Consider the following 111,798-nt stretch of genomic DNA (forward strand, 5'->3'; position numbering starts at 1 on the left):
CAACCCCGGCGGCCCCGGCGACTCCGGGCTCTGGATGCCCGCGTACATCTCCGGGAAGGTGCCCGCGGACGTCGCCTCGACCTACGACTGGATCGGCTTCGACCCGCGCGGCACCAACGGCAGCGACCCCCATGTCGTCTGCGACGCCCACTACTTCGATGCCGAGCGCCCCGACTACCAGGTGAGCCAGGGGACTTCGAAGGCCTGGCTGAAGAAGGCGGCCGGCTACGCCGCCGACTGTGCGGCCGACTGGTCCTGGCTGATGCCGCACATGACGACCGTCGACAACGCCCGCGACATGGACAGCATCCGCCGTGCGCTCGGCGTGCCGAAGATCAACTTCTACGGCGGTTCCTGGGGCACCTCCCTGGGCTCCACCTACGGCCAGCTGTTCCCCTCGCACGTGCGGCGGATGGTGCTCGACAGCATCGTCGGCCCGACCATCAGCTGGTACGACCACAACATCCTGCAGGACAAGGAACACCAGCGCCGCTTCGACGCCTTCGCGGCCTGGGCCGCCAAGGCCGACGGTGTCTACCACCTCGGCACCGACGCCGCCGCCGTCCAGAAGGCCTACGCCCAGGTCGAGGACGCGCTGCGCAAGGAGCCCGTCGACGCCGCCCCCGCCCCCGGGAAGATCGGCCCCGCCGAGTTCGAGGACACCTTCTACGGCGGCGGCTACAACTTCCTGCGCTGGCCCCGGATGGCCACCGTGCTCTCCGCCTACCTCACCCAGCACGACACCCGGCCGCTGAACATCGCGTACAACAAGTACGCCGCCCCGGGCAGCGACGACGGCACCTTCCCCGCGTACAACGCGGCCCAGTGCACCGAGAACGCCTGGCCGCGCGACTGGGAGGTCTGGAAGAAGGACCAGGCCAAGGTCAACGCGACCGCGCCCTTCTACACGTACAACAACATGTGGTACAACGCCGCCTGCATGTTCTGGCCCTACCAGGGCAACCAGGCCGGCCGGCTGAAGATCACCGGCAAGGGGCTGCCCCCGGTGCTGCTCTTCCAGGCCACCGAGGACGCCGCCACGCCGTACGAGGGCGGCCTCGCCATGCACGACGCGCTGCCCGGCTCCAAGCTGGTCGTCCAGAACGGCGGCAGCTTCCACGAGATCCTGTTCCACGACAACCCCTGCCTCGACGACACCTTCACCGCCTACCTGCGCGACGGCAGCCTGCCCGAGGGCAAGGGGCGGATCGCCAAGACCTGTGCGCCCGAGGCGGACCCGGCCCCGGTGTTCGTGACTCCGCCGCCGGCCACCGCCAAGGCGCTCACCGCCGACGCCGGCGCGGCGCGGCTCGCGCCCGGCGACCCGGAGGCCGTCCACGGCGTCCTGCGCTGAGCTTCCGCAGAGACCGAGCATCGATCGGTGCGCCGGCCCCCCCACACGGGGGGCCGGCGCACCGCCGTCAGGCCCAGAGGTTGGTCGGCCAGTCCATCGCCCACGCGAGGTCGACGAGGTACGGGACGCCGGTGAGCACGGAGGCCACCACCGTCACCGCGACGCCCGCGGTGCGCCGGGCCGCGAGCAGCAGCAGGACGCCGGCGGGCAGGTAAAGGACCACGAGCGGCAGCGGGATGAAGGCGAACGGGAAGGAGAGCGCCGCCTGGAGGACCAGCAACACCCAGCCGATGATCAGGCACCAGCGGCGGAACAGGGCGCGGCTCGGCGCGATCAGGGGCAGCAGGGTGAGCGCGATGACCAGGGCGAACAGGCCCACGCCGTGCCAGAATCCGGACGTCGCCGCGGGCAGCGCGGCCGCCGCGAAGGGCAGCCAGCTGGCCCCGGCCAGTGTGGCGACCAGCCGGGCCCGTCGCCCGGCTCGGAAGTAGGTCCACGCGCGTCGCGTCATCACGCGCCCCCTCGGCATCGTTTTGAATCCGTTCAAAACTAGGCCGGACGGCCCTCCGGAGGCAAGTCCGGGGGCCGTCAGTCGCAGCGCCCGCTGCCGCTGTAGCACGGCGTGTACCCGGGCTTGGGCGGTGGCGGCGGCGCGGGGTGGCTGCGGTTGTACGCGTGGCCGAGCTGGACGGCGAAGACGAACAGCACGGCCGCGCCGAACAGCTGGAGCCCCGCCGTCCAGCGGGCGCGCAGCAGGGCGGCGAGCCCGGCGGCGCCGAGGGCCGCGCCCAGCAGGCCCCAGGTGAACGAGAGTTGGCCGCGGGCGACCCGGTCGGCGGCGCCCTGCTCGCCCGAGGCCGCCCACAGGTCCATGCCGTAGCCGAACATCCGGCCGACGTACACCAGCGCCAGGACGACCAGGAACAGCACCCCGGCGGTGATGTCCGCGGCGCGCGAGGGCCTGGGCCGCCGCAGTCGGCGGAAGGCGGAGGCAGGGGTGGAGGCAGGGGCGGAGGCAGGGGCGGTGCGCTTCGATCCGTTCGGCTTCGATCCGTTCACGGGGACAGCCTGGCAGCGTCCGGGCCTCGGCGCCTGAGCATCCGTACTCAGATCGTGTCCGTACGGCCGACCGGCAGGGGAGCGCTCGGTGCGCCCCGGCGTGCGCCGGTGCGCCGGGTCGGTGCGTTCGCCCAAGTCACTTGGTGAGACACGGACTTGGCGCCCGGCCGGGCTGTGGTGGAGCATGGGCGTGCCCGGTCTGTCGTGGTGCGCCCCGCGCCGCGGCCGGGCGGGCAGTGGTCGGTGGCGGAGGAGGCGGGGCCGGTGGATCCCGTGGAGCGTCCGATTCTGGTTCGGGGCAGGGCCGTCCCGCTGGCGAGGTACCTGGCCGAGGAGGAGATCGCCGGACTGGTCGCCTGCTCGTGCATCGGGAACGAGGTGACGATCGACCTCCCGGACACCCGGGTGCTGGTGGGCCTGGTCGACGTCGCCGGCGTGGTGCGGCTCAATTTCCACATGGTGCACGCGGGCGCGGCCAAGCCGCGCTCCTGGTCGCGGCTGCTGCCGGTGGGCACCGGCCCCGACGAGATCGCCGCCCGGATCGCCCGGGACGTCCGGACGCTCGAACGCGAACTGGCGCCGCTGCGCCGCCGCTCCCCGGAGGGCGTGGAGCAGCGCTGGCCGGGGTGACCGGCGCGCGCCGGCCACCCCTCGAAGCCCTCGCGTCAGGTGCCCCGCGCGGCGCCGCCGCCCTGGTGGGCCTCGGCGTCGGCCGCGGCGACGACGGCGCTCAGCAGGCCGGGGAAGCGGCGCTCGAGCTCCTCCGAACGCAGCGCGTTCATCTTGGTGGTGCCGATGTAGTACTGGCGCACCAGCCCGGCCTGCCGCAGCACGGTGAAGTGGTGGCTGGAGGTCGAGCGGCCGACCGGCAGGTCGAAGGAGCCGCAGCTGAGCGGGCTGGCCGCGTGCGCGAGCGTGTGCACCACCTTGCGCCGCGCCGGATCGGCGAGGGCATCAAGTACCTGCTGGACGCTGACGTCCTCCACACCAGGGTGTTCGATCATCCGCGCCACGACGCGTGCTCGTCCCACACCTGCCACCCCTTCCCACCTGTCGACCCCCGTCCCGTCCGCATCGTAGGAACCGCGCCGAGCGCGCGCGTTCATGCCCGACGCTACACGGCCGGCGGGGGTCGCCGGGGGCCGTCTACCGGTGTGCGGCCTCGGCCACGGCGACCGAGTCGAAGCCCTCGCGGCGCACCCGTTCGGCGCCCCAGTCGCCGAGCGGGCCGAGGGCCCGGTTGAGGGTGATCCCGTGCTCGGTCAGCGAGTACTCGACCCGCGGCGGCACCTCGGCGTAGACCTCGCGGCGCACGAGGCCGTCCTCCTCCATCTCGCGCAGGTGCTGCGTCAGCATCTTCTCGCTCACGCCCGGCATGCCGCGGCGGAGTTCGGCGAAGCGGCGCACGCCGTGGGCGTGCAGCTCCCAGAGGATCAGCCCCTTCCACTTGCCGCTCACCACGTCGAGCGCGGCATCGATGCCGCAGATGTAGGGCCCGATCCTCGGTGCCTTGGCCATCGCTCAATTCCCCCTTACCAAAAGGTGAGTATCCCAGTAAATAGTAGGTACTTCCGGGAGCGGCGACGCTCTCCGAGGATGGAGGGGTGAACGAACGACAGAACGACACGAACCAGCAGAACAGCGCCGTCACCGTGATCGGGCTCGGCCCGATGGGACAGGCCATGACCCGATCCCTCCTGAACGCCGGCCACCCGGTGACCGTCTGGAACCGCACCGCCGCCCGGGCCGCGGGCGTCGTCGCCGCCGGCGCGACGCTCGCGGCGACCCCCCGTGAGGCGGTCGAGGCGAGCGGCCTCGTCCTCCTCAGCCTCACCGACTACCGGGCGATGTACGACATCCTCGACGACGCCACCGCGTCGCTCGCCGGCCGCACGCTGGTCAACCTGAGCTCCGACACCCCCGAGCGCTCGCGCGAGGCGGCCGCCTGGGCGGCGGGCCACGGCGCCGACTTCCTCACCGGAGGGGTCATGGTCCCCGCGCCGATGGTGGGCACCGAGGCGTCCTACGTCTACTACAGCGGCCGCGAGCAGGTGATGGAGGAGCACCGGTCGGCGCTGGCGCTGCTGGGGGCGCCGAAGTACCTCGGGACGGACCCGGGCCTCGCCCAGATGATGTACCAGGCCCAACTCGCGGTGTTCCTCACTACCTTGTCGGCCCTGATGCACGCCACCGCGATGCTGGGCACCGCGGGGATGAAGGCCGGGGAGGCGCTGCCGGAACTGCTCGCCTCCGCCGACTCGATCGGCGCCATCCTGCGGGCCGGCGCCGGGGCGGACGGGAACCCCGGCACCGCGATCGACGCCGGAGAGCACCCCGGCGACCTCAGCACGGTCACCATGATGGGCGCGACCACCGACCACATCGTCGAGACCAGCACCTCGATCGGCCTCGACCTCGCGCTCCCGCTGGCCGTCCAGTCCCACTACCGGCGGGCGATCGAGAACGGACACGGCACCGAGAACTGGACGCGCATCATCGACAGCATCCGGGGGCCGCGCTGACCGAGGTCGTTCGATCCTCTATCGTGTAAGGCATGGCTGACATGATAGACCCTTACGAGCTGCGCGCGGGCGTTCCGGACGTGGCGACCTTCCGCGGCCTGCGCACCGGTGCCGGGATGACGGACCGCCCCGCCGAGGCGGTGGCGGCCGGCCTGGCCAACACCTGGCACGGCGTCACCGTCCACCACCCGGAGGCCGGCATCGTGGGCATGGGCCGGGTGGTCGGCGACGGCGGGACGGTCTACCAGATCGCGGACGTCTGCGTGCTCCCCGAGCACCAGGGCCGTGGCCTCGGCGCCCGGATCATGGCCGAGCTGACCGGCGCCCTGGAGCAGCGCGCCGTGCCCGGGGCGTACGTCTCCCTGATCGCGGACGGCCCGGCGCACCGCCTCTACTCCCGCTTCGGCTTCGTGCCCACCGCTCCGCACTCGATCGGCATGCACCGCCTGGTCTGACCGCCCCGGACGGGGGAGGGCCGCCCGCCACTCGGCGAGCGGCCCTGCGGTATGCGGGCGCGGGGCGTGCGGGCGTGGGTGCCGGGGCGGGCGTTACCGGACGATGTAGTAGTCGTCGAGCTCCCCCTCGCTGGCGCAGATCTCCCGCTGCTCGACGATGTCGGTGGCCACCCAGCCGTCGTCGTCCTTGCACTGCTGGACGGTGATGGGCGGGTCGAGGTGGCGGGTGTGCGCGCTGGCGGAGGCCGCGGCGGCGCCCAGGGAGAGCGCGGCGGCGGCGAGCACGGCCAGGGCGGTGAGGCGTGTGGTGGCGGTCATGCCCGGTCAACGACGGCGCCCGCCCCCGGTCACCGGGGGCTCGCCCGTCCGTGCCGGGCCTGCCGCGAGGCCGGTCCGGGGGCCGTTCCGGGGCCGGACCGGACCGGACCGTCCGCCCGCCGGTCCGGGTCACGCGCGAGGTGACCCGGACCGACCGGGACGGGCGGGTCAGGCCTGCGCGCGGGCGCCGGTGATCTTCTCCTTGAGCGCCCCGAGGAGGCTCTGCAGGAGCGCGATGGTGCCCTCGTCGACCAGGTTGCCCTCGTCGTCGAACCGCTCGTGCGAGCGGAAGACCATGACCTCCGGCTTGACCACGACATCGGTGTGGGTCCAGACGAACACCTGCCGCAGCGCGAGCTGCGCCCGGACCGAGCCGAAGTTGGTCGGGGCGGCGCCCAGGATCGCGGTCGGCTTCCGCTGCAGCGGCAGGCCCTCCGACTTGCTCCAGTCGGTGCTGACCCAGTCGATCGCGTTCTTCAGCACGCCGGGGACGGAGTAGTTGAACTCCGGCGTGGCGATCAGCAGTCCGTCGGCCGCGGTGATGCGGTCGCGCAGCTCCTGCACGACGGCGGGCCGGGCCTCGGCGGTGTCCAGGTCGAAGTCGTAGGGCGGGATCTCCCGCAGGCGGTCGTAGACCTCGATGTCCAGGCCGCCGGGGTTGAACTTCCTGGCGGCGTGCAGCAGCGCGGTGTTGTGCGAGTTCGCGCGCAGGCTGCCGGAGATGGCGAGGATCTTCAGGTCGGTCATGACCGGTCCCTTTCTCAGAAGCGGAGGGCCGCCTACCGGCCCCGGCCTCGACCGTAGGCGCGCCGCGGCGGGGGCGCGGGAGGCCGTACGCGCCACCGGGGGGACGATCGGCGCCAGGGGGGACCGTTCGCGCCACGAGGGGGACGGTTCCCGACCGATGGGTGCCCCGGCCTTGATTTCTGGCGTGCGATTAGAATCGCGCGCTGTGCACAGAGACACGGTTCCCGCCTACCTGGTGCGGCTCGTCCGCGACAGCGCGCTCCGGCTGGGGATAGCCCCGCAGGAGATCGCGCTGGCCACGGGGCTGGAACCGGCCGCACTCGCCGACGACCTGGCACGCGTCCCCACCGCCGCGATCAACCGGATCTGGGAGCTGATCGTCGTTCACGGCGGGGAGGGGATCGGCCTCCTGGTCGCCGGGAACGTCCCGCTGGGCAGCCTGCACGCCTGGGACTACCTGGTCACCAGCGCCCCCACGGTCGCCGAGGGCCTGCGCGAGGGGGCGCGCCTGATCACCGCGCTGACCGACCCGGCCGTCTCGCTCGACGTGGTGGAGGAGGGCCGGCGGCTCACCCTGAACTACAACGGGCTGCCGTTCCGGGACGGTGTCGACCGGGAGATCAGCGTGTTCGCCCTGGCCACGCTCCTGCAGCGGATGCAGGTCGCCGGAGCCGGCTCGGCCGGCCCGGTCCGGGTCGCGTTCGCCCACCCGGCCCCGCTACGACACCGCCACCTGATCGACGGCTTCGGCACCGCCCGCATCGACTTCGACCAGCCCACCAACTCGATCGTCCTGCTCGACGCCGGGCGGCAAGCGCCCTCCGCGGACCCGGAACTGGCCCGCATCATGCGGCGCTACGTGGAGATGGGCCTGGCCGCGGCCCGGCCTGCCCCGGGCTGGCGCGACACCTTCCGCGCCGCCCTGGCCGAAGCACTGGCCGACGACCTGCTCTCCCTGGAACGCGTCGCCTGCCGGCTCGCCGTCAGCCCGCGGACCCTGCAGCGCCGGCTCAGCGACCACGGCACGACCTGGCGCGAGGAGATCGACGCCGTCCGCCACGAACAGGCCGCCCACCTGCTCCGGGACACCCGGCTCCCGGTCCAGTCGATCGCCGCCCGCCTCGGCTACGCCGACTCGCGGGCGCTGCGCCGGGCCTTCCAGCGCTGGACCGGCCACACCCCGGACACCTACCGGAAGTCGGCGGACCTCGAGACGGCGGCCACCGGCAACGGCTGACCCGCCGGAAGCGGCTGACCCGCCGGGAAGGACTGGAAGGGCACGCTCAGAACCGCAGGTCCATCCGCTGCTCGACGGTGTCGAGCCCGAACTTGCGGACCGGGCGGGAGACGGTCAGCTCGAACCCGGCCTCGGCGTACAGGTGGTGGGCGGCGTCGAGGCCGGTGATCGTCCAGAGCAGCACGCCGTCGTACGAGCGGGCGCGGGCCTCGTCCAGGGCGGTCTCCAGCATCCGCCGGCCCAGGCCGCGGCCCCGGGCGGCCGGGTCGAGCAGCACCCAGCGCAGCTGCCCCCAGCCCGGGCGCTCCTCGGCCCGGACCAGGCCGGTGGCGCCGACCACCCGGCCGTCGAGCTCGGCGACCCACAACCGGCCGGGTGCCGCGCCGCCCTCGGCGGCCCGGGCCAGGACCAACTCGGCCATGCCGGCCGCGACATAGGCCTCCATGGTGGCGTCCATGCCGTACTCGCGGGTGTAGAGGACGCCGTGCAGGGCGGCGACGGCGCCCAGGTCGCCGGGCCGGTCGGCCTCGCGGACGGTCGCGTATCCGGGTGCGGTGGTGGCCATGGCGGCATCCCCTTCCACTGAAACACTCGTTTCAGTGGAACGATAGACCACGTGCCCACCCCAGCCGACGCACCTTCCCGCCCCGCGCCGCGCCGCCCGTCCGTGCGCCGCGAGGACCTCCTCGCCGCGACAGTCCGCTACGTCGCCGAACACAACGTCTCCGACCTCTCGCTGCGCCCGCTGGCGGCCGGGATCGGCACCAGCCCGCGCGTGCTGCTCTACCTCTTCGGGTCGAAGGAGGACCTGGTCCGCGAGGTGCTCGCGGTCGGCCGGAGCGAGCAACTGGCCCTGCTGGAGCGCTCCGAGGCCGAGGGCGGCAGCCCCCGGGAAACCCTCGAGCTGCTCTGGGAGTGGCTGACGGCCCCCGAACGCCGGGGCGCGCTGCGGCTGTTCTTCGAGGGTTACGTCCGCGCCTTCGGCCGCTGCGAGCCCTGGCGGGACTTCGGCACCGCCTCCCTGGACGAGTGGCTGCCGCCGCTGACCCGGGTGCTCGACGGCACCCGGGCGAACGCCACCGTGGTGCTCGCCGTCCTCCGCGGGCTCCTGCTGGACGTGCTCGCCGCCGAGGACGAGGACAACATCCGGCGCGTGCACGCCGCTTGGCGCGACTTCCTGGACGCCACCCTGGGCGAGCCGTAGCGGTCACACCCGGCGAGGCCGGGCCCGGCACCGCCGCGCCGGGCCTGGCCTCGCCGGGCAAGCCGTCACCGCGTCCCGGAATCGGGCCGGCCGTCCCGCAGCACCAACTCGGCCACCGTGCTGTCCCAGAGCCGCCGCTGGTACGCCGGGGCGTCGGCCGGGATGTGCGCGGAGACCGCCCGCGCCTCCGCCACCAGCGCCTGCCGGGCCTCCGGCAGGCCCGCCACGCGGTGGGACTCGCTCGCCATCCGCAGGACGACCGCCAGCTTGTAGGCGTACACCCGCGGGTTGGCCGCGAACAGCACCCGGTACACCTGCAGTCCCTCCTCCCCGTACAGGATCCGGTCGTTGTGGCTCAGCAGCCGCACCCGCGCCCGCAGCACCAGGTCCTCGTGCACCCGCATCTTCACGTCCCCCTTCGTCACCTTCCGCCCGCCCGCCGCCCCCGTTCGGGCCCGCCGCCGGAGGGCGTACGGGCACGGCGGCGCGTCGGCCGCGGGGGAGGGGTGGGATTGCGGACGAGTCTGCGGCGTGCCCGGGGTCCGCGGCAAGGTTCGGCGAGGGTGTGCTGAGTCCTACCGAAACCCCCTCCGAGCTGGCAGGATTGGGGTCGACACGCTGCGGGGGGACTCCTTCGGCGGCGGCCCCACCCCGGCGGCCGAGCGGGTCCGGGACCCGGCTAGCCTTGGTCGTATGTTCGTACTTGAGCTGACGTACACCGCCCCGCTGGAGCGCATCGACGCGGTGCTGCCGCAGCACGTGGCGTGGCTGACCGCCCACTACGAGGCCGGCACCTTCCTCGCCTCCGGCCGCAAGGTGCCGCGCGAGGGCGGCGTGATCCTGGCGGCGGGCCCCGACCGGGCCGGGATCGAAGCCCTGGTCGCCACCGACCCGTTCGTGCGCGAGGGCCTGACCGAGTACCGGATCACCGAGTTCGTCGCGACCACCACCGCCCCCGCGCTGGACGGTCACCGGGAGCAGCTGCCCAGCTGAACCCGTCCGCCCCACCGGCCCCGCCCCGGTGTCCCGTGTCCTCCGGGACGCCGCGCGGTGGCTACGATCGGTGGGCGGGGGCCTTCGGTGGGTTTCGGCTTTTTTGTCTGGTGGGAGTTGGCGAATGGTGGATGTACGGGCCGGGCAGCCGGCCGGTTCCGGTGACCTGGTGGACGTGGCGCGGCTGGTGACGGCGTACTACGCGCTCAAGCCCGACGTGCGGGAGCCCGCGCAGCGGGTGGTGTTCGGGACCTCCGGGCACCGCGGGTCCTCGCTCGACGTGGCGTTCAACGAGGACCACATCGCGGCGACCACGCAGGCGATCTGCGAGTACCGCGCGGCCCAGGGCGTCGGCGGGCCGCTGTTCCTCGGCGCGGACACGCACGCGCTGTCCGAGCCGGCCCGGGTGACGGCACTCGAAGTGCTCGCGGGCAACGGCGTGCGGGTGCTGCTCGACTCCGCCGACGGCTACACCCCGACCCCGGCCGTCTCGCACGCGATCCTCGCCCACAACCGGCGCAGCCCGCAGGCGCTGGCGGACGGCATCGTGGTGACGCCCTCGCACAACCCGCCGCGCGACGGCGGGTTCAAGTACAACCCGCCGAGCGGCGGGCCGGCCGGCTCCGAGGCCACCGGGTGGATCCAGGACCGCGCCAACGAGCTCATCCGCGAAGGCCTGCGCGGCGTCAAGCGCGTCCCGTACGCGCGGGCGCTGGCCGCCGCGACCACGGGCCGGTACGACTTCCTGAACGCGTACGTCGACGACCTGCCGTCCGTCCTGGACCTGGACGCCGTGCGCGCCTCCGGCCTGCGGATCGGCGCCGACCCGCTGGGCGGGGCCTCCGTGGCGTACTGGGCGCGGATCGCCGAGACCCACCGGCTCGATCTGACCGTCGTCAACCCGGACGTCGACCCGACCTGGCGGTTCATGACCCTGGACTGGGACGGCAAGATCCGGATGGACTGCTCCTCGCCGTCCGCGATGGCCTCGCTGATCCGCCGCAAGGACGAGTACGCCGTCGCCACCGGGAACGACGCCGACGCCGACCGGCACGGCATCGTCACGCCGGACGGCGGGCTGATGAACCCGAACCACTACCTCGCGGTGGCCGTCGACTACCTGTACCGCCACCGGGCGCACTGGCCGGCCGACGCGGGCGTGGGCAAGACGCTGGTCTCCTCCTCCATGCTCGACCGGGTCGCGGCCGACCTCGGCCGGCCGCTGGTGGAGGTCCCGGTCGGCTTCAAGTGGTTCGTCGACGGCCTGCTGGAGGGCTCGATCGGCTTCGGCGGCGAGGAGTCCGCCGGCGCGTCGTTCCTGCGCCGCGACGGCGGGGTGTGGACCACCGACAAGGACGGCATCCTGCTGGCCCTGCTCGCCGCCGAGATCACCGCCGTCACCGGCTCCACCCCCAGCGCGTACTACCGCGAGCTGACCGCGCGCCACGGCGACCCCGCCTACGCCCGGGTGGACGCCCCCGCCGACCGCGAGCAGAAGGCCCGCCTGGCCCGCCTCTCCCCGGAGCAGGTCACCGCCGGCGAGCTCGCGGGCGAGAAGATCACCGCGGTGCTCTCGCACGCCCCCGGCAACGGCGCGGCCATCGGCGGCCTCAAGGTCTGCACCGACAACGCCTGGTTCGCGGCCCGCCCCTCCGGCACCGAGGACGTGTACAAGATCTACGCCGAGTCCTTCCTCGGCACCGACCACCTCGCGAAGGTCCAGGCCGAGGCCCGGACCCTCGTCGGCGAGGTCCTCGGCGCCTGACGCCGAACCGGAGGCGGCCCCGCCCGGGGCCGCCTCCCGCACGTCACCGACGACACCACGGGGAGCACCGCCGCATGCCGCATCTGCCGATCAGAGGCGTGCTCTTCGACGTCGACGACACGCTCTTCGACTACTCCGGCTCGGAGGAGGCGGGCATCCTCGCCCACCTCGACGAACTCGGCCTGCTCGCCCGCCTCCCCGGCCCGCAGGCGGCGGTCGACCTGTGGCGCACCGTCATGGAGGCCCAGTACGCCCGCTTCCTCGCCGGTGAGCTGACCTTCCGCGGCCAGCAGGGCGAGCGCACCCGGCAGTTCCTCGCCCGCCTCGGCGAGCCCGGCGCCGAGCGGCTGTCGGACGAGGCGGCCGCCGCCTGGTTCGCCGGCTACGCGGCCCACCGCGACGCCGCCCGGGCCGCCTTCCCCGACGCCGCCCCCGCCCTGGCCGGACTCCCGCCGCACCTGCGGCTCGGCGTCGTCTCCAACTCCTCCGCCGACCACCAGCGCGACAAGCTGCGCGCGATCGGCCTGCTGGACCGGGTCGGCGCCGTCCTGGTCTGCTCCGACCAGCACGGCGAGCCCAAGCCCGCCCCGAGCATCTTCCGCGCGGGCTGCGCCGGGCTGGGCCTGGCCCCGCACGAAGTCGCCTACGTCGGCGACAACTACGCCCTCGACGCCGAGGGCGCCCGGGACGCCGGCCTGCACGCCTTCTGGCTCGACCGGACGGCCTCCGGCGCCCCGGTGGGGGAGGGCATCCGGGTGCTGCACTCGCTCGACGGCCTGGCGCGCGCCCTGACCGCCTGAGCCGCCCGGGGACGCGCGAACGGCTGCGCGAACGGCTGCGCGAACGGATGTGCTGCCAGGGTGCGACGCGAACCGGTGCCCACCGCGTTAGAAGGTCATGGAGCGAACGAGCACGCAGGACTTCGGGGAGTTCGCCGCGACCCGCGGCCGCCACCTGGTGAGGACCGCCTTCCTGCTGACCGGCGGCGACGCGCATCTGGCGGAGGACCTCGCCCAGGAGGCCCTCGGCAAGCTCTACGGGAAGTGGCGCAAGGTCGCGCGGATGGACAACCCGGCCGGCTACGCGCAGACCGTCCTGGTCAACACCTTCCTCTCGCACCGGCGCCGCCGCGCCGCCGGCGAGCACGTCACGGACGTCTTCGCCGAGACCCCGGTCACCGACCCGGACCCGTCGCTGCGGCTGACGTTGCTGCGCGCTCTCGCCGAACTCCCCGCCCAGGACCGCGCGGTGCTGGTGCTGCGGTTCTGGGAGGACCGCAGCGTCGAGGAGACCGCCCACATCCTGCGCCTGGGCGAGAGCGCGGTGCGCTCCCGCAGCTCCCGGGCGCTGACCCGGCTGCGCGCCCTGCTGGGCAGCGAGCTCGACGACCTCGCCCGCTCCTGAGCCCCGCGCGCCCGCCCCGCCCCACGCTCGACCACTCGACCACGGAGGACCGGCATGCCCCTGGACGACCGTTTCGCCGCCCTGCTGCACGACGCCGCCGAGCTAGCCCCCGACCCGCCCGCCGCCGAGCTCGCCGCGTCGGCCCGCCGCCGCCACCTGCGCGCCCGCCGCCGGCGCACCGCGGTGGTCGCGGCCGCCACCGCCGTCGTCGCCCTCACCGCCCTCGGCACGCGGCTGCTGCCCGGCGCCGACCCCGGCCCGGGCAGCACGAGGCTCGCCCCCTCCGGCGGGTGGCCCGAGGGGATCACCGGCACGTTCATGACCGACACCCTCGTCTCGCTGCTGCCCCCCGGGCAGATCACCGCGGCCGGCGGCTACGGCACCAACGACGGCGCCGTGCCCGGCCTGCCGCCGTCCGCGCACCTGCTGTACGACGACGGCCAGGGCGCCGGCATGGTCACCCTGAGCGTCGACCGCGTCGCCCTGCCGATCAGCGAGACCACCGCCGGCACCCAGTGCGCCGACCCGGTCGAGTCGCCCACCGAAGGGTGCGAGCGCACCGTCCTGCCGGACGGCGGCATCGTGGTGGTCGACCGGCTCGCCCCGGTCGAGCCGATGAAGGTCCGCAAGTGGCAGGCCACCTACACCGGCCCGGACGGCCGCCGGCTGCAGATCTGGGAGGTCAACGCGACCAGCTACGGCCCGCCGCTGAGCCGCCCCAACCCGCCGCTGACCCCCCAGCAGCTCACCGCCGCCGTCACCAGCAACGCCTGGGACCCGCTGTTCGCCCCCGGCGCCGCCACCACCCCGGCACCGGGCAACTCGCCCGAGCCGTCCGGCCCGTCCGCCGACCGGATCATCGCCACCGCCCGCGCCCTGCTGCCGCCCGGCACCCTCGCCGACCCGGGCGCCACCCAGCACACCACCGGTCGCGCCCACCTCTCCGTCACCCTGGACGGGCGCACCAGCATGCTGTCCGTCCGCGCCGACCCGCGCCGGGCCGACGCCGCCTCGGCCGCCCGCGTCCGCCAGGCCTACGAGCACGGCGACGGCGTCGACCCGGCCGCCGCCCGCACCCCGGACGGCACGCTCGTCCAGGTCCGTCAGCTGCACGCGTCGAAGTCCGGCGACGGGCCCGTGCTGCGCTGGATCGTGACGGCGCTGCACCCGGACGACACCGAGGTGACGGTCGCCGAGTGGAACGGCACCGACGAGCCGAACGCGCGGCCCGGCACCCCGGCGCTGACCACCGAGCAGCTCACCGCGATCGCCGTCGCCGCCCCCTGGCGGCACTGAACGGCCGCCCGGGCTCCGGGGGTCGGCGCGTCGGCTCGGCCCGCGGCCGCGCCCCTCCCGGCCCGACCTGCGGGGGCGTTGCCGGGCCCCGGCCCCGGGTGGCCGTAGGGTGGGTCCGACCGAGGCCCGGTGTGGGCCCCGGTTTTTCGTGGGCAGCGGCTGATCGAGGGCAAGGGTATGCAGTTCGACGACCAGGGAGATCTCGACACCTCGCAGGTGGACGACCGGCGGGGCATCCCCGGCGGCAAGGTGGCCATCGGCGGCGGGGCGGTGGGCCTGGTCGCCGTGCTGTTCGCGGTGCTGCTCGGCGTCGACCCCAAGCTGCTCGGCCTGTCCTCCGGCGGCGGCAACGGCTCGTCCACCTCGCGCAGCGCCGGCGAGGTGCAGCAGGCCTGCAAGACCGGGGCGGACGCCAACAGCCGCCAGGACTGCCGGATCGTCGCGGTCACCAACAGCCTGCAGGACTTCTGGGGCGGCGAGCTGCCCAAGCGCGCCAAGACGGCGTACAAGCCCGCCGAGACGGTGCTGTTCACCAACCGGGTGTCCACGGCGTGCGGCGCGGCCACCTCCGCGGTGGGCCCGTTCTACTGCCCCGGCGACCAGAAGGCCTACTTCGACCTCGGCTTCTTCGACGAGCTGTCCACCCGCTTCGGCGCCAAGGGCGGCCCGTTCGCCGAGTCCTACGTCGTCGCCCACGAGTTCGGCCACCACATCCAGACGCTCACCGGCCAGATGCAGAAGGTCGGCAACGACCGGCAGGGCGCCACCAGCGCCTCGGTACGGCTGGAGCTGCAGGCCGACTGCTACGCCGGGGTGTGGGCGCACCACGCCACCACCACGCCGCAGCCCTCCACCGGCCGTCCGCTGATCAAGTCCCTCACCGACCAGGACATCGCCCAGGGCCTGGACGCGGCCGCCGCGGTGGGCGACGACCGCATCCAGAAGCAGGCCACCGGCAGGATCAACCCGGAGGCGTGGACGCACGGCTCCTCCGACCAGCGCAAGGCCTGGTTCACCACCGGCTACCGCACCGGGGACCTCACCCAGTGCGACACCTTCTCGGCCGCGAAGCTCTGAGCCCCTCACCGGCCCCCGGCCCCGCGGTGTTTCGCGGGGCCGGGAGCCCGCCGGCTACTCCACCGGCGTCCAGTCGGCCCAGTCCGCGGCGAAGCCCGCGCCCTCGCCGCGCACCCGCGCCGCCCCCGCCCCCGCGAAGTGGGCCGGCACCACCAGCGCCTTCTCGTCCGCCGCACGGGCCAGCACCTGCTGCCGGCTGCGCGCCGCGAGGACCGGGTCCAGGCAGAAGCAGCTGGAGCACGAGGGGTGCGCGAGCTGCACCGGCGAGTGGAGCAGGTCGCCGACGAAGACGGCCCGCTCGCCGCCGGAGTCCAGCCGCAGCACCGAGGAGCCGGGGGTGTGCCCCGGCGCCTCCGCCAGCACCAGCGCCCCGTCCAGCCGCACCTGCCCGGACCACGGCACCGCCTGACCGGCCGCCAGGACCGGCGCCACGCTGTCCGCGAACACCCGGTCCCAGTCCTCCCACAGCTCGGGCCCCGGGCCGCCCGCCGCCCGCGCCGGGTGCGCCGCCGCCGGGTCGAAGAACGCCAGGTCGGCCGCGGGCAGGTAGTAGTCGGCGTTGGGGAACGCCGGCACCCAGGCGCCGTCCCGCTCCCGGGTGTTCCAGCCCACGTGGTCGGCGTGCAGATGGGTGTTCACCACCACGTCCACGTCCTCCGGGCGCACCCCCGCCCGCGCCAGCAGCGCCATGAACCGGCCGCCCTCGCGGCGGTGGAACAGCGGCGTGCCCGGCCGCTCACGCCCGTCGCCGACGCCGGTGTCCACCAGGACGGTCCGCCCGCCGCTGCGCAGCACGAAGGTCTGCAACGCCCCCACGAAGGAGCCGGAGGCCGCCTCGTAGTGGTCCGGCGCCAGGCCGGCGCCCTCCGCCCGCCAGACCCGCTCGGCCAGGTCGGGCACGATGGCCCCGGCCGGCCCGAACGGGCCCTGGTACTCCACCAGTCGCACGATCTCGACATCCCCCAGCACCAACCGCTGCACGGCCGCCTCCCGCTCTCGTTCTCGTCCTGCCGCGTTCGTTCCTACGCCGTCGAGCCTAGGCACCTCCGATGAGCCGCTCAATGCGCGAGCGGCTCCCTCCGATACGCGAACGGCTCACCGGTCGGGGCTACGATGGCCGGATGGACGTCGTCAGCGATGCGATCGCGGCCGTGCGCACCGGCCGGCCCTCCTCCAACCGGCTGCGCGTGGGCGGCCGTTGGGCCGCGCGCCTGCCCCGCTTCGCCGGCGCCGGTTTCCACGTGGTGCTGGCCGGCGGCTGCTGGCTGCTGCCGGAGGGCGGCGAGCCCGTGCGCCTGGAACGCGGGGACGTGGTGCTGCTCCCGCACGGCGGCGGACACGCCCTGTCCGACCGGGAGCTGACGCACGGCCAGGCCCTCCGGCTGCCCGAACTGGACGTCCCGCTCGCCGCCGGGCTCGCGCTCGCCGAGCCCGGCGACGGCGGCGAGGTCGTCGAGCTGCTGTGCGGGAAGTACCGGCTCGACCACGGCCTCACCCATCCGCTGATGCGCGAGCTGCCCGAGGTCGTCCGGCTCTCCACGCTCTCCGGCGAGCACCCCGAACTGCGGGCGGCCGTCGAGCTGTTGGGCGCCGAGGTGGCCTCGGTGCGGCCCGGCGGCGAACTCGCCGTGCCCGCGCTGGTCGACCTGCTGCTGGTCTACCTGGTCCGGGCCTGGACGACCCGGCGCGGCGCGGTCGGCTGGGGCGCGGCGCTGGCGGACCCGGTGGTGGCGGCCGTGCTGGCCGCCGTCCACGAGGACCCGGCCCACCCCTGGACGGTCGGCTCGCTGGCCGAGCGGGCGGGGGTGTCCCGGGCGACCCTGGTGCGCCGCTTCACCGCCCGCACCGGCCGGCCGCCGATGGCCTACCTGACCTGGTGGCGGATGACCCGCGCCGCCACCCTGCTGCGCCGGGGCGCCGACCCGCTGGAGACGGTGGCCCGCGAGGTCGGCTACGGCAGCCCGTACGCGCTCTCGCACGCCTTCGCCCGGCAGTTCGGCACCACCCCGGGCCGCTACCGGGCGGCCGCCACGGCCTGACGCGCCGTCAACTCCCTTCACCGGCCGTGTGCGCCGGTGCTTCCGATGTTCACGAAGGTAACGGGTTGGGGTGTGTTCGCCGGTGTCTGGTTTTACTTATTGACGTCATGTGCACGATCAGGTTGACTCCCTGCACCTCGCCGCGAAGCCGCCGCGGCGAACTCAGGGAGAGGCACCTGTTGTATGAACGCCGCACTGCGTCGCACCGTCGTCTCCACCGTCACCGCCGCCGCACTGGCCCTGACCGGCGCCGCCTGCGGCAAGGCCGGCGGGGCCAAGAAGGACAGCGCCACCGCCGACAAGGGCCCCGCCTCGATCGGCCTGCTGCTGCCCGAGAACGCCTCCTCCACCCGCTACGAGTCCTTCGACCGCCCCTTCATCGAGGCCAAGGTCAAGGCCCTGTGTGCGGACTGCAAGGTCCTCTACAACAACGCCGAGGGCAGCGCCGCCAAGCAGAAGCAGCAGTTCGACACCCTGCTCACCCAGGGCGTCAAGGTGATCATCCTGGACGCCTTCGACGCCGCCGCCACCGCGGGCTGGGTGAAGGAGGCCGCCGACAAGGGCGTCAAGGTCGTCGCGTACGACCGGCTGGCCACCGGCCCGGTCTCCGCCTACGTCTCCTTCGACAACGAGAAGGTCGGCGAACTCCAGGGCCAGGCCCTGCTGGACGCGCTCGGCGGCAAGGCCGCCGAATCCGACATCGTGATGATCAACGGCGACGAGGCCGACCCGAACGCCGCCCAGTTCAAGGCCGGCGCGCACAAGGTCCTCGACGGGAAGATCCGCAAGGTCGTCTACGAGCAGTCCGGCCAGTGGAACCCCACCATCGCCGGCCAGAAGGTCTCCGCCGCCGTCACCCAGTACGGCAAGAACGGCTTCCAGGCCGTCTACTCCGCCAACGACGGCATGGCCGCCGCCATCATCACCCAGCTCAAGGGCGCCGGCATCACCGTCCCGGTCGGCGGTCAGGACGCCGGCCTCGACGCGATCCAGCGCATCGTCGCGGGCGACCAGACCTACACCGTCTACAAGGCGTACCGGCCGCTCGCCGACGCCGCCGCCGAACTCGCCGTCGACCTGCTGCAGGGCAAGGACGTCAAGACCGTCGCCGACGCCACCGCGGACAGCCCCACCGACAAGAACATCCCCGCCAAGCTCCTCCAGGCCAAGGTCGTCACCAAGGCGAACATCGCCCAGACCGTCGTCGCAGACGGCCTCTACAAGGCCTCCGACATCTGCACCGCCGACTACGCCGCCGCCTGCGCGGCCGCCGGCCTCAAGTAGCCACGATCCCAGGAGGGTTCGCGTGACAGGCTCACCCGTTCTCGAACTGCGATCGGTCTGCCGGCGCTTCGGCGCCGTCCAGGCCCTGGACCAGGTGGACCTGACCGTCCACGCCGGCGAGGTCCTCGCCCTCGTCGGCGACAACGGCGCCGGCAAGTCCACCCTCGTCAAGACCATCGCCGGCGTCCACCCCGTCGACACCGGCACCATCCACTGGCACGGCCGACCCGTGCGGCTCACCCGCCCGCAGGACGCCACCGCCCTCGGCATCGCCACCGTCTACCAGGACCTCGCCCTCTGCGACAACCTCGACGTCGTCGCCAACCTCCACCTCGGCCGCGAACGGCTGCGCCACGCCCTGCTCGACGACGTCGCCATGGAACAGCACGCCCGGCGGCTGCTCGACACCCTCGCCATCCGCATCCCCGACCTGCGGGCCCCGGTCGGGGCGCTGTCCGGCGGCCAGCGCCAGGTCGTCGCCATCGCCCGGGCGATGCTCGGCGAGCCCTCCCTCGTCATCCTCGACGAACCCACCGCCGCCCTCGGCGTCGAACAGACCGCCCAGGTGCTCGACCTCGTCGAGCGGCTGCGCGAGCGCGGACTCGCGGTCGTCATCGTCAGCCACAACATGGCCGACGTCACCGCCGTCGCCGACACCGTCGCCGTCCTGCGCCTGGGCCGCAACAACGGGGTCTTCCCCGTCGAGGGCACCACCCAGGAACAGATCGTCGCCGCCATCACCGGCGCCACGGACAACGCCCACACCCGCCGCCGCGCCCGCCGGGCCGGGAGCGGCGAGGAGGAGGCCGCATGACCAGCCCCGACACCCCCGCCCCGCTCACCGGCTGGACCGGCCGGCTCGACGCCACCAGGAGGCGGCTGGCCGGCGGCGAACTCGGCGCCCTCCCGGTCGTCGTCGGGCTGGTGATCATCGCGATCGTCTTCCAGAGCGTCACGCACCACTTCCTCCAGGCCGACAACCTCACCAACATCACCCGCTTCATCGCCGGCCCCGGCCTGATCGCGGTCGGCGTCGTCCACGTCCTCATCCTCGGCGAGATCGACCTCTCCCTCGGCTCCGTCGCCGGCGCCACCGCCGCGATCACCGCCGTCCTCGCCACCCGGCACGACCTGCCCGAATGGCTCGCCATCCTCACCGCCCTGGCCACCGCCTGCGCCATGGGCCTGCTGCACGGCCTGATGTTCGCCCGGGTCGGCGTCCCCGCCTTCGTCGTCACCCTCGCCGGCATGCTCGCCTGGAGCGGCCTGCAGCAGTACGTGCTCGACACCGGCACCGTCAACAACCGCCACGACGGCATCGTCGCGGGCCTCGACTCCACCTACCTCGGCGACGGCGACATCGCCTACGCCTGGGCCCTCGCCGTCCTCGCCCCCGCCCTCTACCTCGCCGCCCAACTGCGCACCGCCCGCCGCCGCACCGCCGCCGGCCTCACCGCCCGCGGCACCGCCGACAGCGCCCTGCGCGCCGCCGTGCTGGCCGTGCTCTGCCTCGCCGCCGCCTGGGTCCTCAACCAGGACCGCGGCCTGCCGCTCTCCCTCGTCGTGCTGCTCGCCGTCGTCCTCGCGACCGACTTCGTGCTGCGCCGCACCCGCTACGGCCGGCAGGTCTTCGCGGTCGGCGGCGGCGTGGAGGCGGCCCGCCGGGCGGGCATCGACGTCGCCCGCGTCCGGATCTCCGTCTTCGTGCTCTCCGCCTTCCTGGCCGGCCTCGGCGGCCTCTTCTACGCCTCCCAGCAGGGCTCGGCCGACAAGGAGCTCGGCGGCGGCAACGTCCTCATGAGCGCCATCGCCGCCGCCGTGATCGGCGGCACCAGCCTCTTCGGCGGACGCGGCAAGACCTGGTCCGCGCTGCTCGGCATCCTCGTCATCCAGAGCATCACCACCGGGCTCGACATGGTCCACGCCGCCCAGGCCATCCAGTACATGATCACCGGCGCCGTCCTGCTCGCCGCCGTCGTGCTCGACTCCGTCTCCCGCCGCACCCGGAGCGCCACCGTCCGGACGTGACGTCCGTCCACCACCCGGGACCCCCGCAGGGCCGGCGCCTCGTGCGCCGGCCCTGCCGTCGTTCCCGCGGTCCTTCCCGCCGTCGTTCCCGCTCACCGAAGCTGCCGAAAACCTCCGCACGGTGGACGGGCCGCGCAGGATCCCACACGAACGGGCGAACGCCGTGAATGAGTCGATGATCCGACCGGAACCCCCCGATTCGGTAGTGGACCCCTCACTACCTGTACCGTGCCGGACGTCATGGTGTTCATCACTCTTCCCCCTGCCGTCACGCGTCTCCCGTTTTCGCCGATTACGCTCCACCAGCGAATATGACCTGAAAGCACCAAAACGACATTCGATTCGATCCGGCACCACCCCGCACGGCATCGATGATGAGAATTTCCTTTGACCGCACCTTCGCTGCATCCAGCCGACTCCGCACGGAGTCATGGTGAGTGGGCGCGCCCCACCCGCTGACACCCACGTCAGACGCTTGTAGCCCGTCCGCGCGCCCTCAGGAAACCGGAGCCGAGGAACCCAACCCCATGGACCCACGCCACGACACGGCCGGCCCAGGCACGCTGCACCGCCCCCACCACGGGCCCGCGGCGGGCTGGCCGGTGGCCCAACCCGCCCACCCGCGCAGTCTGCTCGACATCATCGCCGCGACCGCCGCCGCCCACCCCCACGCGCCCGCGCTCGACACCGGCGACGCCGTCCTCGACTACCGCACCCTGATGCAGGAGGTCGACGGCCTCGCCGGCGTGCTCGCCGGCCACGGCATCGGCTGCGGCGACCGCGTCGGCGTGCGCATCCCGTCCGGCACCGCCGACCTGTACGTCGCGATCCTCGCCGTGCTGCGCTGCGGCGCCGCCTACGTGCCGGTGGACGCCGACGACCCCGACGAGCGCGCCGAGATGATCTGGCAGGACGCCCAGGTCTGCGCCGTCCTCGGCGCCGGCCGCCAGCTGTACGCCGGGCCCACCGCCCGGCCCTCCGGCCGCCCCGCCTGGCCCTCGCCCGCCGACGACGCGTGGATCATCTTCACCTCCGGCACCACCGGCCGCCCCAAGGGCGTGGCCGTCAGCCACCGCAGCGCCGCCGCCTTCGTCGACGCCGAGGCCCGCATCTTCCTGCCGAACCGCCCGCTCGGCCCCGGCGACCGGGTCCTCGCGGGCCTGTCCGTCGCCTTCGACGCCTCCTGCGAGGAGATGTGGCTGGCCTGGCGCCACGGCGCCTGCCTGGTGCCCGCCCCCCGCTCCCTGGTCAAGGCCGGCACCGACCTCGGCCCCTGGCTGGTCGAGCGGCGCATCACCGCCATCTCCACCGTCCCCACCCTGCTCGCCCTGTGGCCGCAGGAGTGCCTCGACCAGGTCCGCCTGATCATCGTCGGCGGCGAGTCCTGCCCCGCCGAACTCGTCGAACGCCTGGCCGTCGGCGGCCGCGAGTTCTGGAACACCTACGGCCCCACCGAGACCACCGTGGTGGCCACCGCGGCCCGGATGCTGCCCGGCGAGCCCGTGCGCATCGGCGCGCCGCTGGACGGCTGGGAGATCGCCGTCGTCGACCAGGCCGGCCACCCCGTGCCCTGGTACGAGACCGGCGAACTGCTGATCAGCGGCGTCGGCACCGCCCGCTACCTCGACCCCGCCAAGGACGCCGAGAAGTACAGCCCGCACCCCCTCTTCGCCTCCCCGCGCGTCTACCGCAGCGGCGACCTGGTCCGCAACGAACCCGAGGGCCTGGTCTTCGTCGGCCGCGCCGACGACCAGATCAAACTCGGCGGCCGCCGCATCGAGCTCGGCGAGATCGACGCCGCCCTGCAGGCCCTGCCCGGCATCCGCGCCGCCGCCGCGGCCGTGCGCAAGACCCCGGCCGGCGCCGACCTGCTGGTCGGCTACCTCGTCGCCCGGCCCGGCGCCGCCCCCGACCTGGCCGCCGCCCGCCAGCAGCTGCTCGAGCGCCTGCCCGCGCCGCTGGTGCCCGTGCTCGCCCTGGTCGACTCCCTGCCCACCAAGACCTCCGGCAAGGTCGACCGCAACGCCCTGCCCTGGCCGCTCGCCACCACCGGCACCGCCGCCCCCGCCGCCACCCTGGACGGGACGGCCGGCTGGCTCGCCGGGCACTGGGAGAAGCTGCTCGGCATGGCTCCCGGCGCCGACGACGACTTCTTCGCCCTCGGCGGCTCCAGCCTCACCGCCGCCCGCCTGGTCTCCGAGCTCCGCACCCGGCACAGCGGCGTCTCCGTCGCCGACCTGTACGCCCACCCGGTGCTCGGCGACCTCGCCGGCTTCCTCGACGGCCTCGCCCCGGCCCCCGGTGCGGCCGCCGCCCGGGAAACCGGCCCCGCCGCCCCCGTACGGCCGGTGCGCCGCACCCCGCGCAGCGCGGGCCTGTGGCAGACGCTCATCCTGCTCGGCATGTTCGGCCTCGCCGGACTGCGCTGGGTGGTCGTCCTGATCGCCCTCGACAACCTCATGGGCAACCACCTGGCCTGGGCGCCGCACAGCTCGTGGTGGCCGGTGATAGGGGGCCTGATCCTCTTCTACAGCGCCCCCGGCCGCACCCTGCTCGCCGCCGCCGGCGCCCGCGTGATCACCGCCGGGGTCCGCCCCGGCAGCCACCCGCGCGGCGGCCACGTCCACCTGCGCCTGTGGGCCGCCGAACGCTACACCGCGATGTTCGGCACCGGCGCGCTGGCCGGCACCCCCTGGGCCGCCCGCTACGCCCGCTGGCTCGGCTGCCGCGTCGGCAAGGGCGTCCAGCTGCACACCCTGCCCCCGGTCACCGGCCTGGCCCGCCTGGGCGCCGGCGCCAGCATCGAACCCGAGGTCGACATCGCCGGCTGGTGGCTCGACGGCGACGTCCTGCAGCTCGGCCACATCGAGGTCGGCGAGGGGGCGAGCGTCGGCCACCGCGCCACCCTGATGCCCGGCGCCCGCGTCGGCGCCGGCGCCGAGATCGCGCCCGGCTCCTGCGTCACCGGAGCCGTCCCGGCCGACGAGCACTGGCACGGCTCGCCGGCCCGCCCCTCCACCGAGGCCCGCACCCCCTGGCCCGCCCACCCGGCCCGCCGCTCGCGGATCTGGAACCTCGCCTACGGCGTCGGCTTCGCCCTCTTCGGCCTCGTGCCGATCATCGCCGCCCTGCCGGCGCTGCTGATCATCTACCCGACGATCGACACCGACCGCACCCTGGTGGCCGCCCTGCTCCAGCTGCTGCCGCTGACCGTCCCGCTCGCGGTGCTGACCGTCTTCTGCCACGCCGCCCTGATAGCCCTGCTGGTGCGGACCTTCTCGCTGCCGCTGCGCCCGGGCTTCCACCCCGCGGTCGGCCGGGTCGCGTTCTGCGCGTGGGCCGTCTCACGCCTGAGCGACACCGCGCGGCGCACCCTGTTCCCGTTCTACGCCTCGCTGCTCACCCCGGTGTGGCTGCGCGTGCTGGGCGCGAAGGTCGGCCGGCGGGTCGAGGCCTCGACGGTGCTGTCGCTGCCCTCGCTGATGCGGGTGGACGACGGCGCGTTCCTCGCCGACGACACGCTGGTGGCGCCGTACGAGCTGCGCGGCGGCTGGCTGCACGTCGGCCGCTCGTACGTCGGCCGTCGATCCTTCGTCGGGAACTCCGGCATCGTCGGCCCCGGCCGCAGCCTGCCGGACAACTCCCTGGTCGGCGTGCTGTCCGACACCCCCGCCCACGCCCCCGAGGGCTCCTCCTGGCTGGGCCGGCCCGCCTTCGCGCTGCCGCGCGTGGCCGACACCGGCGGCGAGGGCCGCACCTACGACCCGCCGAAGCGCCTGATGTGGGCGCGCGCCGGCGTCGAGCTCTGCCGGCTGCTGCCGGTGATAGTCGCGGCCCTGCTCGGCGACCTGGTGTTCGCCGCCCTGCAGGCGCTGCGCGACGACTACGGGCTCGGCATCGCGGTCGGGGCCGCCGGGCTCGTCCTGGTCGCCGCGGCCGTGGTCGCCTGCGCCGTCACCACCGCCGCCAAGTGGCTCCTGGTGGGCCGGTTCCGGGTCGCGGAGCACCCGCTCTGGTCGTCCTTCGTCTGGCGCAACGAGCTCTACGACACCTTCGTGGAGGAGCTCGCCATGCCGTTCGGCGGCGGCGCGATCACCGGCACCCCGTACCTGAACATGTGGCTGCGCTCCTTGGGCGCGAAGATCGGGCGCGGCGTGTGGTGCGAGACCCACTGGCTGCCGGAGAGCGACCTGGTGACGGTGGAGGCGGGGGCGAGCGTCAACCGCGGCACCGTGCTGCAGACCCACCTGTTCCACGACCGCGTCATGCGGCTGGGCCCGGTGCACCTGGGCGCGGGCTCCACCACCGGCCCGCACTCGATCGTCCTGCTCAACACCTCCCTCGGCGACAACACGACGGTCGGCCCGGCCTCCCTCGTGATGCGCGGGGAGAACGTGCCCGGCGCCACCCGCTGGCTCGGCAACCCCGTCGCCGCCTGGAACGCCGACCCCACCCCACCCGCCGGCCACCGGGCCGGCCGCGGTCGCCGGCGCACCGCCGCCGCGTGACGCGCCCGCGGTGCGGTCACGGCTCCTCCAGCCGTGACCGCACCCCTTTTTCCTTGTTCCTCCGTTCCTCTTCGCCTGGTGTTGGCACGCCGTTGGTGCGTCGGCGGCGCGGGGTGCGGTGGCGCCTGCTGTGCTCTCCCGGTGGGGCGGTAGCCTCGTGTGCGCAGGGACGGATGGGCGCGTGGGCCCGGATGCGGTGGGGTGGGTGCGGTGGCGGAACAGCAGCACGGGTACTGGCGGGTGGCCGACGGTGCGCCGGTGAGTCCGGTGCAGGCGCAGATGGTGTGGACCAGGGCGGCGTATCCCGCGCTGGTGGAGGTGGCGGGGCGCTACCACGCGGTGATCACGTACGCGGAGCTGGCGGAGGCGGTGCAGGAGGCCTCCGGGGTCCGTACCCGGGTGGAGCAGCGCTACTGGATCGGCAAGGTGCTGGGGCTGGTGATCCGGGAGGCCCACCGGCGCGGGGACCCGCCGCTGACGTCCCTGGTGGTGCACGCGGCGGACGGCAAGGTCGGCGCCGGCTACCAGGAGGTGCTGGCGGTGGCGGGCTTCGCGCCGCTGGCGGGGGAGATGGACCGGGAGGAGCACGCGGCGGCGGCCCGCCTGGCCTGCTACCGCCACTTCGGCGCCGAGCTGCCGGAGGACGGGGGCACCCCGGCGCTGGCGCCCAAGCTGCGGGCCGCGCTGCTGCGCAAGGCCTCCGCGAAGGCCCCGGCCGCGGGGTCCGGACGCTCCGGAGCCTCCGGAGGTTCCGGGGCTGCGGCCGCGGCTGCGGTGCGGGTGCAGGCCGTGTGTCCGAGGTGCTTCATCGAGCTGCCGGCGACCGGGGTGTGCGACTCCTGCGGCGGCACCGCCTGACGCACCCGTCGGCCGTCAGGGGGCGGACGGCGGTGCGGTGGGGGTGAGGGTGTGGAGCAGGTCCGCGCCCAGGACGCGGCCGGTGGTGGACTCGTCGGTCAGGTCGTAGTCGTCGTACCAGTCGGACGGGGCTTCCGGGTGCGGTCCGCTGACCGCGACGCGGCCCGCGCCGTAGGGGGCGACGACGGCGGCGGCCCGGTTGTTGCTGTAGCGGGCGAGCACGTCCACGCCGGGGCCGTGGACGTCGAAGTAGGGGCCGTCCTGGAAGTACATGCGCCGGTTCTGTCCCCGCCAGGCGACGTCGACGAGGTGGTCGTGTTCGTCGGTGATGGTCGCGCCGGGGGAGTGGATGTACTGCCCGGAGTCGCCGGGCAGCAGGTCGTAGCCGGGGTCGCCCGCCAGGTAGCCGCCCATGCACAGGCCGAGGTAGTGGCCGCCGGCGCGTACGAAGTCGCGGACCAGGTCGGGGGAGAAGCCGGTCTCGTGCTGCAGCAGGCGCCAGGCGGTGCTCACCTCCTGGCCGTTGGTGCCGCCCGGCTGCACGTACAGGGCCGCCCCGGCGAAGGCGTCGGCGCCGAAGTGCAGCTTTTCGCGCGCCCCGATGTAGCGCACGCCGTAGCCCTCGCGCTCCAGCATCTGCCGGGCGGCCTCCGCGCAGCCGTCGCAGGCGGCCGGCCCGCGGTAGACCAGCGCCAGCGGCCGGCCGGCGGCGGGCGGTGTGCCGTCCGCCGCGTCGGCGCCGGCGGAGACCGCCGCGGGGCGGGCCTCGGTGCCGTCGCCGTTCGGGGTGGGGGCGGCGGTGCACGCGGATGCCGCCAGTACCGCCGCTGCCACCGCCAGGGCCCTCGCGGCCCGTCCCCACCGCCGCTTGCCCGCCCCTGCCACCTTCGTGCACCGCCCGTCACTCTGCGCGTCGCTCGTCGCATCCCTCGTCGCGCCTCGCGCGCCGTCCCCGTGTGTCGCCCCGACGCTACGGCCCACCGGGCCTCCCGCGCACACCGGCCACCCGAACGGGTGAGGCCGGGCGGCCCGCCTTGACGGACCGCGGGGGTTCAGCGGGGTGGGGTCTCGGGAGCGCTGATCGAGGCGAAGGGGTGCTCGGCGGTGGCCTTGATCCACTGGGGGAAGTGTTCCAGGCCCACCGCGGGCGAGGCCGGGCAGCCGGGGCGCAGGGCGCCGGCGGGGATGAACGCGGCCCGGCAGCGTCGGCACAGCCGGGCCGCCTGCCACACGTGCAGCTGCCACTGCCGGTGGGCCCGGCGTTCCTCACGGTTCGTGCCCATGGCCCGCTCCCGGCGGCGGCGCGCGGCGGCGCGGACGGTCAGGCCGGCCGCGAGCAGGATCGCCGGGAGGACGAAGTGGCCTATCCGGTAGCCCAGTTGGTAGGCCGTGGAGCCGCCGGCGTCCGCGTGGTCGTTCAGCGCACTGACGACGCCGAGCAGGCAGAATGCCGCACTGAGGACGAACAGCGTGGTCGCCGCCGCGCTGGTCGCGACGGCCGCGTCGGGCGGTGGGGCGAGCAGCCCACGGGTACGGACGTCGATCGGTGCGGCCGGGTCGGCCCATACGTGCGCGACAGGCACGGCCTGGTCCGGCGCGGCACACGCGGGGCAGCTGACACTCAACGAACTTCCCACTCCCGGAACGGACTTGCGCGTGAACGGTGAACGCGTCGCAGTAGATCACAGCGAGTGGGCCGGTCGCAGACGAATAGTGACGCCCGCCGGCCCGGGGCGCGGCGGGGGCCCGGGTGTGGAACGGTGGAGGTCGCAAGGGTTTCGCATCCCTCGCGCGTCCCCCGGAAGCGGAAGGAGTGGCCATGTCGTCCAAGCGCCGCCGCAAGAAGAAGGCCCGCGCCCGCCGCGGAGCCAACCACGGCCGCCGCCCCCAGTGCTGAACGGCCTCCCTGAACGCCCCTGCCCGCACGCCGGGCCGGGGCGTCCAGGCACGCGCGCGCTGGTCGGCCGCCGTCAGGCTGGCCAGCAGGGCCCGGCCCCGTCGCAGAAGCCGCCGGCCCGCCTCGGCAAGCACCCGGTCGGCCCCGCCGCCGCCCCCTGGCACTCTCCGCCGGGCGCCCAAGTGGCGCGGCCCGGAGGAGGCCGACTGTCCAGCCCGAACTCCCAGGCCGAACTCCCAGGCCGCTTCCAGCGATTCCTCCATCAGGCCCGGCCCTGAAACCTCCGCCCTTCGACGACGCCGAGTGACGCTCGACGGACGGAAGTTGACCGGCAAGGCCATGACCGAAGCTGACCGCCACGGGGCATCAACCCGTTCATTCCGTGCATGCGCAGCCGAAGTGGCCCGTCTGCTGGACCTTGGGGTTGCGGCCGACGTGCCCGAAGACCGGCGCGCGCGGCACCTGGCCGGAGCCGCGCGGAAGCCACTGCTGGAACGCGCCGGCCTGCCCGAGGAGTTCTTCGACCCGCTGATGGCCGCCGCCGTCCACGACCCGGACGCAAGCTTCTGGCGCTGGCCGCAACCGCGCCTCTGCCACCGCCCGCCTCGCACTCGGGCAGCTTGGCCAGCACGACATCGAGCAGGCTGCCGACACTGCCACCGGCGGGTACGCGTTGATGGGTGCCGACCCGTTCCCGCCAAGGCTGCGCAGCCTCCCCTGCGACTTCCACTGAGGCCTGATCACCCTTGGCGCCGGAATCGCCGGTTACGCGAGAGTGGACCGACCGAGTCCACGTCCGGGGAGGCCTCAGTGACGATCGTCCTGCGCCGCTACGAGGCCGGCGCTCTCCCCGCCGACCACGTGCACCTGCTCATCGACGTCCACGCGGACGCCTACCGGGACCAGGCCGACGACCCGTTCGTCCAGCGATTCGACTGGTTCGCCCGCCACTGGACCTCTCGGCCCGGTTACGCCTGTGTCGTGGCCTACGACGGCGACGAGCCGGTCGGCTACTCCTACGGCGCCCCGCTGGAGGACTCGCGCGAGTGGTGGCGCGGACACCTGCTGCCACCCGCCGACACCTCCACCTTTGCCGTGTCCGAGGTCATGGTGCGCCCCGGCTGGCGGGGGCTCGGCGTCGCCGAACGCACCCATGAGGTGCTGCTGTCCGGCCGGGGCGAGGCTCTGGCCGTGCTCCTGGTCGACGTCACCCACCCTCGGGTCCAGGCCATGTACGAGCGCTGGGGGTACGCGAAGGTCGGCGAGCGGCGGCCGTTCGAGGACGCTCCGCTCTATGCGGTCATGGTCCGTTCCCTCCACAGGCCGCCCGAGGCGGCTCCGGAGAACTCGCCGTCCTAGAAACCGGGTTGTCACCGGACCAGCGGCAACGCAGGCCGGTTGCCGCCTCGGACCCGCCGACCTGCCCGGCCCCCGGCCTGCCCGGCCGGGGGCCGGCGATGCGGGAGCCGGCGCATCCCGATCCGTGGCCGACTCGGCTGTCCGGAAGGGTGGTTGGCTTCCATCCCGGCCGCCCGCCCAGGACGGCGGCGGAGGCGACGACGGCCGACCGTGGAGCGCCGGGTCCGCCATCCCCGTTCAAGACCGGCGTGATCAGGCATGCGCCGTGGGCGCGGTCGGCGAGGCGCGAGGTGTCGAGGCGGTCTCCGGCTCGGGTCGGGCCGGGTGGTCTATCGGGCCGGCGCGATTCGGGTTGGAACCCGCTGCCGGGTGTGAGGGGCCCCGATGCGCCCGGGTTGGCCGAAAACCATCACCCCCGCCCGGGGAACCAGCCCGCCCCCGCGCCCCGCCGCGCCGAACCCGCAGCCCGCCCGCAGCCACCGGCGGACCTTGCCGCCCGCCCCCAACGCGCACCGCGACCGGCCGGTTCAGCACGATCCGGCCGATCCCCGCGGCGGGCAAACCGGGCGAACCACCGTACGGGAAACGGCGGTTAACACGCCGTCCACGAAATGGCAACGCCTTGATCGCCCTCCCGCGACGTGGATAACTGTGACTCCCGCCGAGCCCGAACGCCCGGTCGGGACCCCCGGACCCGGCCGCCACCACGCGCCGTCCCGGCCCCACACCCACCCCGCACGGTCGAGGGGAACCCACAAGTGCGCCCATCCGACTACGAGCCGTACTGCCACGCCGACCCCGTCTTCTACGACGACCCGGCCGTGCGCGACGACTCCGGCGAGCTCTACCCGCCGGCCACCGCACCGGTGCCCCACGGCTTCAGCCGCAGCCGCGACGGCGTGTGGGTCTACCTCCACCCGGACGGCACCACCCTGCCCGACCAGGGCTGGAAGGTGCACGTCTCCGCCGCCCTCGACGAGGCCGAGCAGGTCATCGACACCGTGCTCGCCCACTGCCGCGACCGGCGCATCAGCGTCAAGTTCCTCGCCGGCCCCGAGATCGTCCTCAAGGCCAACGCCAAGTACGCCCCCCGCGGCGCCAGCGGCAAACTCCTCACCCTCTACCCCCGCGACGAAACCGAACTCCACCGCCTCCTCACCGACCTCGAACCCCTGCTCAAGAACCACCGCGGCCCCTACGTCCTCAGCGACCTGCGCTGGCGCGACAGCGTCCTGTACGTGCGCTACGGCGCCTTCCGCCAGCTCTACTGCCTCGACGAACAGGGCCGCACCGTCTCCGCCCTGCGCGACGCCACCGGCGCCCTGGTCCCCGACCGCCGCCGCCCCGTCTTCTCCGTCCCCTCCTGGGTCACCATCCCGCCCTTCCTCGCCGAACAGGTCCGCACCCGCGCCCAGCAGCACAACGCCCCCGACGACTTCCCCTACACCATCGAACGCGCCCTGCACTTCTCCAACGGCGGCGGCGTCTACAAAGCCCGCGACCGCCGCGACGGACGTACCGTCGTCCTGCGCGAAGCCCGCCCCATGGCCGGCCTCGACCAGCACGGCACCGACGCCGTCCAACGCCTGCACCGCGAACGCGACATGCTTCAACGCCTCGCCGGCCTCGACTTCGTCCCCCGCCTCCACGACCACCTCACCGTCTGGGAACACGAGTACCTCGTCGAGGAGTTCATCGAGGGCGAGAAACTCGAACGCTTCCTCTTCACCGGCCGCCACCCCCTGCTCACCGCCGACGCCGACGCCGCCGCCATCGCCGAACACACCACCCTCGCCACCGACTTCGCCGACCAGCTCGCCGCCATGCTGCGCACCCTGCACGAACGCGGCGTCGCCTTCGGCGACCTGCACCCCGGCAACATCATGGTCCGACCCGACGGCCGCCTGGCCCTGGTCGACTTCGAGCTCGCCTTCGACCTCGAGGACGGGCAGCCGCCCGCCTTCGGCGCCCCCGGCTTCATCTCGCCCGCCGCCCGCGCCGGCCGCGCCGTCGACACCTACGCGCTCGCCTGCCTGCGCCTGTTCCTCTTCCTGCCCCTGACCTTCCTCATCGAACTCGACTCTGGCAAGGCCGCCGACCTCGCCCACGCCGCCGCCCGCCGCTTCGACCTGCCCCCGCACTGGGCGAAGCAGCTGCTCGCCGACCTCGCCGCCGCCACCGGCGGCACCCTGCCCCCCGGCCGCCTCGAAACCCCGGGCGGCTGCGCCACCACCGACCTGCCCGACCCCACCACCCCGGGCGGCCTGTGCCACCTCCTCACCGACCTCGCCGACGGCATCCTCGCCGCCGCCACCCCCCACCGCACCGACCGCCTCTACCCCGGCGACCCCGAACAGTTCGCCCGCCAGGGCGTCGACCTCGCCCACGGCGCCGCCGGCGTCGTCTACGCCCTCGCCACCACCGGCCACACCGTCCCCGACGACCACCTCGACTGGCTGCTGCGCGCCACCCGCAACCCCAAGGCCGTACGTCCCGGCCTCTTCGACGGCCTGCACGGCACCGCTCTCGCCCTCGACGCCGCCGGCCGCACCGCCGACGCCCGCGACGTCCTCGAGCGCGCCCTCCACCTCACCGACACCCGCGACGGCCTCGGCGTCCTCGGCCCCGACCTCGCCTCCGGCCTCGCCGGCATCGGCCTGGGCCTGCTCCACTTCGCCCACCGCCACACCGACCCCGACCTCACCCGCCGCGCCCGCACCCTCGCCGAACGCCTCACCCGCCCCGACGCGCCCGCCCCCACCCGCACCGGACTCCTGCACGGCGCCACCGGCACCGCCCTCTTCCTCACCCGCCTGTACGAACACACCGGCGAACCCCACTGGCTCACCGCCGCCGAACACGCCCTCGCCCGCGACCTCGCCACCGCCCGCCTCGATGCCTCGGGCCTGCTGCTCAACCACGACGACCGCGCCAGCGCCTACCTCGCGAACGGCTCCGCCGGCGCCGCCCTGGCCGCCCGCGCGCTGGCCCGCCATCGCCCCGACGACACCGAACTCGCTGACACCGTCGAGCAGTTGGAGAAGGCCTGCGCGGCCGAGTTCGTCCTGATGCCCGGCCTGTTCGAAGGCCGCGCGGGCCTGATCACCGCGCTGGCCGCCTCCGCCTCACCCGCCGCCCGCGCCCAGGCAGGGCGTCAGATCGCCCGCCTGTCCTGGCACCTGGTGCGCCACCAGGGCCGCGCGGCCGTCCCCGGCCACCAGCTCTTCCGACTCTCCACCGACCTGGCCACCGGCTCGGCCGGCCTCCTGCTGACGCTGCACGCGGCGTCGCACGGGACGGGCACCGCCCTTCCCCTCCTGGACCACCGGGGCGCCGCCGCGCCCCGGTGAACGAGAAACACCCGCCGAGGCCTCGGCCGACGCGGTGGCAGTGCGCACAACCCATCCGATCAACCCATCCGATCCGAACCCGGATCCGAACCGGAAACAGAGGTGTGACATGGCTTTCATCCTGGACCTGCAGGGCCTGCACGAGGAGTCCGAGTCCTACGTCGAGTCGCTGTGGTGCAGCCACTGGTCCTCGCGCGCCTGCATGTGAGGCACGGCGGCGGCCCCAGCGGCCGCCGCACCCACGGTGCCCGCCTCCCCGGGGGAGGCGGGCACCGCCCGTCCGCCCGCCGTGTGCCCGCGCGTGGGGGCGAGTTCCCGTGCGTTACTGGTGGGTTGGTTAGACTGCGGCGGACTTGGTGTGGTGGTGAAGGGGTGGGGTATGGGCGTCGGGGAGAGTTGGATGACGGCGTGCGAGCCCGGGCTGAGGAGCCGGTGGGTTTGCGGATACGTCAGGATGTTCCGCATAGTGCGCGGATGTATGACTTCTTCCTTGGTGGGAAGGACAATTTCGCTGTTGACCGTGAGGCGGCTGAGCGTGTTCTGACGGTGTTTCCGACGATGCGTACCGCGGTGCGCGCCAATCGTACGTTCATGCATCGTGCCACGCGTGCTCTGGCGCGGCGGGGTTTGCGGCAGTGGTTGGACATCGGTACCGGTATTCCGACCTCGCCGAATCTGCACGAGGTCGCCCAGGCGGTCGAGCCGCGGGCCCGCGTCGTCTACGTCGACAACGACCCTGTGGTCCTGGCCCACTCCCGCGCCCTGATGACCAGTACGCCTCAGGGCCGCACGGCCTATGTCCATGGTGATGTGCGTGATCCCGCCGCGATCCTGAACGCCCCCCAGGTCTGCGAGACCCTGGACCTGTCCCGGCCGGTCGTGCTGTCGATGGTGGCGCTCGTCCACTTCGTGCCGACCCTTGAGGAGGCCCACGCTCTCCTCAGGCAGTTCCTGGATCCGCTGCCCTCCGGCTCCGCTCTGGTCCTGTCCCACGCGACTGCCGAGCTCGACCCGGTTGGCGCGAACAAGGTCGAGGAGATCTACAACCAGGCCGGTACCACCCTGCGCCTGCGTCCCGAGGCCGAGTTCGCGACGTTCTTCGAGGGCCTGGACTTGTTGGAGCCCGGCATCACTCCCGCCCATCGCTGGCTCGTCCCGGGCGAGGACACTCCTGCTGACGATCTCCTGCCGCCGACTGTCACCGACGCGCAGGTCTCCTTCTACGCGGCCGTCGCGATCAAGCCCTGACCGCCCGCCTCGCGCCCGCCCGCACCTGGCTGCGCCCGCCCGCCCGCACCTGGCGGTACTTGCCTGGCGGTGCCTGGCCGTGCCCGGCTGCACCTGGCGGTGGTTGCCTGGCGGTGCCTGGCCGGCCCGGTGGTGTTTGGCTGTTTTTCACGCGTTCGGGTGGGGGGTGGTTGGGTGTGGGCTGGGGGTGGCACAACGGCGGGCATGACGATCTCCTCCGCCCGGCGTCCGCGTCGGCGTCCCATCGGTGACCTTGCCGCTGTCCCCGTTCCTGTCCCGTCGCCGCGTCCGCGCGGTGGTGTGCCGCGGTGTTGTCGTACCTGGAACAGTGAGCATCGCTTGCCCGGTGGCGAGGTGGTGCGCACTATCTGGCACCAGGTTGCCTGCCCGGCCCGGTGATTGCCCGGTGGCCGTGCTCTGGCCGCCGCCCGCTGCTCGCCGGTTGGTGATCACGAGGGGCTGCGGCGACGCCTGCCCCTTCTTCTTCGGCAGGACGTACCTGGACTGGAAGCTGGAGGACCCGGCCGGCCGGGGTGTCGAAGCCGTCTGCCCGATCCGCGACGGGATCGGGCAGGGCGTCCGCGGCCTGCTCACCGGCCTTGGCGTCGGGCCCGCCGCGTGAGCGGTGCCGCCACTGGGCCGGTCCGGGTGGCCGGCAGGCCGCCCGAACACGTCGAACAGGTCGGGAGATCTACTGGCTCGGCATTGTCGGCGGCGGCGCGACCTTCGAGGCCACCGTCCCGATCCGGTAGGCGTTCGACGCCGCCGCCCGGCCGCCCGGCCGCCCGGCCCGGCCGCCCGGCCACCGGCCGGTCGCGTTCGGCCGGGCGGGTAGAGCGCTCGGCCGGAGTCCCTCCTCGGTCACGAAGGCTTCGATCCGCTCGTCGGCGGGGGAAGCCATCCGCCAACCGGTGCGCCGGTACGTCGACGTCGAGCTGCCGTACGTGCGCCGGTCCGGCCCCGCCGCTGCCCGTCCCGCCCCGGGGTGCCGGACCGGGTCGGGGCGTAGGCCGGCCGGTGGGTCAGGCCTCGGGGGGTGGGGTGGGGGCGGTCGGCGAGTTTGAGGTAGATGAGGCCGGTGATGATGACGGTCAGCCACAGGGCCCGGGGTGCGGTGAGGGATTCGTCGAAGAGGGCGGGGCCCAGTAGTGCGGTGCCGACCGTGCCGATGCCTGCCCACACCGCGTAGCCGGTGGCGACGTCGATGGTGCGCAGCGCGGTGCTGAGTGTCCACAGTGTGAGGAGGAAGAACGCGACGGTGGCCAGTGACCAGGCGGGGCGGGTGAAGCCGTGGCTGGCGCTGACGCACAGTGCGTAGCCGACCTCGAAGCCTCCGGCGAGCAGGAGTATCAGCCAGGGGCGGCCGGGGCGGCCGGGGCGGCCGGGGCGGGCGGTGTCGGTCACGGCGGTGTCGGTGGTGCCGGGGCCGGTGTCGGGGGTGCCCGTGCCGGTGGTGTGGGTGTGGGTGGTGTCGGTCGCGGCGGTGCCGGGGCGGGTGTCGGTGGTGTCGGTGTCGGTGGTGTGGGTGTGGGTGGTGTGGGTCATGGGGCGGGGTCTTTTCGTGGGGTGGGAGTTGGGGCGGGGGGTGGGGGGTTCAGGCGGAGCCGCTGAGTTGGAGGCCGGCGACGCCGGCGATGACGGTGGTGATGCCGAGGGCTTTGCGTCCGTCGAGGTGTTGGCCGAACAGGGGTGCGCCGAGCAGGGTGATGCCTACGCCCGCGGTGGAGGTCCAGATGGCGTAGCCGGTGCCGACGTCGAAGGTCAGCAGTGCCTTGCTGAGGAAGTAGGTGCCGATGGCGCCGCTGGCCAGGGTGGCGGCGCTCCAGCGGTGGTTGGTGAAGCCTGCGGCTTTGCCGGCGGCGAGGGCGACGGCGATCTCGAAGATGTCGGCGATGGCGAGGTAGAGCCACTGCATGGGTGGTTCCCCAATCCACTAGTTGCTTGTACGTGCAAGCTTTCTGTGTCCGCAAAGCCCCACGCGGCGAGGCGGGCGGGGCAGCAGAAGATTGCATGAGCAAGTAATTTGCTGTCAAGCGCCCAGTGGAAGGCCCCGGGCGCGCGGGGCGCCCGGGGCCGAGGGGTGGGGGTGAGGGGGCGTCAGTGCCGGGCTGTGGCGTGCAGGGCCTGGACGGTGGGGCCGAGCTCGGGTCGGTGGTGAGGGTGTTCAACGCGGACCCGTGCGCGCAGGCTGGACGTGGGCCCGTCCGGGTGGGGAGGGTTCAGCGGGACCGGGCGTGCGGGGCTGGAGGGGGCCGGCTCGGGTCGGTGAGGGTGCAGCGTGGACCGTGGTGCGCAGGGCCTGGACGGTGGGGCCCGGTCCGGGTTGGTGGTGAGGGTGTTCAACGTGGACCCGTGGCGCGCAGGGCCTGGACGGTGGGGCCGAGCTCCGGGTCGGTGGTGAGGGTGTTCAACGCGCAGGACAGCACCTCCGCATAGGTGGCGCGGGCGGCTTCGTAGCGCGCGCGTCCTTGTTCGGTGATGACGGCGTAGACGCCGCGTTTGTCGGAGGGGCACAGGTCCTTGACCGCGAAGCCCGCCGCTTCCAGGCGGCCCACCAGGCGGGTGACCGAGGACTGGCCCAGTCCGACTCGCTCCGCGAGGTCCTGCATGCGCAGCTCGCTCGTCTGCGAGTGCTGCAGGTGCTCCAGCGAGCGGTACTCCGACAGCCCGATCCCGTGCCGGCGCTGCAACGCGGCCGCCAGCTCGCGTTCCACCCGCGTGTGGAGGGCGAGCACGCGGCTCCACGCGGCCTGGTCGGAGGCGGGCAGGGGCGCGCGGGGCGGGCGGGGGGTGTGGGGCGCGCGCGGTGACGCCGTCATGGGCGCCTCCTCTCGGAGTCGTCGGTCGACCGCCAGAATACCTGCACATGCAAGCTTCTGGGCTTGACCGGTCACGCCCCCGGATATTCCGGCCGGTCCGCAAAAACCGGCACCCGAAGCAGGTCGGCCGCCCGTCGAGAAACCCTCGTGAAAACTCCCGGCCGTCATCGTGGCGCCGAATTCCCGCCCTTCCCGGAATGTCCGGGGCTCGGCCCGCCGCGTCACCGGGCAACGGAAATCACCCGCGGAACCGGTGGGGCGCCCGGCTGTCCCACCGCCCCCCCGGCCTTGCGCACCACCGCGTCATCACCGGAAAAAGAGGGGAAGGGGGAAGGGGGATGGGAAGGGGGAATGCCCGTCTACGCCGCCGTGCCCGCCGCCGCGCCCGCCGCGCCGCGCCCGCCGTGCCCGCCGTGCCCGCCGTGCCGCTGCCCGCTGTGCCCGCCGTGCTCGCTGTGCCCGCGGCCCGCTGTGCCCGCCGTGCCGCGTGCCGCGCCCGCTCGTGCCGCGCCGTGCACCGCCGTGCCCGCGGCCGCGCCCGTCTACACTGCCGCGCCTGCCGTGCCCGTCGTGCTCGCCGTGCTCGCCGTGCTCGTCTTCTGCAGGTACTCGGTCAGGCATGCGACGGAGATCAGGGCCAGGTTGTGTCGGTGGGCGAACGCGCGTAGTTGCGGCAGTCGGGCCATGGTGCCGTCGGTGTTGGCGATCTCGCAGACCGCCGCTGCCGGTCGCAGTCCGGCCAGCCGGCACAGTTCTACCCCGGCCTCGGTGTGGCCGGCCCGTGCGAGGACGCCGCCGTCGTCGGCGCGCAGTGGGAAGACGTGGCCCGGACGTACCAGGTCGCCTGCCTCGGTGGCCGGGTCGGCCAGCAGGCGCAGGGTCAGTGCCCGGTCGGCCGCCGAGATGCCGGTGCTGATCCCGGCGGCCGCGTCGACCGAGACGGTGAACGCGGTGCCGTGGTGTTCGGTGTTGCGGGTGACCATCTGCTCCAGCTCCAGACGGTCCAGGTCGGCGCCGGCCATCGGCGCGCACAGCAGCCCGTGGCACTGGGTCATGGCGAAGGCGACCAGTTCGGCGGTGGCGAGTTCGGCGGCGAAGACGATGTCGCCCTCGTTCTCCCGGCTCGCGTCGTCGACGACGACGACCGCGCTCCCGGCTGCGATCTGCTCCACCGCGACCCGGACCGGGTCGAAGGCCGTGTCCTCGCCCGTGTCCTCGCTCTGTGCCTCGAAGGGCCGATCCAGCAGGCCGCGCTCGAACGAGCCGCGCTGGAGGGGGACTTGGTCGAAGGTGCCCCGGTCGTAGGAGCCCTCGACGGCGCAGGGGTGCGGCAGAGCATCGGTACTGGTCATGCCCATGGGTCCTAACCTCGGCGGGAAACTGGGGTGCGGAGCGCGAAGCGCGGACTCCGAACTCCCGGGCCCGGGCCGGGTGGCCGGCCGGTCGGACTCGGACGGGGCGTCGAAGGTGCGGCCCATCGGAACTCTCCTCGCGCTCGGGGCGCGGACGTCCGGGGCATCTGGGCACGGGCGGAGCAAGGGGCCGTCCACCACGCCGCAAACGCGGCAGCCCGCGGCCCTGGCGAGGGCCGACGGGATACCACCCCGGCGAATCGGGGGAGGACCCTGCCCGCCGCGCACTGCCTCCCTTCCGGACTTTGACCGTCGGTCCAGGAGTTCCACCTGGTCAACCGGCCGCTGGAGGCGACCGGGTCGCGGACTGTAACCGCCGGCTCGGAATTTCACCGACCCCGGAGTGCGCAAACGTCTTTCAACGTCCGCCAACCTGGCACACCCGCAGCCGTCTTGACAAGCCGTCACCATTGACGCCCGCACGTGGGATGCGTCACGTACCCGTCGTTGTCGGGCGCCGCCACCCTCCCCGAGCGGCCCGTATTGCCGATGCTCTCCACCCGTGCCTAAGATCCCAGCCGCCGCCGAACATCCGCCAGTTGACGAAACGCCACGCGAAAAACCAGCCGGGGACGAACAGGACGACGGATTCCACGAGGACGGGCCACGGCAATCCGGCCACCGGGACGCCGGAATCACGAAACGGGGGAGCGGAACGTTCATGCACGAACTCACCACAGGCCAGAAACCGCCGACGCCGACACCCACACCCACGCAGACACCCACGCCGAAGCCGACACCGTCGTCGAAGCCCACACCGACGCCGACGCCGACACCCACGCCGCCGCCGCCGACACCGTCGTCGAAGCCGCCGTCGTCGTTCGTCCGTGCCCGCCTGGTCGCGGTCCTGCCGCCTCTGGTCTTCGGCCTGGTTCTGCTCGGTACCTGGGAGAGTGTCACCCGTACCAAGGCTGTTTCGGCGTTCTTCCTGCCCGCTCCCGCGACCGTCGCCCGTGCTTTCGCCGACGCCCTCACCCGCGGTTCCCTGCTCGACTACACCCGCCAGACCGTCGTGGAGAGCGCCGCCGGTACCGCTATCGGTATCGCGGCCGCCCTGCCGCTGGGCTATCTGATGGCCCGCAGTACCCTGGCCGCCCGCGCCCTGCAGCCCTACCTCGCCGCCACCCAGGCCGTCCCCGCTGTCGCCCTGGCACCCCTGCTCGCCCTGTGGATCGGCTACGGCCTGCTGCCCATCGCCCTGCTGTGCGCGCTCCTCGTCTTCTTCCCGATGCTCGTCAACACGATGCTCGGCCTGCGCGAGCTGGACCCCGACGTCCTGGCCGCCGCCCGCGTCGACGGCGTCGGCCGCTGGGGCATGCTGCGCCACATCGAGTTCCCGCTGGCCCTGCCCAGCATCCTCGCCGGGGTGCGCACCGGCGCCACCTTGTCGATCACCGGCGCGGTCGTCGGCGAGTTCGTGATGGGCGGTGAGGGCCTGGGCGAACTCCTGGCCGTCCAACGCGGCCAGGCCGACTCCACCGGCCTGTTCGTCACCCTGCTCACCCTCACCCTGCTGGCCGCCGCCACCTACGGGGCCGTCCGGCTCCTGGAACGCGCCCTCGACCGCTGAGCACCACCGCGACCACGACCGCCGAACCTCCACCGACAAGGACGTCCGCATGCGCAAGACCACCGCCCGCTCGCTGGCCCTGCTGCTCACCGCCGCCGCGCTGTCCGCCTGTGCCTCCGACCCCACCGCCGCCACGTCCCCAGGCGGCAAGGGTGGCAAGGGCGGCGCGCTCACCGTCGGTCTCACCTACATTCCCAACATCCAGTTCGCCCCGTTCTACGTCGCCCAGAGCAAGGGCTTCTACCAGGAGGCCGGCCTCAAGGTGACGCTGCGCCACCACAGTTTCACCGACGACTTGTTCGGTGGTCTGACCGCGGGCAAGGAGGACGTGGTCTTCGCGGGCGGTGACGAGATGCTGCAGGCCCGCGCCAAGGACCTGCCCGTCGTCGACGTCGCCACTCTCTACCACACCTATCCGGTGGTGATGCTGGTCCCGCAGGACTCCCCGATCCACACCGTCGCCGACCTGCGCGGGCACAGCGTCGGCACTCCCGGCCCGTTCGGCGAGACCTACTTCGCGCTGCTCGCCCAGCTCAAGGCCGGCGCACTGACCACCAAGGACGTCACCGTCCAGCACATCGGCTTCACCCAGCAGGCCGCCCTGGTCGGCAAGAAGGTCGACGCCGTCATGGGCTACCTCAACAACGACGCCGTGCAGTTCCAGCAGGCCGGCCTCGCCGTGCGCCCCGTCGAAGGCACCGGCACCGGCACCGGCACCGGCACCGTCGAAGGCACCGGCACCGGCACCGGCACTGGCGCCGGCTCGGACGCTCTGCCGCTGGTCGCCGCCGGCCTCGGCGCGACCCGGGCCACCTTGGACCAGCACGGCGAGGACGTGCGCAAGTTCCTCGCCGCCACCCTGCGCGGCGTCCAGTACACCGTCGACCACCCCGAGGAGGCGGTGGCGATCAGCAAGACCTTCGTCCCCGGCATGAACGACCACAAGCAGCAGGAAGCGGCCCTGGCCGTCCTCAAGGCCACCGTCCCGATGCTCAAGGCCCCCGCCTCCGGCAAGCCCGGCCTCAACGACCCTGCCACCTGGGAGAAGATGGCCGCCTTCATGAAGGAGCAGGGCCTGATCGACAAGCCCGTCACCGCCACCGACGCCTTCACCAACGACTACCTGCCCTAACCCCCCCGCCCGCCCCCCGGGGGCCCGTGGCAGGCCGCCGCGGACAACCCCTAGGGTGTGACGGTCCACCACAAGATCGACACCGGGGATCCTCCACCGATGCCTTCGCCCGCCGTGTACAGCCCGCCGCGAACCGCCGCCACCGCCGCCACGGTGGCGCTCGCCCTCGGCTGCGCCGCGCAGTTGTTCGTCCTCGTCGCCGACTTCCGCATTCTCGCGGCGGCGGACGACCGTTTGGCGCTCGACGACGCGGGCCGTCTGTTCGACGGCGCGCTCGTGCTGCAGAACCTGGTCCTGACGGTCGTGATGGTCACCTTCCTCACCTGGTTCTACCGGATGCGGGTCAACGCCGAGGCGATCAACCCGCAGGCGCACCACCAGCTCCAGCGCTGGTGGTCGATCGGTGCCTGGTTCGTCCCGGTCGTCTGCCTCTGGTTCCCCCGGCAGATAGCGGTCGACATCTGGCAGGCCGGCGTCCTGCCGGACCGCCCGGGGGAGCGGGCGCCGCAGTCGTTCACACTGCTCAACTTCGGCTGGGTGGTGTTCCTGGCGGGCATCGGGATCGGTGAGGTCGGCGTCATGGACTACGACCAGGCGCACTACCCGGACAGCTTCCAGGAAGCCGCCCAGTGGATGATCACCGGTGAGACGCTCCTGCTGGCCGGCCTGGTCTGCGCGATCCTGCTGGTCCACAAGATGACGGAGATGCAGGAGCACTACGTCGCCGCCCGCGCCGCCCGCGCCTACGGCGTCCACGTCGGCGAGGTCCAGGGCTGAGCGGCCCGCCAAAGCGCCGAGCCGGCCTCACCCCGCCCGGGCGACGCGCAGCATCGCCGCGCCGTGGGCCGCCACGGTGGCGCTGATGGTGCCGGAGGTCGCGCCCGTGGTGTGTTCCCACAGATCGCGCACCGTGTAGGAGCCGGCCTCCGGCAGGCCGACGGCGGAGGCGGTCGTGGAGATGACGGCCGCCTCGGCGCCCTCGTTGAACAGCGTGACGGCCACCGAGCCGTCGCTGAGGGGTTTGGCCAGGACGTCCAGGCCCCCGAGCGCGCCGACGGGACGGCCCTGCTTGCCGAGGGGGTCCTGGTCCACGGCGATGACCTCGGTGTTCCTGAGGACCGCCAGGGTGCGGGGCGTGGCCGTGCGCAGGTCGGTGCCGGCCAGCAGCGGCGCGGCCATGGCGGCCCACAGCGAGAAGTGGGCGCGTTCCTCGTCGGCCGTCATACCGTTGCCGACCTCCAGCGCGTCCGGGTCGTTCCACGCGCCCGGGCGGGCGTGGTCCGCGAGCAGCGCGTTGACGTGGAAGATCTCCACCATCCGCCGGTAGCTGGGGTCGATGTCCGCGGTGGTGCGCCACAGCTGGCCGACCTCGGCGCCCCAGCTCACGACGTCCTGGTCGCCCCAGTTGCACAGGCTGAAGACGATCGGACGGCCCGTGGCGGCCAGCGCCTCGCCCATCGCCTCGTAGCGCTGGCGCGCCGGGATCGGCTGGGAGCCGGGGCAGCTGTCGTACTTCAGGTAGTCCACGCCCCAGGCCGCGAAGGAGGCCGCGTCCTGGCGCTCGTGGCCCAGGCTCCCGGGGAAGTGCTCACAGGTCTCCGCGCCGGCGCTCTCGTAGATGCCGAGCTTCAGACCCCGGGCGTGGACGTACTCGGCCACGCCCGCGATGCCGTGCGGGAACTTCACCGGGTCCGGCACCAGGCTCCCGTCCGCGGCGCGCTCCCGGCTCATCCAGCAGTCGTCGATGTTGACGTACCTGTAGCCGGCCCCCTTCAGACCGGTGTCGCCGATCGCGTCGACGGTCTGCTCGACCAGCTGCTCGTCGACGTCGCAGCCGAAGGCGTTCCAGTCGTTCCAGCCCATCGGCGGGGTCGGCGCCAGCTCGGCACCGCCCGAAGCCGCGCCCGGCACACCGGCCCAAGCCGCGCCCGGCACACCGCCCGGCACACCGCCCGGCGCAGCGGCCGTCGCGACGGCGGGCGCACCGCCCGGCGCAGTGGCGGTCGCGACGGCGGGCGCAGTGGCGGGCGCGCCGGCGGCCGGGGCGACGGCGAAGCCGGCCACGCTCAGCACGGCCGCGAGCGCGGCGGCCCAGGGTTTGCGCATCATTCCTCCAAAAGGGGGGGCAGGCAGGGCGACAGGACCGCCAGGGGCACTGCCGGGCACCGCCGGGGGGACTTGCGGGGACGGACAACCGATGCTTCGTAATCTGCTGACACCGCGCGGCCGTCAACCGGCAGCCCCTCCACGACCACTCGAACGTGTCAGAGCGCAGGCCTGGGCGGACGTGCCGCCGACCGCGGACGGACATCGGGGACCCGCACCCGCACACGGCGTCAACCGCCCGCGCGGACACGGGCCTTCGGGGCGTGAATGGCCGCTTTCGCCCCACTGCGCCCCGCCCGAAGGGCTACGCTGCGAACGTGCCGCGTCACCGACCGCAAGCGGCCGTTCGCGAAGGAGTCCCGTGTCCTCGTCCTGCGACCCCCAGTACGCTCCGATCGGCGACGTGAGCACCGCGCTCATGCTGATCGACTCCCGGCTCCAGTCCGTCTACGAGGGCAAGACCGCAACGGACCCCGAACAGCGGCGCATGGTCGACCAGTTCGCCGCATCCCTGGGCGCGGCCGGACTCGACGACCTCCTGGAAGGCACCTGCACCCTCATCTACATGTACATGAACTGGCTGCGGCAGGCCTGCGCCAGCCAGGACGAGGACGTCGTCGGCTACTCGGTGCCCGCGCTGGTCGCCACGATGCGGATGATGCCCCGCACCTTCAAGCCCGAGGTCGTCCCGATGATGGCCGGCCTGCTGATCGCCGCGGGGACGGGGCTGAGCCCCAATTTGTGGCGCGCCCAGTACGGGCCGTGGACCAAGGACGAGATGAACCCGCTGGAGGCCACCGCGGTCCTGCTCGCCGAGCACATCAACCGCATCGCCGGCGACGACCACAGCTTCGCCACCCGCCTGATCTCCGACGCGCTCGGCCGCCTCGACGAGGAAGAGGTCTGAGCAGGAGGAACACAGGGGCCCCGCTACCCGCGCACGGGTAGCGGGGCCCCTGCGATGTTGGGCGGGATCCGGTCAGATGTCGCCGAACTCGCCGCAGCGGACGGCGGCGACGAACGACTGCCAGGCATCGGCCGGGAAGGCCAGGACGGCGCCCTCGGGATCCTTGGAGTCACGCACCGGCACGTGGCAGGGAGCCCCGATCGCCACCTCGACGCACTGCCCTGCCTGGTGGCTGTAGCTGCTCTTGCGCCACGGGAGCGCCACCTCGATGCAGTCGCCCCCGTTGCCGCCGCTGTAGCTGCTCTTACGCCAGGTCAACATGGCCAGCTCCTTGGACTCTTACACCGGGAAGTCGCCCTTGCGGACGGCCGCCACGAAGGCTTCCCAGGCGGAGGCCGAGAAAACGAGCGCCGGGCCGTGCGGGTCCTTGGAGTCACGGACCGTTCCGGGGCGTGAGTCATCGACCTCGACGCACCCGCCTTGCCCGTTGCTGTAGGAACTCTTCCGCCATGCGGCGTCAGCCGGGTGCATGCGGTTCATGATTCCTCCGCGTCTTCCGGATCGACGAGTCAGATGTCGCCGAACTCGCCGCAGCGGACGGCGGCGACGAACGACTGCCAGGCATCGGCAGGGAAGGCCAGGACGGCGCCCTCGGGATCCTTGGAGTCACGCACCGGTACCCGACCGGGAGCCCCGATCGCCACCTCGACGCACTCGCCCACGTTCGTGCTGCTGTAGCTGCTCTTGCGCCAGGTCAACACGGCCAACTCCTTTGACTCTTACGCCGGGAAGTCGCCCTTGCGGACGGCCTCCACGAAGGCTTCCCAGGCGGAGGCCGGGAAAACGAGCGCCGGGCCGTGCGGGTCCTTGGAGTCACGTACGGGGACGAGGCCGGGGAATCCGGGGGCTACCTCGATGCAGTCGCCGCCGTCCGGGCCGCTGTAGCTGCTCTTGCGCCAGCTGGCCGCGTTGAGCTTGTTCCGCATCATCTCTGAACCCTTCCAGCGCCTCGGCGATCAGCGCGACCGACTCGCCCGCCGTGAGCGCATCGCCACGCAGCCGATCATAGCGCCGCCGATGCCCGGAAACGACGGTCGGATCGTCGCTGGGATTCCCCACGTCAAGGCTCTCGGAGTACGCCAAGTGCTGTCCATCCGGCATCTCCAGAAGGACCATTGAGATTTTGATAATCGTCGCCCGAGCCGTGAACGGCACCACCTGAATGACGATGTTCCCGCGTTGAGCAACGCGCAGCAGGTGCTGCATCTGCCGCACCATCACCCTGGGCCCGCCAACCACCGACCGGATGGCGCTTTCGTCCAGGAGAACCACCAACTGTGGTCCGCCTTCGGTGAGGAACCGCTCCTGTCGCGCGAGCCTTGCTGCGACCCTATCCTCGATCGCTCCAGGGCGCTCATCAGTGCCGCTCGCTTCGAACATCGCTCTCGCGTAGTCCCTGCACTGCAGCAGCCCATGCATGTAGTTGGCCTGGAAGATTTGGAGCCCAACCGCCTCGGCCTCTGTGTTGGCATGGGTCTGGAACCAATCCGGATGTTCAATCCCGGCGTTCCAGTCCACCCTTGCCCAGAGCCGCTTCAGCGCGCCGCCGGTCTTGAGCAGTTCATCGGCCTTCTCCACCAGGTTCGGCGGCATGCGGCGCTGCCCGGTCTCGTACCGGGTGATGTTCGTCCGGCTGCAGTGCAGCAGATCGCCCAGTTCCGCCTGGGTGTAGTTGGCCAGCTCCCGGTAGAACCGCAGCTCCTCGCCGAACAGCTCGGCCGAGCTCGCCGTCAACTCCCGCTTGTGCCGCCGATGTGCCACAGCTGGCCCCCTCATACACCACATGCCACTGGCACCTGATTTCGGCCATCACCGTACCTCCAGCGCCCGATCATTGAGACCGGAACGCAATCATCTGCATGCATAGCGTGATTGCGCGCTACCTTCGTGCTCCCTCGTGCGCCCCCTGAGGAACTTCGCCATGCTCAAGGCCTGCTGCAGCCCCCGCCCCCGTGCGTTCGTCGCGCGGCTCGACTCCTGCCTCGAATCGACGCGCCTGGCGCGGCAGTTGCTCCGGGCGTACCTCGCGGCCCTGCCCTCCGGGGAGCGCTACTCGGACGTCGCCGAGCTCCTGCTCGGGGAGCTGTTCGCCAACGCCGTCCAGCACTCGGACGCGCCCGACGACCGCCGCATCGAGATCCGCTTCGCGCTCACCAACGGGCTCCTGCGTATCGAGGTCCACGACGCGGGCAGCGGCCGGCCGGCCCTGCGTTCGGCCTCCCTCTGTGACGAGCGTGGGCGCGGGCTGTTCCTCGTCAACGAGCTCTCCGCGCGCTGGGGTTGTTGCCCGCGCGTGGGCGGGATCGGCAAGTTCGTCTGGGCGCTGATCGCCCCCACCGCCGCGCTCGCGGCCTGACAGGGAGTGCCCACCATGCGACTGGCCCTCACCGCCCGCCACCTGCTCGACACCGGCCACGCCCCCGCCGAGGCCTACGCCGCCCTCGCCCGCCGCACCGGCGAGCCCCTGCGCTCGGCCCGCGCCGTGTGCACCGCCCTCACCATCCCCGCCGCCGAGGTCGACCGCCGCCTGGACGACTGCTACGACGCCCTGCTCGCCGACCCGCGCCCGGGCTGCGAGGCCGACACCGGTGAACTCCTCGAAGCCCTCGGCGTCTTCGACGTCCCCAAGCGGCTCACCCCGCACGAGCTGGCCGTCGTCGATCTCTTCCTCACCGCGATCGACGCCCTCGGCGGCATCCGCGCCGGCCACCAGCACGGCCTCACCCGCTGGTTCACCACCGGCAACCTCACCGCCGCCTACCTCTCCCTCGCCGCCACCAAGCCCCTCCCCACCGCCGGCGACCCCGCCCGCTACTGGACCACCCTCATCACCGCCGGCGAACTCCTCACCGCCACCCCCGACCCCGACGTGCGCCTGCGCAACGCTCTCGCCCGCTGCCGCACCCACCTCGCCCGCACCATCGCCTGAGCGCGGGAAGTCGGCCCCGCCGACTTCCCGCGCCCGGGCGCCCCCCGGTCAGGCCTTGTCGAGGACCTCCGCGAGGCCCACCGCGGCGAAGGCGGCCTCCAGCTCTGCGCGGCCCTCGGTGAAGTGGGCCCAGCTGTCGTGGTGGACGGCCACCACCCGGCGCGCGCCCAGCAGCGCGGCGGCCTCGGCGGCCTGGGCGCTGTCCAGAACCAGGAGCCCGCCGTCGAACAGGACGGGGAAGCGCGGCGCCCCGGCGAACAGGATCGCCGTGTCGAGGGGCGCGTAGCGCTGCGCGATCTCGCCGACGACCTCCAGCGAGGCGTTGTCGCCGCTGACGTAGACGGTGGGCAGGCCCTCGCCGGTCAGGACGAAGCCGACGACCTGGCCGGTGACGGCCTCGACGTCCTCGCGCGCGCCGGGCCCGTGCAGGGCGGGCACGCCGGTGACGGTCACGGTGCCGCCGCCCGGGCGCTCCAGCTCGACGCTCTGCCAGTCGGCCAGCCCCCGGGCGGTGCCGCCCAGGCGCTGCCCGCCGCCGGGGGTGGTGAGGGTGAGCGGGACGTCGGCCAGCAGCGCCCGGCCGGAGGTGTCCAGGTTGTCGGCGTGCTCGTCGTGGGAGAGCAGCACCACGTCGATGCGGCCGACCTCGGCGAGGGCGCCTGCGGGCGGGGCGGTCTTGACGAGCAGCGGGCGGCCCTCGCGCCCGTACTCGCCGGGCTCGTCGAAGGTCGGGTCGGTGAGGAAGCGCAGGCCGCCGTACTCGAACAGGGCGGTCGGGCCACCGAAGACGCGCACGGGGAAGGAAGCGGCGGAAGAAGCCATGACGACAACACCTCTCACGGATGGGATTGGAGTATCCGTGAGAAAACCTAGGGGATCATCACGGATGAGCGCAACCGATACCATGAGAAACATGACGGAGACCGCCCCCGGCGCCCCTGCCGACACCACCCCCGACACCGCCACCCCCGACGCCGCCACCCCCGCCGAGGACCCCACCGCCGTGCCCCCGGCGCCCGGCGAGGAGCAGCACCCCTGCCTGGCGCTGGCCAACAGCGCGATCGCCCTGCCCGGCGGCCACCTCCTCGACGCCCTCGCCACCCCCGCCGGCGCCGACCACTGGCTCCTGGAGAGGGGCCTGACCCCCGGCCCGGCCGGCCTGCAGGAGATGTGCGCCTCCCAGCTGCGCGCGATGCGCGAGCACGTGCGCTCCCTGCTGGCCGCCCGGGCCGCCGCCCACCCCGCGCGGCCCGCCGCGCTGGCCGCCGTCAACGACGCCCTCACCCGGGTGCCCACCGCCCAGCTCCTGCAGTGGGACGAGTCCGGCCCCTACCGCGCCGCCCCCCACCCCACCGCCGCGATGCTCGACCACGCGCTGGCCGCCGTCGCCGCCGACGTCGCCGACCTGCTCACCGGACCCGACGCCGAACGCCTGGCCGCCTGCGGCTCCCCGCCGTGCAACCGGTTCCTGCTGCGCCAGGGCCGGCGCCAGTGGTGCTCCACCCGCTGCGGCGACCGCGCCCGCGCCGCCCGCGCCTACGCCCGCCGCACCCAACAGCCCACCCCCTGAACCCCGTTCCTCCGACCGCGGGCCGCCGTTTCCCCCACCGCGCCGGAATAAACCGTGCAACTGGCCCAAGTCCACGGTTGCACGCAACCCGCTGACTGAAGGAAAGTCATGGGGTTTGGAGCAACTGCAGAGGTTCGTACGCTCGCACGGAGCTAAAGCAATCAATTGCAGGGGGAATCGCGAAGATGGTTTTCAGCAACCTGCCCCAACAACAGCGGGAGTTGCCCGAGGACGGCACGACCAACCTGTGGGGAGTTTCCAGACTGTCCGAGGTGCACCGGGTCCCGGTCGCCTCACTGCGCCCGGCCGACTCCCCCCGGCACCAGTCCGAACAGGCCGAACACACCCACCTCCTGGCCAACAGCGCCCAGGAGTTACCGCCGATCGTCGTGCACCGCCAGTCCATGCAGGTCGTCGACGGCATGCACCGGGTGCGGGCCGCGGAACTGCGCGGGCAGTCGGAGATCCGCGCCCGCTTCTTCGACGGGGCACCGGAGGACGCCTTCGCCCTCGCGGTGCGGGCCAACACCAGCCACGGCCTGCCGCTGTCGCTGTCCGAGCGCACCGCGGCGGCGGTGCGCATCCTCACCACCCACCCCCACTGGTCCAACCGCGCCATCGCCGCGGTCGCCGGGCTGTCCGCCAAGACGGTGGCCGCCCAGCGCCGCAAGCTCGGCCCGGCCACCCAGACCACCGCCCGCATCGGCCGCGACGGGCGGGTACGCCCGGCCAACAGCGCCGAGGGACGCCGCCTGGCCGGCCGCCTCATCCTGGAATCGCCCGGCGCCTCGCTGCGGGCCATCGCGCAGAAGGCCGGCATCTCCCCGGGCACCGTACGCGACGTCAGGGCCCGGCTGCTGCGCGGCGAGGACATCGTGCCGCTGCGGCACCGGTTGGACGAGAACGGCCGCGGCGGCCTCAACGAGAACCGCCAGAGCGGCGAACGCCGGCCCCCGGTGGCCCGCCTGGTCGCCGCCCCGCCCCCCGCCCCCGGCCGCGACGACAGCGGCGTCAGCGGCATCTTCCCCAGCCTGTGCCGCGACCCCTCACTGCGGCTGACCGAGAACGGCCGCCGGCTGCTGCGCATGCTGGAACTGCACACGCTGGACGGGCAGGGCTGGCAGAGCGTCGCGCAGTCGGTGCCCGCCCACCGCGCGCAGATCGTCTCCGAGCTGGCCCTGGAATGCGCCCGGCAGTGGCAGCGCTTCGCCTCCCAGGTACGCGAGCGGGCCGTGGCCCCGGTCGCGTGAGCAACCGCCGCACTGCCTGAGCAACCGCCGCACTGCCTGAGCAACTGCCGCCACCCGCCCGAACAACTGCCGCCGCGCCGCGTGAGCAACTGCCGCCCCCCGCCTGCCAGTCGCGGCGGATTTCCCCACTTGCCCATCCTTGACTCCGAGTTCGCGCCACTGCTTACCTGACGCACCGCAACCGGATGTGTTCGTCCACCGACCTGTCCCGCTGGTATACCGCCGCAGAAAGGCCGTATCGACAATGAGCGAGCCCAGGAATGCACCCGCAGCCGAGCAGCCGGCCGGCGCCGGGGAACTCCCGTTCAATCCGGCCGACCCGGCACTCCAGGCCAATCCGTACCCCGCCTACCGCCTGCTGCGCGACGCGTTCCCGGCCCTGCAGGGGCCGCACAACGTCTGGCTGATCAGCCGCTACGAGGACGTCGAGGCACTGCTGCGGGACCGCCGCCTGGGCAAGGACTTCAGCAACTCGACGTTCTTCGAGCAGATCACCGGTGCCGAGGGCGACGACCCGCTGCCGTTCCTGGGCGTGGACGACCTGGACGCCAAGCTGTTCATGCTGACCGACCCGCCGGAGCACACCCGGCTGCGCGGCCTGGTCGCGCAGGCCTTCACCCCCGCCACGATCACCGCGCTGCGCGAGTCGGTCGCCGAGATCGTCGACGAGCTGCTGGGCGAGCTGCCCGAGCGCTTCGACATCATGGACCGCCTCGCCACCCCGCTGCCGATCCGGGTCCTGGGCACCATGCTCGGCATCCCCGAGGAGGACCGCGAGCGCTTCACCCTGTGGACCCGCGAGATCGCCGCGCTGCTGGACTTCGACACCGTGCTGACGCCCGAGCAGTCCAAGGCCCGCCGGGTCGCGGTCGCCGAGTGCACCGGCTACTTCGTCGAGCTGGCCACCCGCCGCGACGGCACCGAGGGCGACGACATCGTCTCCCAGCTGGTGCGCGCCCGCGACGAGGGCAGCGCCCTGACCACCCACGAGATCGCGGCCTCCTGCCTGCTGATCGTCGTGGCCGCCCAGGAGACCTTCTCCAACCTGATCGGCAACGCCGCCCTGGTCTTCGCCCGCCACCCCGAGGCCCTCGCCCACCTGGCCGACGACCCGAAGACCACCGACGCCACGATCAACGAGATCCTGCGCCTGGAGCCCCCGGCCCACCAGGTCGGCCGGATCGCGCTGGAGGAGGTCGAACTGCACGGGAAGACCATCAAGCCCGGCGAGGCCGTCATCCTGATGGTCGGCTCGGCCAACCGCGACGAGCGGGTCTTCACCGACCCCGACACCTTCCTCCTCGACCGCGAGGGCCCCGGCCACCTCAGCTACAGCCGCGGCATCCACTACTGCCTGGGCGGCCCGCTGGCCACCATGATGGCCCGCGAGGCCCTGCTGGGGCTGGCCACCCGGATCACCTCCCTGGAACTGGCCGACAAGGACGTCACCTTCAAGCCCGGCTCCACCGGCCTGCGCGGCCCCGCCCAGCTGCCGCTGGTGGTCACCAAGCGCTGAGGCCCCCACGGACCGTGCCCTGCCCCTTCCCCCGGGGGCAGGGCACTTCGCGTACGCGGGCAAGCGCCCCGCTCACGGCAGCACGTCGTAGGTGTAGAGCGCGGAGGCGTCGAGCACGGAGGCGGGCGTGGCGCCGGGCCCGAGCGGGGAGACGATCGGATCCCCGCTCCGCTCGCCCCGGAAGGTGGCCGCCGGGAAGCTCATGTCCGGGGCGTACAGGCGCCCGAAGCGGTTCATCCAGCCCTCCCAGATCCGGTCGACGTTGCAGTGGTGGAGGAAGAACACCGGGTCGTTGGGGGAGGTGCCCGGCGACATGTCGCCGCCGATCCACACGTGGACCTGGTTGTGCAGGTGCACCGGGCGGGCCGGCTCGCGCGGCAGCCAGCCCTCCAGCAGGTTGCGAAAGCCCTTCGAGGAACTGTCGAAGGCGGGCGTGTCGTAGCGGTCGGCGGCCTTCGTACTGCTGGCCGGCGGCTGATAGGCCAGCGCGCTCTTGACGTCGGCGCCGGTGGGCAGGGTCGGCCAGTCGACGGCGAAGGAGCGGCGCAGGCCCCGCGGCCGGGCCGTCTGGACGGGCATGCCGCTCAGATCGCTCTCGATGCGCACCGCGAACGAGCCGGCATCGGCCGCATCGAAGGCGAACCTGCCCGTGCTCACCGGGTCGCCGTCGCCACCGAGGTAGTCGGGGCCGAAGACCGCGGCGTCGGTGGGGGAGCCGAGGTCACCCTCGGCGGACCAGTCCCAGTAGGGCAGGGCGAAGCCCGGCTTGCCCAGGACCTGCTGGATCCGCGCCTCCAGCAGGCCCAGCATGACCCGGTGCCAGGGCAGGAAGATCGGCCCGCGGTGGGCGGCGTTGCGCCGCGTGGGGTCACCGCCCGGCGGAACGGGCGTCATCATCGTCCAGCAGTGCCAGATCACGAACTGGTCGTACGTCGACACCGGGACGCTCGGCCCCGGCACGCCCAGCCGGTCGGTGGTCACACCGGCGCTGTGGTCCTGCTTGAGCGCCAGCACACCGGCGACGTAGTCCTCACGCGCGCCCGCGTCGGTCAGGATGTTCCTGCGCACCAGAGCCATCTCAGCCACCACCCCCGCCGCCACCGCCCTGGCCGCCGCCACCACCGCCCTGGCCGCCACTGCCCTTGTCACCACCGGCCTGGTCGAAGGCGCCGGGGAAGTGGCGGATCAGCGCCTCGACGGTGTCCACCGCCGAGTAGAACTGGTAGGCGGGCAGGCCGTGGCAGAACAGCACCCCGTCCCGGTCCACGTCCAGGGCCGCCGGCAGCGCACGCCCGTCCACGGTGATGTCGTAGGTGGTGACGATCCTGATCCGGTGGCCCTGGTACTGCGCGGTGCGCACGGAGGACGAACGCCCCGCCTGCCCACCCATACCGCCCATACCGCCCATGCCGCCCATGTGGCCGGGCGCGGGCCTGATGCCCGCCAGGTAGCGCCCGAAGGCGTCCGGCTCGGCGGCGGCGGCCAGCTGCGCCGCGGTGAAGGTCGGGTCCATGTCCACGTCCCGGGAAGTCGCGCCATCGACGCACCGCCGGCCGGCGGCCGCCGTCCCTCTCCCACCATCGCGCCGCCCCCGCCCCCGCGCAGCTCGGGCAGCGCGCGGCCCCGGCGCGCACCACGCACCGGTTGAAGAGGCAACCAGCCTGCGGCGCACCGCCGCCGACCGTGACCGGCGAGGGGGCCGACCGTGACCGGCGAGGGGCCCGCACCGGCGGGCGCGAACCGCGAACGCCGTCCGCGCCCCTGGCGGCCCGTCAGGTATCGTCACTCGCCACCGAGACGCGACCGCCCGTCCCGGTGAGCCCGGGAGGACCCATGGAGACCCGACCGACGCCGCAGGAGCCCCGCCCGGTCCTGCTCACCGGCGCCGCCGGCCGCATCGGCACCAGCCTGCGGGAGCTGCTGCCCGCCTACGGCTACCGGCTGCGCTGCTTCGACCGCCTGCCGGTGCCCGGCGAGCCCGAGGCGATCACCGCCGAACTGCAGGACGCCAAGGCCCTGGCGGCGGCGGTGCGGGGCGTCGACGCCGTGATCCACCTGGCCGGGCTCGCGGGGGAGGCGCCGTTCGCCGACATCCTCGCCGCCAACATCGACGGCACCCACCGGCTCTTCGACGCCGCCCGCACCGCCGGGGTGCGCCGGATCGTCTACGCCAGCAGCAACCACGCCACCGGCTTCACCGAACGGCCCGCCGGCGGCGCCGTCGTGCCGGTGGACGCCCCGCCGCGGCCCGACACCTACTACGGGCTCTCCAAGTGCTTCGGCGAGAACCTCGCCTCCCTGTACGCCGACCGCCACGGCACCCAGACCGTCTCCCTGCGCATCGGCTCCTTCGCCGACCGGCCCCGCACCGTGCGGATGCTCTCCACCTGGCTCAGCCCCGGCGACTGCGCCCGCCTCGTCCACGCCGCGCTCACCGCCCCCGTGTCCGGCCACGCCGTCGTCTACGGCATCTCCGCCAACACCCGCGCCTGGTGGGACCTCTCCTCGGCCCGCGCGCTCGGCTACCGGCCCCAGGACGACGCCGAGGCCTACGCCGCCGAACTGACCGCGAGACTGGGGGAGCTGCCCGCCGACGACCCGGACCACCGCTACCTCGGCGGCCGCTTCACCCAGACCGGACACTAGGCCCACGCCGCCGAGGCCCACGCCGCCGAGGCCCGCGCGCGGCCGAGGCCCGCGCGGGCGAGGCCCCACGCGGGCGAGGTCAGCGCGCGCCCATGTCGCCGGTGGCGGGCGTGCCTTCGGCGAGGGCGTAGCGCAGGTACACGGTGCCCTTGGGGCCGGCGGCGGGCGGCTGGAGCAGTGTCAGGTTGGTGGGCACGGCGCCGGCGTCGAAGACCTTCTTGCCGACGCCGAGCGTGATCGGGTGCACCCACAGGTCGAGGCGGTCGAAGAGCCTGTCCCGCAGCAGGGTCTGCACCAGGTCCAGGCTGCCGACGACCCGCACCTGCTCGTGCCGCTCGCGCAGCGCGCCGACCTCGGCGCCCAGGTCCGCCCCCACCCGCACGGACCCGGCCCAGGAGAGGTCGGGCGTGCCGCGCGAGGCCACGTACTTGGGGACGCGGTTGAACAACTCCGCGATCTGCCCGTCCTTCTGGTGCGGCCAGTACGCGGCGAAGATGTCGTAGGTGCGCCGCCCCAGCAGCAGCGCGTCCGTGCCCTCGTACGCGGCCAGGATCTGCGCCCCGGTGGCCTCGTCCACCAGCGGCGCCTGCCAGCCGCCGAACGGGAAGCCCGCCGGGTCCTCGTCCGGCCCGCCGGGCGCCTGCCCGACCAGGTCGAGGGTCGTGAACAGCTCGATCCGAATGACGCCCATGCCTGCTCCCGGTGAAGTCGATCCGCCCCCGTCATGATGCAGACCCCGGGACGCCGGAAAACTCATCGCCGCGCCGCCCGCCGCAGCCTCCTTCGGCACGAAAGCGCCGCGCCGCCGGGCCGCCGGCGCGCCGCCGGGCCGCCGGCGCGCCGCCGGGCCGCCCGCGGGCCGGCCGGGGCCTGCCCGGGGGTGCTGGCCGCCACCCCGGGAAGGCCCCGGTCCGCCCGCGCGTCCTAGCCGCGCAGCCGGGTGGTCTCCAGCGCCGGGGAGGCCGTGATCTCGGCCTCGGTGAAGCGCTCCGTCACCCACTGCTTGCGCGAGAACAGCGCGGTCTGGTCGGTGTAGTGCGGCGACGCCGGGTTGACCGACTCGCCGTAGGTGAGCACCGTGCGGGTGCGCGGGCCCTGCGGGGTCAGCTCGGTGGCCATGACGAAGCTGGAGCCGCGCGCGCCGGTGCCCGGCTGCGGCACGCTGCCGCCGGTGCTGCCCGAGGCCGGGGACGCGGTGACCACGTCGAAGCAGCCCGCGCCGTCGTCGCAGCCGTGCAGCGCGATGCCCGCCCACCGCTGGACGTCGCCGATGGTGGCGTCCAGCGCGGTGCCGTCCCTGCCGAGGCGTTGCACCGCGTCCGCCAGGGCGCGCCGCACGTCGGGGCTGTCGCCGTCGAGCCCGCGCGGGGTGGTCAGCGGCTGCGCCGGGTCGTACGGCACCCGCCACACCGGGTTCCTGGTGTGCAGCCCGTAGCCGAACGCCTGCCACAGGACGGCGCCGTGGCCGGTGTCGTCGGCGCGGGTGTTCCAGGCCGCCAGCACCTCGCAGGCCCGGCTCACGTCCACCCGGCTGCCGTCGCTGGCGCTCAGCACCGGGTTGGCCCGGCACATCGCCACCGCGTCGTCCCGGTCGAGTTCGGCGTTCTGCTCGCGGTCGCCGAACATCGCGGCCTGCAGGGTGGACAGGGTGAAGCCCGGCGCGCCGAGCCCGTCCGTGCCCTCCCGGCGCTCGGCGATCATCCGCAGGCCGAGCTGGGCGCGCGGGCTCAGACGGGGCTCGGTGCCGTAGATGCCGGGGTAGCCGGCCAGCGGGGCCGCGGGGTTGGTGAGGTACGGGTTGTTGTTGGAGTTGGCGACGTAGTCCGCGCGCTCCAGCCGGGGGTGGTTCGCCGGGCCGAACAGGCCGGGGACGACGGCGCCCGGGTCGGTGCCCCAGGCGCAGGAGGTGATCGAGCCGTCCAGGACCGCCGGCAGGTCGTGCGAGGGCACCAGCGTGCACCGCGCGAGCTGCTCGTCGCTCAGGTGCGGGACGGCGGAGGAGTCGGTGAAGTACGTCGCGCCGCTGACGTCCGAGGCGAAGGTGTAGCTCCACGGCATGCCCTGGTAGGTGTCCTGCGCCCGCTTCAGCTCGGCCACGCTCTGCGAGCGGTCCATCGCCAGCCACTCGCTCATCGAGCGCAGGTTGTCGGCGTTGGCGTCGCGGAAGGCGTAGGCGTAGGTGTCCGTCCAGCCCACGCCCGCGTCCTGGTCGGCCAGCACCGGGCCGTAGCGGGAGGTGTAGATCGTGCGGGTGACGGTGGACAGGCGCCCGTCCGCGCCCCGGACGGTGACGGGCACGTCCTGGCGCCCCATCCTCTCGGCCCGGCCGTCGACCAGGTAGGAGGTCGGGTCGCCGGGCACGAGCGTGAGCCGGTAGACGGACCCGTGGTCGGCGAAGCTCGTCGTCGACGTGAAGGCCAGGTCGCGGGTGTGGCCGATCTCCACGACCGGAGTGCCGTACAGCGCCGCGCCGGAGACGTCCAGCACGCCCGGGATGGTCAGCTGCACCTGGTAGAAGCGGTGGCCGCCGACCCACGGCAGGTGCGGGTTGGCCAGCATCATGCCGTGCCCCTCGCGGGTGGCCTCGCGCCCCAGCGCCCAGGCGTTGCTGCCCAGGTCCCGGCCGTTCTGGCTCCCGTCGGCCGGGCGCTTGACGCCACCCGCCCGCGCCGGGGCCGCACCGGACGCGGCCGCGCCGGGCGGGGCGGCGGTGGCGACGGCCGTCTGGACGTCGGCGATGCCGGCGTTCCCGTTGACCTCGTAGATCAGGTTCCAGATGTCCTCGGCGGTGATCGGGCCCACCCACTGCCGGCCCCGGCAGCTCGCGTCGGGCAGGGCGTCCACACCGGTGTCGCGCAGGTAGCGGTCGTAGCCGGCCGCGTAGCCCTCGACCATCCGCCGCAGGTCCTCGGTCGGGCCGAGCGGCGCGCTCTGCTCCAGCAGCCGGTGCACCGTGCCGGCCCGCCGAAGTCCCTGGTGGTAGGTGTCGAGGGCCAGGTTCATGCCGTCGCCCGGGCTCTCGCCGTCCGGGCCGAACCAGCGCGACCGCTCGCCGCGCAACGTCACCACCTGGTCGGCGAGTTCGCACAGGTTGTCCTGCGCGAAGGCGTACCCGTACCCGTAGCCCAGGCCCCGGAAGTCGTGCGCGAGGACGTGCGGGATCCCGTACTCGGTGCGCCGCACCTGCGCCGAGTAGCCGTCCCCGCCGCCGAGTTCGCGATCGTCGCCGGCCGCCAGGGCCGGAGCGGGCAGCAGCGCCGCGGTGACCGAGGCCAGCGCGAACGCGGCCAGGGCGCAGGCGAACCGCCGCGGAAGAAGAGTGAACTGACGTCGAGTCATGCCCCCCACCCTGCCGCCCCGCGGGCCGCGCGACATCGGCCCGGCGATCTATCCCGCCCCCGGCCCATGGGCCTGCGGATGTACACCCCGGGGCCCGCCGGAATACCCCCGCGCGGCGCCCGGTTGAGCCGGAGCGTGAACCAAGATCCACACCAGCTCGCCGGCCTCCACCCGCTCCTCGCCCAACGCGCCAGCCCCACGGCCTTCGACCCCTCGGCCGCCGTCGACGACCACACCCTCGACCTGCTGCTGGAAGCCGCCCGCTGGGCACCCTCCGCCGGAAACTCCCAGCCCTGGGGATTCCTCACCACCCGGCCCGGCGAACCGCGGCACGAACGCGTCACACGCCACCTCGCCCCCAGCTCGGCCCGCTGGGCGACCGGCGCGGGCCTGCTCGTCGTCACCCTGACCCGCCGCCACGTCGACGACAGCACGATGACCTACTCGGAGTTCGCCGACTACGACCTCGGCCAGGCCGTCGCCCACCTGACCCTCCAGGCCCAAGCCCTCGGACTGGCCGCCCGCCAGTTCCGCGCCTTCGACCTGGACGCCCTCACCGAGGAACTGCGCCCCGCCCCGGGATGGGCGATCGTCTCCATGGTCGCGCTCGGCAAACCCGCCGCGGGGCCCGCCGCCCCCCGCACCCGCCGCACCATCGCCGACCTGCGCACCGCCCCCTGGGCACCACCCCCGCAGTGACCGCCCCCGCAGTGACCACCCCCGGCCTCACGCCCCCGAACGCGGGGCAGGGGAGGCGCCGTCCGCCGGCACCTCCCCTCCCGAACCCTCGGCACCACCCCGGTGCCGGCCCGTCAGCACGCGTGCTGCTTCACGGCGCGACGCTGGAAGCGCGCGGCCACCGGACGGCGGCGCAGCCGGGCCGCCTGCCGGGCCTCGCGCACCAGGCGCTCGTGCTCGGCGCGGTCGGCGAGCTCGTGGGCCTGCTGCTGGAAGGTCTGGTACTCGATCATCTCGGTTCCCCTCCGGGGGTCTTGCCGTTCCGTTTCCCTGACGAGTAAGAGCTTCCTCTCCCAGTGGGGGGCGGGGCATCGGGAGCCTGCCCGATCCTGCGGCCCCGGATGCCTTAGACCGGGCCCCGGACACCGTACTTACCTCGATTCAGAGGAAACCGCAGGGTCCTTACCTTACTTAGAGGGACTTAGATGCCTTAGACGCCTTCGATGGGCGGGGTTGACGCGCCCTCAGTGCCCTCAGGCGGAGCCCCGGCGGAACCACCCGCTCCGATCGCGCGTCCACGGGTCGGACCCGGTGCGGCACCCGCCCGCGGCCCACCGCACGACAACCGAACGGCGAAGGACCGACCGACATGACCACGCCCCCCACCACCCCCGACACGCCGCAGCCCCCCGCCACCCTGGCCGACCCCGCCACCCCGGCCGACCCCGCCACCCCGGCCGGCGGCGCCGCCCCGGCCGGCAGCGCCGCCCCGGCCGGCAGCGCCCCCTCGCGCCGCCACCTGCTGCGCCTGGGCGCCGCGGCCGCGGGCGGCGCCGCCCTGCTCGGGGCCGCGGCAGCGGGCGCCGTGCTCGCCGGCTGGCTGCCCGGGCAGGTGGCGCTGAAGCGGACGCTGGGCATGACCGGAACGGACGGCACCGTCCCCGCGGTGACACCGGGAACGGTGCACGTCGAGCAGGTGCGCTCCGCGGCCCGGGGCCGCGAGGTCACGCTGGTGACCATGCTCCCGCCCGCCACCGCCGCGAGCCCGGACCTGCCGGTGTGCGTGCTGCTGCACGGGCGCGGCAACGACGCGCAGGGCATGACGGCCCTGGGAGTGCCGCAGTTCCTGACCGCCGCCGTCCAGAGCGGCGTACCGCCCTTCGCCGTCGTCGCCGTCGACGGCGGGGACGCCACCTACTGGCACCAGCACGCCCCCGGCGGCGACGACCCGCAGGCGATGCTCCGCGAGGAACTGCCCGGCTGGCTGCACGCCCGCCAACTCCCCACGCCACGCGCCGCGCTGGGCATCTCCATGGGCGGCTCGGGCGCCCTGCAGTACGCCATCGGCCGCACCCGCGCCGGCCGCAACCTGGACGCCGTCGCCCTGCTCAGCCCGGCCCTGTTCCGCACCTGGGCGGACGCCCGCACCACCGGCGGCTACGCCGACGAGGCCGACTGGCAGGCCCACGAGCCGACCCTGCAACTGGACCGGGCCCGGATCGGCGCCCTCGGAGTGTGGTGCGGCCAGGAGGACCCGTTCTGCCCCGCCGCCCGCCAGGCCGCCCAGCAGGCCCGGGCCCGACAGGCGCACTTCCCGGACGGCGAACACACGGACGGCTTCTGGCGCCGGGTCATGCCCGACGCCCTGGCCCTGCTCGGACACACCCTCACCACCGGCTGAGACGCCCGCCGGCCCGCCCCGTACGAGTGGCGCGATCTTGACGACCGCAGGCGTCCACGCCACTCGTCGGGCCGAGTGCGGGAGCCGCAGGATGGAGCCATCGCCGACCGGGGCACACCCGCCCCGGCCCGCCGGACCCCGTCCCCACCAGCAGGAACACGAGGCACCCTGTGACCCCCACCGCCCCCGCCGGCGCCGTCCTGAACGTCCCCGCCGCCACCCCCGCCCAGGCCGCCGCCCACTACGCCGCCCGCCTCGCCTTCGAAGCCGACGTCTCCGACGTCCACGCCGACCTGACCTCCGGCGCCCCCGGCATCGTCGTCGTCTACACCCGCAGCAAGGCCGCCTGGGACCAGGGCCGCATCCCCGGCGCCCTCCACCTGCCCACCGCGCAGATCACCGACCTCGCACCCCGGCTCATCGACCCCGCCCACACCGTCGTCACCTACTGCTGGGGCCCCGGCTGCAACGGCGCCACCCGCGCGGCCCTGGCCTTCGCCCTCCTCGGCTACCAGGTCAAGGAGATGCTCGGCGGCTTCGAGTACTGGGCCCGCGAGGGCTTCGCCTACGACACCGCCGCCGGCCCCCAGCAGCGCCCCGTCGACGACCTGACCGCCCCGCGCTCGGGCATCTCCTGCGCATGCTGAACGACCCCGCCCGGCCGGGCGCCACGATCCGCCCGGCCACCGCGGCCGACCTGCCGGCCATCGCCCGCCTGTGCGCGGCCCACGCCGCCTTCGAACGCGCCGAGCCCGTCCCCGCCGACCTCGCCACCCGCCTCGCACCCGCCCTGTTCGCACCCCACCCCCGGGCCTGGTGCCTCGTCCTGGACCACGGCGGCCAACCCACCGGCTACGCCACCTTCTCCCGCGAGTTCTCCACCTGGCAGGGAGGCGACCACGTCCACCTGGACTGCCTGTTCGTCACCGAGGCGCACCGCGGCGCCGGCTGGGGCCGCGCCCTGCTCGACGCCGTGCGCGCCGCCGCCGCCGACCTGGGCGCCGCCGAGCTCCAGTGGCAGACCCCCGACTGGAACACCGACGCCGTCCGCTTCTACCACCGCACCGGCGCCCGCTCCCGCCCCAAGGTCCGCTTCACACTCCCCACCCGCTGAGCCCGGCGGCCAAAGACCGTCACATGACCGATGCCGGGGCGGGTACGGCCGGGTGACAGTGGAGCCGAGGCCGCGCGGCGCAGCGCCCCGGACCCGACGACCACCCGCCCCACCCCCGGGGGAGACCATGCCCGCACCCGAGCGCCCGGCCACCGACGAGACACCCGGCCACCGCGCCGTCGAGAACCTGATCGCCCGCTACGCCGAACTCGTCGACGACGGCGACTTCCCGGCCCTGGGCGCCCTGCTCGCCGACGCCGTCCTGACCGGCAGCGGCGCGCCCGTGCGCGGGCGCGAGGCGATCGAGCGGATGTTGCGGCAGACCGTGGTCCTGTACGCGGACGGCACCCCGCGCACCCAGCACGTCACCACCAACCTCGCCGTCGAGGTCGACGAACGGGCGGGCACGGCGCTCGCGCGCTCGTACGTCACCGTCCTGCAGGCCCTGCCCGGCCACCCCCTGCGGGCCATCGCCGCCGGCCGCTACCACGATCGCTTCGAACGCCGCGACGGCCGCTGGCGGTTCACGTGCCGCCGGGTGCGCATCACCCTGGTCGGGGACGTCAGCCGCCACCTGCGCCGCGGCCCCGTCCCCGGCCGCGCCCCGGCCGGGGGTCAGGGGGCGGCGCGGTGGTGGTCCAGCCTGGTCAGGGCGTCGCGCAGGGCCGCGCGGGTGGTGACGCCCAGCTTGGGGAAGGCCCGGTAGAGGTGGGCGCCGACCGTGCGCGGGGACAGCCGGATCCGCTCGCCGATCTCCCGAGCGCGCCGCGGCCCCGACTCCCGCGGGTCGCGGCCGCGGCCGGGCGGCGCGGCGGGGGGCTGCTCCTGGGCGGGGGTGCCGGCGGAGCCGGTCGGGCCGGCGGGGGCCCGGGCGCGGCCTCGCCGCCCGCGGGCCGCACCGGAAGGCCTCGCGGAGGCCGCCCACGGGCCGGTCCGCACCCCAACAGGAAGCCATGCGCATGTCATGGACTCCCGGCCTCCGGATGCACGGCGTGGCCCCTGCGGTGATCCTGGAGGTGCCAGGCACTCCCGAGGAGGACGGCCATGTCCATGCTCGACAAGCTCAAGAGTCTGCTGCACGGCCACGAGGACCAGGCCACGCGCGGCGTCGACAAGGCGGGCGACGCCTTCAACGAGCGCACCGGCAACAAGTACGAGGGCCAGGTCGACACCGCGAAGCAGAAGATCGACGAGCAGCTCGGCCAGCAGCAGCCCCCGACCGACCAGCCGTAGCGGGCCCGGCCCGACCACGACGCAACGGTGGCGCCGGACAGCACTCCTGACGCCACCTCACATCCCGCTCCCCGACACCCCCCTGCCCCGGCGCCCGCCGCTCGCGCGCGCCGGGGCCCGCGCCTGTGTGCGATCGCGGGCGAGCGCCGCGCCGTCGCCCGCGGCCGCCCCGAAGGCCGCCGCGGCCGGGTCCGTACGGGCCCGAGCGGCACCGGTCGTCCGCTATCCGGCGAGCACGGCCGCCGCGCCCGCCCGGAACCCCGGCGTTCCGGCCAAGTCGGGCCCTTCACAAGCCAAACATCAGATGGTCGCATGATCTCCGCACTAGGGTGAGGCCCGATCAACGCACGGCCCTCCCCCCCCCCGACCAGCGGGCATCGGGCATGCCCGCCGCCAGGACTGGAGTGAACCGACCATGCACCCTCGCCACCTGTGGAAGCGCCTCACCGGCGCGCTCGTGCGCCGCGGCCTCGGCGCCACCCTCGGCGCGCTCGCGCTCATCGCCTCGTTCGTCCTCGCGGGCACCGCCGCCGGCACGTCCAGCGCCGCCGCCCAGCCCGCCGCCCTCAGCGGCGGCGGCCAGTGGGCCTGCTCCGGCGCCGCCATCCCGGACGGCTACGTCAACACCGCCTTCAACAAGGACGGCTGTAACGGCTGGGGCTCCTGGTTCCAGCAGCCGGACGCGGACGGGCTCTACAGCTGCGGCGGCTCCCCGATCTACGCGGGCTACGTCCTCACCGACTACCTGAGCTACGGCTGCAACGGGATGGGCTCCTGGCAGCACAGCCTCGTCAAGGACGGGATCTGGACCTGCGGCGGCTCCCCGATCGTCCCGGGCTACGTCGTGACCGGCTACCAGGTCCCCGGCTGCCACGGCGTCGGCGCCTGGTTCCACCAGGTCGCCAAGGTCGGCCTGCTCGTCTGCTCCAACTCGCCGATCCCGTCCGGCTACTTCACGGGCGCCCGCTGGGGGTACGGCTGCAGCGGCTTCGGCGGCTTCTACCTCGGCCACTACTGATCCCCACCGATCCCGCCGGTCCCGCCGGCCGCCGCGCCCCCCGGCGCGGCGGCCGGCGGGCCGGTCAGCGGCCGGTCAGCGGCCGGTCAGCGGCCGGTCAGCGGCCGGGGCGCTCGCCGCGGCGTGCGACGGCCACCGTCCACGGCCAGAACTGCGCCAGGGGTATCCCGGGCGAGGCGGCGGGCAGGAACGCGACCTGGCAGCGCCGGCACAGCCAGGTCGCCCGCCACACCTCCCGCAGCTGCTGCCACTGCTCGTAGGTCTGCGGCCACCGGCCCGCCGTGTGACGGTGTTTCTCCCGGTGGTTGGACTGCAGGACGAGCCCGATGCTCAGCAGGACCGCGGCGAAGACGAACGGGCCGAACTGGTACCCGAACTGGTACCAGGGGTCGGGGCTGCGCCCGCCGTAGGAGCCCAGCCCGAACAGCCCCCGGACACCGCAGATCCCGGCCAGCACGAACAGCGTCACCGCGCCCCCGCTCGTGCGCCGGGGCTCGGGCAGCATCTCCAGCAGCTCCCGCGTCGGCGGGTCGAGCGGGCGGTCGGTGTCCGACAGGGCCTCGGGTACGGCGACGGCCTCGTCGGCCGTGGCGCACGTCGGGCAGGTGGCGATCATCGCGGGATGCCTCCGGAAACGGTGCACGGTGTGCACGGAACAACACGTAGGGCAGCACAGGGAACTGACTGATCATATGATCGGCCGCCCGTTCGTGTGCCGCCCCCCGGCAAACGCGTCAGCCGACCCCGCGCGAGGACGCCGCCGGCGGCACGGACCGGGGCAGGCCCTCGCCGCGGTCCAGGGGCAGCAGCGGCAGCAGCGGGATGCCGTCCTGGCGGGCCACCGCGGCCTGCAGGTCGCGCGTGGCCCGATCGGTGCCCACCCGGCCCTCGGTCTCCAGCAGGTAGTCGGTGAGGAACACCCGCACCGGCTCCGCCGGCACCGCCCGCACCTCCTCCAGCGACCCGAACCCGCTGCCCACACCCAGGACGAGCAGCAGCATCCCGTAGACCCGGGCGCGGCCGGGCCCGAGCGAGGGCTGGAAGTACGGCAGGTCCAGGGCCCGGGCCCCGTGGCGGGCGTAGAAGCGCAGCCGCGCCACCGCGCGCCCGGTACCGCGACTGCCGTGGTGGGCCCGCGGGTGGGCGACCTCGGCCAGCGTGAGGGCCGGCCGGAACCGCTCCTGCCAGGCCCGGCAGGCCTCCACCAGCAGACGCCCGCCCAGCCCGCGCGAACGCTGGTCCTCCCGCACCGCCAGATAGGCCAGCAGCAGGGTGCGCGCGTGCGCCGACCACTCGCCGCACGCCACCGCCAGCGGCCGGCCCTGCCCGTCCGCGACGGCCGCCACCACCAGCCGCCCCTCGGCCATCGACTCGCGCATCCGCTCCAGGGTGTCCAACTCGTCCGGGGCGAACGACACTTCCAGCAGTTCACGGTAGGCCGCCACCAGCAGCGGATCGTCCGCCCCGACATCGCGCACCACCGCCCGCGCCCCCTCCCCGCCCTCCCCGCCGGCGCGCCGCTCGCCCGACGTGCGGTACACGTACAGGCCGAGCAGGGCGGCGAGCACCAGGACCCCCACGACCGTCAGCACCACCCACAGCGCCTGGTGGTAGTCCAACCCGGCCTCCAACACCTGGCCCAGCCCCGCGATGCTCATCCCCGCGATCACCGCCAGCAGGGTGTCCACCTTCACCCGCTGGCGCCGCTGCATGGCCTCGCGCTCGTCCTTCTCGCTCTCCTTGCGCTCCCGGGCCAGCTTCTCGATCGCGCCCGTCAGCTGCTCCTGGGTCACCTCGGCGATCGACCGCGACAACTCGTCGGCCTTGCGCTGGTAGCCGGACGCCTCCAGCAGCACCCGCAACCGCTGCGCCGCCAGCGGGGAGGCGAGCAGCGACGGCGACTGGAACAGCGCGCTCTTGGCGTGGACGTCGACGGCCAGCCGGTCCAGCTTCAGCTTCTCCTGGTCCAGCTGGTCGGAGAGCCTGCGCAGCGCGTGGCTGCTGGCCTTGTCGCCCAGCGCGTCGGCCTCGTCCTCGCGGGCCTTGGCGTCCCGGTGGTGCTTGGCCAGGTCGGTGGACCAGCCCTCCAGCAGCCCGTCCAGGGAGGAGGCGAACTCCAGGATCGAGCCCCAGGTGTCCCGGACGAAGGCCGGCAGGCCGAGGGAGACCAGGAGCGTGGTGTTGCAGGTCCGCAGGATCCACTCCCCGGTGGTGCCGGTGATGTCCGGCGAGGCCGGGGTGGCCTCCGCGTACCGGATCCACTCCGCCATCGACCCCATCAGGCTCGGTGCCGGACTCGTCAGGATGCGCGCCCCGACCGCCTCGGCGAACTGCCCGCCCGTCAGGATCTCCGAGCGCTTCTCCCCGGCCGGCCCGACGACCGTGTAGGCGGCGGTCACCTCCATGACCACCTGGTACAGGCCCGGCCGGCACACCACCGCCCGCGCCGCCCCCGGCCGGGTGGGCACCGAGTCCTGGGCCAGCGCCATCGCCAGGTCCGACAGGCGGGGCCACCGCGCCCGGCTACCGCCGCCGTCCCCGCCGCCTCCGCCGCCGCCGTCCGCTTTCGGGTCCGTGCCGTCGAAGGCGATGTCCAGCGCCCCGGCCTCCGGCCCGGCCCAGAACAGCATGGCGAACAGCTTGACCGCCGACACGTCGGTCAGATCCGCCTCGAACCGCACGTAGTGGTTGCCCAGCAGCGACAGCCGCACCTGCACGCCGAGCCGGGCCAGCGCCCGGCCGTCCGGCGCGCGCACGACCGCGTCCGGCATCACCACCAGCGCACCGTCGTAGCGGCGCTCCAGACTGTCGTGGCTCTTCCACACGTCGTCGAGTTCGAGCGAGCCGTGCGCCCGCACCGGGCGGGTGCCCGCCAGCTCCCACCGCGGCGCCTCCTCCTGCCCGACCGCCTCGACCAGGTCGGCGGGCTCCACCCCGCGCACCGCGAACGGGTACAGGTAGACCAGCTTGCCGTGCCCCACCCGCAGCCACCGCTGCCTCGCCCGTTCCTGCAGCTCCAGCAGGCTGTAACGCAGCGCCCGCAGCTCGCTCACGCTGCCCTCGTCACCCGCGATGGCCCCGTCGCCCTCGGCCCGGCGCAACGCCTCGACCGCGTCGTCCAGCGGCGCGCCGCAGGCGTAGAACGCGGCGAGCGCCCGCGTGGCCATGGCCATCGTGCGCTGGTAGCCGTCGTACAGCCGCCCCAGCCGGACGACCTCCCGCGCGACGTCACCGTGAGTGAGGCAAAAGCGCGGTGACACCCCCCGCATCAGCCGCACCGCCCGCCGGGCCCACAGGGCCGCGTCGTCCGCCCGGTCGGCCCGCACGTCCAGCAGGCCGCTGGTCATGGCCTCCTCCGAGCGGATCTGCGCGTCCAGGCTCCACATCAGAGCCCGGACGGCCTGCCGCGCCGCCAGGTCGTCCGGGGAACACGGCGCGTGAACGGCCGCCAGGCACCTCTCGGCCCCGTGCAGGGTGCCCAGCAACCGGTCGAAGGTGTACGAGACCTGCCAGGCCTGCTCCACCTCCTCCAGCACCAGCAGCAGCAGCCGCGCCACACCCCCCGGCACCCCGGCCACCTTCCGCACGCACGGCCCCAGCGTGCGCTCCACCAGCTCCTCGTGCGCCGCCGCCCAGGCCCCGCCCGCCGCCCCCGCCCGCCCGCCACGGCGCCCCGGGCGCCCGTCCCCGTCCGGCGGCAGGGCCGCGTTCCAGCGGGGCAGCTCCCAGATCATCCCGGTGTCCACGCCCCGCCGCGCCAGCCAGTCGTGCAGCGCCTCCACACCGCCATCCTCCCACCGCCCCCACCCCCCGGCAGACCCGAGCACCGGCCCCGCTCACCGAACGTGACAGCCGGCGCCCGCCCGATCCGCCCTGTTTCAACGCACGTTGAAACAGGGCGACGCGACCGCGGGCGGCCCCGATGCTGGGACGGCAGGGCGGACCGGGCAGCGGACCGCCCCACACCCGAAGCCGTGGACCCACCACGGCACGTGAAGGGGGATCGACCGACATGCGCAAACACCTCGCCGTATCGCTCGCGTCACTGACGATGGCCCTGGGCGCACTGACCGCGGGCGTAGGCGCGGGCACCGCCTCGGCACAGCCGGCCAGGACCTCGTGCTACGCCGAGAGCTGCAGCCACCTGAACCCGTACAAGACCTACTGCTCCTCGGACGGGCGCGAGATCTACAGCGCGCACAACGAGCTGCGCCACGTCGTCCACCTCTACTACAGCCCGTCCTGCCGGGCGGTGTGGGCCGAGTCCTGGGCGCCGGCCGGCGACACGATCAGGGTCGAGCGCGCCGGCAACCCGTCGGTCTACAGCCAGGACGTCACGGACGGCTCGCACGCGTGGACCGGGATGATCAACGACGCCGGGTACACCGCGCACGCCATGATCGACGACGACGGCGTGAACGTCTGGGGCCAGACCGGCGACTACTGACCGCCGCCGGCGGGGTGAGGGCGTCGCGGCCCGCCCGGGGGAGGGGCCGCGACGCGTGCGCCACCGGCGCCGTCCGCTACCCGAGGGCGAGCATCGCGGCGGCGACCTCGCCCGCCGCCGCGTCGGGGATCGCGGTGGCGGCCTCGTCGAGGACGAGCAGCCGGGCTCCGGGGATCTCGCGGGCCAGCGCCCGGCCGTTGCCGAGGGGGAAGAAGCGGTTGCGGCGGCCGTGGACGACGAGCGCGGGCACGGCGATCCCGGGCAGGCGCTCGCGCCAGCGGGGCGTGCAGTCGAGCCGGGAGAACACCAGGCCCAGCTGGTTGGCCAGGTGGACCGGGGCAGCGGCGGCGGGGGTGCGCTCCCACACACGGGCGGCGAGGGCGCGCGCCGCCGCCGGGTCGTCGCCCAGGATCCGCGCGCCGGCCGCCGCGAACTCGGCGACCGCCTCGCGGTCGGCCCAGTCGGGCGCCGCCCGCGCGAACAGCCGGCCCATCGTCGCCCCGTCGTGGCCGGGCAGGTCGTCGTCGGGCGGGCCGGGGGCGACGGGGCGGGTGCAGGCGAGGGTGAGCGCGCGGAACGCGCCCGGGTGGTCGAGCGCGGCCACCTGGGCGACCAGCCCGCCCACGCCGATCCCCGCCAGGTGCGCACCTGCGCCGCCGCCGAGCGCGCCGGCCAGGGCGGCGGCGTCGGCGGCGAGGGTGCGCAGGGTGTAGGCGGGCGCCCGCGGGTCGGCCGTCGTCGACTCCCCGCTGTCGCGCAGGTCGTAGCGCACCACCCGCCGCCCGCCGGCGGCCAGGCGCCCGCACAGCGCGTCGGGCCAGGACAGCATCGTCGGCCCGCCCGCGAGCAGCACGAGCGGCGCGCCCCGGGCACCGAACGACTCCACGCCCACCGCGATCCCGTTGACGTCGACCGTGGTCACCGCGCGCCCATGTCGCCCATCGCGGGCGTCCCGCCGGCCAGGGCGTAGCGCAGGAACACCGTGCCCTGCGGGCCGGTCACCGCAGGCTCCAGCAGCGTCAGGTTCGTGGGCACCGCGCCGCCGTCGAACACCTTCTTCCCGACGCCGAGCACGACCGGGTGCACCCACAGGTCGAGGCGGTCGAAGAGCCTGTCCCGCAGCAGGCTCTGCACCAGGTCCAGGCTGCCGACGACCGTCACGTGCTCGTGCCGCTCGCGCAGCGCGCCGACCTCGGCGCCCAGATCCGGCCCCAACTGCACCGACCCGGCCCAGGAGAGGTCCGGCGTGCCACGGGAGGCCACGTACTTGGGGACGCGGTTGAACAACCCGGCGAACCCGCCGCCCCCGCCCTCCTCCTGGTGCGGCCAGTACGCGGCGAAGATGTCGTACGTGCGCCGCCCCAGCAGCAGCGCGTCCGTGCCCTCGTACGCGGCCTGGATCTGCGCCCCGGTGACCTCGTTCAGCAGGGGCACCTGCCAGCCGCCGAACGGGAAGCCCGCCGGGTCCTCGTCCGGCCCGCCGGGCGACTGCCCGACGAGGTCGAGGGTCGCGAACAGCTCGATGTGGATCAGGCCCATGCCGTACTCCCGATGAATGGATTCGTCCCCGTCGAGAGGTAGACCCCCGCAGGCCGGAAAACTCATCGCCGCGCCGTCACCCGATGTCCTGCCCGGCCCCGGACGTCGACCGGCAACCGCGCCGCCGACGCCGCCGAAGGCCCGCCCCGGTCACTGGCCGCCCTGGCCGGCGCTTCCCATCGGGCCGATCTTCACCGGGGTCCCGCTGCCGTCCGTGACGGGCAGCGAGCCGGCGCCCGGCCAGGCCAGGGTGACCGACTGGGTCTCGTCCGGCGGGGTCACCACCAGGCCGGTGATCCGCACGCCGGATCCGCCCGAGGTGTTGGCCGGGTAGCTGATGCCGAAGTAGGTCGACTTGCCGGCCGCCACCACGCCCGCGACGACCGGCTCGCCGGAGCGCTTCGCGGACACGGTGCCCGCGGAGGTCTTCAGGTCGACGCCCGCGTATCCGGAGAGCGTGCAGTCCTTGCCGCTGTGGTTCTTCAGCTCGACCACGACGGTGTTCTCGGCGTCGCCGGTGATGGTGCGGTCCGCCGCGGTGACGGTCAGGTCCGCGGTCCGGCACTTGGCGCCCTTCCCCGCCCCGGTGGAACCGGCCGGCGCGGCGGTGGGCGGCGCACCGGCCTTCCCCGTGCCGCCCTTGCCCGCTCCACCGGGGGAGGCCCCGCCGGACGCGGCCGGCGCAACGCTCGCCGCCGCGGTCGGCGCAGCGGTCGGGGCGCCCTGCGCGGAGCCCGTCCCGTCGTCCTGACAGGCGGCGAGCGAGCAGGCGGCGGCGACGGCCAGGGCGGCGAAGGCGAACTTGCGGACGCGCACGGCGGGTTCCTCCAGACAGGGCGAACGGGCTTTCCGAAAACCGGGACCGCCCCACCCGGACGAACCGTTGCACCCGCCCCGCCCCCACAACAGTGCTGTGACACGCACGACCGCACCCCACCCGCCCCGCCGCCCGCCGCACCACACCGCCGACCTGCCCGAACACCGCCCCACCGCACCACCGCGCACCACCGACACCGCCACCGCCCGCCGGTACACACCCGTGACCCGCACCACCTTGACGACCTACGGTCGAGGAGGATGGAGTGATCCGTCCACCACGAACGACACCGGAGAGAACCGACATGACGCTGCGCTGCGCCGTCCTGGACGACTTCCAGAACGCCGCGACCACCCTCGCCGACTGGTCCCCGCTCGCCGGCCGGGTGGACGTCACCTGCTTCCGCGAGCACTTCACCGACGAGAAGGAACTCGCCCGCGCCCTCGCCGAGTTCGACATCGTCGTCACCCTGCGCGAACGCGTCGCCTTCCCCGCCCCGCTGTTCGCCGAGCTGCCCCGGCTCAAGCTCCTCATCGCCTCCGGCATGCGCAACTCGGTGATCGACCACGCCGCCGCCGCGGCCCACGGCGTGACCGTCTGCGGCACCGCCAGCTCCTCCACCCCGCCGGTCGAGCTGACCTGGGCGCTGCTGCTCGGGCTGGCCCGCGGCCTCGTCACCGAGAACACCGCGCTGCGCGAGGGCGGCCCCTGGCAGAGCACGGTCGGCTGCGACCTGCACGGCCGAACCCTCGGCCTGCTCGGGCTCGGCAGGATCGGCAGCCGGGTGGCCCAGGTCGGGCTCGCCTTCGGGATGCGGGTGCTGGCCTGGAGCCACCACCTCACCGAGGAGAGGACCGACGAGATCGGCGTGGAACTGGCGGCCTCCAAGGAGGACCTGCTCGCCGGCAGCGACTTCGTCTCCGTCCACCTGGCACTGAGCGAGCGCACCCGCGCCCTGATCGGCGCACCGGAACTGGCCCTGATGAAGCCCGGCGCCTACCTCGTCAACACCTCCCGGGCGGCGATCGTCGACCAGGACGCCCTCCTGGCCGCCCTGCACGGCGCCCGCATCGCCGGCGCCGGCGTGGACGTCTTCGACGTCGAACCGCTGCCCGCCGACCACCCGATGCGCTCCGCCCCCCGGCTCCTGGCCACCCCGCACCTGGGCTACGTCTCCCGCGCCAACTACGCCACCTACTACGGCCAGGCCGTCGAGAACATCGAGGCCTTCCTCGCCGGCTCCCCGGTGCGCACCCTCCCGTAGCCTGGTGCGCATGCCGACCACCCGCCCCCGGGGCCCGGCCCCCACCACCGGCGAGCGCCTGCTCGCCCTCGGCTCCCTGCCCGCCGCGGCGGCCGTGCTCACCGGCACGAACGCGCTCTACCTGCTGCTCGTGGTCTTCGGGAACGTCACCGACTTCGCCACCAACCAGCACTTCGTCCAGCACGTGCTGGCCATGGACACCACCTTCCGGGACGAGCACCTGATGTGGCGCTCCATCACCTCCCCGGCCCTGCAGAACACGGCCTACGTCGCGATCATCGCCTGGGAGGCGCTCAGCGCCCTGGTGCTGACGGCGGGCACGCTCGCCTGGTGGCTGCGCCCGCAGCGGGCACGCCGGCTCAGCAGCCTGGGCCTGCTGCTGATGCTGCTGCTCTTCGGAGCCGGGTTCATCGGCATCGGCGGCGAATGGTTCGCGATGTGGCAGTCCAAGACGTGGAACGGCCTGGACGCGGCGATCCGCAACGTCACCCTGGCGGGACTGGCCCTGGTGGTGGTCAACCTGCCGCACCGCCCGCCCGCCCCGCCGCCGTGAGACACCCCGCCCCGGCGCCCGCGGGCACCGGAGCGGGGACGAACCGTCACGACCGCACCGTCACGGCCGAACCGTCACGGCCGAACCGTCACGGCCGAACCGTCACGCGAACCGCGAGCTGCGCACCGGCCCGGCGGAACGGACCCGGTCACGCGGGCCCACCGCCGGCCAGCCGCCCGAGCCGCCCGCGCGGGCGGCGAAGGCCGCCAGGGCCTCGTCCGCGTCCGGCGGCGTCTGCCCGTCCCCCTGCGGCGCCACCGGGGCGGCCGCCAGGATCGCCTCGGCGAGTTCCTCGGCCGAACGCCGATCGCTCTCGCCCTCCACCCGGTCGCCGTCCTCGTCGAAGCGCAGCCCGGCCTCCCACGGAGCGCTCACGATCTGCCCCAGCAGGGTGGACACGTCGGCCGTCACGGCCGGCGGGTCGGTCCAGCACGTGGCGTGCTCGAAGAGCAGCTGCCCCTGCGTCCGCTCGTGCAGCTGCGCGACCACGGCGGGATCGCATGCGTTGAGGTCGTACGCGACCACCAGCACCCCCGGCACCCCCGGCTCGAACGGCGCCGCCGGCACGCCGAGCAGCCGCGCCGCCGCCAGCCCCAGCGCCCGGCTGCCCCGGTCGGCCAGCAGGGCGACCGAGACGGGCGTACGGCCGGTGGCGGCCAGCACGGCCCGCAGCCGCTCCAGGCCGTGGCGGCAGTGCTCGAAGTCGTCCTGCAGGTAGGCCCAGCGGCCGGTCATGCCCTGGTCGAAGCCGTGCGGCGACAAGGTGGTGAGCAGGCCGCCGGTGAGCACGTAGTGCCACCCGCGCAGGTCCCGCTCGTCGACCGGGGGCAGCGCCGCGGCCCGCTCCAGCATGCGCCCGATGCGCCGGCCCGGGCCCGTCCAGACGCCCTCGGGGGCCGACAGCGCCCCGTACACCTCCCGGGCCAGCGCGACCCGGCCGCTCATCAGCGCGTTGTAGACCGTCAGGTACCGCTCCGGCCAGTCACCGAGCAGCGCGTCGTGCTCACGCAGCACGGCCAGTGCCTCGGCGTGCCGCTCGCAGCCCTCCAGGGCGGAGACCAGCTCCAGCAGCACCTTGCGCAGCCCGATCCGGGGGGCGTCCTGCGCTTTGGGCCTGCGGCGGAACAGGCCGCCGCGCGCCGGGGCGGCGGGCGGCGCCTGGACCAGCCGCAGCGCCTCGCGCAGCGCGGGCACGGCCACCGCGTCGATGCCGCGCTCGACGCAGGCGTAGCCGTAGGCGTACAGGTGCTCGGCCTGCCCGGGCCCGGCCGCCAGCGCTGTCGAAGCCCGCGCCAGGTCCTCGAAACCGGCGCCCCGGGCCAGCTCGGCCACCAGCGGTGCGACGTCGGCGCTCGGCAGCCGGTCGGCCGCCGAGCGCAGCACCCGCATCGAGCCCTGCGGGTCGCCGGACTCGAAGAGCTTCCAGGCTTCGGACAGTTCGGTGGGCATGGGTCTCCGCAGGTCGGGGATGGGTCGCAGCCCCAGATGATCCCCGCCCGCGCCCCGCCCGGGCAACCGACTTATCCACCCGGCGCCCCTCACCACCTCGCGTCGTGCCGCAGCTCCTGCCCGCGCCGGCGCCAGAACGGGCTCAGCGGCCAGCGCCGCTCCTGGCCGTACGCGTGCGCGTGGTTGTGCCGGTAGGCCGCCGCGATCCCGTCCAGGAACGCCGCGTAGTCGGCGAGCGCGGCGCCCGCCCGGGCCTCGTCGGCGAGGCAGCCGGCCACGGCCCGCCCGGCCCGGGCGCCGGTGTGCAGCGCCGTCAGGATGCCCTGCGAGGACAGCGGGTCGAAGGCCAGCGCCGCGTCCCCGGCCGCCACCCAGCCCGGGCCGGCGCACGGCTCCAGCCGCAGGCCGTGGGCGGGAGCCCAGCGCGGCACGGGAGTTGGATCCGTCTCGTGCCCGGCCACCCGGCGCCGCACGTGCACGGTGCGCCCCAGCGCCTCCCGAAAACCCCGCGGGGTGCGCAGCGCCGGGTCGACCAGGTCGGTGTCGGTCAGATGGGCCACCAGGCGCCCGGCCGGGATGCGGGTGGTGTACCACCAGCCGTTCGCCGCCGCCTCCACCAGGGTGCGGGCCTCCAGGCCGCGCTCGGGCAGGACCACGTACGCGGCGACCAGCCGGTCCTGGCGCCGCCGGTGGCCGCCGCGGCGCCCGATGACGCAACGCCGGCCGGTCGCGTCCACCACCCAGCGGGCGGGCAGCCGCGTCGTGCGCCCGCGCTCGCGCACCACCACCGGGCCGTGCGCGAGCCGCTCCAGCACCCGCGCCTGCCGCAGTTCGGCGCCGGCCGCCACGGCCGCGTCCCGCAGGAAGGCGTCGAAGCGCAGCCGGTCGAGGTGCCAGCCGTGCCCGTAGGGGTCGAACAGGTGGCTGCGCCCGTGCAGCCGTGGCGAGCCCCAGGCCGCGTACGTGCCGGTGGACACCGGGTGTCCCGCGGCCAGGAAGCCGTCCAGCAGGCCGAGGTCGGCCAGCAGCGGGCGGACGGCGGGCGGCAGGAACTCCCCGATCTTGACGGCGGGTCGACCGCGGTTCGGGCCGCCGTCGTCCAGGAGCCGGACGCGGTGGCCGGCCCGGGCCAGGACGAGCGCGGCGACGGCGCCGGCGGGCCCGGCGCCCGCGACGACGGCGTCGGGGTGGCTCACCGGTTCGGCCGCAGCCGCTTGACCTTGTCGACGAACCCGACCGAGACCTCCTCGTCGGGGGCCGGCGCGGTGGTGGCCGCCGAGGCCAGGGCGGCCGCGCCCAGGACGGGGTCGGCGCCGAGGTCGACGTGCACGGTGAGCAGGTTGCGGTCGGCCGGCGGGGCGGGCTCGCGCGGGAACGTCACCTCGGACTCCACCAGGACCTCCGCCGGCAGGCGGGGGTCGTCGGTGGGGCCGGGGCGGCGCTCGACCACGCCGAGTTTGCCGAAGTCGCGCACCATCGCGTTGATGGTGGCCACGTACGGGGTGGGCAGCCAGCGCAGCCAGGTCCGGCGCTTGTGGAACGCGGCCAGGCGCTCGGCGATCGGCCGGGAGGTGTCGACGACGACCTCGTAGTCCTCCTCGGCGAGGACGTGGTTGGGCACCCGGGCCGGCCAGAAGGTGGGCAGGTACGGGTCGTAGGAGCCCAGGCCGACGGTGTACTCGTAGCCGGCCTTGCAGCTGGCGGTGTCGGTCTGCCAGGGCACCGCCATCCACCGGGTCAGGTCGCCCGGGGCCTGGGCGTACAGCGGGCCGTCGAAGGCCAGCGCGATCTCGGGGGTCAGCGTGGGGCCGTACGGCGGGGCGGGCGTCTGGCGGTGGCGGATCCGGAAGGGGGCGCTGTACAGGGTGGTGTGCCGCATCGGCCAGGTGAGTTCGCAGCCGGGGTGGAAGGCGTCGGCGAGGCAGAACGACAGGGCCGCCCGGTCCAGGGTCGCGGGCCGGTCGGCGAACGGGACGTCGTCCAGGGAGGCGGGAGGCGTGGCGTGCGGGTCGTAGTCGTCGGTGAAGTCCCCGCCGGCCCACCGCTTCAGCAGCCGGTACTGGAGCGCGGAGAGCGTCACGTGCTGGCGCACGGACTGGGGCGGCAGGCTCATCGCGTCGCCGTACAGGGCCGGCCAGGGCACCGGCGACAGGCCGTCGCGCTCGTAGTCGCGCACGGCCAGCCACACCTGGCGGCGCAGCTCCTGGTGGACCGGTGAGGGGTCGGCCAGGTCGGCCAGGCGCGCGAGCAGGTCCTCGCGCCCGTCGAAGCCGAACTGGGTGGCCAGGCCCTTGTTGGCCCACTGCAGGCCGCTCAGGCGGCGCAGCACCGGCAGGACGTCGCGGGTGAACGACACCTGCGCCGGCTCGGGCAGGCGCCCCTCGGTGACGAAGGCGTCGCGGACCAGGTCGTACAGGGTGCGCACGGAGGCGAGTTCGGGCGCGTAGTTGGGCGGCGCGGTCACCACCCAGGCCCCGTCGACGGGGATCGGGCGGCCCTCGATGCTGACCTCGGCGGTGACGGGGCCGTCGCTGACGTCGTCGTGCCAGCCGTCGTTGTTGGCGAAGGTGTCGGCGGGGGCGCCGGTCGCCGAGGCGGAGACGCCGCGGCCGCCGAGGAAGACCAGCCGGCCGCTGTCGTCGGTGCGCAGTTCGCCGAGGTAGACGGGCTTGCCCAGGAAGGTGCCGGTGTCGAAGCGGTACCGGGGCTCGCCGGAGCGGTTGCGGCCGCGCACCCAGCGCGGGCCGGGGTCGATGACCAGCAGGTCCTGGCGCTGGGCGGCGGGGACCTTGGGGTTGCGCAGGTTGCTGGGGTCGGCCTGGCCCGCCTCGGGGATGTCCAGGGCGATCTGGAACTGGTACCAGGCCGCCTTGGAGTTGACGACGTGGACCTTCCAGCGCAGGTCGGCGTTGTCGGCGGTCAGTTCGGCGACCGGCTCGCCGGCGGCGTTGTAGCCGTAGACCCGGAAGCGGACGGCCTGGCGCTTCAGCGCGCCGGCGGCGTCCTTGTAGCTGCCGGCGGGCAGCGGGGGCGGGTCGTCGACCTCGGGGGCGAGGACGACGTCGTCCATCGTGCTGTCGCCGACCCGGGCCACGCCGATCGCGGGGTGCACGGCGGCCCGCACGATCCGGGTGTCGCGCGCCGGCGGCGGGGTGAGCTGCGGGCGGGCCGGGCCCGGCTCGGCGGCCGGGACGCCGTTGACGTCGCGGCGCTGTTCGGCCGAGGCCAGGTAGACCGTCCGGCGCACGTCGGAGATGCTGCCGACCGGGCGGTGCTCGGCGAGGGCGTGCCAGGGGTTGAGGGAGAGGTTCTCGCCGTACGCGGCCTGGCCGCGGGCGGTGACGTCCTGCTGCGGGAGGGTCAGCCGGGCCACCTTCACGGGCGGGCTCGCGGACTCCTCCCAGCGCACCGTCGCCATGTCCAGCGGCATCGTCGAGTCGTCGGTGCGGAACTGGAGCATCAGGTCGAAGGCGGCCGGGCCGGCCCCGAGCCGGTGCGCCAGGTCGGCGGCGAGGTAGGCCGGGTCCTCGTCGGGCGGCGTCGCGGACGGGTCGGCGCCCTCGCAGCCGGCGGGCACCAGCTTGTACTTGACGAAGCGGTCCGGACCGAAGGCGTAGGGGAGCACCCCCCAGTAGACGGCGCTCAGCGCGCTCGCCTCGAACTTCGCCATCTCCGCCAGGACCCGGCGGGTGACCGGGTGGGCCTCCAGGTACCGCTCGTAACCGCCGTCGACGACACCGGCCCTGGTGAACTCGCACATGTCCTGGGCGGTGTCGACGAAGAACACGTCGTGGTTCTGCAGCAGCAGGTCCTGGGTGCCGGCCTCGGTGCAGCCCTCCAGCAGCTTCGGGCCGGGCACGCCGAACAGCTTGACGCCCACGCCCAGGGTGGTCCTGAGGTCGGGAAGGCCGGGCACGGTGTCGCTGGAGAAGCGCACCCAGGCCTCCAGCCCGCCGGGCCGGGTGCGGGCGGCCTCCAGGAAGCCGACGCGCAGCTGCGCCGGCAGGTCCTCGGCGACGGTGAGCGCGGCGCGGGCCACGCCGTGCGGCTTGAGGAACACCGGCCGCTTGACCGGGTCCTGGCCGCGCGCCATCCGGGACCCCTGGGTCAGGTCCACGAACATCTGCCGCAGCGCGGCGCCCGCGTCCTCGGCGCAGCCCGGCAGCGCCGCCGCCCGCACGGCGTCGTCGAAGGGCTCGGGGGTCCCGGTCATGCTGTGCTCCCGTCGGCGCGGTGATGGGCCCGCGGGGCGGCGCACCGGCACGGTCGACACCGGGATCGGCTTTTCGGGCCCCGGTCAAGCGTGCACAGACCCGCGACGGGCGGCGCGGCGAACTACGCCCGAAACGAGCAGGCCCCGGGCCCGGCGCGCGCCCTCTCACTCCAACCGGCCAGCACCGCTCGCCCGGGCCCGGGCCGCGGTGGCAGCGTCGTGGGGCCGGGCCGGACGCCGGCCCGACGCCGGCCCGCGAGGGGCCGCGCCCCGCTGGTCCTCGTCGCCGCGGCCGGTGCCGCCGTCCACGCCCCGCCCGGACGGCGTTGATCGGATGTCAACGCGCGGCTGTTCCACTGCGACCAGCACCGCGCGGGGCCCGCTGCCCGCACCCACCCACCAGCTCGTTGGGGTCCGACCATGAACACCACCGACGACGTCGTGGGTGTGGACGAGGGCCTCCACGACGCCCATCGCGGCGAAGCCTTCGGGGTCGCGGGCCCCGACAAGGCCGTCAGGCGTCGAGGACCTGGCTGTCGCGCCGCACGACCGGCGGTTCCGTCGACCACGGGAAGTTGATCCAGTCGTCGGTCTTCTTCCACACGTACTCGCACTCCACCAGGGAGTGCGACTTCTCGTAGATGACGGCGGAGCGCACCTCGGCGACGTGGGCGAGGCAGAAGTCGTGGACCAGCTTCAGCGTCTTGCCGGTGTCGGCGACGTCGTCGGCGATCAGGACCTTCTTGCCGGAGAAGTCGATCGCGTCGGGGACGGGCGCCAGCATGACGGGCATGTCGAGCGTGGTGCCCACCCCGGTGTAGAACTCGACGTTCACGAGATGGATGTTCTTGCAGTCCAGCGCGTACGCCAGGGCGCCGGCCACGAACACACCGCCCCGGGCGATGCTCAGGATCAGGTCGGGCTCGTACCCGTCGTCGGCGATCGTCTGCGCGAGTTCGCGCACCGCCCGGCCGAAGGTCTGGTAGTCCAGCGTCTCGCGCACGTCAGTCACAGCGCCCAGTCTGGCCGCCCGCCCGCCCGGCGGCCAGCACCGGCACGCACGCCGTCCCCGCGCCGCCCGTGCGCGTTCCCGCGCGTGTCCCCCGATGGCCTGCGCGGCCGCGGCCGCCATGAGACTGATGTGCGACGAAAAATGCGAGCCGTAAGCGGTGATCTATGCTGCCTACCTGGAGAGGAGGTGGGCGATGTCCGAGATCTTCGCGGCGGTGGACGCGCTGCTGGCCAAGGCCCGGGACGGCGGTGACCTGCCGTCACCGGCCGAGCGGGAGCGGCTGCGCAAGGCGGCCGGCCTGACCCAGGTCGAGGTGGCCCGGGCGCTGAAGACCCGGCGGGAGACGCTCGCCAAGTGGGAGAACGGCACCGCGCGGCCCCGCGCGCCCAAACGCGGCGCCTACGCCTTCCTGCTCGCGGGCCTGGCCGACATCCACGGCACCCGGGGCCCGGACGGCTGGCTCACCCTCGCCCGCCGGGCCCGCCCCCTCGACACCGCCACCACCACCGCCGAGGAGGAGCAGGCCTGATGGACCGCACGACGTACACCGCCGAGCTCGCCGGCCTGCGCGGGCTGCGCGCCGAGATCACGGCCGCCGAGAAGGCCGTCGCCGCCGCGCAGAAGGAGCTGGACAAACTCACCGCCCAGCGCTCGCGCCGGGTGGCCGGGCTCGCGGGGTACGAGGGCGCCCAGGCGCCGGCCGTCGCGAAGGCCGCCGGGCTCTCGGTCGGCGACGTCGTGCGGATCGCCCCGCTGCTGGACCCGACCCCGGCCGCCGTCCGCGCCACCAGGACCGACGACCACGCCGCCCCCGCCCCCGTCCCCGCCCCGGCGCCCGCGGCCGAGCCCGCGCCGATCGAGCCCCCCGCCGTTGCGCCCTCGCCCGAGGCCGAGCAACCCGCCCCCGCCACCGCCCCCGCCCCCACCCCCGCGTCGGCCGACGCGGCCGGCCCGCGCGAGCTGCCCACCCTCCCCGAAGGCCCGGCCGGCGCCCGCTTCGAGGCCGTCACCACGGGCCTGGTCTCCAAACGCCCCCACTTCACCCAGCAGACCCGCCAGACGGTCTTCCTGGACGCCACGACCGGCGCGCTGGCCGTACGCGACCAGACGGTGCGCCTCGACCTCGGCACCCGCACCCCCGGCGAGATCCTGGACGCCGTCCTGCACGCCGCACCCGGCACCGAGCGCGTCTACATCACCGCCGGCGCCCCCTGGCACGACGGCGCCGAGCGCTACAGCACCCTCAAGGACGCCGTCGCCGCCTGGCTGAACACCCCGTCCGAGCGGTGGACCACCGCGACCGGCTCCGGCCGCGACAAACTCGCCGGCCACTTCGTCCACCCACGCCAGCCGGTCGGCCGCTACGCCCCCGCCGCCGCCCCGGACAGCACCACCACCGAGATCCGCTCCATGGGGGAGTGGTTCGACCCGGACGGCGCCGACGTCCTCACCTGCCGGGACGCCTTCCGGCTGCTGTGGCAGGCGCTGCGCCGCCACTGGGACGACGCCGTCCTGATGGGCTCGCCGTCGCAGACCGGCCGGGACCTGTGGTCGCGCACCATCCCGACCAGCGGCAAGTGGGCCGGCGGCTACCCGGTCCTGTCCGAGGAACTGCGCGCCCTGCTGCACGCCACCGCCGGCCAGGGCCGCACCGAGCTGATCCTGCCCCCGCGCGTGCCGGAGCAGCTGCCCGCCCTGGTCGAGTACGACCGCACCTTCGCCTACGCCAAGCACCTGTGGAAGTCCCCGGTCGGCACCCCGCGCCGCATCACCGCGCACGCCTTCGCGGCGATGAGCGAGCAGGAGCAGACCAAGGCCCTGATGTCCTGCTCGCACTGGAACATCCGCGTCACCGTCCCGCAGGGCTGGAACCACGTCGGCCTGCTCCCGGCGCCGGTCACCGGCGACCGCGCCTGGACCTACCCGTCCGCCCCCGGCACCACCTTCACCACCTGGGCGGGCGGCGCGGAGATCCACCTCGCCCTGTCCAACCACCTGACGCCGTGGAAGATCGAGGTCCTGGACGGCCTGCTCTTCGAGGACGGCAAGCCGCTCGACGAATGGGGCAAGCGCCTCAAGGCCGCCTGGGCGGACCTGACCAACCTCTCCCGCATCCACGCGGACGAGCGCCAACGCACCGCCGCCCACCTCGCCGGCCGCGCCGTCCGCTCCGTGCTGCTGTTCGGCCTCGGCGGCTTCGCCCAGCGCCCGCGCCTGGTCTCCGGCACCACCCCGCTCGGCGAACCCCTCCCCGCCGGAGCCGAGATCCTCGGCCAGAACGACCAGACGGTGACCTGGCAGCGCCAGGCCGGCTTCTCCCGCGACCCGTACGCCCACCCCGAATGGGCCGCCTACGTCTGGTCCGGCGCCCGCGCGGCCCTGCTGGACATGAAGCACCGCCAGGGCAAGGAGGTCACCGGCCACGCCGGCGCCCTGCACGCCAAGCCCGGCACGGTCGTCTACTTCGGCACGGACGCCATCGCCCTGACCGAACGCCAGCCCTGGCCCCACCGCGGCGAACCCGGCGACTACCTCCTCAAGGGCCACCTCACCGGCCCCCTCCAGCACCCCACCACCCAGGAGCAGTACCTCACACTGCGCGCCCGGGGCCGCGCCGAACTCGCCGCCCGGGGGAGCCACCAGTGAGCCCCGCCGACCCGACCACCCCCAACGAAGCCGCCCGCCTGACCCAGGAACTCATCGACCAGGGCTACACCAGACGCCAGGTCGCCACGATGCTCGGCCGCGACGCCTCCCTCGTCTCCCAGTTCTTCACCCGCGGCAAAGGCGCGAGCATGGTCGGCGCGCTGCGCCAGCTGGTCCAGGCCGTGCGCGGCGGCGAGCGCGACACCGAGGCCCTGGCCGCGATCGCCGAGGCGAACACCAGCCGCCGCCGCACCAGGACCGGGCACAGAGCCCGGGTCCGCGGCAAGGACACCGTCGGCGAGGCCGGCGGCTCGATGGCCGGCCGCGCCGGGAAACAGGCCATCCGCTCCGGCGCCGCCCACCTCGCCCCGGTGGTCCACGCCACCGGCCGGGCCGGCGGCCGCCTGGCCTTCACCGTCCGGATGAAGGCCGACCAGTACGTCTACTCCGCCGGCTCCGAACAGGACTCCGGCGGCATCCGCCGCGGCTTCGTCCCCCGCACGGACGGCACCGAGGAACGCACCTACGGCTCCGTCTCCACCGGCGGCTTCGACGCCGCCGAGTGGTCCCGGCGCGTCGCCGACCACCACGGCGACGTCACCGAGGCCATGAAGGCCTGGCTGGTGGAGACCGGCCGCGCCGTCGCGGACGCCGACATCGCCTACCTCGAAGTCCGCGGCTGGGTGCCCCCCGGACAGCGGTAGGGGAGCCCGCCCGCCCCGGCCCTCCCGCAGCCCCCGGCCGCGCGGCCCGCCGCCTCGGCACCCCAAGGAGAAGCACCCCCGTGCAGACCACCACCACCACCGCCCAGGCCGCGCCGCCGCCCCCGACGCAGCCGCCCGGCACCACCGCGGCCAACCCGCTGCCACTGCACCCGTTCCAGAAGGACGCCGTGGCGGCCGCGGTGCGCGAGCTGAAGAACGGCGGCCGCGCCACCGTCGTCGCCGCGACCGGCTCCGGCAAGACCCTGATCGCCGCCGGCTGCGCCCGACGCCTCGCGGCGAAGGGCTCCGTCCTGGTGCTGGTACCGACGATCCGAACTGCTGGAGCAGACCGCCGAAGCCTGGTCACTGCGCGGCGCACGCCGGGGCCTGGCCGTGGCGGCGTGCTCGCGTCAGGAAGCACTGGAGAGCGCGGAGGCCGGCGGCCGCGTCACCACACAGGCCCCCCGCATCGCCGACCTGATCGCCGCCGAGAAGCCCGGCGAACCCGTCACCGTGTACGCCACCTACGCGAGCCTGCAGCGCATCGCCCAGGCCCACCACGACTTCGGCCTACCCGCCTGGGACCTGGTCGTCGTCGACGAGGCCCACCGCACCGCCGGCGCCCAAGGCAAAGCGTGGGCCGCCGTCCACGACGACACCCAGGTCCCCGCCCGCAGGCGCCTGTACGTCACCGCCACCCCCAGAATCGCCGACGACCGGCGCGCGAACGACGGCCTGACCGACCTCGCCGACACCGACGGCCAGGCACTGCCCGCCCTCTGCTCCATGGACGACGAGACGATCTACGGCAGGACCGTCTTCACCTGGACCCTCTCCCAGGGCATCGAACACGGCTACCTCGCCGACTACCGCGTCCTGGTCCCCGTCGTCACCGACGCCGACCTGCGCGACCTCCTCAACCTCCCCGCCGTCGCCGACCTGCGCACCCAGCGCTCCAACGAGGAACTGCTGCGCCTCGCGTTGCAGACCGCCGTCCTGCGCGCCGTCAACGACCTGCGGCTGCGCCGCGTCATCACCTTCCACTCCCGGGTCTCCGCCGCCCGCGACTTCGCCGCCGGCCTGCCGGCCGCCACCGAACTGCTGCCCGACGCTCAGCGCCCGCAACGGCTGACGGCACTCGCCGTCGCCGGCACCGACCGCCTCAAGGACCGCCGCGCCGCCTTCGCCACGTTCAAGGCCCCCACCGGCGAGCGGCCCGGCGAGGAAGGCGAGGAGTGCCGCATCATCTGCAACTCCCGCCTCCTCAACGAGGGCATCGACGTCGCCGCCGTCGACGCCGTGTGCTTCGCCGACCCCAAGAGCTCGGTCATCGACATCGTCCAGGCCGTGGGCCGGGCGCTGCGCCAGACCTACCGCCAGGGCAAGGTCTCCTGGGTCGTCGTCCCGGTCTACCTGCCCACCCCCGGGACCGGCGACGACACCGCCACCGCCGACCCGCCCCAGGTCCCCGACGCCGAGATCGAAGCGTCGTCGTTCCGCACCATCTGGCGCGTCCTGCGGGCACTGGCCGCGCACGACGCCCGGGTGGCCGGCCGGATCACCGAACTGCGCGCCCACCGCCCCCGGGGCGCCGCGCACACCACCACGCCCGAGCCGGCCGAGGCCGGGCACGGCGAACAGCCCGCAGCGCCGGTCGAGGCGCCGGTCGAGTGGCTGCTGATCAACGCCCGCCGCCACGCCGCCCAGATCCTGCGGAGCGTCAAGCTGCGCGCCTTCCACCCGCGCGCGCTCGAGTGGCAGCGCATGCACGCCGTCGCGGCCGGCTTCCACCACCGGCACGGCCACCTCGACCCCACCGACAGGACCGAGCACGCCGAGCTGATCTCCTGGCTCACCCGCCAGCGCCACCTGAACGCCCAGCACCTGCTCGACGCGGCCCGCGTCTTCGAGCTGGACGCGCTCGGCATGATCTGGTCGAAGAACGCCAACGCCTGGGAACGCGGCTACGCCTACGCCGCCGCCTTCCACCACCAGCACGGCCACCTCGCCATCCCCGCCACCGCGAAGCTCGACGACTACGCGGTCGGCGCGTGGATGCGCCGCCAGCGCAGGGCCGCGGGCCTCACCGGCGACCAGGTGGCCAAGCTGGCCGTCCTGGACGAGCTGTGGCACCTGGAGCCGGACTGGAACCGCTCCTACCGCCGCCTGCTCGCCTACCTGGAGGCCGGCGGCACCCTCACCGGCCCGGCCAACCGCACCGGCGGCGAAGCCGACCCCACCTTCCGCCCCGGCGCCTGGCTGCGCAAACAGCACAAGGCCCGCACCGACGGCAAGCTGACCGACCGCCAGGGCGCACTCCTGGACGCCCTCCACCCACCCGCCGACACCGTCGCCGGCTGACCCCTCGAGCCGCAGCACTCCGGCAACCGGCTCGCGGTCGCGCAGGCCGCCCACGCCAACTCCACCGTGGCCCGGTCCTCCTACCGCGCGACGGCCTTCACCCTGCGGCGGCTGAACCCGTGAGCCCCCCGCCCGCCGGCCCGGACGGCGGCCGGCGGGCGGGCACGGGGGCCGACGTCCGGCCGGCTGTCGCGTCCGGAGGCCGCTCGGATCCGCTCAGGAGAGCGTGAACTGCTGGTTGGGTCTGCCGGTGCAGATCCACTGGATGATGTTGACCCCGTCGTTGACGTTGGCGTCCCAGACGTCGAGGCACTTGCCCGCGAAGGTGCGGATGTCGGTCTGGTGGTTGGGGCGCGGCACGAACGTGAACTCCTGGTTGGGGCTGCCGGTGCAGGTCCACTGGATGATGCCGGCCCCGTCGTTGGTGCCGGCACCCCAGACGTCCAGGCACTTGCCCGCGAAGGTGTGGATCTCGTACCCGTCGTTGCCCGGCACGATCGTGAACCGCTGGTTGGCCTGGCCGTTGCAGGTCCACTGGTCGATGCCGGCCCCGTCGTTGGTGCCGGCGCCCCAGACGTCGAGGCACTTGCCCGCGAAGGTGCCGATCTGGAAGCTGCCGTTCGAGTCGGTCGGCGCGGCCGTGGCGCCGCCCGGAGCCACGGAAACGGCCGACACGGTGAGGGCCAGAACAGCCAGGGCACGCAGCCCGGTCTTGGCGGCGGAACGCATGACCTTCTCCTCATTCCTGGAAGGGACGTGCTGACACGGGACATCGGGGCCGAGCGGTTCCAGCACAGGGGACCGCGGTGCGGCGAACCCGGAAAGCATTTCGGCCATGACCATGCCAATAGTCGCGGTGGAACAGTCGCGCCGGATGTGATCATCGGAATGCCAGGCAACTATGCAGAGCATCCGTCAGATGCGCAAGAGCGAACCGGCGGTGGCCGAACACGCCCGTCCCACCGGCATCCCGTTGGTGACCCTCCGTCGGATCGGAACGCGCGGCGCCCGGGGCGCGCGTGCGGCGACCGGCACCCGCACGCGGATCTCGGTCTCGGTCGACCACGCGCGATTCCTGGACGTCCTCACCGCCACCCGATGACGGCCGAGACCCACTCGGCGACCTCGCCCCTCCCGTCCCGGTCGCCTCCGGCGGCGGCACGCACGGGGCTCGGCCCCGGGCCGCCGGGTGCCCGGTGTTCAATACCGGGGTGGTGGACCGGGCACACAGACGCGACAGCAGTTTCGAGGTCGATCGCGTCCCGGCGCTCCTGGCGCGGCTGGAACGCCGGGACGACGCGGACGCGTGGCAGGAACTGGGCCGGCGGCTCGTCCTCGAGGGCGACCTGGTCTTCCCGGCGGGCTTCGCCGCCCTGCCGCAGCTGGTGCGCCTCGCGCCGCGCAGCGCGCAAGCGCGCGCCCTGGCAGGGCGGATCCTCGAGCGCGCGGCCGGGGACCACGGCTGCGACGACCTGCTGGCGGGCTGCGCCGCCACGATCGCGCGGTTCGGCGAGACGCTGGACCGGCACCTGCGGTCGCGGCCGGCGGACTACCTCGTCTCCTTCCGCGCTCTGCTCGCCGTCGCGCAGGAGTACCACTGGGCGAACGCCCTGGAGGGCTTCACGGATGACATCTACGACCTGGAGTGCCCGCACTGCGGCGCGCAGATGAAGATCGCCATCGGCCGGTTCGGGTGCTACTCGCAGGTGTGGGACGGCGACGAGGAACGACGACGGGAACTGCGACCAGCCGCTGCCGAGGACCTCACCGGGACCGGCCGCTGGATGCACCGGATGGCGCTGCGCGACCGGCAGCAGGCGCTCGCGGACGGGATCGCCCACCTCTTCGGCGACGCGCAGTGCCCGACGTGCGCCAGCACCTTCAACATCGCGAACGAGTACACCCACGCCAACCGCCCCGCCGTACTCACCGACCGGGTCCCCTGAGCGACTCGGCCACCGGCCACCGGCCCCCGGACGCGGGCGCAGGCCTTTCGTGAACGTTCTGTTGACTCGCCGTCGACGAAACGTCTACGTCCGAACGGCATCTTCGTCGCTGACCGTTCAACCAGCACGAAGGAGTCGTCATGGTCAAGAAGTCCATCCGGAAGATCGCCGTGGCCGCGGTGTCCGCCGCGGCCGCCGGGGCCGCGATGCTCGGCACGGCCGGTACCGCCCACGCCGCGGAAGGCGACCGGATCGACGTCGGCTTCACGGTGGTCAACCAGACCGACGCGTACCAGAAGGTCTCCGGGTCGGGGAGCTACACCAACGCCGGCGGCATCTCCAGGGTGTGCATCAGCATCCAGCGCAGGTACGTCGGCTACGGGTGGGACACCGTCTCCACCGCGTGCCGTTCCGTCCAGGACTGGGGCAACACGAGTGAGTTCAGCGCCCCCGACTTCTGGGTGCTGTCCAAGAACGCCAAGTACGCCGCCGACTTCAAGACCAAGGTGGAGGCGTTCGACCAGGCGGGCAACAGCGCCCTGGTCAAGTACTCGAACCAGGTGGCGGGCCGCTCCAACTGATCACCGCCGGTGAGGGCGACCACGGCGGCGGCCGGCACACCCGCCCGCCACCGTGGCCACAGCCCCTCCCGGAGCGCCGTCCGGGCCACCTCCCACGGTGGCCCGCACGGCGCTCCGGGCCCGGGCGTCCGCGGGGCTGACGCGTCACGTCGGGGCGCGGCCCCGGCGGTGGTGGCGGTGGTGTCGGTGCCGGCACCGATGATGACCTCCGTGACGACCACCGCAGACCCGCACCCCGCCCGGATACCGGGCTATGACAGCGGCCCTCTCTCCCACCACCCCGAGCTGGTGGACGACCCGCTGTTCTGGCCGGGGCACCTCTACTCCTGCGCCACGAGCGAGGAGGCGGAGGAACTGCTGTTCGGCGCCGACGACGAAGCGGCCGGACAGTTCCACCGGCACCTGCGGGAGCTCGCCGGCCGGCCCGCCTTCACCGTCCCGGCGGCCGGCGGCCACGTCCTCCACGTCGTCCACCGCACCCTGGACGGCGACGCCGGCACCGACTACCTCCTGCACCACCCCGACTGGGAACGAGCCGAACTCCTCGCACGGGACGACGGCCACTTCATGGGCCCCGGCCTGTCGTGGCCCGAGCTCGTCGCCATCGCGGACAACGCCCTGCCCGGCGGCAGCACCGACGACCCCCACGCCCGCCTCCTGCTCCTCCTGCCCGCCTTCGGCGACGACGACCTGCCCGACGACGCGGTCGACCGCCTGGCAGCCGCGCTACGCGCCCGCACCGGCGCCCAAGCACCCGAACCGCTCGCCCGCGCACTTCTCGACGGCCAAGGCCCCTGCGGACCGGCCCACTGGTCCACGACCGGCGCCGGCATCCGGGTCAATGACGGCGCACTCTCCTTCCGCAACCCCGCCAACGCCTTCGCCCTGCCGCCCACCCGCCTGGCACGTGTCACCGCCGCCCTGCGCACCTGACCGGCCCGCCGGTGCGCCCGACGCGTACCGGCCCCCCGGCACCCGGACACCGGCGCCACGGCGCGCGGCCCGGCGGGGGCGGGGGCGGGGGAGAGGGCGAGGGCGGTCGGCCGCCGTGCGCGGTGAGCGCGCAGCCCCCCCCGGGACCCCCGAAGGAGCTGCGCCCACCGCGGAGCGCCGTGGTGACAGCACGTCAGCGCTGCGCCGCGTCAGGGCGCCGCGCGCGCAAGGCCGCCAGGAACGACTCGTCCCGGCGGGCACCGTCGCTCCACCGAAGCTCCTGCGCGCCGCACCCCGGTGCGGCCGGGCCCGACGCCGTCACCCCCACGGCCTCGGTCCTCGGGCGTTCGGGGCCCGTTCACCCGGGGAGGCCAGCCCGGTCCGGCCGTTCGACCGTCTTCCGTCCCCGTTCGGGCCCCGCCCGGATGCCCGGGGCCAAGGGCCACCCCACGGTGAGCACGGGGCTGATGCGGCACGGAGAGTGAGGGCGGATGAGACGCGAGCGAGGCGGCGCACGGTGGCGCGGCCGGGCCGTACGGGCCGTGGCGGTGCTCGGCCTGGCGCTGCTGGGAGCCGGGACCGGGTTCGGCACGGCGCCGCCGCCGGCCGAGGCGGCCGTCCGGGCGGCCCGCAGCACCACGATCGTCCTCAACAACACCAGCGACCGGGCGCTCGTGCTGACCAACCACTACCTCGACCACGGGATCTGGACCCACGAGCCGCCCGCCCGCATCGAGGCCGGGGCGACGGCCAGCTGGGAGTCCGAGTCCAACGGCTTCATGACCGGCACCGAGGGGTCGGCCTTCTTCGCGATCGACGGCGAGCGCGGCCCCGACCTGCGGATCCACTGGGACAACCCGTTCTACCTCTCCAACAGCTACAGCGAGACGGTGCCGAGCGGCTACAAGATCAACCGTGACGGGGGCGACGGCAACAACGCCACCGCCACCTACACCTTCGACTGCAACTCCAAGATGTGCGACGGCATCGCCGACGAGTGGAAGCAGCACGGCGTCAGCCTCGACCCGGGCGACGGCAGCGGCCAGCAGTTCATCGACCTGCCCGCCATGGGCGCCGACGTCAACAGGCCGGACATCTTCGTCCAGGTCGACTGGATGGCGGACACCAGCCCCGGCAACGCCCACAGCCACCAGTTCGATCCGGCGGCGGCCAAGCTGCTCGTCGACGCCTTCGCCAACGCGCCGTTCCAGCGTCGCGGCGCGACCAGCCCCGGCATCAACCTGCACATCGATGCCGGGCCCGGCAGCATCATGAACCACGCCACCCAGCAGACCTGGGGCGGGTACAGCCGCGCCCGGCAGCTGACCGAGACCGCCAGCCTCGGCACCTGCGACGGCGACGGCAGCTGCCAGAACAACAGCAGGTACACATGGGACGCCCTCGACGCCATCAAGAAGGCCCCGGGCGGCTTCGTCAGCTCCGGCCGCGCACCGGTGTTCCACTACGCCGTGGCCGCCCACCAGCTCATCCCCGGCACTTCCTGGACCGGCATCTCCCCGGACGGCGCCAGCGACATCATCCTCTCCCTCGGCCTCCAGAGCGGCCAGGTCGGCGACAAGAACCAGCAGGCCACCGACCTGATGCACGAACTCGGCCACAACCTGGGCCTCAAGCACGGCGGCTTCGAGGACCTCAACTTCAAGCCGCACTACTTCAGCGTCATGAACTACCTGTACTCCGACGACGGCCTGGCGCACGGGAGCGACCGGTTCGTCGACTACTCCCGGATCGCCACCACCGTCGACGAGACCCACCTGGACGAGGCGTCCGTGCCGGCCAGCGGCAGCAGCGTGCGCTACGACGTCAAGCGCAACTGCGCCGGCTCGTTCATCGCCGCGCGGGTCGACAGGGCCGGCTACATGGACTGGAACTGCAACGGTTCGAAGGACCCGGGGACCGTCGCCTCCGACGTCAACAACGACGGCACGAAGAGCGTCAGACTCGACGGGTACGACGACTGGGCGCACATCCGCCTCAAGGGCGGTGCGATCGGCGGCGCCACCGTCCCCGGCCTCCCGCAGCCGCAGGAGATCCACGAACCCGACGCGCAGGTCTTCCAGCAGATCCAGCCGGTCGACACCGCCGCGCCCGTCACCACCGCCACCGCCGACCCGCCGCCGAACGGCGCCGGCTGGAACAACGGGGACGTCGCCGTCGGCCTGAGCGCCACCGACGACCTCAGCGGGGTCGCCCGCACCGAGTACACCCTGGACGGCGGCGGCTGGACCACCTACACCGGCCCGGTGCCGGTGACCACCGCGGGCGTCCACACGGTGTCCTACCGCTCCGTCGACCGCGCGCAGAACACCGAGGACGCCAAGGACCTCACGGTGCGCATCGACCGGACGGCGCCGGTCACCACGGCCGCCCTCGGCCCGACCCCCGACCCGGCCGGCTGGATCACCGCGGACGGGCACGTCACCCTGACCGCGGTGGACGAACCCGGCGGCTCGGGCGTCGCGAGCGTCAGCTACCGCACGAGCGGCGCCCAGAGCACTCCGCAGACCACCGTGCCCGGCGACACGGCCGCCCTGACGATCACCCAGGAGGGCGAGAGCGTCATCACCTTCCGCGCCAGAGACCGGGCGGGGAACCAGGAGAGCGAGAAGACGTACACCGTCCGGCTCGACCGCACCCCGCCGCGCTCGGCCTTCACCACCGCGTCCGAGGCGATCTTCGTGGCCGTCCCGGCGGGCGGCCCGCACGACGACCAGTACGTCACCGGCACCGCCGGCGACAACGCCTCCGGCGTCGAACACGTGGACGTCGTCTTCACCCCGAAGGTCCCCGGCCCGACCCTGGTACGGCGCGCCGAGCTCACCTGCACGGACGGCACGCACCGGCACTGCACCTGGCGGGTGCGGCCGCCGTCCGGCCTCGGCATCCACCGGGTGACGTCCACCGCCACGGACGCGGCCGGCAACGTCGAGACGCCGCCGGGGCCGGGCATCGACGTGATCGTCGTCCGGACGTAGCCTCCGGCGACCACACGCCGCCGGCCGCCCGACCGGCGGCGACACCGGGCCGTCGTCGGCGAGGCCCAGGGCGACGGTGGAGTTCCGCAGGTACGTCATGCCCCACTGCCCGGTGGGTCCACCTGCCCTACGACCCCTCAGCCTCGATCGGTGAGGATCCCCGAGAGCACACGTCGCGCGTCACGGGCGTCAGCGCCGTCCTCGCCCAGGCTGTCGGCGCACGAGACGAGCGTCTTCCACAGCGCCCAGCCCCGTCCGCGCGCCCACGTCGCATCGTCGACGCCCAGCCGCTTCCGGAACACGTCGCGGCCGTCGACCGAGAGCAGGGTCCACGCGATCGCGAGGTCGCAGGCGGGGTCCCCCACGCCACACGTACCGAAGTCGATGACGGCGCAGAGCCGTCCGTCCCGAAGGAGGAGGTTTCCCCGGGCAAGGTCGCCGTGGAACCAGACGTCGGTCCCGTCCCACTGTGCCCGGAGCGCCCGCGTCCACAACTCGTGGGCCGGCGCGACGTCGATGTGGCCGCGCAGCTCCTCCAGCGCGCCGAGCGCCCGCGCCTCGTAGGTCCGCAGCGTCGCGCCACGGAACCAGTTGTGCCTGCCGGGCTGTGGCCCGTGCGAGGCATCGACGCTCCGCAACGCGGCGACGAAGTCGGCCAGGTCCTCGGCGAAGCGGATCGGATCGGCGACGGACTCGAACGTCGGCGGCGTGCCGTCGATCCACCCGTAGACCGACCACGCGAACGGGTAGGTCGCACCGGGGCTCCCCTTCGCCAGCGGCACCGGGATCGGCAGCGGGAGAGCGGGTGCCAGCTGGGGCAGCCAACGGTGCTCCTTCTCCACGGCCAGGGCGTACTCCTGCGCGCTGGGCAGGCGGAGCAGCATGTCGTCACCCAAGCGGAAGGTCCGGTTGTCCCAGCCGCCGTTCTCCACCGCCGTCACAGGCAGCTCGGCCCAGTGCGGGAACTGCTCGGCCACGAGCCGCCCCGCCTGTTCGGCACTGACGGTGATCCGCCGGGGCACGGGCCCGAGATCCGGAACATCGTTCACCACGTACCCCCTTGTCCGGGTTCCTCCCCGCGCCGGTCGGCCCGCGGGACGCGACCGCACCCGACCCGGGCCGAAATTCGGCTGCCACCGCAGTTCGCGAGCGGAGGTCCGGGCGTGGGCGGCCGGCCGACCCTCTTTATGATCACGCCCATGGCACTCGCATGGGAACAGATCATCGTCGACTCCTCCGACCCCATCGCCCTCGGGCGCTGGTGGGCCGAGGCCCTGGGCTGGGTCGTGGTCGACGAGGACGAGGAGATCATCGAGATCCGGCCCGAGCCGGACCGGATGCCGGGGCTGCTCTTCGTGCCCGTCCCCGAGGGCAAGACCTCGAAGAACCGGCTCCACCCCGACTTCCGCCCGGACGACCAGGAGGCCGAGGTCGCCCGGCTGCTCTCCCTCGGTGCCCGGCTCGCCGACACCGCGCAGGACGAGCAGCACTGGGTGACCCTCCTCGACCCGGAGGGCAACGAATTCTGCGTCCTGGGCGCGCGGAAGAGCTGAGCGGGGCCCGGGCGGCTGCGGCCGGGACGGTGACCGGCATCTCGGCGACGGCCGGGTTCTCCTCGGCGGCCGCCGCGCCGACCAGCACCACCAGCAGCCAGGGCCGACGGGACACCCCGCGGACGACGGCGCCTCGCGACCGGCCGCGAGACGGCGTGACAGGTCACGGACCAGAGCGGGAACTTCCGTCGCCCGACCCGCAGACAGCGCGCCCGGCCGTCGCCATGATGGTCTCCGGGATGCTGGCTACCTGTTGGTAACACGCGTCCTGCGACAGGCCATCAGGAATCCCAGCCACCCGGGGGAGTCATGCGCAAACGCACGTCCAGGCTGCTCGCCGCCGCGGTCACCGCCGCCCTGACCGCCACCACCCTGACCGCCACCGCCACGGCCGCCACGGCCGGCCCGGCCTCGGCGAGCTCCGCCGCCGCGAGCGACCCCTTCTACTCCTACGACGGCAGCACCCCGCTGGACTCGCTCGCACCGGGCACCGTCCTCAGGACACGGACCCTGCCGTACCACGTCCTGGGGCTGCCCACCCCGGTGACGGCGGTTCAGCTGCTCTACCGCACCGCCGACGCCCAGGGCCGCCCGGCCGCCAACGTCACCACCGTGCTCCGCAGCCTGACCGGGGACAGCGGCCGAGCCGTCTCGTACCAGTCCTTCTACGACTCGCTCGACCCGGCGGACGGCCCCTCCCGGGCGGTGGCGGGCAACCTCAGCCTGGGCGGCGCGATCCCGAGCGCCGAGGCGATCTTCCTGGTGCCGCTGCTCGCCCAGGGCTACAACGTGGTGATCCCGGACACCGAGGGCCAGAGCGCCGACTTCGGAGCCGGGCCGGAGTACGCCATCACCACCCTGGACTCGATCCGGGCCGCGACCGGGTCCCCGGCGACCGGCCTGACCCCGGACACCCGGTTCGGGCTGATGGGGTACTCCGGCGGCGCCGTCGCCTCCTCCTGGGCGGCGGCCCTCGCGCCCGGCTACGCGCCCGAGGTGAACGCCAGGCTGGTCGGCTACGCCGAGGGCGGGCTGCTGGTGGACCCGGCCCACAACATCAGGTACATCGACGGCTCGCTGATGTGGAGCGGGATCATCCCGATGGCGCTGATCGGGGTCTCGCGCTCCTCCGGCATCGACCTCACGCCCTACCTGAACGACTACGGCCGCTCGGTCTACCGGCAGCTGGAGCACGCCTCGCTCACCGACGCCCTGGGCCACTACCCCGGGCTGAGCTGGAAGGCGATGGCCAAGCCCCAGTACGCCGACCCGAACTCGGTGGAGCCCTACGTCGCGGCCGTCAACCGGACCAACCTCGGTTCGGCCCCGACCCCGACCGTGCCCGGCTACCTCGCCCAGGGCAACGCCGGCGTCCTCGAAGGCACCTTCGCCAACCCGCCCGGCATCGGCACGGGCGACGGCGTGGCGGTCGCCGGGGACGTGCGCGCGCTCGCCCGCCAGTACTGCGCGAGCGGCACCGCAGCCCTCGCGTACCAGCAGTACGACGCCCTCAGCCACTTCGGTGTCCCCGCCGCCTGGGCCCCGCAGGCCCTCGCCTGGCTGAACGACCGCTTCGCCGGCCGTCCCGCCCCCTCCGACTGCGGCCACATCCCGGCCGGCAACTCCCTCGCCCCGCAACAGCCCGTACCGGCCTCCTGACCTCGCCCGGGCGCCGACAGACGCGCCGGGGCACCCCAAGAGGCACAGGGCCTGGTGACCGCGGGGCCGCGACGCTCCGCGATCACCGGGCCCGCGCGAAGCGCACCGAGGTCGAAGCGCCGAATCCGGCGCCCTCGCCCGGGCCGTCCAGGAGCCGCGCAAGCGCCTGGACACCCCGCAGCCGCCGAACCGCTGGGCCGCCGGCCGCGACGGCCTCCCCACGCCCTGACCCGCCGTCACACCTTCGAGCGGACTTCCCGGCACCGGGGCCGGGAACACTCTCCGCCATGACCGACACCCGTTCGCCGGCGGCTGGCCGACCTGGGCACCGGATCCGTCCTGGCCGCTGCCGACACTGCCGCCCGGCGCCGACGAAGCTGCCCCGGCGACGACCCCGCACCGGCCGTGACGAGCGGCGGTACGGCAAGCGGGCCGTGCCCGGTGGACGCGAGCCCGGTGTTCAACCCGCGAACGAGGCGGCTGCGAGGGCCAGCAGCGAGCGTACGGCCGGGTCGACGTCGGGCCGGTGCAGGGCCGCGATGGTGGTGGTGAGTTCGGGAGCCTCGTCGGTGAGGGGGAGGAAGCGGACGCCCGGGAAGGAGAGCGCGGCGGTGTGCTCGGGGGCGAGGGTGACGCACAGGCCGGAGGCGGCGTAGCTGAGCAGGCCGGGCAGGTCGTCGGCGTGGGCGCGGACGGTGGGGACGAAACCGGCGCGGTCGCAGGCCAGGAGCATGCGCTGGGCCAGTTGCCGGAGCGGCCCGTCGCCGGGGAGGGCGAAGGAGTCCTCGCGCAGGTCGGCCAGGCACAGGCGGTCGGCCCCGGCGAGGCGGTGGGCTGCGGGCAGGGCGGCGCAGAGGCGTTCCTCGGTGAGCCGGTGGACGGTCAGGTCGTCGTCGAGCGCGGGCTGGCGTACCAGCGCGAGGTCCACGGCGCCGCTGCGGACGAGCTCGGTCAGCTCGGCGGTGGATGTCTGCCGCAGGTGCAGGCGCAGGCCCGGCAGTTGCTCGGCGGCGTCGGCGAGCAGACGCGGCAGGTGCCAGTGGCCGAGGCTGTTGACGAAGCCGACACGCAGCTCGCCCTCTTGGCCGGAGGCGATCCGGCGGGCGCGGGCGAGGGCGCACTCCTGCGCCTCCAGTATCCGCCGGGCGTCGGCCGCGAAGGCCTCACCGGCGGGTGTGAGGCTGACGCCTTGACTGTTGCGCTCCAGCAGGCGGGTGCCGACGATCCTCTCCAGGCGCTGGACCGCCTGGCTGAGCGGGGGCTGGCTCATCATCAACCGGCTTGCCGCGCGGCCGAAATGCTTCTCCTCGGCCAGGATGGTGAACTGTTCCAGCAGGCGGGGCGTGAGATCCATGAGGCGAGCGTAGATCGGCTGGGGGGCGGGGGCCCCGGCCCGGCGGGCCGGGGCTCGGGTGACGGGCGGGTCAGACGGCGAGCAGCGCCCAGACGTCGTCCGCGGCGAGCGCCTCGCGGCCCAGCCGGGCGGCCCAGGACGACTCGTCGCCGTCCTCGTCGCGCCAGGACCACAGCCGGGTGGTGGCAAGGCGCACGTCGCCGAGCTCGGTGAAGCCGATGGCGCCGTGCAGCTGGTGGGCGATGCGGGCGATCTCGGCGACCGAGGCGGAGGCCTGCGCCTTGGCGGCGGCCACGGAAACCAGCGACAGCTCGCGGGCGGCGGCGTCCACCGCGGCGCCCACCAGGGCGGACTCCTCGATCAGGCGAGCCTCCTCCTGCTTGACGGCCTGGAAGCGGCTGAGCGGGCGCCCGAACTGGGTGCGGGTGGCGGTGTGCCGGACGGTCAGTTCGACGCAGCGCTCGGCGGCGCCCGCGATCAGCGCGGCGCGGGCGAGGGCGGCGCGGAGCCCGGCCTCGGCGAGCTCGGCCGGGCTGAGGGGGTGGACGTCGTCGGCGGCCACCGCGTAGTCGTGCAGGTGGAGGGTGTCGCGGGGCTCGCCGGCGAGGTTGGTGCCGGGCACGACGGTGGTACGGGCCGGGTCGAGCGGGAACAGGACGGGCCCGCCCGGGCCCTCGGCCAGGACGAGGACGGTGGCCGTGGCGCCGTACGGCACCCGGGGCAGGGCGCCCGAGACGCGCAGGGCGGCGTCCTCGCCCGAGGTGCCGGCGGGGCCGACCCCGGTGACGGCGGGGCGGGCGTACGCGAGGGTGAGGCCGTCGGCGAGCGCGACGGTCAGCGGGGCCCGGGGGAGCGCGAGTGCGAGGTGCCCGAGCACGGTCTCGGCGAACGGGCCGGGCTCGGCGAGGCGGCCCGCCGCGCGCAGGGCGGTGACGTGGGTGGCGAGGGTGGTGGTCATGACTGCTGCTCCAGACCGCGGGTGATGATGCCGCGAAGGATCTCGTTGGCGCCGCCGCGCAGGGTGTAGCCGGGGCTGTGCAGCAGCGCGTAGGCGAGGTGGTGGGGGTACGAGCCGGGCGTGGCCCCGGTGTCGGCGGTGACGGGCAGGATGCGCCGTACCTCGTGGACGATGTCGCCCTCCAGACGCGTCCCCAGGTCCTTGACCAGCGCGGCCCGCACATCGGCCGGGCGGCCCGCGTCCAGCGCGTCGGCGACGCCGAGCGAGAGCTGCCGTACCGCGAAGACCCGGGCGAGCAGGGCGCCGAGCCGCGCCTGCTGGTCGGGGGTGGCCGCGCCCCGGCGCAGTTCGCGGATCAGCGAGACCAGCAGCGGGAAGGTGGAGAGGTACCGCTCGGGCCCGCTGCGTTCGAAGGCCAGCTCACCGGTGACCTGCTTCCAGCCGTCGCCCTCCTGGCCGAGCAGCATGCCGTCGGGGACCTCGACGCCGTCGAGGTGGAACCAGTTGAAGGTGTGCTCGCCGCTGATCAGACGGATCGGCTCGGTGCGCACGCCGGGGGCACGCAGGTCCACGATGAACTGGCTGAGCCCCTGGTGCCGGTCCTCGTGCTCGCTGGTACGGGCCAGCACGATCGCGTAGTCGTTGACGTGCGCGCCGCCGGTCCACTTCTTCGTACCCGTCAGCCGCCAGCCGCCGGGCACCCGCTCGGCGCGGGTGCGCACATTGGCCAGGTCGGAGCCGGCCTCCTGCTCGCTCATGCCGATGGAGAAGTAGCAGCGCCCGGCGGCGATGGCGGGCAGGAACCGCTGCTTCTGCTCCTCGGTGCCGTGGGCCAGGACCGAAGGGCCGATCTGGCGGTCGGCGACCCAGTGCGCGGAGACGGGGGCACCGGCGGCGAGCAACTCCTCGATCACGACGACCCGGGCGGCGAATCCGAGCCCGCCGCCCCCGTACTCGGGCGGCAGCGCCATGCCGACCCAGCCGCGCCCGGCGAGCCGGCGGCTGAATTGCGGGTCCCAGCCGGTCAGCCAGGAGTCGGGGCGCCCGAGCACGGTGCCGCGGGCGCGCTCCTCGGCGAGGAAGTCCCGTACGTCCCTGCGCAGTTGCAGGATGTCGGTGGTCGCGGTCATGGAACTACTCCTTGTTCAGCAGGGCGGGGTCGAAACCGGCCTCGCGCAGCACCTCGTCGGTGTGCTCGCCGAGGGCGGGGCAGGGGCGCACGGTCGGTGCGGGATCGGCGGAGTAGCGCACCGGACGGGCGATGGAGCGGTAACGGCCCTCGGTGGGGTGCTCGGCCTCGGCCAGCAGGCCGCCCTCACGGGCGTAGGCGGTGGCGACGGCCGAGGCCAGGCTGTGCACGGGCGAGGCCGGGATGCCGGCACGGTCGCAGAACTCCTGCCACTGCGCGCAGGTGCGTGTCACCGTCATCTCCTCCAGCACCGGGTACATCGCGTCGGCGTTGCGGGCCCGCAGCGCGCGGTCGGCGAACCGCGGATCGGCGGCGAGCCCGGGGCGGCCGGCGAAGGTGCAGAAGTCCCGCCAGTTGCGGTCGCTGTGCGGCAGGATGCACATCCAGCCGTCCGCCGTCCGCTGCGCCCGCCGGGTGCGGCTGAGCGAGCGCGGCGCGCCGAACTCGCCTTCCATGACCGCCCCGGCCAGGTGCTCGACCAGGTTGAAGGCGAGCATGGTGTCGGCCATCGGCACCTCGATGTGCTGGCCGCTGCCGCCGCGCTCGCGGTGCAGCAGGGCGGCGAGTACGGACTGGCTGATCTGCAGTCCGCAGATCTTGTCGGCGATCAGGCTGGGCACGAACCGCGGTCCGCCGCCCGCCTGCTGGTTGAGCCACACCAGCCCGGAGACGGCCTGGATGATGTCGTCGTACGCGGCGCGGGTGCCGAGTGCGGAGTCCGAGCGGAAGCCCTGCGCGTTGACGTACACCAGGCCGGGGTTGACGGCCCGCAGCTCCTCGTACCCGAGCCGCAGCCGGGCCAGGGCCTGCGGGCGGACGTTGGTGAGGAACACGTCCGCCGTACGGATCAGGGCGAGCAGCGCGTCGCGGCCGTTCGGCGCCTTGAGGTCGATGACCGCACTGCGCTTGTTGCGGTTGAGATTGAGGCCGGCGCCACCCATCCCGCGATGGCGGGCGGGCGGGTAGTGGCGGGTCATGTCCCCGCCCGGGGGCTCGACCTTGATGATGTCCGCGCCCAGGTCACCGAGCTGCTGGGCGGCGTACGGAACCATGATCACGCTGCCCAGTTCGATGACTCTGACCCCGGAAAGCATTCCTTTCACGGCATTCCCTTCGCGGTATCAATTCCGGTCGTCGCGACGCCTTCAAGGAAATCCCCGCACCGCAGGCCGCGTCCAATACCGGCCGCCCGGGAAGCCGATAGCAAACCGGATATGACAACAGGTCAGAACACATGCATAGGGCATCGCATATCCCTGCCCGCTGCCCTTGGTATTGGACACCCGCCCATTCCCGCCGCTGTCCTGGAAAAACGAACCCGGCCACCACGGAAGGACGAGGGACATGACCCAGGGCACGACCGGGACCACGACCCCCTACGACGCACTGCACGGCCTCTACCGCCAGCTCGGCATCACCGGCGAGGAGGCCGGCGGGAAGGTGACCATCACCGGCGCCGACCCGCTGACCCCCTCCGTGCACCGCATCGGCGAAGCCGGCGCCGCCGCCCTCGCGGCGCTCGGCACCGAGGCATCGGCGCTGTGGCGCCGGCGGGGCGGGGACGGGCAGGACGTGACGGTCTCCGTCGAGTCCGCGCTCCACCAACTGATGGCGGTCTTCCTCACCCGGGCCGGCGGCGTGCCGGTGAGCGAGCTGGGGGAGGACCCCAACCTGCTGGGCAACAGCGACTTCTACCGCGCCGGCGACGGCCGCTCCATCTACGTGCTGCTCTCCTACCCGCAGCTGCGCGACATCGCCTGCGAGGTGCTGGACTGCCCGCCCGACCGGCAGCGCATGGCGGACGCGATCGCCCACTGGGACGCCTTCGACCTCGAAGAGGCGATCTGCTCGCGCGGCGGCACCGCGGTCGCCGTACGCACACGGCAGGAGTGGCGCGCCCACCCGCAGGGGCAACTGCTGGACGGCCAGCCGCTGATCCACCTGGAGAAGGTGGGCCACAGCGCACCCGAGCCCTTCCCGGCCACCGGGGACCTGCCGCCGGCCCTGCCACTGACCGGGCTGCGGGTGCTGGACAACTCGCACGTCATCGCGGGCCCGATGGCCGCCCGGATCTGCGCCGAGCTGGGCGCCGACGTCCTGCACATCTCCTCGCCCACCCACCCCGACCCCAACGGGATGATCATCGAGACCGGGATCGGCAAGCGCGCCGCCTTCTGCGACCTGCTCGACCCCGCGCAGGCCGCGGCCTTCCGACGGGTGCTCACCGGCGCGGACGTGTACGTCAGCAACTACCTCAACCTGGACACCAAGGGCTTCGGCCCCGAGGCCCTGTTCGAGCAGCGGCCCGGCCTGGTGGTGCTGGACTACCACGGCTGGGGCACGACCGGCCCCTGGTCGCGGCGCGGCGGCTTCGACCAGCTCGCCTGCGCGGCCACCGGGTTCGCCGCCGAGGAGGGCACCTTCGACGGTCCGCGGCTACCGCCGACCTACCTGCTCAACGACTACCTCGCGGCGATCCTCGGCGCGGCCGCAATGATCGAGGCGCTGCGCCGGCGAGCGAGCGAGGGCGGCAGCTGGCGCGTGCACATCGACCTGGCGAAGGTCTGCATGTGGGTGCAGGACCTCGGGCTGTTCCCGCGCGCCGACGTCGCCGCGCTGCCCGCCCCCGACCCGATCCGCGCCGCAGGTGAACTGGCCACCGTGCACGGGCCGTTCGGCGAGGTCAGCTACCTGCCCACGCGCATCGCCTACTCGACCCTGCGCCCGCACCTCGACCGCTCCGCCGAGCCTCTCGGTGCCTCCCCCCTGACCTGGCGGGCAGGAGAACGTCCGGGGGCGTAGATCCCGCCCGGTACGGGGGTGCCGGCATCCGGATGCGGAGACTCCAGAGGCCCGGCCGGTGGCCCGCGCAACTGTGCGATCCGCCATCAGGACGGATCGCCCGGCCACCCCTGGCCGTAGGTTCCCACGCATCCGGCAGCCGGTGCGGTGGTTGTGACAATCCGTCAAACTCCCCGAAACAAACCATTGCTCCCATGGGCAGACGATTCCGGCGGGCTGCCTGCACCGCCGTGCTCACCCACCCTGAAGCTCTTGAAGGAGGGGCCGATGAACCTCGCCCCGCGGGAGATCGACAAGCTGTACGTCTATGTGGTGGCCGATCTGGCCCGCCGCCGTCGCGCGCGTGGCCTGAAGCTCAACTACAGCGAGGCCGTCGCGTTGATCAGCGAAGCCCTCATGGAGGGCGCCCGGGACGGCCTCTCGCTCGCCGAGTGCATGGAGCTCGGCAGGAAGGTCGTCAGCGCCGACGACGTGATGCCCGGCGTGCGCGAGATGCTCCCGCTGCTCCAGGTCGAGGCGGTCTTCGTGGACGGCACCAAACTGGTCTCCTGTCACGACCCGGTGGGCGCCTGAACAGTGAGGTGCTGCACGCCCGTGCCGCCGCGGCCCTGCACCTGCTCGGCCACGGCGAGGACGGCATCACCGCCGCCATCGCCGTCGGCACACGACCCACCGGCACTGACCACACCCCCGCGCGCCCCACCACACCGACGCACGCCCGAAGGAGAGACGCCATGGCAGGCAAACCCGCCTACCTGTACGGAGACGACCCCGTGGAGATCAACGCGGGCCGGGACAAGGTGCGCCTGCCGGTGAGCAACACCGGCGACCGCGCCGTCCAGGTCGGGTCGCACTACCACTTCTTCGAGGTCAACCGGGCGCTGGAGTTCGACCGCGAGCAGGCGTACGGGATGCACCTGGACCTGCCGGCCGGCACCGCGGTCCGCTTCGAGCCCGGCGACACCCGCGAGGTCGAGCTGACGGCGTACGCCGGGAACCGTCGCCTGGTCGGCTTCAGCGGCCTGGTGAACGGCGGGCTCGGTTCGGCACACACCCGCGCCGCGGCGCTGCGCCGCGCGGGCGAACTCGGTTTCCGGGGCACACGGATCGAGCACACGGAGGGCGAGCTCTGATGGCGATCATTGCGCGCAAGCAGTACACCGACCTGTTCGGCCCCACCGTCGGCGACCGCTTCCACCTGGCGGACACCAACCTGGTGGTCGAGATCGAGCAGGACCACAACCAGGGCCACTACGGCGACGAGGCCGTCTACGGCGGCGGCAAGGGCATCCGGGACGGCATGGCCCAGGACCCGGCCGCCACCAGCCTCCAGGGCGCCCTGGACCTGGTGATCACCAACGTGATCGTGCTGGACGCGGTGCTCGGCGTGGTCAAGGGCGACATCGGCGTCAAGGACGGCTTCATCACCGCCGTCGGCAAGGCCGGCAACCCGCGCCTGCAGAGCGGCGTGCACCCCAAGCTGGTGATCGGCCCGGGCACCGAGGTGATCTCCGGCGAGCACCTGATCGCGACCGCCGGCGGCATCGACACGCACATCCACTTCATAGCGCCGCAGCAGGCCCAAGAAGGCCTGACCAACGGCATCACCACGCTGATCGGCGGCGGCACCGGCCCCTCCGACGGCACCAACGGCACCACCTGCACGCCCGGCCCGTGGAACACCGCCCGGATGTACCAGGCGGTGGAGGACCTGCCGGTCAACGTCGGCCTGCTCGGCAAGGGCAACGCCTCACTGCCCGAGGCGCTGCGCGAGCAGGTGGAGGCCGGGGTCTGCGGACTGAAGGTGCACGAGGACTGGGGCACCACCCCGGCGGCCATCGACGCCGCGCTGCGGGTCGCCGACGAGTACGACGTGCAGGTGGCGATCCACACCGACACGCTCAACGAGTCCGGCTTCTACGAGGACACCCTGTCGGCGATCGACGGCCGGACGATCCACACCTTCCACACCGAGGGCGCCGGCGGCGGCCACGCCCCGGACATCATGCGGATCGCCGGCGAGCCCAACGTGCTGCCCTCCTCGACCAATCCGACCCTGCCCTACACCGTCAACTCGATCGACGAGCTGCTCGACATGGTGATGGTCTGCCACCACCTGAGCCACGACAGCCCCGAGGACGTCTCTTTCGCGGACTCGCGGGTGCGCTGCGAGACCGTGGCGGCCGAGACCGTGCTGCACGACGAGGGCGTGATCAGCATCTTCTCCTCCGACTCGCAGGCGATGGGCCGGATCGGCGAGTCCTTCGCCCGCGCCTTCCAGACCGCGCACCACTGCAAGGACCAGCGCGGCAAGCTGGCCGGCGACAGCGAGCGCAACGACAACTCCCGGGTGCTGCGCTACCTGGCCAAGCTCACCATCAACCCGGCGATCGCCTCCGGCACCGCCGACCACCTCGGCTCGCTGGAGCCCGGCAAGCTGGCCGACATCGTGCTGTGGCCGATCAACTCCTTCGGCGCCAAGCCGAAGCTGGTGATCAAGGGCGGGATGATCAACTGGGCCCTGATGGGCGACCCGAACGCCTCGCTGCCCACCACCCAGCCGATCCACTACCGCCCGATGTACGGCGCGATGGGCCGGGCCCGGCAGGCCACCCGGGTCTCCTTCATGTCCCAGGCCGCCGTCGACCTCGGCGTGCCCGCCCAACTCGGCCTCCGGAGCAAGGTTCTGCCGGTGCGGCGCTGCCGCACCGTGGGCAAGCAGCACATGGTGCGCAACGACGCGACCCCGCGGATCGAGGTCGACCCGCAGACCTACCGGGTCACCCTGGACGGCGAACCCGCCACCATCGCCCCGGCCGAACGCCTGCCGCTCAACCACCTCTTCTACCTCGCGTGACCGCGGCCCTCGACAGCCTGCTTCTCTGCCTCCAGCTCACCGACTCGGCCTTCCCCAGCGGCCTCTACACCCTTTCGCACGGACTGGAGGGCTTCCACCAGGCCAAGGCGGTGGACCCGGACAGCATGCCGGCGCTGCTGACCGACCTGCTGCGCCACTCGGTCGGACCGGCCGATGCCACCGCGCTGGCGCTGGCGCACCTCGCGGCGGGCGCCGGCGACTGGGACGCCGTGGTCGAGGTGGACCAGCGGCTGCACGCGAGCAAGCTCAACCGCGAGCTGCGGCTCGCCGCCACCCGCACCGGCCGGCAGATGCTGGAGACCGCCCGGCCGGCGATCGGCGGCGAGGCACTGGAGCACTACGCCGAGCTGGTGGCCGCCAAGCGGACGCCCGGCTGCCAGGCGGTCGCGGCCGCCGTCGTCTACGCGTCCGGGCGGGTGGCCGCCGAACAGGCGGTGGCGAGCGACCTGTTCGCCTTCGCGGTCAGCTTCACCGGCGCCGCCCTGCGGTTGCGGCTGACCGACCACCGCCGGGCGCAGGCCACGCTGCGGGCGACGGCCCCGGTGATTCGCGAGGTCACCGAGGCCGCGCTGGCACGGGAGTTGGCCGACCTGGGCGGGTGCGTCCCGGTGGCCGACGCCATGTCGGGCCGCCATGAGCGGTCCGAGGCACGGATGTTCGCCACCTGAGCGCTCCGGCGCAAGCAGGCAAGGCACAAGGCAAGGGAGGAAGGCGGGACATGACCGACCACGTGTTGCGGGTGGGGTTCGCCGGACCGGTGGGATCCGGCAAGACGGCGCTGATCGAGGCGCTGGTCCCGGTGCTGATCGACCGGGGCCGGCGCCCCGCGGTCATCACCAACGACATCTACACCCAGGAGGACGCCCGGCACGTGCGCCGCAACCTGGCCGGCCTGCTCGACCCGGCCAAGGTGGTCGGGGTGGAGACCGGCGCCTGCCCGCACACCGCCGTCCGCGACGACCCGACGATGAATCTGGCCGCCGGCGCCGAACTCCTGGAGCGCTTCCCGGACATCGACACCCTGCTCTACGAGTCGGGCGGCGACAACCTCACCCTGACCTTCAGCCCGGTGCTGGTCGACATGTTCTTCTTCGTGCTGGACACCGCCGAGGGCGAGAAGATGCCCCGCAAACGCGGCCCGGGCATCACCGACTCCGACGTGCTGGTGATCAACAAGATCGACATCGCCCAGTACGTCCGCTGCGACCTGGACGTGATGACCGCCGACGCCGACCGGGTGCGCGAGGGCCGCCCGGTGGTGCTCACCAACAGCCTGACCGGCGAGGGACTGGAGAAGGTCGCCGAGCTGCTCGAGTCGTACCGCGGAGTCACGGCGTGACCACGGCGGCCAGGCTGGCCCCGGCCCACTACGAGCCCCCGCGCGTCCCCGGCGCCGTGCTGCGGCACGCCGGCCGGCCGGCTGCGCTCGGGGTCGGCCGACCGGGCAAGATCGGCCTGCTGGAGCTGGGCTTCGAGCAGGCCGGCGGGCGGACCGAACTGGTCACCCGCTACCAGAAGTCGCCGCTGCAGATCATGCGCCCGCTCTACTTCGACCCGCTCCGCCCGGACCTGGCCGTCACCTTCCTGATGTCCACCGGCGGCGGCATCGTGCAGGCCGACCGGCTGCGGCTGGACCTGCACTGCGGTCCCGGCACCGCCGTCCACCTCACCACCCAAGCCGCCACCAAGGTGCACCGGATGGACACCGACTACGCCACCCAGCAGGTCTTCCTCACCGCGGCGCAGGACAGTTACGTCGAGTACCTGCCCGAGCCGACCATCCCGCACCGCCACTCGCGGTTCTACCAGCGCACGGTGATCACCGCCGCGCCCTCGGCCACCGTGCTCGCCGGGGAGACCGTGCTGGCCGGCCGGCTGGCCCACGGCGAGCGCAACGCCTACCAGGTCTTCGCCACCGACCTGGAGTGGCGCAGACCGGACGGCCGGCTGTTCGCCCTGGACACCGTCCGCCTGGAGCCCACCGGCTCCGGGACCACCGGCCCCGCCGTGCTCGCCGGGCACGACCTGATGTCCACCTTCTACGCCGTCACCCCGCTGGTGTCCGCCGACGAGATCGCCGATGCCCTGCACGAGGCGCTGGCGGACAGCGGCCTGCTGTACGGCGTGAGCGTGCTGCCCGCGGACGCCGGCGCGTGGCTGCGCGTGCTCGGCAGCGACCCCCCGACCGTCACCGCGGCGCTCCACCGAGCCTGGGACACCGTCCGCAGACTGCTGATCGGCGCACCGGCCCCGGCACTGCGCAAGTCCTGACCGCCGGACTGCGACCCGAGGACGGGCATCACCCGGGATCGCGTGCGGGAGATCGCCGAGGCCGTCCTCCGCGTCGCCGACGACGGTTCCCGACCATGCCGACAGGGTGGTCCGGGCGCCCTCACCCGAGCAGGTGACAGGCATGCACGCAGCGGTGCGGCGCCAGGGCCCGCCAGCGTGGGCGGGTCGACGGCAGCTCACGACGCGCTAATTTGGGGCATCCCCCAACAGAGGAGCGCCCCGTGGGCAAGGTAGTCATGTACGCCTCGGTGTCGGTGGACGGCTTCATCGCGGACGAGAACGACCAGCCCGGACCGCTGTTCGACTGGTTGACCAGCGGTGACGTCCCGTTGGACGAGAGCGGCGAGCTGAAGGTGGCGCAGACGTCCTACGACTACATCCGGCCGTACTGGGACCGGATCGGGGCGACGATCGCCGGCCGCCACGTCTTCGACCTGACGGACGGCTGGGACGGGAAGCCCCCGAGCGGCATCGACCACGTGGTCGTCGTGACGCACCGGCCGGCGCCCGAGGGCTGGGACCCCGAGGCGCCGTTTCACTTCGTCGACGGCGTCGAGGCGGCCGTGGCCAAGGCGCAGGAGCTCGCGGGTGAGCGCATCGTCGAGGTCGCCGCCGGCGACGTCGGCGGCCAGGTGCTTGCCGCGGGCCTGGTCGACGAGGTGCGCATGGACGTCGTACCCGTCGTGTTCGGCTCCGGCAAGCGCTACTTCGGGTCGGTCCACGCGCAGCACCTGTTGGAGGACCCTGACGTGGCGATCCAGGGCAACCGGGTGCTTCACCTGCGCTACCGGGTGCGCCGCTGACCGACCCGAGCGGCCTGCGCACCGCCGTCCCCGCCCGGGCCGCCGCGGGGAGCAGCGGGCGGCCGGGGGAGTCCGGGGTCGTGACGCGGGCCGTCCGGCCAGGCCGATGTCCAGTCGGACGCAACTTCTTCGCGTTAAGCTGTGCGCATGAGTGCCCGAGCGACCACACGCCCCGGCGGGCGCAGCGCCCGCGTCCAGCAGTCCGTGCATCAGGCGGTCCGTGACCTGGAGGCGGAGGTGGGGCGGGACGCGCTCACCGTGCCGCTGATCGCCGCCCGTGCGGGAGTCACGCCGTCCACCGTCTACCGGCGCTGGGGGGACCTGCGGGAACTGCTGTCCGACGTGGCCGTGGAGCGGTTGCGCCCGGAGGCCCCGCCGGCCGACCACGGCAGCCTGCGGGCGGACCTGGAGGCGTGGGCGGTGCAGTTCGCCGAGGAGATGTCCTCGACGGCGGGCGCGGCCTACATCCGTGACGCCCTGCTGGGCGACCCCGAGCAGGGCAACGCGGCCCGCTGCTCCGACTACGCCGCCGAGCAGTTGAAGGCCATCGGCGTGCGCGCGGCCGGGCGGGGGGAGGCCGTGCCCGGCGTGGAGACCCTGTTGGACGTCGTCGTCGCCCCCCTGATGTACCGGATCCTGTTCCGCCCTGGCGACCTGTCGGAGGATTACACCGGTCACCTGGTGGCGGCGGCGCTCGGCCGTCTCGCGCCTCCTCCCGCTCCTCCCGCCGCGTCTCCTCCCGCCGAGGCGCACAAAAGCTAAATATTTGCGTTTTGGTGGAGGGCGAGCCTAGAGTGCTAAACGCAAAGCATTTGCCTTAAGGCTCAGAGGTGCTTCCATGCCCAGCGTCACAGCCCTGCCCTCCCGCCCCCGCCGCCTGCCCGTGCTGGGCCGCCGCGGCGCCTTCCCGCTCCACGCCTCGGTCCTGGTCGGCCTGTTGGCCGCCTCCAGCGCCCCGACCCCGCTCTACGCGCTCTACCAGGCCGCCTGGCACTTCTCCGCCATGACGCTCACCCTCGTGTTCAGCGCCTACGCCCTCGCCCTGCTGGTGGCGCTGCTGACCGCGGGAACGCTCTCGGACCACCTCGGCCGGCGCCCGGTCCTCGCCGCGGCGCTGCTGGCCGAAGCCGTCGCGATGGCCGCCTTCGCCACCGCCCGGGGAGTACCGGCACTCATCGCCGCCCGGATCCTGCAGGGCCTGGCCACCGGCGCGGCCACCAGCGCCGCCGGAGCCGCCCTGCTCGACTTCGAGGACCCCGACCGCCCCGGCCGGGCCACGCTCGCCAACGGCACCACCCCCGCGGTCGGCATGGCGGCCGGGGTGCTGGCCGCCACCGCCCTCGTGCAGTACGCCCCCGCCCCCACCCGCACCGTCTACCTGCTGCTCCTCCTCCTCTTCACCGCGCAGGCCGCCGCAGTCCTGCTCACCCCCGAGACCGCCCGCCCCCACCCCGGCGCATGGCGCTCGCTGCGCCCCGCGATCGCCGTCGCCCCCGCCTCCCGGCCGGCCCTCGCCCTCGCCACGCCCGGCATCGCCGCCGCCTGGGCCCTGGGCGGCTTCTACTCCTCCCTCGGCCCCTCGCTCGCCCGACTCATCGACCCGCACACCGCCCCCGCCACCGGCGGCCTGGTCTTCTTCACCCTGACCGCCGCGGCCGGCCTCGCCGGCCACACCGCCCGGGCGCTGCCCGCCCGCACCGTGAGCCTCGCCGGCACCGCGCTCCTGGTCCCGGGAGCCCTGCTGACCCTGAGCGCCCCCCACCTGCACAGCCTGTCCGCGCTGTTCGCCGGCACCGCCCTGGCGGGCGCGGGCTTCGGCGCCGTCACCCAGGCAGCCCTGCGCCTGCTGCTGCCCCCGGCCGCCCCCGGCGAACGCGCCGGCACCCTCGCCGCCTACTACGTCCTCAGCTACCTGGCCATGAGCATCCCCGCGGTCCTCGCCGGCCTGCTGACCAACCTGTACGGCCTGTGGACCGCCGTCACGCTCCACGCCGCGACCGTCGTCCTACTGGCCCTGACCGGCCTCGCCCGCACCGCGCGGCAGCCGCGCACCGCCTGACCGGGCCCTGCCGCCCCGCACCCGAAACCGCCCCGCACCGCACCGGCCACCGCCCCGCCCCGTCCCGTCCCGACGAAAGGACCCACCGATGAGCACCGCCACGCCCCGCCAGGCCACCCCCTCCACGACCACGGGATGGAGCCTCGGCGACATCACCGTGCGCCGCATCGACGAGATCGAACTGCCCCGCGAGACCGGCCCCTGGCTGCTGCCGGCCGCCACCAAGGACGTCCTGGACGAAGCGCCGTGGCTGCGCCCCGACTTCGCCGACGCGGACGTCCCGCGGCTCGCGAGCCACAGCTTCGCGGTCGAGGCCGGCGGTCTGCGGATCCTCGTCGACACCGGCATCGGCAACGGCAAGAACCGCGCCAACCCGGCCTGGAACGCCCTGGACACCGACTTCCCGGCGCGGCTGACGGCGGCCGGCTTCCCTCCCGAGTCCGTGGACCTGGTGATCACCACGCACCTGCACACCGACCACGTCGGCTGGAACACCCGCCTCGTCGGCGAGGACTGGGTCCCCACCTTCCCCCACGCCCGCTACCTCACCAGCCGCACCGAGTGGGACCACTGGGCCGGCACCGACCTGGACGAAGCCCGCGCCCAGATGTTCCGCGACTCCGTCCACCCCGTCCGCGACGCCGGACAGTACGACCCCGTGGCCGTGCCCGAGCAGGGGCACGAGGTGGCGCCGGGCGTCCTCCTGGTCCCGGCCCCGGGCCACACCCCGGGGCAGGTCGCCGTGGAACTGCGCGGCAGCCACCGCCGGGCGCTGATCACCGGCGACAGCATCCACCACCCCGTCCAGCTGTCCCACCCCCACGTGCACAGCTGCGTCGACACCGACCCGGCCCAGGCCGTGCGCACCCGCGCCCGGCTGCTCGAAGCCCTGGCGGACACCGACGCCCTCCTCCTGGGCACCCACTTCCCGCAGCCCACGGCCGGCACCGTCCGCCGCGAGACCGGCCACTACCGGCTGCTCGCCGAGCCGGGCACCGACCTGCCGCCCACCGCGGCCTGACCACGCGGCCCGATCACGCGGCCCGATCACGCGACCGGCGCCGCCCGGCCGCCCCCCCCGCGGGCCCGCCGAGCAGCCGCGGCGCCTGCGGCCACCTCAAGCAGACCCCCGGCCCTTACGGCCTCGGCTCCTGCGCCGCTCCACCCTCGACCGAGAAGGAGAACCTCCATGCCCACCGCCGAACTCACACCACCGGAGGCCGCCCGCTGGGCCGCCCGCGCCGGACTCGTGCTGCCCGCCGAGCGCCACGCCGCGGTCGCCGCGGTCGCCAACCACATCCACAGCGTCGTCGCGGTCCTGCGCGAGCTGGACTTCGCGGACGTCCCGCCCGCCGCCGCCTACCGCGCCGGACAGGAGGAACACCATGCGGCCGCATGAACTGTCCCTCGCCGCCGCCGCCGACGCGATCCGCGCCCGGCGACTGTCCCCCGTCGAACTGGTCGACTCCGTCCTCGACCGCCTCGACCGGGTGGAACCGCACCTCGGCGCCTACGTCACGGTCACCGCCCAGCAGGCGCGCCGGGCCGCACGCGAAGCCGAACACGAAGCGGCACACGGCCGTTACCGGGGACCGCTGCACGGTATCCCGATGGCACTCAAGGACCTGATCGACGTCAGCGGGATGGCCACCACGGCCAGCTCCCGGGTCCGCGCCGGCCACCGCGCGACAGCCGACAGCACCGTCGCCACGCGCCTGAACGCAGCCGGCGCCATCCTGCTCGGCAAGACCCACACCCACGAGTTCGCGTTCGGCCTGACCACCCCGCAGACCCGCAACGCCTGGGCCCGCGACCGGGTCGCCGGCGGCTCCAGCGGCGGCTCCGCGGTCGCCGTCGCATCGGGCACCGCGACCTTCGCCCTGGGCACCGACACCGGCGGGTCGATCCGGGTGCCCGCCGCGCTCAACGGGGTCGTCGGCCTCAAACCGACCTACGGCCTCGTCCCCCGCCACGGCGTCACCTCCCTGTCCTGGTCGCTCGACCACGTCGGTCCGATCACCCGCACCGTCGAGGACGCCGCCCTGGTCCTGACCGCGCTGGCCGGACACGATCCGCGCGACCCCGCCTCGCTGCCCCAGCCCGCCACGCACTACCGGCCCGGTACGGGCACGGACCTGACGGGGCTGCGCATCGGCCTGCCGCGCAGCTACTACTTCGACCACGTCCACCCGCAGGTGGAGGCCGCCGTTCGGCACGCCATCGGACAGCTGGAAGCCCTGGGCGCACGCCTCGTCGACGTCGACATCCCGATGACCCGCTACATCCAGGCCACCCAGTGGGGCCTGATGGTGCCGGAGGCCGGCGCCTACCACGAGGGCAGCCTGCGCACGGTCCCCGAGCTGTACCGGGACGACGTCCGCGTCCTCCTGGAAGCCGGCGAACTGATGACCGCCGGGGACTACCTGCGCGCCCAACGCTCCCGCACACTCATGCGCGCCCAGTGGGCACGGATGCTGGAGGAGGTCGACGTGATCGCCGCCCCGAGCGTCCCGACGACCGCGGTCGGGGCCGGCGAGGAGACGCTCACCTGGCCCGACGGCACAGTCGAGAGCGTCTCCGACGCCTACGTGCGCCTCTGCGCCCCCGCCAACATCACCGGGGTACCCGCCCTGACCGTCCCGGTCGGCCACGACCCGGCGGGCCTGCCGATCGGCATGCAACTGCTCGGCCGCCCCCTCGGCGAACCCGTCCTCCTACGGGTCGGCCACGCCTACGAGCAGACGCAACCCGCCCGGACACTCGCCCGCGCGGCCTGACGAACGCCCCGGACGGCGGGCCCCGCCGGCTTCGCCACCCGGGCCGGGGCGGCACCCGACCCGAGCGCCCGGCCGGCTGCCGCGCCCACGCCGCAGCCCCTCGGCTTCGCCATCCACGTTCGCCATCCACACCGCGACGATGCCGGCGGCCGACGTCTCTGGTACCGGTAATGGGGACGGCACCGCACCCGAGACGCAACGCACCCCCGGCGCACGGGAAGGCCGGGCATGCCCGGCCCTCCCGTCCGCTTCCCGCACGAGAAGGAGGAACGCCCCGTATGAGGAAAGCCCTGAACGACCTCGACGCCCGGCTGTTCGTCACCGTGGCCTCCCGCCGCCTGCGCGGCACCGACCCGTGGCTCTCCCGCCTCAGCCGCGCCGCCGACCACGGAAAGCTGTGGATGGGCGGCGCGGCACTGCTGGGCGCCACCGGCAACCGCACCGCACGGCGGGCCGCCCTGCGCGCGACCGGCTCCCTCCTGCTCGCCTCCGCCCTCGCCAACATCGCCGCCAAGGGCCTCACCCGCCGGCCCCGCCCCGCCCTCGACCCCGTGCCCGTCGTGCGGCGCCTGCTCAAACAGCCCGTCACCAGTTCCTTCCCCTCCGGGCACTCGGCCTCCGCCGCGGCCTTCGCCACCGCCCTCGCCGTCGAATCACCGCTGCTGGGCGCCATCGCCGCTCCCGTGGCCGCCGCGGTGATGGCCTCACGCGTCTACGTCGGCGTCCACTACCCCGGCGACGTCCTGGCCGGAGCCGCCCTCGGCGCGGGGACGGCCGCGCTCACCCTGCGCTGGTGGCCCCGCCGCAGCGACCACCCGGCCGACACCGCCGCCCCCGCCGTCCGGGCCCCCGCACTGCCCACCGGCGCCGGCCTGCACATCGTGGTCAACGGCGCCTCCGGCGCCACCCCCCTCACAGCCCCCGACAGCCGCGGGCGCTCCGTCGAGGAGGAACTGCGCCGGGAACTGCCCGACGCCGACATCCGGCTGTGCGAGGACGGCGACGACCTGGCCGCGCTGCTGGAACGGGCC

General features: G+C 74.0%; 106 protein-coding genes, 6 pseudogenes and 1 riboswitch (2 of these 113 running past the window's edge). Of the genes and pseudogenes, 68 read left to right on the forward strand and 44 right to left on the reverse strand.

Annotated features, from left to right (window positions below; genetic code table 11):
* Nucleotides 1-1,354, forward strand: partial view of an alpha/beta hydrolase gene (locus tag AB2U05_RS36675; RefSeq protein ID WP_369185731.1) — the 3' portion only. 281 nt of this gene lie to the left of the window's left edge; 1,354 of the gene's 1,635 nt are visible here — the last part of the coding sequence; its start codon lies beyond the left edge, outside the window; it ends in the stop codon at nt 1,352-1,354.
* Nucleotides 1,355-1,421: 67 nt separating this feature from the next.
* Here the strand turns inward: AB2U05_RS36675 and AB2U05_RS36680 are convergent, their stop codons facing one another.
* Together AB2U05_RS36680 and AB2U05_RS36685 are read right to left on the reverse strand one after the other, a co-directional pair.
* Nucleotides 1,422-1,865, reverse strand: coding sequence for a hypothetical protein (locus AB2U05_RS36680; protein ID WP_369185732.1), 444 nt, complete (start codon nt 1,863-1,865; stop codon nt 1,422-1,424).
* A gap of 77 nt (nt 1,866-1,942) precedes the next feature.
* Nucleotides 1,943-2,413, reverse strand: a complete 471-nt coding sequence (locus AB2U05_RS36685) for a DUF6234 family protein (protein ID WP_157882211.1) — start codon at nt 2,411-2,413, stop codon at nt 1,943-1,945.
* A 273-nt stretch (nt 2,414-2,686) separates the two neighbouring features.
* Here AB2U05_RS36685 and AB2U05_RS36690 point away from each other — a divergent pair, with 273 nt between their 5' ends.
* Nucleotides 2,687-3,043, forward strand: a complete 357-nt coding sequence (locus AB2U05_RS36690; protein WP_369185733.1) for a hypothetical protein — start codon at nt 2,687-2,689, stop codon at nt 3,041-3,043.
* A gap of 35 nt (nt 3,044-3,078) precedes the next feature.
* Here AB2U05_RS36690 and AB2U05_RS36695 read toward each other — a convergent pair whose 3' ends face one another.
* Nucleotides 3,079-3,417, reverse strand: coding sequence for an ArsR/SmtB family transcription factor (locus tag AB2U05_RS36695; protein ID WP_369186060.1), 339 nt, complete (start codon nt 3,415-3,417; stop codon nt 3,079-3,081).
* Nucleotides 3,418-3,559: 142 nt separating this feature from the next.
* The gene (locus AB2U05_RS36700) at nt 3,560-3,931 is read right to left on the reverse strand and encodes a winged helix-turn-helix transcriptional regulator (RefSeq protein ID WP_369185734.1); all 372 of its coding nucleotides are present in this window, start codon (nt 3,929-3,931) and stop codon (nt 3,560-3,562) included.
* Between the two features lie 86 nt (nt 3,932-4,017).
* Here AB2U05_RS36700 and AB2U05_RS36705 point away from each other — a divergent pair, with 86 nt between their 5' ends.
* Entirely contained in the window at nt 4,018-4,935 is a 918-nt protein-coding gene (locus tag AB2U05_RS36705; RefSeq protein WP_369185735.1) for an NAD(P)-dependent oxidoreductase, read from the forward strand.
* A 32-nt stretch (nt 4,936-4,967) separates the two neighbouring features.
* On the forward strand, nt 4,968-5,390 hold the full coding sequence (locus tag AB2U05_RS36710) for a GNAT family N-acetyltransferase (RefSeq protein WP_369185736.1): 423 nt from the start codon (nt 4,968-4,970) through the stop codon (nt 5,388-5,390).
* A 93-nt stretch (nt 5,391-5,483) separates the two neighbouring features.
* Here the strand turns inward: AB2U05_RS36710 and AB2U05_RS36715 are convergent, their stop codons facing one another.
* Together AB2U05_RS36715 and AB2U05_RS36720 are read right to left on the reverse strand one after the other, a co-directional pair.
* Nucleotides 5,484-5,708 carry a hypothetical protein gene (locus tag AB2U05_RS36715; protein WP_369185737.1) on the reverse strand — a complete coding sequence of 75 codons (225 nt, stop codon included), beginning with the start codon at nt 5,706-5,708 and terminating at the stop codon, nt 5,484-5,486.
* Nucleotides 5,709-5,876: 168 nt separating this feature from the next.
* Entirely contained in the window at nt 5,877-6,455 is a 579-nt protein-coding gene (locus tag AB2U05_RS36720; RefSeq protein ID WP_369185738.1) for an NADPH-dependent FMN reductase, read from the reverse strand.
* Between the two features lie 205 nt (nt 6,456-6,660).
* On the opposite strand from AB2U05_RS36720, the gene AB2U05_RS36725 reads away from it, so the two are divergent.
* Nucleotides 6,661-7,692, forward strand: coding sequence for an AraC family transcriptional regulator ligand-binding domain-containing protein (locus AB2U05_RS36725; protein ID WP_369185739.1), 1,032 nt, complete (start codon nt 6,661-6,663; stop codon nt 7,690-7,692).
* Nucleotides 7,693-7,738: 46 nt separating this feature from the next.
* On the opposite strand, the gene AB2U05_RS36730 is transcribed toward AB2U05_RS36725, so the two are convergent.
* Nucleotides 7,739-8,257, reverse strand: a complete 519-nt coding sequence (locus AB2U05_RS36730) for a GNAT family N-acetyltransferase (RefSeq protein ID WP_045700812.1) — start codon at nt 8,255-8,257, stop codon at nt 7,739-7,741.
* A gap of 51 nt (nt 8,258-8,308) precedes the next feature.
* Here AB2U05_RS36730 and AB2U05_RS36735 point away from each other — a divergent pair, with 51 nt between their 5' ends.
* The gene (locus AB2U05_RS36735) at nt 8,309-8,896 is read left to right on the forward strand and encodes a TetR/AcrR family transcriptional regulator (protein WP_369185740.1); all 588 of its coding nucleotides are present in this window, start codon (nt 8,309-8,311) and stop codon (nt 8,894-8,896) included.
* 65 nt (nt 8,897-8,961) lie between these two features.
* On the opposite strand, the gene AB2U05_RS36740 is transcribed toward AB2U05_RS36735, so the two are convergent.
* Nucleotides 8,962-9,321 carry a hypothetical protein gene (locus tag AB2U05_RS36740; protein ID WP_369185741.1) on the reverse strand — a complete coding sequence of 120 codons (360 nt, stop codon included), beginning with the start codon at nt 9,319-9,321 and terminating at the stop codon, nt 8,962-8,964.
* Between the two features lie 268 nt (nt 9,322-9,589).
* Between AB2U05_RS36740 and AB2U05_RS36745 the strand changes: the two genes are divergently transcribed.
* The 6 genes from AB2U05_RS36745 to AB2U05_RS36770 all read left to right on the forward strand — a co-directional run bounded on the left by AB2U05_RS36745 (nt 9,590) and on the right by AB2U05_RS36770 (nt 15,431).
* On the forward strand, nt 9,590-9,889 hold the full coding sequence (locus AB2U05_RS36745; RefSeq protein ID WP_045700808.1) for a YciI family protein: 300 nt from the start codon (nt 9,590-9,592) through the stop codon (nt 9,887-9,889).
* A 124-nt stretch (nt 9,890-10,013) separates the two neighbouring features.
* Nucleotides 10,014-11,654, forward strand: a complete 1,641-nt coding sequence (pgm, locus tag AB2U05_RS36750) for a phosphoglucomutase (alpha-D-glucose-1,6-bisphosphate-dependent) (RefSeq protein WP_369185742.1) — start codon at nt 10,014-10,016, stop codon at nt 11,652-11,654.
* Nucleotides 11,655-11,728: 74 nt separating this feature from the next.
* Nucleotides 11,729-12,454: an HAD family hydrolase gene (locus AB2U05_RS36755; protein ID WP_369185743.1), complete on the forward strand. Its 726-nt coding sequence runs from the start codon at nt 11,729-11,731 to the stop codon at nt 12,452-12,454.
* A gap of 97 nt (nt 12,455-12,551) precedes the next feature.
* On the forward strand, nt 12,552-13,058 hold the full coding sequence (locus AB2U05_RS36760) for a SigE family RNA polymerase sigma factor (protein WP_369185744.1): 507 nt from the start codon (nt 12,552-12,554) through the stop codon (nt 13,056-13,058).
* A gap of 54 nt (nt 13,059-13,112) precedes the next feature.
* Nucleotides 13,113-14,354 carry a hypothetical protein gene (locus tag AB2U05_RS36765; RefSeq protein ID WP_369185745.1) on the forward strand — a complete coding sequence of 414 codons (1,242 nt, stop codon included), beginning with the start codon at nt 13,113-13,115 and terminating at the stop codon, nt 14,352-14,354.
* Nucleotides 14,355-14,531: 177 nt separating this feature from the next.
* Nucleotides 14,532-15,431 (forward strand): neutral zinc metallopeptidase, encoded by a 900-nt coding sequence (locus AB2U05_RS36770; RefSeq protein WP_369185746.1) that lies wholly within the window; start codon nt 14,532-14,534, stop codon nt 15,429-15,431.
* A 54-nt stretch (nt 15,432-15,485) separates the two neighbouring features.
* Here AB2U05_RS36770 and AB2U05_RS36775 read toward each other — a convergent pair whose 3' ends face one another.
* On the reverse strand, nt 15,486-16,412 hold the full coding sequence (locus AB2U05_RS36775; protein ID WP_045700797.1) for an MBL fold metallo-hydrolase: 927 nt from the start codon (nt 16,410-16,412) through the stop codon (nt 15,486-15,488).
* 140 nt (nt 16,413-16,552) lie between these two features.
* On the opposite strand from AB2U05_RS36775, the gene AB2U05_RS36780 reads away from it, so the two are divergent.
* The 6 genes from AB2U05_RS36780 (at nt 16,553) to AB2U05_RS36805 (ending at nt 26,148) form a co-directional block, all read left to right on the forward strand.
* Nucleotides 16,553-17,470 (forward strand): AraC family transcriptional regulator, encoded by a 918-nt coding sequence (locus AB2U05_RS36780; protein WP_369185747.1) that lies wholly within the window; start codon nt 16,553-16,555, stop codon nt 17,468-17,470.
* Between the two features lie 183 nt (nt 17,471-17,653).
* Complete coding sequence (locus tag AB2U05_RS36785) at nt 17,654-18,754, forward strand: sugar ABC transporter substrate-binding protein (RefSeq protein WP_107073087.1); 1,101 nt, start codon at nt 17,654-17,656, stop codon at nt 18,752-18,754.
* Nucleotides 18,755-18,776: 22 nt separating this feature from the next.
* Nucleotides 18,777-19,568 carry an ATP-binding cassette domain-containing protein gene (locus tag AB2U05_RS36790; protein WP_045700793.1) on the forward strand — a complete coding sequence of 264 codons (792 nt, stop codon included), beginning with the start codon at nt 18,777-18,779 and terminating at the stop codon, nt 19,566-19,568.
* Nucleotides 19,565-20,782 (forward strand): sugar ABC transporter permease, encoded by a 1,218-nt coding sequence (locus AB2U05_RS36795; RefSeq protein ID WP_045700790.1) that lies wholly within the window; start codon nt 19,565-19,567, stop codon nt 20,780-20,782. Before AB2U05_RS36790 ends, AB2U05_RS36795 begins: the two co-directional genes overlap by 4 nt.
* Before the next feature lie 527 nt (nt 20,783-21,309).
* Nucleotides 21,310-25,290, forward strand: coding sequence for a Pls/PosA family non-ribosomal peptide synthetase (locus tag AB2U05_RS36800; RefSeq protein ID WP_369185748.1), 3,981 nt, complete (start codon nt 21,310-21,312; stop codon nt 25,288-25,290).
* 210 nt (nt 25,291-25,500) lie between these two features.
* Nucleotides 25,501-26,148 carry a hypothetical protein gene (locus tag AB2U05_RS36805; RefSeq protein ID WP_369185749.1) on the forward strand — a complete coding sequence of 216 codons (648 nt, stop codon included), beginning with the start codon at nt 25,501-25,503 and terminating at the stop codon, nt 26,146-26,148.
* A 15-nt stretch (nt 26,149-26,163) separates the two neighbouring features.
* Here the strand turns inward: AB2U05_RS36805 and AB2U05_RS36810 are convergent, their stop codons facing one another.
* The 3 genes from AB2U05_RS36810 to AB2U05_RS36820 all read right to left on the reverse strand — a co-directional run bounded on the left by AB2U05_RS36810 (nt 26,164) and on the right by AB2U05_RS36820 (nt 28,594).
* Nucleotides 26,164-26,982, reverse strand: coding sequence for a BPL-N domain-containing protein (locus tag AB2U05_RS36810; RefSeq protein WP_369185750.1), 819 nt, complete (start codon nt 26,980-26,982; stop codon nt 26,164-26,166).
* A 218-nt stretch (nt 26,983-27,200) separates the two neighbouring features.
* Nucleotides 27,201-27,731: a hypothetical protein gene (locus AB2U05_RS36815; protein ID WP_369185751.1), complete on the reverse strand. Its 531-nt coding sequence runs from the start codon at nt 27,729-27,731 to the stop codon at nt 27,201-27,203.
* 689 nt (nt 27,732-28,420) lie between these two features.
* Complete coding sequence (locus tag AB2U05_RS36820; RefSeq protein WP_369185752.1) at nt 28,421-28,594, reverse strand: hypothetical protein; 174 nt, start codon at nt 28,592-28,594, stop codon at nt 28,421-28,423.
* 261 nt (nt 28,595-28,855) lie between these two features.
* Here AB2U05_RS36820 and AB2U05_RS36825 point away from each other — a divergent pair, with 261 nt between their 5' ends.
* The 4 genes and pseudogenes from AB2U05_RS36825 to AB2U05_RS36840 form a co-directional block, all read left to right on the forward strand.
* Complete coding sequence (locus AB2U05_RS36825; protein WP_369185753.1) at nt 28,856-29,404, forward strand: GNAT family N-acetyltransferase; 549 nt, start codon at nt 28,856-28,858, stop codon at nt 29,402-29,404.
* Nucleotides 29,405-30,162: 758 nt separating this feature from the next.
* Nucleotides 30,163-32,754 carry a class III lanthionine synthetase LanKC gene (gene lanKC, locus AB2U05_RS36830; protein WP_369185754.1) on the forward strand — a complete coding sequence of 864 codons (2,592 nt, stop codon included), beginning with the start codon at nt 30,163-30,165 and terminating at the stop codon, nt 32,752-32,754.
* Nucleotides 32,755-33,186: 432 nt separating this feature from the next.
* The gene (locus tag AB2U05_RS36835) at nt 33,187-34,002 is read left to right on the forward strand and encodes an SAM-dependent methyltransferase (protein WP_369186061.1); all 816 of its coding nucleotides are present in this window, start codon (nt 33,187-33,189) and stop codon (nt 34,000-34,002) included.
* Between the two features lie 442 nt (nt 34,003-34,444).
* A pseudogene (locus tag AB2U05_RS36840) lies at nt 34,445-34,624 on the forward strand (phosphotyrosine protein phosphatase); the annotation flags it as partial.
* Between the two features lie 425 nt (nt 34,625-35,049).
* Here AB2U05_RS36840 and AB2U05_RS36845 read toward each other — a convergent pair.
* The 4 genes and pseudogenes from AB2U05_RS36845 to ribB form a co-directional block, all read right to left on the reverse strand.
* Nucleotides 35,050-35,406: pseudogene (locus tag AB2U05_RS36845) on the reverse strand (multidrug efflux SMR transporter); the annotation flags it as partial.
* 190 nt (nt 35,407-35,596) lie between these two features.
* Nucleotides 35,597-35,917: a multidrug efflux SMR transporter gene (locus AB2U05_RS36850; protein ID WP_045710073.1), complete on the reverse strand. Its 321-nt coding sequence runs from the start codon at nt 35,915-35,917 to the stop codon at nt 35,597-35,599.
* A 424-nt stretch (nt 35,918-36,341) separates the two neighbouring features.
* On the reverse strand, nt 36,342-36,821 hold the full coding sequence (locus AB2U05_RS36855) for a MarR family winged helix-turn-helix transcriptional regulator (RefSeq protein ID WP_369185755.1): 480 nt from the start codon (nt 36,819-36,821) through the stop codon (nt 36,342-36,344).
* Nucleotides 36,822-37,435: 614 nt separating this feature from the next.
* Nucleotides 37,436-38,065, reverse strand: a pseudogene (gene ribB / locus AB2U05_RS36860) (3,4-dihydroxy-2-butanone-4-phosphate synthase); the annotation flags it as partial.
* Between the two features lie 388 nt (nt 38,066-38,453).
* Nucleotides 38,454-38,584, reverse strand: a riboswitch (FMN riboswitch).
* Nucleotides 38,585-39,218: 634 nt separating this feature from the next.
* On the opposite strand from ribB, the gene AB2U05_RS36865 reads away from it, so the two are divergent.
* The 3 genes from AB2U05_RS36865 (at nt 39,219) to AB2U05_RS36875 (ending at nt 41,712) form a co-directional block, all read left to right on the forward strand.
* A complete protein-coding gene (locus tag AB2U05_RS36865) occupies nt 39,219-39,803 on the forward strand; it encodes an ABC transporter permease (protein ID WP_369186062.1) in 585 nt (194 codons plus the stop codon).
* Nucleotides 39,804-39,852: 49 nt separating this feature from the next.
* Nucleotides 39,853-40,935: an ABC transporter substrate-binding protein gene (locus AB2U05_RS36870; RefSeq protein WP_369185756.1), complete on the forward strand. Its 1,083-nt coding sequence runs from the start codon at nt 39,853-39,855 to the stop codon at nt 40,933-40,935.
* A 99-nt stretch (nt 40,936-41,034) separates the two neighbouring features.
* Nucleotides 41,035-41,712: a DUF4328 domain-containing protein gene (locus tag AB2U05_RS36875; protein ID WP_369185757.1), complete on the forward strand. Its 678-nt coding sequence runs from the start codon at nt 41,035-41,037 to the stop codon at nt 41,710-41,712.
* 27 nt (nt 41,713-41,739) lie between these two features.
* Here the strand turns inward: AB2U05_RS36875 and AB2U05_RS36880 are convergent, their stop codons facing one another.
* Nucleotides 41,740-43,041 carry a glycoside hydrolase family 27 protein gene (locus AB2U05_RS36880; RefSeq protein ID WP_369185758.1) on the reverse strand — a complete coding sequence of 434 codons (1,302 nt, stop codon included), beginning with the start codon at nt 43,039-43,041 and terminating at the stop codon, nt 41,740-41,742.
* A 361-nt stretch (nt 43,042-43,402) separates the two neighbouring features.
* Between AB2U05_RS36880 and AB2U05_RS36885 the strand changes: the two genes are divergently transcribed.
* The gene (locus AB2U05_RS36885) at nt 43,403-43,948 is read left to right on the forward strand and encodes a hypothetical protein (protein WP_045704559.1); all 546 of its coding nucleotides are present in this window, start codon (nt 43,403-43,405) and stop codon (nt 43,946-43,948) included.
* A gap of 72 nt (nt 43,949-44,020) precedes the next feature.
* Here AB2U05_RS36885 and AB2U05_RS36890 read toward each other — a convergent pair whose 3' ends face one another.
* Genes AB2U05_RS36890 through AB2U05_RS36910 form a run of 5 tightly spaced genes read right to left on the reverse strand, consistent with a single transcriptional unit; the run spans nt 44,021 to nt 45,742 of the window.
* Nucleotides 44,021-44,269 carry a DUF397 domain-containing protein gene (locus tag AB2U05_RS36890; protein ID WP_369185759.1) on the reverse strand — a complete coding sequence of 83 codons (249 nt, stop codon included), beginning with the start codon at nt 44,267-44,269 and terminating at the stop codon, nt 44,021-44,023.
* Nucleotides 44,270-44,287: 18 nt separating this feature from the next.
* On the reverse strand, nt 44,288-44,488 hold the full coding sequence (locus AB2U05_RS36895) for a DUF397 domain-containing protein (RefSeq protein ID WP_369185760.1): 201 nt from the start codon (nt 44,486-44,488) through the stop codon (nt 44,288-44,290).
* Nucleotides 44,489-44,517: 29 nt separating this feature from the next.
* Nucleotides 44,518-44,709 (reverse strand): DUF397 domain-containing protein, encoded by a 192-nt coding sequence (locus AB2U05_RS36900; protein WP_369185761.1) that lies wholly within the window; start codon nt 44,707-44,709, stop codon nt 44,518-44,520.
* An 18-nt stretch (nt 44,710-44,727) separates the two neighbouring features.
* Nucleotides 44,728-44,865 carry a DUF397 domain-containing protein gene (locus AB2U05_RS36905; protein WP_369186063.1) on the reverse strand — a complete coding sequence of 46 codons (138 nt, stop codon included), beginning with the start codon at nt 44,863-44,865 and terminating at the stop codon, nt 44,728-44,730.
* Nucleotides 44,822-45,742: a helix-turn-helix domain-containing protein gene (locus AB2U05_RS36910; protein WP_369185762.1), complete on the reverse strand. Its 921-nt coding sequence runs from the start codon at nt 45,740-45,742 to the stop codon at nt 44,822-44,824. Before AB2U05_RS36910 ends, AB2U05_RS36905 begins: the two co-directional genes overlap by 44 nt.
* 187 nt (nt 45,743-45,929) lie before the next feature.
* Here AB2U05_RS36910 and AB2U05_RS36915 point away from each other — a divergent pair, with 187 nt between their 5' ends.
* Both AB2U05_RS36915 and AB2U05_RS36920 read left to right on the forward strand, forming a co-directional pair.
* On the forward strand, nt 45,930-46,364 hold the full coding sequence (locus AB2U05_RS36915; protein WP_369185763.1) for an ATP-binding protein: 435 nt from the start codon (nt 45,930-45,932) through the stop codon (nt 46,362-46,364).
* A gap of 15 nt (nt 46,365-46,379) precedes the next feature.
* Nucleotides 46,380-46,937, forward strand: coding sequence for a hypothetical protein (locus AB2U05_RS36920; protein ID WP_369185764.1), 558 nt, complete (start codon nt 46,380-46,382; stop codon nt 46,935-46,937).
* Between the two features lie 48 nt (nt 46,938-46,985).
* Here the strand turns inward: AB2U05_RS36920 and AB2U05_RS36925 are convergent, their stop codons facing one another.
* Nucleotides 46,986-47,759, reverse strand: a complete 774-nt coding sequence (locus tag AB2U05_RS36925; RefSeq protein ID WP_369185765.1) for an MBL fold metallo-hydrolase — start codon at nt 47,757-47,759, stop codon at nt 46,986-46,988.
* A gap of 91 nt (nt 47,760-47,850) precedes the next feature.
* Here AB2U05_RS36925 and AB2U05_RS36930 point away from each other — a divergent pair, with 91 nt between their 5' ends.
* From AB2U05_RS36930 to AB2U05_RS36940, 3 genes are all read left to right on the forward strand, one after another.
* A complete protein-coding gene (locus AB2U05_RS36930; protein WP_369185766.1) occupies nt 47,851-48,507 on the forward strand; it encodes an ABATE domain-containing protein in 657 nt (218 codons plus the stop codon).
* 185 nt (nt 48,508-48,692) lie between these two features.
* The gene (locus AB2U05_RS36935) at nt 48,693-49,757 is read left to right on the forward strand and encodes a ParB/RepB/Spo0J family partition protein (RefSeq protein WP_369185767.1); all 1,065 of its coding nucleotides are present in this window, start codon (nt 48,693-48,695) and stop codon (nt 49,755-49,757) included.
* Between the two features lie 244 nt (nt 49,758-50,001).
* Nucleotides 50,002-51,273 (forward strand): cytochrome P450, encoded by a 1,272-nt coding sequence (locus AB2U05_RS36940; protein WP_045704573.1) that lies wholly within the window; start codon nt 50,002-50,004, stop codon nt 51,271-51,273.
* Between the two features lie 72 nt (nt 51,274-51,345).
* On the opposite strand, the gene AB2U05_RS36945 is transcribed toward AB2U05_RS36940, so the two are convergent.
* Both AB2U05_RS36945 and AB2U05_RS36950 read right to left on the reverse strand, forming a co-directional pair.
* Complete coding sequence (locus AB2U05_RS36945) at nt 51,346-52,350, reverse strand: tyrosinase family protein (RefSeq protein ID WP_369185768.1); 1,005 nt, start codon at nt 52,348-52,350, stop codon at nt 51,346-51,348.
* A gap of 1 nt (nt 52,351) precedes the next feature.
* Nucleotides 52,352-52,786 carry a hypothetical protein gene (locus AB2U05_RS36950; protein WP_369185769.1) on the reverse strand — a complete coding sequence of 145 codons (435 nt, stop codon included), beginning with the start codon at nt 52,784-52,786 and terminating at the stop codon, nt 52,352-52,354.
* A gap of 320 nt (nt 52,787-53,106) precedes the next feature.
* Here AB2U05_RS36950 and AB2U05_RS36955 point away from each other — a divergent pair, with 320 nt between their 5' ends.
* Nucleotides 53,107-53,919, forward strand: coding sequence for an NAD-dependent epimerase/dehydratase family protein (locus AB2U05_RS36955; protein WP_369185770.1), 813 nt, complete (start codon nt 53,107-53,109; stop codon nt 53,917-53,919).
* Between the two features lie 79 nt (nt 53,920-53,998).
* On the opposite strand, the gene AB2U05_RS36960 is transcribed toward AB2U05_RS36955, so the two are convergent.
* Both AB2U05_RS36960 and AB2U05_RS36965 read right to left on the reverse strand, forming a co-directional pair.
* Nucleotides 53,999-54,610 (reverse strand): dihydrofolate reductase family protein, encoded by a 612-nt coding sequence (locus tag AB2U05_RS36960; protein ID WP_045704577.1) that lies wholly within the window; start codon nt 54,608-54,610, stop codon nt 53,999-54,001.
* Between the two features lie 233 nt (nt 54,611-54,843).
* Nucleotides 54,844-57,258: a penicillin acylase family protein gene (locus AB2U05_RS36965; RefSeq protein WP_369185771.1), complete on the reverse strand. Its 2,415-nt coding sequence runs from the start codon at nt 57,256-57,258 to the stop codon at nt 54,844-54,846.
* A 135-nt stretch (nt 57,259-57,393) separates the two neighbouring features.
* Here AB2U05_RS36965 and AB2U05_RS36970 point away from each other — a divergent pair, with 135 nt between their 5' ends.
* A complete protein-coding gene (locus AB2U05_RS36970) occupies nt 57,394-57,957 on the forward strand; it encodes a nitroreductase family protein (RefSeq protein ID WP_045704579.1) in 564 nt (187 codons plus the stop codon).
* A gap of 113 nt (nt 57,958-58,070) precedes the next feature.
* Here AB2U05_RS36970 and AB2U05_RS36975 read toward each other — a convergent pair whose 3' ends face one another.
* The gene (locus AB2U05_RS36975) at nt 58,071-58,229 is read right to left on the reverse strand and encodes a hypothetical protein (protein WP_157882276.1); all 159 of its coding nucleotides are present in this window, start codon (nt 58,227-58,229) and stop codon (nt 58,071-58,073) included.
* 356 nt (nt 58,230-58,585) lie between these two features.
* Here AB2U05_RS36975 and AB2U05_RS36980 point away from each other — a divergent pair, with 356 nt between their 5' ends.
* The 4 genes and pseudogenes from AB2U05_RS36980 to AB2U05_RS36995 form a co-directional block, all read left to right on the forward strand.
* Nucleotides 58,586-59,617, forward strand: a complete 1,032-nt coding sequence (locus AB2U05_RS36980; protein WP_369185772.1) for an alpha/beta hydrolase — start codon at nt 58,586-58,588, stop codon at nt 59,615-59,617.
* 170 nt (nt 59,618-59,787) lie between these two features.
* Nucleotides 59,788-60,264, forward strand: coding sequence for a rhodanese-like domain-containing protein (locus AB2U05_RS36985; RefSeq protein WP_369185773.1), 477 nt, complete (start codon nt 59,788-59,790; stop codon nt 60,262-60,264).
* On the forward strand, nt 60,258-60,731 hold the full coding sequence (locus tag AB2U05_RS36990; RefSeq protein ID WP_045701094.1) for a GNAT family N-acetyltransferase: 474 nt from the start codon (nt 60,258-60,260) through the stop codon (nt 60,729-60,731). Before AB2U05_RS36985 ends, AB2U05_RS36990 begins: the two co-directional genes overlap by 7 nt.
* A gap of 127 nt (nt 60,732-60,858) precedes the next feature.
* Nucleotides 60,859-61,254: pseudogene (locus AB2U05_RS36995) on the forward strand (nuclear transport factor 2 family protein); the annotation flags it as partial.
* Nucleotides 61,255-61,346: 92 nt separating this feature from the next.
* Here the strand turns inward: AB2U05_RS36995 and AB2U05_RS37000 are convergent.
* Nucleotides 61,347-61,490: pseudogene (locus tag AB2U05_RS37000) on the reverse strand (LuxR C-terminal-related transcriptional regulator); the annotation flags it as partial.
* A gap of 285 nt (nt 61,491-61,775) precedes the next feature.
* Here AB2U05_RS37000 and AB2U05_RS37005 point away from each other — a divergent pair.
* Both AB2U05_RS37005 and AB2U05_RS37010 read left to right on the forward strand, forming a co-directional pair.
* Nucleotides 61,776-61,964 carry an antitoxin gene (locus AB2U05_RS37005; RefSeq protein ID WP_045701098.1) on the forward strand — a complete coding sequence of 63 codons (189 nt, stop codon included), beginning with the start codon at nt 61,776-61,778 and terminating at the stop codon, nt 61,962-61,964.
* 415 nt (nt 61,965-62,379) lie between these two features.
* Nucleotides 62,380-62,982 carry a hypothetical protein gene (locus AB2U05_RS37010; protein WP_045701100.1) on the forward strand — a complete coding sequence of 201 codons (603 nt, stop codon included), beginning with the start codon at nt 62,380-62,382 and terminating at the stop codon, nt 62,980-62,982.
* Between the two features lie 97 nt (nt 62,983-63,079).
* Here the strand turns inward: AB2U05_RS37010 and AB2U05_RS37015 are convergent, their stop codons facing one another.
* Nucleotides 63,080-63,598 carry a hypothetical protein gene (locus AB2U05_RS37015; protein ID WP_369185774.1) on the reverse strand — a complete coding sequence of 173 codons (519 nt, stop codon included), beginning with the start codon at nt 63,596-63,598 and terminating at the stop codon, nt 63,080-63,082.
* Nucleotides 63,599-63,716: 118 nt separating this feature from the next.
* Nucleotides 63,717-66,764, reverse strand: a complete 3,048-nt coding sequence (locus tag AB2U05_RS37020) for a hypothetical protein (protein WP_369185775.1) — start codon at nt 66,762-66,764, stop codon at nt 63,717-63,719.
* Between the two features lie 230 nt (nt 66,765-66,994).
* Here AB2U05_RS37020 and AB2U05_RS37025 point away from each other — a divergent pair, with 230 nt between their 5' ends.
* The gene (locus tag AB2U05_RS37025) at nt 66,995-67,429 is read left to right on the forward strand and encodes a DUF2690 domain-containing protein (protein ID WP_369185776.1); all 435 of its coding nucleotides are present in this window, start codon (nt 66,995-66,997) and stop codon (nt 67,427-67,429) included.
* A gap of 76 nt (nt 67,430-67,505) precedes the next feature.
* Here AB2U05_RS37025 and AB2U05_RS37030 read toward each other — a convergent pair whose 3' ends face one another.
* The 3 genes from AB2U05_RS37030 to AB2U05_RS37040 all read right to left on the reverse strand — a co-directional run bounded on the left by AB2U05_RS37030 (nt 67,506) and on the right by AB2U05_RS37040 (nt 69,784).
* Nucleotides 67,506-68,351, reverse strand: a complete 846-nt coding sequence (locus AB2U05_RS37030; RefSeq protein WP_045710895.1) for an alpha/beta fold hydrolase — start codon at nt 68,349-68,351, stop codon at nt 67,506-67,508.
* On the reverse strand, nt 68,348-68,968 hold the full coding sequence (locus AB2U05_RS37035; protein ID WP_369185777.1) for a dihydrofolate reductase family protein: 621 nt from the start codon (nt 68,966-68,968) through the stop codon (nt 68,348-68,350). The genes AB2U05_RS37030 and AB2U05_RS37035 overlap by 4 nt, the downstream gene beginning before the upstream one ends.
* 150 nt (nt 68,969-69,118) lie before the next feature.
* The gene (locus AB2U05_RS37040) at nt 69,119-69,784 is read right to left on the reverse strand and encodes a DUF4232 domain-containing protein (RefSeq protein WP_369185778.1); all 666 of its coding nucleotides are present in this window, start codon (nt 69,782-69,784) and stop codon (nt 69,119-69,121) included.
* A 305-nt stretch (nt 69,785-70,089) separates the two neighbouring features.
* On the opposite strand from AB2U05_RS37040, the gene AB2U05_RS37045 reads away from it, so the two are divergent.
* Nucleotides 70,090-71,049, forward strand: a complete 960-nt coding sequence (locus tag AB2U05_RS37045) for a D-2-hydroxyacid dehydrogenase family protein (protein WP_045710897.1) — start codon at nt 70,090-70,092, stop codon at nt 71,047-71,049.
* 10 nt (nt 71,050-71,059) lie between these two features.
* On the forward strand, nt 71,060-71,602 hold the full coding sequence (locus AB2U05_RS37050; RefSeq protein ID WP_045701116.1) for a DUF2165 domain-containing protein: 543 nt from the start codon (nt 71,060-71,062) through the stop codon (nt 71,600-71,602).
* Nucleotides 71,603-71,704: 102 nt separating this feature from the next.
* On the opposite strand, the gene AB2U05_RS37055 is transcribed toward AB2U05_RS37050, so the two are convergent.
* The 4 genes from AB2U05_RS37055 to AB2U05_RS37070 all read right to left on the reverse strand — a co-directional run bounded on the left by AB2U05_RS37055 (nt 71,705) and on the right by AB2U05_RS37070 (nt 78,276).
* Nucleotides 71,705-73,051, reverse strand: coding sequence for a hypothetical protein (locus AB2U05_RS37055; protein ID WP_369185779.1), 1,347 nt, complete (start codon nt 73,049-73,051; stop codon nt 71,705-71,707).
* Nucleotides 73,052-73,140: 89 nt separating this feature from the next.
* Nucleotides 73,141-74,247 (reverse strand): tryptophan 7-halogenase, encoded by a 1,107-nt coding sequence (locus tag AB2U05_RS37060; protein WP_369185780.1) that lies wholly within the window; start codon nt 74,245-74,247, stop codon nt 73,141-73,143.
* Nucleotides 74,244-77,264 carry a LodA/GoxA family CTQ-dependent oxidase gene (locus tag AB2U05_RS37065; protein WP_369185781.1) on the reverse strand — a complete coding sequence of 1,007 codons (3,021 nt, stop codon included), beginning with the start codon at nt 77,262-77,264 and terminating at the stop codon, nt 74,244-74,246. The genes AB2U05_RS37060 and AB2U05_RS37065 overlap by 4 nt, the downstream gene beginning before the upstream one ends.
* 514 nt (nt 77,265-77,778) lie before the next feature.
* The gene (locus AB2U05_RS37070) at nt 77,779-78,276 is read right to left on the reverse strand and encodes a phosphoribosyltransferase (RefSeq protein ID WP_045701123.1); all 498 of its coding nucleotides are present in this window, start codon (nt 78,274-78,276) and stop codon (nt 77,779-77,781) included.
* A 193-nt stretch (nt 78,277-78,469) separates the two neighbouring features.
* Here AB2U05_RS37070 and AB2U05_RS37075 point away from each other — a divergent pair, with 193 nt between their 5' ends.
* The 5 genes and pseudogenes from AB2U05_RS37075 (at nt 78,470) to AB2U05_RS37095 (ending at nt 83,987) form a co-directional block, all read left to right on the forward strand.
* The gene (locus tag AB2U05_RS37075) at nt 78,470-78,805 is read left to right on the forward strand and encodes a helix-turn-helix transcriptional regulator (RefSeq protein WP_045701125.1); all 336 of its coding nucleotides are present in this window, start codon (nt 78,470-78,472) and stop codon (nt 78,803-78,805) included.
* Nucleotides 78,805-80,922 (forward strand): hypothetical protein, encoded by a 2,118-nt coding sequence (locus tag AB2U05_RS37080; protein WP_369185782.1) that lies wholly within the window; start codon nt 78,805-78,807, stop codon nt 80,920-80,922. Before AB2U05_RS37075 ends, AB2U05_RS37080 begins: the two co-directional genes overlap by 1 nt.
* The gene (locus AB2U05_RS37085; protein WP_369185783.1) at nt 80,919-81,626 is read left to right on the forward strand and encodes a helix-turn-helix domain containing protein; all 708 of its coding nucleotides are present in this window, start codon (nt 80,919-80,921) and stop codon (nt 81,624-81,626) included. Before AB2U05_RS37080 ends, AB2U05_RS37085 begins: the two co-directional genes overlap by 4 nt.
* 80 nt (nt 81,627-81,706) lie before the next feature.
* Nucleotides 81,707-81,946, forward strand: a pseudogene (locus tag AB2U05_RS37090) (DEAD/DEAH box helicase family protein); the annotation flags it as partial.
* Between the two features lie 73 nt (nt 81,947-82,019).
* Nucleotides 82,020-83,987, forward strand: a complete 1,968-nt coding sequence (locus AB2U05_RS37095; protein WP_369185784.1) for a Helicase associated domain protein — start codon at nt 82,020-82,022, stop codon at nt 83,985-83,987.
* A 216-nt stretch (nt 83,988-84,203) separates the two neighbouring features.
* On the opposite strand, the gene AB2U05_RS37100 is transcribed toward AB2U05_RS37095, so the two are convergent.
* Nucleotides 84,204-84,716 (reverse strand): RICIN domain-containing protein, encoded by a 513-nt coding sequence (locus tag AB2U05_RS37100; RefSeq protein WP_369185785.1) that lies wholly within the window; start codon nt 84,714-84,716, stop codon nt 84,204-84,206.
* A 190-nt stretch (nt 84,717-84,906) separates the two neighbouring features.
* Between AB2U05_RS37100 and AB2U05_RS37105 the strand changes: the two genes are divergently transcribed.
* From AB2U05_RS37105 to AB2U05_RS37125, 5 genes are all read left to right on the forward strand, one after another.
* Nucleotides 84,907-85,089: a hypothetical protein gene (locus AB2U05_RS37105; protein WP_369185786.1), complete on the forward strand. Its 183-nt coding sequence runs from the start codon at nt 84,907-84,909 to the stop codon at nt 85,087-85,089.
* Between the two features lie 109 nt (nt 85,090-85,198).
* Complete coding sequence (locus tag AB2U05_RS37110; protein ID WP_369185787.1) at nt 85,199-85,933, forward strand: hypothetical protein; 735 nt, start codon at nt 85,199-85,201, stop codon at nt 85,931-85,933.
* A gap of 140 nt (nt 85,934-86,073) precedes the next feature.
* The gene (locus tag AB2U05_RS37115) at nt 86,074-86,514 is read left to right on the forward strand and encodes a hypothetical protein (RefSeq protein ID WP_045701133.1); all 441 of its coding nucleotides are present in this window, start codon (nt 86,074-86,076) and stop codon (nt 86,512-86,514) included.
* 210 nt (nt 86,515-86,724) lie between these two features.
* Nucleotides 86,725-87,447 carry a hypothetical protein gene (locus AB2U05_RS37120; RefSeq protein ID WP_369185788.1) on the forward strand — a complete coding sequence of 241 codons (723 nt, stop codon included), beginning with the start codon at nt 86,725-86,727 and terminating at the stop codon, nt 87,445-87,447.
* 491 nt (nt 87,448-87,938) lie between these two features.
* Nucleotides 87,939-90,443 carry a hypothetical protein gene (locus AB2U05_RS37125; RefSeq protein WP_369185789.1) on the forward strand — a complete coding sequence of 835 codons (2,505 nt, stop codon included), beginning with the start codon at nt 87,939-87,941 and terminating at the stop codon, nt 90,441-90,443.
* A 137-nt stretch (nt 90,444-90,580) separates the two neighbouring features.
* On the opposite strand, the gene AB2U05_RS37130 is transcribed toward AB2U05_RS37125, so the two are convergent.
* The gene (locus tag AB2U05_RS37130; RefSeq protein WP_369185790.1) at nt 90,581-91,492 is read right to left on the reverse strand and encodes an aminoglycoside phosphotransferase family protein; all 912 of its coding nucleotides are present in this window, start codon (nt 91,490-91,492) and stop codon (nt 90,581-90,583) included.
* A 150-nt stretch (nt 91,493-91,642) separates the two neighbouring features.
* On the opposite strand from AB2U05_RS37130, the gene AB2U05_RS37135 reads away from it, so the two are divergent.
* Together AB2U05_RS37135 and AB2U05_RS37140 are read left to right on the forward strand one after the other, a co-directional pair.
* Nucleotides 91,643-91,996 carry a VOC family protein gene (locus AB2U05_RS37135; RefSeq protein ID WP_208615534.1) on the forward strand — a complete coding sequence of 118 codons (354 nt, stop codon included), beginning with the start codon at nt 91,643-91,645 and terminating at the stop codon, nt 91,994-91,996.
* A gap of 309 nt (nt 91,997-92,305) precedes the next feature.
* Nucleotides 92,306-93,655 carry a lipase family protein gene (locus AB2U05_RS37140; protein WP_369185791.1) on the forward strand — a complete coding sequence of 450 codons (1,350 nt, stop codon included), beginning with the start codon at nt 92,306-92,308 and terminating at the stop codon, nt 93,653-93,655.
* Nucleotides 93,656-94,115: 460 nt separating this feature from the next.
* On the opposite strand, the gene AB2U05_RS37145 is transcribed toward AB2U05_RS37140, so the two are convergent.
* The 4 genes from AB2U05_RS37145 to AB2U05_RS37160 form a co-directional block, all read right to left on the reverse strand.
* On the reverse strand, nt 94,116-95,009 hold the full coding sequence (locus tag AB2U05_RS37145; RefSeq protein ID WP_369185792.1) for a LysR family transcriptional regulator: 894 nt from the start codon (nt 95,007-95,009) through the stop codon (nt 94,116-94,118).
* A 70-nt stretch (nt 95,010-95,079) separates the two neighbouring features.
* A complete protein-coding gene (locus AB2U05_RS37150; RefSeq protein ID WP_369185793.1) occupies nt 95,080-95,967 on the reverse strand; it encodes an acyl-CoA dehydrogenase family protein in 888 nt (295 codons plus the stop codon).
* Entirely contained in the window at nt 95,964-97,097 is a 1,134-nt protein-coding gene (locus tag AB2U05_RS37155) for an acyl-CoA dehydrogenase family protein (RefSeq protein WP_369185794.1), read from the reverse strand. The genes AB2U05_RS37150 and AB2U05_RS37155 overlap by 4 nt, the downstream gene beginning before the upstream one ends.
* A gap of 4 nt (nt 97,098-97,101) precedes the next feature.
* Entirely contained in the window at nt 97,102-98,250 is a 1,149-nt protein-coding gene (locus AB2U05_RS37160; protein ID WP_369185795.1) for a CaiB/BaiF CoA transferase family protein, read from the reverse strand.
* A 250-nt stretch (nt 98,251-98,500) separates the two neighbouring features.
* Here AB2U05_RS37160 and AB2U05_RS37165 point away from each other — a divergent pair, with 250 nt between their 5' ends.
* The 14 genes from AB2U05_RS37165 to AB2U05_RS37230 form a co-directional block, all read left to right on the forward strand.
* Nucleotides 98,501-99,958, forward strand: coding sequence for a CoA transferase (locus AB2U05_RS37165; RefSeq protein WP_369185796.1), 1,458 nt, complete (start codon nt 98,501-98,503; stop codon nt 99,956-99,958).
* A gap of 267 nt (nt 99,959-100,225) precedes the next feature.
* Nucleotides 100,226-100,531 (forward strand): urease subunit gamma, encoded by a 306-nt coding sequence (locus tag AB2U05_RS37170; RefSeq protein ID WP_045701149.1) that lies wholly within the window; start codon nt 100,226-100,228, stop codon nt 100,529-100,531.
* Nucleotides 100,532-100,692: 161 nt separating this feature from the next.
* On the forward strand, nt 100,693-101,091 hold the full coding sequence (locus AB2U05_RS37175; protein ID WP_045701180.1) for an urease subunit beta: 399 nt from the start codon (nt 100,693-100,695) through the stop codon (nt 101,089-101,091).
* Nucleotides 101,091-102,815 (forward strand): urease subunit alpha, encoded by a 1,725-nt coding sequence (gene ureC / locus AB2U05_RS37180; protein WP_045710631.1) that lies wholly within the window; start codon nt 101,091-101,093, stop codon nt 102,813-102,815. Before AB2U05_RS37175 ends, ureC begins: the two co-directional genes overlap by 1 nt.
* Nucleotides 102,812-103,504: an urease accessory protein UreF gene (locus AB2U05_RS37185; RefSeq protein WP_045701153.1), complete on the forward strand. Its 693-nt coding sequence runs from the start codon at nt 102,812-102,814 to the stop codon at nt 103,502-103,504. Before ureC ends, AB2U05_RS37185 begins: the two co-directional genes overlap by 4 nt.
* A 50-nt stretch (nt 103,505-103,554) precedes the next feature.
* Entirely contained in the window at nt 103,555-104,175 is a 621-nt protein-coding gene (gene ureG, locus AB2U05_RS37190) for an urease accessory protein UreG (protein WP_045701156.1), read from the forward strand.
* Entirely contained in the window at nt 104,172-105,107 is a 936-nt protein-coding gene (locus AB2U05_RS37195; protein WP_369185797.1) for an urease accessory protein UreD, read from the forward strand. The genes ureG and AB2U05_RS37195 overlap by 4 nt, the downstream gene beginning before the upstream one ends.
* Before the next feature lie 242 nt (nt 105,108-105,349).
* Complete coding sequence (locus AB2U05_RS37200) at nt 105,350-105,931, forward strand: dihydrofolate reductase family protein (protein WP_369185798.1); 582 nt, start codon at nt 105,350-105,352, stop codon at nt 105,929-105,931.
* Nucleotides 105,932-106,078: 147 nt separating this feature from the next.
* Nucleotides 106,079-106,693, forward strand: a complete 615-nt coding sequence (locus AB2U05_RS37205; protein WP_045701162.1) for a TetR/AcrR family transcriptional regulator — start codon at nt 106,079-106,081, stop codon at nt 106,691-106,693.
* A gap of 76 nt (nt 106,694-106,769) precedes the next feature.
* Nucleotides 106,770-107,990 (forward strand): MFS transporter, encoded by a 1,221-nt coding sequence (locus AB2U05_RS37210; protein WP_045710634.1) that lies wholly within the window; start codon nt 106,770-106,772, stop codon nt 107,988-107,990.
* Nucleotides 107,991-108,078: 88 nt separating this feature from the next.
* The gene (locus AB2U05_RS37215) at nt 108,079-109,011 is read left to right on the forward strand and encodes an MBL fold metallo-hydrolase (protein WP_369185799.1); all 933 of its coding nucleotides are present in this window, start codon (nt 108,079-108,081) and stop codon (nt 109,009-109,011) included.
* A gap of 168 nt (nt 109,012-109,179) precedes the next feature.
* Nucleotides 109,180-109,389, forward strand: coding sequence for a hypothetical protein (locus AB2U05_RS37220; RefSeq protein ID WP_045700158.1), 210 nt, complete (start codon nt 109,180-109,182; stop codon nt 109,387-109,389).
* Nucleotides 109,376-110,767, forward strand: a complete 1,392-nt coding sequence (locus tag AB2U05_RS37225) for an amidase (RefSeq protein WP_369185800.1) — start codon at nt 109,376-109,378, stop codon at nt 110,765-110,767. Before AB2U05_RS37220 ends, AB2U05_RS37225 begins: the two co-directional genes overlap by 14 nt.
* 278 nt (nt 110,768-111,045) lie before the next feature.
* On the forward strand, nt 111,046-111,798 hold the 5' portion of the coding sequence (locus AB2U05_RS37230) for a bifunctional phosphatase PAP2/diacylglycerol kinase family protein (protein WP_369185801.1). It continues 750 nt past the right edge of the window; only the first 753 of its 1,503 coding nucleotides appear in the window; it begins with the start codon at nt 111,046-111,048; its stop codon lies beyond the right edge, outside the window.

This window comes from Streptomyces sp. Y1 (assembly GCF_041053115.1).
In the GTDB taxonomy this organism is placed as follows: domain Bacteria; phylum Actinomycetota; class Actinomycetes; order Streptomycetales; family Streptomycetaceae; genus Kitasatospora; species Kitasatospora rubellomurina.

Excerpts from the sequence above, each read along its gene's own strand:
- AB2U05_RS36680 (WP_369185732.1), bottom strand. The coding sequence starts at position 1,865 with ATGACGCGACGCGCGTGGACCTACTTCCGAGCCGGGCGACGGGCCCGG.
- AB2U05_RS36695 (WP_369186060.1), bottom strand. The coding sequence starts at position 3,417 with ATGATCGAACACCCTGGTGTGGAGGACGTCAGCGTCCAGCAGGTACTT.
- AB2U05_RS36700 (WP_369185734.1), bottom strand. The coding sequence starts at position 3,931 with ATGGCCAAGGCACCGAGGATCGGGCCCTACATCTGCGGCATCGATGCC.
- AB2U05_RS36710 (WP_369185736.1), top strand. The coding sequence starts at position 4,968 with ATGGCTGACATGATAGACCCTTACGAGCTGCGCGCGGGCGTTCCGGAC.
- AB2U05_RS36715 (WP_369185737.1), bottom strand. The coding sequence starts at position 5,708 with ATGACCGCCACCACACGCCTCACCGCCCTGGCCGTGCTCGCCGCCGCC.
- AB2U05_RS36720 (WP_369185738.1), bottom strand. The coding sequence starts at position 6,455 with ATGACCGACCTGAAGATCCTCGCCATCTCCGGCAGCCTGCGCGCGAAC.
- AB2U05_RS36730 (WP_045700812.1), bottom strand. The coding sequence starts at position 8,257 with ATGGCCACCACCGCACCCGGATACGCGACCGTCCGCGAGGCCGACCGG.
- AB2U05_RS36745 (WP_045700808.1), top strand. The coding sequence starts at position 9,590 with ATGTTCGTACTTGAGCTGACGTACACCGCCCCGCTGGAGCGCATCGAC.
- pgm (WP_369185742.1), top strand. The coding sequence starts at position 10,014 with ATGGTGGATGTACGGGCCGGGCAGCCGGCCGGTTCCGGTGACCTGGTG.
- AB2U05_RS36755 (WP_369185743.1), top strand. The coding sequence starts at position 11,729 with ATGCCGCATCTGCCGATCAGAGGCGTGCTCTTCGACGTCGACGACACG.
- AB2U05_RS36760 (WP_369185744.1), top strand. The coding sequence starts at position 12,552 with ATGGAGCGAACGAGCACGCAGGACTTCGGGGAGTTCGCCGCGACCCGC.
- AB2U05_RS36765 (WP_369185745.1), top strand. The coding sequence starts at position 13,113 with ATGCCCCTGGACGACCGTTTCGCCGCCCTGCTGCACGACGCCGCCGAG.
- AB2U05_RS36770 (WP_369185746.1), top strand. The coding sequence starts at position 14,532 with ATGCAGTTCGACGACCAGGGAGATCTCGACACCTCGCAGGTGGACGAC.
- AB2U05_RS36780 (WP_369185747.1), top strand. The coding sequence starts at position 16,553 with ATGGACGTCGTCAGCGATGCGATCGCGGCCGTGCGCACCGGCCGGCCC.
- AB2U05_RS36785 (WP_107073087.1), top strand. The coding sequence starts at position 17,654 with ATGAACGCCGCACTGCGTCGCACCGTCGTCTCCACCGTCACCGCCGCC.
- AB2U05_RS36795 (WP_045700790.1), top strand. The coding sequence starts at position 19,565 with ATGACCAGCCCCGACACCCCCGCCCCGCTCACCGGCTGGACCGGCCGG.
- AB2U05_RS36800 (WP_369185748.1), top strand. The coding sequence starts at position 21,310 with ATGGACCCACGCCACGACACGGCCGGCCCAGGCACGCTGCACCGCCCC.
- AB2U05_RS36850 (WP_045710073.1), bottom strand. The coding sequence starts at position 35,917 with ATGCAGTGGCTCTACCTCGCCATCGCCGACATCTTCGAGATCGCCGTC.
- AB2U05_RS36855 (WP_369185755.1), bottom strand. The coding sequence starts at position 36,821 with ATGACGGCGTCACCGCGCGCGCCCCACACCCCCCGCCCGCCCCGCGCG.
- AB2U05_RS36870 (WP_369185756.1), top strand. The coding sequence starts at position 39,853 with ATGCGCAAGACCACCGCCCGCTCGCTGGCCCTGCTGCTCACCGCCGCC.
- AB2U05_RS36875 (WP_369185757.1), top strand. The coding sequence starts at position 41,035 with ATGCCTTCGCCCGCCGTGTACAGCCCGCCGCGAACCGCCGCCACCGCC.
- AB2U05_RS36880 (WP_369185758.1), bottom strand. The coding sequence starts at position 43,041 with ATGCGCAAACCCTGGGCCGCCGCGCTCGCGGCCGTGCTGAGCGTGGCC.
- AB2U05_RS36890 (WP_369185759.1), bottom strand. The coding sequence starts at position 44,269 with ATGTTGACCTGGCGTAAGAGCAGCTACAGCGGCGGCAACGGGGGCGAC.
- AB2U05_RS36895 (WP_369185760.1), bottom strand. The coding sequence starts at position 44,488 with ATGAACCGCATGCACCCGGCTGACGCCGCATGGCGGAAGAGTTCCTAC.
- AB2U05_RS36915 (WP_369185763.1), top strand. The coding sequence starts at position 45,930 with ATGCTCAAGGCCTGCTGCAGCCCCCGCCCCCGTGCGTTCGTCGCGCGG.
- AB2U05_RS36920 (WP_369185764.1), top strand. The coding sequence starts at position 46,380 with ATGCGACTGGCCCTCACCGCCCGCCACCTGCTCGACACCGGCCACGCC.
- AB2U05_RS36925 (WP_369185765.1), bottom strand. The coding sequence starts at position 47,759 with ATGGCTTCTTCCGCCGCTTCCTTCCCCGTGCGCGTCTTCGGTGGCCCG.
- AB2U05_RS36930 (WP_369185766.1), top strand. The coding sequence starts at position 47,851 with ATGACGGAGACCGCCCCCGGCGCCCCTGCCGACACCACCCCCGACACC.
- AB2U05_RS36935 (WP_369185767.1), top strand. The coding sequence starts at position 48,693 with ATGGTTTTCAGCAACCTGCCCCAACAACAGCGGGAGTTGCCCGAGGAC.
- AB2U05_RS36940 (WP_045704573.1), top strand. The coding sequence starts at position 50,002 with ATGAGCGAGCCCAGGAATGCACCCGCAGCCGAGCAGCCGGCCGGCGCC.
- AB2U05_RS36945 (WP_369185768.1), bottom strand. The coding sequence starts at position 52,350 with ATGGCTCTGGTGCGCAGGAACATCCTGACCGACGCGGGCGCGCGTGAG.
- AB2U05_RS36950 (WP_369185769.1), bottom strand. The coding sequence starts at position 52,786 with ATGGACCCGACCTTCACCGCGGCGCAGCTGGCCGCCGCCGCCGAGCCG.
- AB2U05_RS36955 (WP_369185770.1), top strand. The coding sequence starts at position 53,107 with ATGGAGACCCGACCGACGCCGCAGGAGCCCCGCCCGGTCCTGCTCACC.
- AB2U05_RS36960 (WP_045704577.1), bottom strand. The coding sequence starts at position 54,610 with ATGGGCGTCATTCGGATCGAGCTGTTCACGACCCTCGACCTGGTCGGG.
- AB2U05_RS36965 (WP_369185771.1), bottom strand. The coding sequence starts at position 57,258 with ATGACTCGACGTCAGTTCACTCTTCTTCCGCGGCGGTTCGCCTGCGCC.
- AB2U05_RS36975 (WP_157882276.1), bottom strand. The coding sequence starts at position 58,229 with ATGATCGAGTACCAGACCTTCCAGCAGCAGGCCCACGAGCTCGCCGAC.
- AB2U05_RS36980 (WP_369185772.1), top strand. The coding sequence starts at position 58,586 with ATGACCACGCCCCCCACCACCCCCGACACGCCGCAGCCCCCCGCCACC.
- AB2U05_RS36990 (WP_045701094.1), top strand. The coding sequence starts at position 60,258 with ATGCTGAACGACCCCGCCCGGCCGGGCGCCACGATCCGCCCGGCCACC.
- AB2U05_RS37005 (WP_045701098.1), top strand. The coding sequence starts at position 61,776 with ATGTCCATGCTCGACAAGCTCAAGAGTCTGCTGCACGGCCACGAGGAC.
- AB2U05_RS37010 (WP_045701100.1), top strand. The coding sequence starts at position 62,380 with ATGCACCCTCGCCACCTGTGGAAGCGCCTCACCGGCGCGCTCGTGCGC.
- AB2U05_RS37015 (WP_369185774.1), bottom strand. The coding sequence starts at position 63,598 with ATGATCGCCACCTGCCCGACGTGCGCCACGGCCGACGAGGCCGTCGCC.
- AB2U05_RS37025 (WP_369185776.1), top strand. The coding sequence starts at position 66,995 with ATGCGCAAACACCTCGCCGTATCGCTCGCGTCACTGACGATGGCCCTG.
- AB2U05_RS37035 (WP_369185777.1), bottom strand. The coding sequence starts at position 68,968 with ATGGGCCTGATCCACATCGAGCTGTTCGCGACCCTCGACCTCGTCGGG.
- AB2U05_RS37045 (WP_045710897.1), top strand. The coding sequence starts at position 70,090 with ATGACGCTGCGCTGCGCCGTCCTGGACGACTTCCAGAACGCCGCGACC.
- AB2U05_RS37050 (WP_045701116.1), top strand. The coding sequence starts at position 71,060 with ATGCCGACCACCCGCCCCCGGGGCCCGGCCCCCACCACCGGCGAGCGC.
- AB2U05_RS37055 (WP_369185779.1), bottom strand. The coding sequence starts at position 73,051 with ATGCCCACCGAACTGTCCGAAGCCTGGAAGCTCTTCGAGTCCGGCGAC.
- AB2U05_RS37065 (WP_369185781.1), bottom strand. The coding sequence starts at position 77,264 with ATGACCGGGACCCCCGAGCCCTTCGACGACGCCGTGCGGGCGGCGGCG.
- AB2U05_RS37075 (WP_045701125.1), top strand. The coding sequence starts at position 78,470 with ATGTCCGAGATCTTCGCGGCGGTGGACGCGCTGCTGGCCAAGGCCCGG.
- AB2U05_RS37080 (WP_369185782.1), top strand. The coding sequence starts at position 78,805 with ATGGACCGCACGACGTACACCGCCGAGCTCGCCGGCCTGCGCGGGCTG.
- AB2U05_RS37100 (WP_369185785.1), bottom strand. The coding sequence starts at position 84,716 with ATGCGTTCCGCCGCCAAGACCGGGCTGCGTGCCCTGGCTGTTCTGGCC.
- AB2U05_RS37105 (WP_369185786.1), top strand. The coding sequence starts at position 84,907 with ATGCGCAAGAGCGAACCGGCGGTGGCCGAACACGCCCGTCCCACCGGC.
- AB2U05_RS37115 (WP_045701133.1), top strand. The coding sequence starts at position 86,074 with ATGGTCAAGAAGTCCATCCGGAAGATCGCCGTGGCCGCGGTGTCCGCC.
- AB2U05_RS37125 (WP_369185789.1), top strand. The coding sequence starts at position 87,939 with ATGAGACGCGAGCGAGGCGGCGCACGGTGGCGCGGCCGGGCCGTACGG.
- AB2U05_RS37135 (WP_208615534.1), top strand. The coding sequence starts at position 91,643 with ATGGCACTCGCATGGGAACAGATCATCGTCGACTCCTCCGACCCCATC.
- AB2U05_RS37140 (WP_369185791.1), top strand. The coding sequence starts at position 92,306 with ATGCGCAAACGCACGTCCAGGCTGCTCGCCGCCGCGGTCACCGCCGCC.
- AB2U05_RS37145 (WP_369185792.1), bottom strand. The coding sequence starts at position 95,009 with ATGGATCTCACGCCCCGCCTGCTGGAACAGTTCACCATCCTGGCCGAG.
- AB2U05_RS37150 (WP_369185793.1), bottom strand. The coding sequence starts at position 95,967 with ATGACCACCACCCTCGCCACCCACGTCACCGCCCTGCGCGCGGCGGGC.
- AB2U05_RS37155 (WP_369185794.1), bottom strand. The coding sequence starts at position 97,097 with ATGACCGCGACCACCGACATCCTGCAACTGCGCAGGGACGTACGGGAC.
- AB2U05_RS37160 (WP_369185795.1), bottom strand. The coding sequence starts at position 98,250 with ATGCTTTCCGGGGTCAGAGTCATCGAACTGGGCAGCGTGATCATGGTT.
- AB2U05_RS37165 (WP_369185796.1), top strand. The coding sequence starts at position 98,501 with ATGACCCAGGGCACGACCGGGACCACGACCCCCTACGACGCACTGCAC.
- AB2U05_RS37170 (WP_045701149.1), top strand. The coding sequence starts at position 100,226 with ATGAACCTCGCCCCGCGGGAGATCGACAAGCTGTACGTCTATGTGGTG.
- AB2U05_RS37175 (WP_045701180.1), top strand. The coding sequence starts at position 100,693 with ATGGCAGGCAAACCCGCCTACCTGTACGGAGACGACCCCGTGGAGATC.
- ureC (WP_045710631.1), top strand. The coding sequence starts at position 101,091 with ATGGCGATCATTGCGCGCAAGCAGTACACCGACCTGTTCGGCCCCACC.
- ureG (WP_045701156.1), top strand. The coding sequence starts at position 103,555 with ATGACCGACCACGTGTTGCGGGTGGGGTTCGCCGGACCGGTGGGATCC.
- AB2U05_RS37205 (WP_045701162.1), top strand. The coding sequence starts at position 106,079 with ATGAGTGCCCGAGCGACCACACGCCCCGGCGGGCGCAGCGCCCGCGTC.
- AB2U05_RS37210 (WP_045710634.1), top strand. The coding sequence starts at position 106,770 with ATGCCCAGCGTCACAGCCCTGCCCTCCCGCCCCCGCCGCCTGCCCGTG.
- AB2U05_RS37215 (WP_369185799.1), top strand. The coding sequence starts at position 108,079 with ATGAGCACCGCCACGCCCCGCCAGGCCACCCCCTCCACGACCACGGGA.
- AB2U05_RS37220 (WP_045700158.1), top strand. The coding sequence starts at position 109,180 with ATGCCCACCGCCGAACTCACACCACCGGAGGCCGCCCGCTGGGCCGCC.
- AB2U05_RS37225 (WP_369185800.1), top strand. The coding sequence starts at position 109,376 with ATGCGGCCGCATGAACTGTCCCTCGCCGCCGCCGCCGACGCGATCCGC.